Below are 115343 nucleotides of genomic sequence, written 5' to 3'. Positions count from 1 at the left end.
GCGGAGTGGTCGTCCGTGGCGCCGCTGCCGGTGGCGCGAGAGCGGCACGTCGCCCTGCTCATGCCGGACGGCCAGGTGATGGTCGCCGGCGGCAGCGGCGATTACCCCTACCCCACGACGGTCGATTTCTACAATCCCGCCGCTGACACGTGGACGACCGGTGACACGCTGCCCTACCCCATGTCCCCCGTGGGCGCGGCGCTCCTTCAGGACGGCAGGGTGCTCTTCAGCCCGGGCGGGCTGGTCTACGATCCGGTCACGGGCACGACGGCGAGCGTCCCGCTCACGCCCGGCGAGGCGACCCGCGGCTGGGAGTTCGCCTATACCGCGCTCACGCTCCTGCCGGACGGGCGGGTATTGCGCACCGGCGGCAGCGACGACGACAGCACCCTCAAGGAGGCCGTGCTCTACGATCCTGCCACGAACACGTGGTCCAGCGCAGGGTCGATGTCGGTGACCCGCTACCTGCATACGGCGACGCTGCTCCAGGACGGGCGCGTGCTCGTCGTCGGCGGCTACACGTTGAACGGCAACGAGATGCCCCAGGGCCGCACGAGCGTGGAGATCTACGATCCGGCCACGGGCGCCTGGACGGCGGCGGCGCCGACGAACCTGCCCCGCATGCAGCACAAGGCCACGCTCCTGCCGAGCGGGCGCGTGCTGGTGGTGGGCGGCGGCGGCAGGATCTACGGCGGCACCGAGGAGGAGATCGAGGTCCTCGTCGATGCCGGCGAGACCGCCGAGATCTACGATCCCGCGAACGACACGTGGACGTTGACCGCGCCGCCGAGCTTCCTCCACACGTGGGCGTCCGCCGTCACGCCCCTGTCCCACGGCCGCGTGATGGCCGTCGGCAGCGACGGCGCGGAGATCTACAAGGAGGCGAACGGCAGCTGGACCGCGATCGACGAGCCGATCCAGAGGGGCTTCCCCACCGCGACGACGCTGCAAGACGGCTCGGTCCTCATCACGGGCGGGTATGACGCGACGTACTTCAGCAATCCGCCGACCCTCGCGAGCGTGGAACGCTACGGGGGCTGCAAGAAGAAGCATTGATGCGCACGCGCCGCCTCGTTCCTCGCCCTCGCGCGAGGAACGAGGCGGCCTACCTCACGCCTCGCGCTCGCGCCCGTCGCGGCCGTGCCAGCAGGAGACCTCCAGCCTGTCCCCCAGCGGGATCTCCACCGACCCGTAGCCGCTGCCCGCGCCGCGCACATGCTCCAGGTACGGCCGCAGGTCATCCGGCGCGATGTCGAGATCGTCCGCGAGGCCGTGGGCGACCCGATCCTCGTGCGCGCCGGCCGGCGGCTCGTGCCCACGCCGCGCGCCGCGGATTCGTCGGCGTGGTGCGCCGCGGCAGCCCGCTCGCGTCCGGCAAGGTGACGCTGGCGCGGTTCGTCGAGCACGCCCACCTCGGCGTCTCCAGGCTGGGAAAGACCTGGGGCCCCACCGACAAGGCCCTCAAGAAGATCGACACATGAAAAGATGCTGGGATCACGCAACTTTTCCAGAAGAGCCGGATCGCGGTTGTCACGGTGTCCTCTCACCCCGGGGCAAGCCCGGCAGTTGGGGCTTGACGCCTCGGAGCGGTTGGATTTCCTTCTCCCCCCTCCCCCAGCAGCGTCATCACGTGGACGTCGCCAGCGATGTTCACGCCGAGCGCGTCCTCAGAGGATGCGAGCTCGAACACGAGGACAGCGATGAACTTGCGAATGCTAACGTCTCCCGTCGCATCGGCATGGTTTGCGGTCACGGTGATCGCCTGCGCGCCCACCAACCAAGGCACCCAGGTCGGCTCGCCCGATCCGGCGAGCTCCACGAACCCGACCGGCAGCGCCGCGCCGGCCAGCACCGCGACCCCGAGCGGCGCGGCCCAGACGCCCGCCCCGGCGGAGCCCGCGCCCCTCGGTCCGCCGCTCAAGCCCGCTGCCAACGGAGCGTTCGCCACGGGGGAGTATCGCAACCTGTTCGCCGAGCTCGGACACAAGCCCGCCGAGATCGACGCCAAGATCGCGAAGGCCTACGAGCAGCTGTTCCACGGCGATCCCAAGGAGCAGGCCGTCCTGTTCCCTGCGGGAAAGAACGCGAACGGCCCCAAGGCGTACATCATGGACATCGGCAACAACGACGTCCGCTCCGAGGGGATGTCGTACGGCATGATGATCGCCGTGCAGGTCGATCGCAAAGACGACTTCGACGCCCTGTGGAACTGGGCCAAGTCCCACATGTACCGCGCGGATCCGAAGCACCCCGGCTTCGGCTACTTCTCGTGGCAGATGCGCCCGGACGGCACGGCCATGGATGAGAATCCGGCCCCGGACGCGGAGGAGTATTTCGCCACCGCGCTGCTGTTCGCGTCCAACCGCTGGGGGAACGGCAAGGGGATCTACGATTACAAGAAGGAAGCCTTCGCCATCCTCGACGCGATGAAGAACCGGAAGCCGATCACCGGTCCGGTCAACAAGGACAAGCGCAAGACGACGCTGCACGCGCTCTTCAACACCGAGCACAAGATGGTGCGGTTCACGCCCGACGCGGACAACTTCGCGAAGAACGGCGATCACACCGATCCGTCGTATCACCTGCCGGCGTTCTACGACCTCTGGGCGGCCTGGGGCCCCGAGGCGGATCGCGCGTTCTGGGCCGAGGCGGCCAAGGTGAGCCGCGATTACTTCGTCAAGGTGACCCATCCGAAGACCGGGCTCGCTCCGGATTACGCCAACTTCGATGGCACCCCCAAGGCTGCCTCCTGGGACGCGGGGACCGCCAACTTCCGTCAGGACGCGTTCCGCACCGCGATGAACTGGTCGGTGGACGCGGCGTGGTGGGCGAAGGATCCGCGGCAGACCGAGCTGAGCGATCGCCTCCTCGCGTTCTTCGAGGCGCAGGGCCCGAAGTACAAGGGCAACTTCACCCTCGAGGGCAAGCCCACCGTCGACTACGACTCGCTCGGGCTCGTGTCGACGAACGCCGTCGCGGCGCTGGCCGCCACCCATCCGCGGGCCTGGCGCTTCGTCGAAGAGCTGTATCAGCGCGAGGCGCCCACCGGCAAGTGGCGGTACTACGACGGCATGCTGTACACGATGTCGCTGCTGCACCTGAGCGGGAAGTTCCGCATCATCACGCCGCAGGCGCAGGCCGCGGCGCCCGCTGCCGCTGCGAAGGCGCCGGCCGCGGCGCCTGCTGCCGCTGCGAAGAAGTAGCTCGACAGGCGCGGGGCGCTCGGGATCACTTCGGTGATCGCGGGCGCCCGACACCGACTCCCCTCGCAAGGCCTGTCCCGCCGGGAGGTAGCGTTCCAGGACCTGCGCCGCGTCGCAGCGGACCTGGAATAGCGATCACGTTGTTCAAGCGAGAAATGAACCGCCAAGACACCAAGGACGCCAAGATAAGGTTCTCTTCTTGGCGCTCCTGGTGTCTTGGCGGTTCGAAATTCCGCGCTTTTCAGGCAGTTTCAGCCCGTTTGTCGCGCTAGCCTGCGCCCCCCGGATCACCGGGCGACGCCGCGGAGCTCCAGCTCGCCTCCCGGCGAGCGCGCCGCGACCACGGTGATCGTCGCGGAAGCCGACGGCCCGAGCAGCTCGAGCGCCGAGAGCCCGGGGACCTCGGCCGCGGGCGCCGAGAGATCGGCCGGCCTCCGCCGCAAGGACGCATTGCCGTCCGCAGGCCGCTCCACCCACTCGATGAGCTCGCCGCGGACCGCGGGGAGCACGTACGGCCGGCCCCATTGCTCGATGCTCGCGGCCAGGGCGTCGCCGTCCGCAGGCGCGGTGATGTCCCCGATCCGCAGATCGAACTGCTCGAACTTGGGCTCCGGATGAGACGGCGCCCATTCGAGATAAGCCACCACCCGCTCTCCGGCGCCGAGCATCGGGAAGGACTGTTTGCCTTCCCGGGAGCGCGGGACAGCGCGCCTCGTGCGCCGGTCATAGACCACGATGTCCGCGAGATCGCGCGCGTCCTCGTCGAAGCGGCCGTCGGGATCCTCGGAGAAATCAGCGAAGGCGACGTGCGTCGCCGAGATGTCCGGGAAACGCTGCTGCCCCGGGCCGGACGCGATCGGGACCGCCTCCGCCTGGCCGATCTCGTACAGGAAGACGTCCGTGTCGCCGCTCTCGTCCGCGGTCAGCCAGCCCGTCAGCACCACGGCGTCTCCCTCGACGCGCGGCTCGCCCGCGTGATCGAACGGGCCGCGGATCGTCTGCGTCTGGCCACCCCGGCGCACGCGCACGACGCGTGCTCCATGGTCCGTCGCCTCCCAGACCACGACGTCGCCGGCGAGCGCAGGCCGGCGGGGCGCCTCGGCGGCCGGCGCGAGGAGGAGCTCCTCGCCCGTACCGAGATCACGCAGCCTCAAGGCGCCGCTCGCGTCGCCAGCCTCGCGCGGCGCGACGTAGGCCAGCAGGCAGCCGTCGATCGCGTAGGGGGGAGCGCCGGGCGCCTGCGGGGCGCCTGTGTCGACGCTCGAGGCGAAGACGGCGACGCCGTCGGCCGCGGAGGCGTCGCACGCGGCGGGCGAGGGCGGCGCGGCGGGGGCGCCGCCTCCGCCGTCCGGCGGGAGCGCCGGCGATTCGTCGACGACCGCAGGCGGTTCTCCGACCACCGCCCGCGATTCGTCGACGGCCGCGGGCGAGCAGCCCGCGACGAGCAGCGCGAGCGCGAACCGCCCGCTCCATCCACGGCGAGAGCTCGGTCCTCGATGGCAGGGGCGCGGGGAGATCGGAAAGACCGTTTCTCCTGCCGCGCGGCCCTGTCGGTGCTCCTCGTCGAGCCTCGATGTGTTCAGTGCTCCGGAACCGCTGCCCTTCATAAAGAGTCCTCCGATACTGCGTTTGCTTGCCTCTCTGTCAGCGGCGCCTTCGCGAGGGGGGTCACTCCGCTTTCCTCTGCGCTCCGGAGGGGGCGCGCATGCCGAGGCGCGCCATGCGCTTCTTCAGACCGTGGCGCGTGATGCCGAGGCGCTCGGCCGCGCGGCTGATGTTCCCGCCGGTCTCCGCGAGCGCGCGCCGGATCGGCCCGCGCTCGTCGTCCTCGGCCAGCGCGTGGCGCGCCTCGCCCGAGCTTCCCCGCCCCGCGGCCGGCGGCGGGACGGGTCCGGCCATCGGCGGTCGGACCGGCGGCGCGGAGCGCTCGGCGGCGTCGGGCGTCCGGCGCGCGCTCGCCCGCAGCGCGCTCGCCCGCATCCCCCGCGGGAGGTGCTCCAGCTCGACGCGGCGCACGCCCAGCGCGGCCAGGCGCTGGACCAGGTGCGCGAGCTCCCGCACGTTGCCGGGCCACGCGTAGGCATCGAGCGCCGCGAGCGCGCGCGGCGCGATCTCGATGGGGGCGCCCGTCCGAGCCAGGTACCCGGCGAGCAGCAGCGGGACGTCGCCCTCCCGGTCGCGGAGCGGCGGCAGGTGGATCTCGATGGCGTTCACCCGGAAGAGCAGGTCCTGCCGGAACGCCCGCTCGGCGACCGCCTGCGCGAGATCCCGGTTCGTGGCGGCGACGATCCGCACGTCGAACGGACGCTCGTCGTCGCTGCCCACCGGGCGATAGCGCCGTGACTCCAGCGCCCGCAGCAGCGCCGCCTGCCGCGCGAGCGGCAGCTCCCCCAGCTCGTCGAGGAAGAGCGTGCCGCCCTCGGCCCGGGCGAGCAGGCCGGGGCGCGCGCGCTCGGCCCCCGTGAACGAGGCCCGCGCGTGGCCGAAGAGCTCCGCCTCGAAGAGCGCGTCGGGGACGGCGCCGCAGTTGATCGCGACGAGCTCGCGCGAACGGCGCGGGCCGAGATCGTGGAGCGCGCGGGCGAAGAGCTCCTTGCCCGTGCCGGTCTCGCCCACGAGGAGCACGGGCAGATCGCTGTCGATGGCCGCGTCGAGGCGCGCGAGCGCCCGGCCCAGCGCGGCGCTCTGGCCGAGGATGTCGGGGAAGCTCCTCCGCGGCTGGGCCGCGGGCACGACGGTCGTGTCGGCGCGACGGAGATCGGGCGCGGGCTCCGCGAGCGAGGCGAGGCAGGCAGGCGCCGGGCCTTCGCGGCGGGGCTCTTCCGGCGCGCCGGGGCCGGCGAAGAGCCGCAGATCTTCCGGCGCGCCGGAGCCGGCGAAGAGCCGCAGGAAGAGCCCCGCGAGCGACGCCCAGCGAGCGGCCCGCGCCTCCGTGACGGCGTCGAAGCACGCCGGGCGGAACCGGTGCTCGACCACGATGAGCGCGCGCGGAGGCCCGGGGAGCGCCGGACCTGGCGAGGCCGCGCTCGCCGCCAGGGCACGCGCGCCCGCCGACGCGTGGCCCGCGCCGGCGCGCAGCACGAGCCGCGAGCCGCGGCCGCCCGGCGTCTCCACGTCGCGCTGGTAGTGGACGGGCGCGGCCTGGCTCAGGGCGAGCTGCGCCAGGTCGGGCGCGACGCGCCGGGCCGCCTCGGCGATCTCCAGCCCGTCGAGGTCGGCGCCCCAGGCCGCGACCACCCGCCCCTGCTCGTCGACCACGGCGAGCAACGCGCGCTCGGCCCCCGACTGCTGCACGAGGGCGCGCGCGAGCCCGACCGCGGCCTCCGCGGCGCCGTCCGCTGTCGCCACCGACGCGAGCCACGCCCAGAGCGCGCCGTCCTCTCCGCTCGCCGCCGCCGTCATGCCTGGGCCAGCATACGCGCCGCCCGCTACCGCCGGCGCGCCCTGCGCCGGCGCCGGTGCGCCCTGCACTGCGGACGGTGCCCCTTGCGCGCCGCCCGGCGCCGCCGCCGCGGCCGGTGCCCGCCGCGCGCCCGGCCGCGCCGAGCGCAGCACGTCGAGCGCCTGCGCCTCCACCTCCGCGAGCATCGCCGCGCGCGCCCGCCGCGCGGCCCGGATCGCCCCCCGCGCCGCCCGCCGGGGCTCCGCCGGCAGCCTGGTGAGGTGCGCCTGCGCCTCCGCCACCTGGGCCCGCGCGTCCACCAGCGGGTCGTTCGACCGCACGCCCGGGTCCAGCGCCGCGAGCGCCGCGAGCGCCCGCCGCCCGTCGCCGTCGAGCAACGCCACGTTCGCCCGCGCGATCACCAGATCGGCCTGGATCGCCGCGGGGAGCGACGCAGCGAGCGCCCACGCCTCCTCGATGCAGCGCTCCGCCGCGCGCGCGTCGCCGCGGCGCACCTCGATGTCCGCGCGCGCCGACAGGCACCAGCCGCGCCCCGCCACCTGCCCCAGCGATCGCGCGAGGCGCATCGCCTCGTCGAGCGCGCCGAAGGCCTCCTCGTAGCGCGACGCCTTCCCGAGCGCGATCCCGAGGTTCATCAGGCACGAGCGCATGCCGGCGCGGTCCCCGAGGGTCCGCTTGACCGCGAGCGACGCCTCGAACGTCCGCACCGCGCCGTCCACCTGGCCGCGGTACAGGGCGACGATGCCCGCGTTGTGGTGGAGCCGCGCCACCTCTTCCACGTCGTCCACGCCGTCCACGCGCGCGCCCGCCGAGGGCAGCTTCGCCTGCGCCCCCGCGAGCCACGCCTCCGCCTCGCCCCAGTCGGCGCGCATCAGCGCCACGAGCCCCAGCGTCGACAGCGCGAACGCCTCGGCCGCCCCGCCGCCGAGCCGCCGCGCCGCCGCGAGCGCCGCGAGCGCCTGCTCCTTCGCCGCCGTCGCGTCCCCATCCCGCGCGCGCTTCTCCGCGCGCCGCCGCAGCGCGAGCACGAGCACCCGCTCGTCGCGCTGCGCCGCCTCGTCGAGCCACGCCACGACCTGCGGGTGCGCCGCGCCCACGCCCGCGTCGCGCGTCAGCCGCTCGAGCCTGCAGAGGAGCGCCGGGGTCCTCCGGTCCGGGTCCTCGCCGAGCGCGAGCAGCGCCTCGATCTCCTCCGACCGCAGCCCGGCCTCGCGCGCCTGCGCCGCGGCCCGCTCGTGGAGCTGCGCGCGCCGGGCCTTCGTGCACGGCGCCGCCGCCGCCGAGAGGAGCGCCGACGCGGGCGCGCCGGGATCCGCGAGCAGCGCCGCGGCGACCTCCTCGGCGACCTCCGGCGTGGCGAGCGCCGCGGCGAGATCCCTCGCCAGGGCGGGAGCGGACAGCGTGGTGAGCGCGCCGGCCGCCGCCTCCCGCCGCGCGATCAGCGCGCCCGCGAGCAGCTCGCCGAGGGCTCGCTCGCCGGAGGCGCGCGGCTGCCCGCCGCCCCGCGCGTCCGCCCGGCCGCCGCGCCCGAACCCGAGAGCGCAGCGCGCCTCGGGCAGGGCGCCGCCCGCGATCGCGAGCGCGGCGAGCGTCGCGCAGGCGTCGGCCGACAGCCCGCGCACGCGCTCGATCGCCGTGTCCTTCGTGAGCGGCACGCGGCCGAGCGACGCGAAGAGCCACCCCGGGTTCTTCCCCGACGCCACGGCGGCCTCGCGCGCGCTCGCCTCGTCGTCCACGCCGAGCGCGCGGCACAGCGCGCCGAAGCTCGCGTCGCCGAGCGGCCCGAGCGCCACGCACGCCGCGCCCTCGGGCGCGCTCCGGGCCGTCGCGACCACCTCGATCGCCGCGCCGCCGGGCGCCGCCGGCCGGCACCGGTACGCGTCGAGCGCGGCGCGGAGCTCGGCCGGGGCCTGGTCCAGGTCGTCCAGCAAGAGCAGGAGCGGGGGCCCACCGCCGGGCGGTGTCACGAAGGGCGGCGCCTGCTCTGCGCCCCGGAAGAACGCGATGAGCCGCAGCAGGAGCGGGTCGGCCTCGCGCGGGAACGCCACGTAGCGGGCGCTCCGCCCGGCGAGCAGCGCCCGCGTCACGAGCTCGCGGCCGAGGTGGCTCTTGCCGGCGCCGCTCGGCCCCGTGACGTAACGCACGCGGCCCGACGGTGACGGCGCCTGCTGCAGCGCCTCGAGCTCGCGCTCCCGCCCGATGGGCGCGGGCGGCGCCCCCACGGCGATGCCCGCCTCCGCGGCCGCGACGCCGAGCTGCCGGAGCACCTCGCGCGCCTCGGCAGGGCGGTCTCGCGGGTGCAGCGCGAGCAGCGCCTCGATCACCTCGGCCACGCTCGGCTGGACCCACGACGCGGCGTCGCGCAGCGGGCGCCGCGCGCGAAAGGGCCCGGGCGGGCGGCCCGCGGCCGAGCACCACGCGAGCGCCCCCAGGCTGTAGAGGTCCGACGCGGCCGACGGCGCGCCCCCGGCGAGCAGCTCGGGCGCGGCGAACGCCGAGGTGAACGCGACGGCGCCGCCCGGCGCGCGCGCCCTCGACACCGCCGCCCCGAGGTCGAGGAGCACGGCCTCGGCGCCGCCCCCGCCGAGGGGCCGCATCCGGACGTGCGCCGGCTTGAGATCGCTGTGCACGAACCCCGCGTCGTGCAGGGCGGCGAGCGTCCTCGCGACGCCGGCGAGCACGCCCGCGAGCCGCGCCGGGCGCTCGCCGGCCGGGGCCCCCTGCACCCACGCCGCGGCGTCGTCGCCGGCCACGTACTCCTCGACGAGGAAGGGCGCCCCCGTCCGCTCGTCCCGCCCGAGATCGTGCGCCCGCACCACGCCGGGGACGCGCAGGCGCGCGAGCAGCGCGAACTCGCCGAGCAGGGTGTCCTCGCGGAAGGCGCCCTGACGGAACACCTTCGCGACGAGCTCGCGCCCCCGCGCCTCGCGGTCGATCACGCGCCCCACGACGCCCTGCGCCCCCTGCCCGAGGATCTCGCCCGGCTCGTACCGAGCATGGGCCACGAAGGGCTCGCGCCGCGGAGCGTGCATCGCCGAGAGGTTACTCGCGCGCGGCGCTCGCCGTCGCTCCGGCTGCGATGCGGGCGAGCAGGGGCTCGCCATACGCGGGCTCGCCGAGCAGCGCGAGCGCGCGGCGGAGGCGCGGCTCGGCGAAGCGCCCGAGACCGTCGAAGTGGCGCGCAGCGTCGCCGGCGAGGGATGGGTCTGCGAGCCGCCGCGCCGCGCCGACGTCGGTCGACTCGATCTCGGGCGAGAGCACCTCGACGCGGAGCATCATGACGCGCACGACGTCGGCAGGCGCGGGATCGACGAGGATCGGGATCGAGGCGTCGGTCCACGCCTGAGGAGCGAGGTAGAGCACCCGGACGCCGGGCGTCCGGAACCACTGGCGCTTCCAGGTGTTCACCATGGCGACGGCCTCGTCGTGGTACAGGCCTGTCGCGTCGAGGGCGTCGATCATGCTCGCGCCGAGCGACGCGACGAACTCGTCGAGGGGCGGCGCTCCGTCGAGCGAGGGGGCGCGCTCGACGAGCGTGCCGCCTGTGGCGATGCCCTGGGGATGCGCGACGAACGCTCCCGTCGAGGCGCCGACATTGAGGACGAAGACGGCGCCGATCGCCTCGCGGAGGGTATTCTCGGCGGAGATCGCCCCGCCGGTGCCGGCCGTCACGCGGACGGGCAGGTCGAAGTTGCCGAGCCCTCGATAGAACAGGAAGCGCTCGTGCTGGGGCGCCTCCGTCGCGCCGGGGACGCCTGCGACGCGGAGCGGGTTGGCGCCGACCTGGCGCGCGTGAGCCCACGTGAACCGATCGAGCGGCGCCTCGGGCAGAGGGACGTCGCTGTCGCGCCCGAGGATCTCGAACGTACTCCACTGGAGGAGGCCGTTCACGCTCGGGCCGTACATCTCTGAACACATCGGCGAGCCAAAGGGGAACTCGGGGTCGAACGCCGGGTCCGCGTACGTCGTCACGCCAGCAACGGTGTTGGGCGCGATGATGGGCGGGTAGAAGTCGCGGACGGCGGGGTACCACTGCGTGAAGATCCCTTTGCGGAACGCTATCTGGACGTGCGCGGTGAGCGGCTCCTCGGCGTAGAAGTAAGTGACCGGCGTCTCCATCTTCACGTTGACGTTCGTCGACATCGAGCCATCGAGCGAGCCGGCTTCGAGCCGGTCATAGACGAAGGCGGGGAGGTCCTCCTCTTCGTGGTGCAGCCCCGGTTGAAGCGAGCCGTCGGAGCCGACGACCACGGTGTCGGTGCCCCATTCGTGGACGATGAAGCCCTTGCCGGGGTACGCGAGATCCGGCGCCGGAGGCACAGCGGGCGCGGCCTGCTGGTCGGAGGGGACGCCCTCGTGAGGCGCCGGACCGGGCGGATCGGGCGCCACGCCATCGTGAGGCGCTGGACCGGGCGGATCGGGCGGATCGGGCGCCACGCCGCCGGTCGAGCTGCCGCTGTCGGTCGTTCCGGAGCACGCGGCGATCAGGGTGGCGAGGAGGACGGAAAGCGTCAGGCGGTGGGATGTCGGTGCGGTTACCATGGCAAGATCTCCTGCCCGGCCCTGAAGCATCTCTCGGGCCATCACGCCAATCCATTGAATTTCAATGGATTGCGAGCGTCGCACCGACGCCGTTACCAGGGGAGGTGGTAACCGGAACGGCGGGGTGACCAGGAGCTGGTAACCGTGGACGACCGGCCGAGCGAGGAGCGCGCCAACGAGGTCCCCGAGCTCTCCCCGCTCGAAGCGTGCATGCAACTGTCGCTCTTCGGCGGCACCTCTGTGCGCCTCGACGAGGACGGCGTCCCCCTCGCAGAGGCGGACGACGAGGAACGCTCCCGCCCCCGGTGGTGGCCTAATTTGCCCCGGAGTGATTCACATCAAGGTGGTAAAGCGGGAAGATCATCGATCTTTTCTTCCCGCCTTACCGCCTTCATGTTCAAATTCGGCCACCACCCAGACACGCGTGTTAACGTGCGCTGCTGCTCGCGAATCAGGCGGGCGGTTGAAGTGAAACCCATGGCCCCTTTGCCGATCGCCGACCGCTGGTTCGAGATCACGCGCGTCAGCGATGACATCACGCTGCTGATCGAGCCGCACGTGGTGCCGCTGATGCGCTGCAACATCTGGCATGTGCGCGGTCGCGATCGCGACCTGATGATCGACACGGGGATGGGCATCGTCAGCCTGCGGGAGGCCATAAAGCACCTGATCGACAAGCCGGTGACGGCGGTCGCGACCCACACCCACACCGATCATGTGGGCAGCCACCATGACTTCGAGCACACCTTGGTGCACGATCTCGAGGCGGAGAACCTGCGCTCACCGACCGACCGCGGCACCTTGCTGGCCTCGGTGATGGGCGCCGCGGAAATCCGCAAGCTGCGCGGCGCTGGCTATCCGATCGAGGGCGATGTGATCACCGCCCTGCCCTACGCGGAGTACGACATGGCAAGCTACGCCCTGCATGACGCGCCGGTCACGGAGGTCGTCGCCGAAGGCGACATCGTGGATCTCGGCGACCGTCACTTCGAGGTGCTGCACCTGCCCGGTCACTCGCCGGGCAGCATCGGTCTGTGGGAGGCGGCGACCGGAACCTTGTTCTCGGGCGATGCGATCTATGACGGGCCGCTGCTGGATGAGATCGAGGGCGCAGACATTCCCGCCTACGTCCGCACCATGAAGCGGTTGCGGGAGCTCCCAGTGCAGATCGTGCATGCAGGCCACGACCCCAGCTTCGGCCGGGCACGGCTGATCGAGCTGGTCGATGCCTACCTGGCGAAGCGCGCCTAGCGTGCGCCGGCATGTGCCTGGGGCTGCGCGCCCTCAGTCGCCGCCGAGCCCCCCGCCGCCCTCCGTCCCCTCGCGGAGCACGCCCGCGTCGAGCGACCCTTATGCTTGCCAGGGCCCCACCGACTGCGTGCTGTCGTGCCCGGAGCCCGCGGGTTGTTGCGGGTGGCCGTGCGGGTGCCAGCACGCGATCCACCGCGACCATCGCGCCGCGCTCGAGGCGCATCGCCGTCGAAGAGGGCCACTTCCGCTCGGACCTCGACCTCTCGCAGTTCGCCTTCGAGGCCTATGCCATCGCGTCCGGCTCCCACGCGCTCAGCCGCTTGATGCGCGACGAGACGTCGGAGCGCCGGGCCCGCGCCGCCTTCGAGAGGCTCGTGACCGACGCCCGGCGTTCACCCTGCCGCTCTGCCTGATCCGTCTCGCAATCCCCCGAGGAGGTCCCCCATGCAGGAAGCCAGTCAGGTCCATTCGTCGCCCCATAATAGAACGACCGTTCGTGCTGATCCGCGACGTCGGCCACACTCGTGGAGCTGGCCCGCGCGGTCACCGTCGCGATGGACGAGGTCGGGCCCGTCCACGCCATCGTCGCGCACTCGATCGGGGGCGCCGCGACGACGTATGCGCTGTCCCGCGCGGCGTCCGTCCGGCCCGCGGGCGCTCCGGCGCCGAGGCTCGTGTTCATCGCGCCGCCGATCAGCGCGGTCCGCTACACCCAGCATTTCGCGAAGCTCCTCGGCATCGACGAGGCCGTCCGGCGCCGCATGGTCGCCCGCCTCGAGGCGCGCTACGGCGTGCCGCTCGCGGACCTCGACGCGCTCTCTGCGGCCCCGCGGATGAACGCGCCGCTGTTCGTCGTGCACGATCGCGACGATCGCGAGGTGTCGTTCGAGGCAGGCGCGGCGCTCGCCGCGTTCGTGGCCGGGGCTCGCGGCTGGTGCACGGCTGCCCCGCACATCATCCCTCGCCTCACCGCTCGTCACGCCGTCGATCGCGCCTTGATCGCGTCTCCCAGCAAGATCCCGGCGATGCGTCATCTGTTCCGGTGTGGTGCGTCATCGCGTACACTCGATCCCACGATGAAATCTCCTGGCTTGTTCCGGTTGATCGGGTTGCTCTTGGGCGCCGCGGCGGCTTGCGGCACGTCCTCGAATCCGCAGCAAATGGCGTCCGGGACCGGCGGGGCGGGCGGCAGCCAGCCCGACGGGTCCGGTGGAGCGAGCAGCACGGGCGGCGCGGGCGGAGCGGGCGGCCAGGCCGAGGCCACCTGGCCGACCGGTTGCGCAGAGCAGCCGGCGTCCATCAGGACCGAGGGCGCCCTCGTCGAGCTCGCGTTCGAGCTCGTCCTCGGCGGCGCGCCGTTCCTGTTCGGCGAGCCGAACGTCGCGCCGGACGGCAGCACGGTCACGCCGCTCAACGTTCGCTTCTACGCCTCGCACGCGGCGCTGATCGGGGCGGACGGCGATCTCGTGCCCGTCGATATCGTCGGCCCGGACGGCGCCGCCACTCCTTACGGGGTCCACTTCTACAACGCCGAGGATCCGGGCTCGGCCACGCTCCGGCTGCGCGCTCCGGCTGGCAGCTATGAAGGCGTCAGCTTCGTCTGGGGCTTGCACCAGGCCTGCAACGTCTCCCGGCCCGAAGCGAACGTCGCGCCTCTGTCGGAAGCCTCCCAGATGACGTGGCCGCACACCGGTTATCTCTTCCTGCGCTACGAGGGCAGCGTGGCTCCGCCGGCCGAGGGTGAGGGTGGTTCCGACGATGCGGACGGAGAGACGGCCACGGTTCCGCCGGCGGTCCACATGGGGGGCAACCTGGCCATGGATCTCGCCCCCAGGGTCGAGGTACGAGGCGCCCTGTCCGTGCCCGCGAGCGGCTCGACGGGCAAGGTCGTCCGGGTCGTCCTGGATGAGGTCTTCGCGGGCGCCACGGCGGACGTCGACTTGACCGGGTTCGTCCCGCCGCCCGGGCCCGTGGGAGACGAGCTCCTCGCGGGTGAGCGCCTGCGGCGCGGCCTCCCCGACCTGACGGTGTTCGCCTTCGGTCCGTGACGCCGGGCTTCCACCGTGGCGGGGCCATCGGCCTTTCGGCGCTGCTCCTTGCGGGCGGATGCGGCGACGACGGGCCGGCGGCCCCTGGACCTCTGCCGCCGCTCGTCACGGACGCCATCCCCGCCGGGTTTCCGGCGCGCACCGCGGCGGCCAGAGCGCCGGCCGAAAGCGCGCTCACCGAGGCGAGAGCCCAGCTCGGCAAGAGGCTCTTCTTCGACAAGCGCCTCTCTCGCACCGGCGAGGTAGCGTGCGCGAACTGCCACCGCCAGGAGTACGCCTTCGCCGATCCGGACCCCGTCTCCCGGGGGGTCGACGGCCGGCTGGGGCAGCGGAACGCGCCCGCGCTGGTGAACCTGGCCTGGGGCGAGAGCTTCTTCTGGGATGGCCGCGCGGCCACCCTGGAAGAGCAGGTGGGGAAGCCCATCGAGAACCCCGACGAGATGGATCTACCGCTCGCCGAGGCCGTGGCTCGTGTCGCCGGCGATGACGTCTACGTGAAGGCGTTCAAGGATGCCTATGGCGGGCCTCCCGGCGAGGAGTCCTTGCGCAAGGCCATCGCCAGCTTCCTCCGCTCGATCGTCAGCGCCGACAGCCCGTACGACCGGCACCGGCGCGGGGACGACACGCGCTTCGGAGACGCCGAGCGCCGCGGCGAGGAGCTGTTCCTGACCGAGCGGACAGGCTGCTTCCATTGCCACCCATCTGGAATGCTCACCAACGAAGGCTTCTTCAACAACGGCACCTACCGCGACGGCGGCGACGTCGGGCGGCAGAGGATCACCGGACGCACGGGAGACCTTGGCAAATTCAAGGTGCCCGGCCTGCGGAACATCGCGGCGAGCGCCCCCTATATGCACGACGGATCGCTGGCGACGCTGGAGGAGGTGGTCGACCATTACGATGGCGGCGGGCTGGGCCATTTCTCGACCGATCCGCAGATCGATGAGCTGGGGCTCGCTCCGGACGAGAAGGCCGATCTGGTGGCGTTCCTGCGGTCGCTGACCGATGCCGCCTTCCTCGACGATCCGCGGTACCGTCCGTGAGCGGCAAGGCAGGGGCGTGGCGCCATGTCCCCGGATGGTAACCTGGCGGGAACGGCTCGGCGCGCAAGGTCGCTCCGCGAACGCTCATGGAAGCCACCGCGCGACATCGACGATCTCCCGGGCCACCGCGACGACGCCCTGCGGTCCAGCGACGCGGGCGAACAAGGGCGCCAGGTGCCCGAGGTCGTCCTTCGTCCAGTCGTCGAGGAGATCGGGCCGCGGCTTCCAGCCGAGCTCGTTCAGGAGTCTCTGGCAGACGCGGCGCGCGTGCGGCTCGGTCATCGACGCGGCCAGCGGGATCAGCGCGAAGAGCGCCTCGTCCTCGTCGCTCGGCTGCTCCAGAGCGCGCTCGACCAGATCGCGCGCAATCGCCGGCGCGTGGTCCGGCGAGGCCCCGGCGATCGCGACCAGGTCTGACCACGGGGCGCCGATCTCGCGTGACAGGTCGAGGAGCGCATCCGCCCCGAGAACCCGAGTCCACGCAGCGGCGTTCCGCGCGAAGAGCATGCGCGCGCCGTCGCTCGCCCGCAGATCGCCCGACAGCTGGGCCCAGGCGGCCTCGCGGACCGCGGCGGGCAGGTGCGCGAGCAGGGCGGATCGCACCTCGAGCCGGTCCGACGGCTGGGACAGCGTGTCCACCAGCGCGAGCGCATCCTGCACGCGCCCCAGATCGCAGAGGCGCGCGGCGACGGCCGTCACCACCGGGAGGTGGAGGCCCGCCGCAGCCGCGCACGCCTGGACCAGCGCGGACGCGGCGCCGGCAGGTGCGTGCGGCGCGAGCGCGCAGATGCTCCAGCACGCGTCCGGCGGAAGCGCGTCGCTCGAGAGCAGCGACAGCGCGAGCCCCAGCGCCTCCGACGCGCCCGCTTCCCGCTCCTCCGCGGGCAGGCCCGAAGCGAGGCGCGCGAGGACCAGGTGCCGATCCGAGGGGGGCAGCGCCTCGGACCATGCCCAGAGCCCGCGCACCGCCGCGGGAGACCATCGCGCGGCGGCCTCCGAGAGCAGCGGCAGCTCGTTGCTCCTCTCGTCGGCCGGGACCTCGGCAAACGCCTCGCGACCGAGGTCGTGCGCCTCGTCCTCGGGCAGCAGCGCCGCCAGGGACACGCGCGCGAGCCGGCTCTCCCTGGTCCGCTCGCGACCGAGCCGCGCCGCTGCCTCGCGCGCGGCCGTCACGCGCGCCTGCCCGTCGAGCGCGTGCGCCAAGGCGGCGAGCGCGCCCCCCTCGGCGTGCTCCTCGCTGGCGGCCTCGAGCGCCCAGCCGAGCACGACGGCGCGCTCGGCGTCGGGCAGCTCGTACGCCAGCCGGATCAGGGCACCGGCGCGCTCGGCGGCGTCGGCGATCGGCCGCCCGGCCTCGACGACGTCCTCGCCGACGCGCGGCATCTCGATGTGGGGTCCGGCGGAGCCCTCGCCTCCCTCGGCCCCTTCCTCTTCCTCCTCGTCGTCCTGCGCGGCCTGCGCAGCCAGCACACGCCGCGTCTCCTCGAAGCCAAGGATCGTCCGCACCGAGCTCGTCACGAGCAGGCAGCGGACCCGCGCGGCCAGCACCGCCACGACATCGCCTCCGGCCGCGGCATCGACCAGAAGGCTCGCCGCGCACGCCGCCGTCGCGTCCACGTCGGCGATGAACCCGGACGAGCCATCCGGGCGTGTCCTCCACACGTCGAGCCACGCCCTCGAGGCCAGCTCGATCCGCTCTGCGAGGCTCGCGCCGACCCGCTCCAGGTGAGCGCGCCAGTTCCGGCATACGTAGTCGGAGACCGTACCCGACGTGAACGCGCGCTTCCCGTGGTCGGCGAACCGGCGATCGACCGCCGCGCGCTCGTGCGGCGCGAGCCGCCCTTCGATGGCCTCCGCCCAGGCCGGGTGACGGAGCGCGAGGCCCGACTCTCCGGCGGCGACCAGCGGTCCGCTCAGCTCGTTCCAGGCGCCGACGCTCACCGTCGAGATCGAGAAAAGCTCCTCACCGTCGATCGGGCCGAGCGCGCCTGCAAGCCATGGCAATACGGGGCGGATCGCGCCGCCGGCGCAGAGCTCAAGGACCCCTGAAGCCCCGGCGGGAGCGCTCGCGAGCGCCGACGCGACAGCTGCGGGATCCTGCGCGAAGGCCTCGACGAGCGCCTCCACGAGCAGCGGCTCCCCGCCGCTCACCCGTGCGACGTCGTCCTTCACGCTGGCCGGCAGCTCGCCGAGCCTCCCCCCGATCGCCTCCGCGACCTCGTCGACTGCGATCGGCGCCAGCGCGATCACCTCGGTTTCCTCCCGGAGCCCTCCCAGTGCCTCGATCGAGCGCGCCGACAGCACGGCACGCACGCCGGGGCCGAGGTCTCGCAGGAATCGCTGCGCTGCATCGACGGTCCAGGAGGCGCCCTCGTCGAACCCGTCGAGAATCACGACGAGCGGCCTGCTTCCGGGCGGGCGGCCCTCCTCGAGCATGATCGCGAGGTCGCGCCGCATCTGCTCGACCCCGTGCGGCCGCTCGCCGGCGCGCCGCGGCGACCTCAGGAACGGAGCCACGCGCGCATAAAGGAGGTTCAGCGCCGTGGACTCCAGCGCCGTACCGAACCGGCGGCTCACGGGGACGAACGCTACCTCGTGCCGGCCCGCGCGGGCCAGCGCCAGCGCCCACGCGCCCAGCAGCATCGACTTGCCGCGCCCGCTCGGCCCGAGCAGCGCCACGCGCGCGCCGCCATTCTCCAGCCACGCTTCGAGGCCCGCCACGGCGCCAGCGCGCGCCCCCCCGCCGAGGGGGGCGCTGCGGCAGCGCTCGACCTCGCGCCAGAACGCAACGACGCCGCGCTCCGCCGCCGCCGGGCCAGCGGCCGGCGCATCCGGTGCTCGCGAAGGAGGGCTCATGTCCCTGCGAAGGGCGGCGTGCTCGAGGGAGCGGTCCTGAACGGCATGGAGCGTCCCTTGTGCCAGACATTGCCGTTCCACGCCTTGCCGTCCGAGCCGATGACGCCGTTCCTCTTGCCAGTACCGCCGTTGTTCGCCGGGTGAAGGCCGAGCTCACGCATGACCTGCGCGCAGAACTTGCACGGATCCATGAGCAGACCGTCCTTGTCCGTCTTGGTCGTCATCTTGCCCTCCTTCACCTGTTTCTGCATCTCCTTCCTGATCTCGGTGTCTTCGGCCGCGGGGTCTTTCAATGTCTTACCGTTCTTCTGGCGGTCCTGCCGGATGTCTTTCGCCAGGTTGTTCAGCGCCTCGATCTCGGCGCACTGCCCGGCGCTCGACGGCTTCGGCCCCGCCACCTGGCCCTCGTCGAACTTCTTGTGGGCATTGTCGACCGCGGTCTGGAGCGCGGGGTCGAGCGGCCCCCCGAACGCGCTCGACCCGCGGTGCGTCTTGCCGCCGGCGGTCTCTATCTCGGTCCCGGCCTTGGCCATGAGCCCGTCCGGATCGATGAGCCGCGTCGGCTGGTTCTCCGCGTAGGCGAATCCATTGAGACCGCCGAGGATCCCGATCGGATCCGCGCTGATGTAGCGACCCGTCTCGGGATCGTAATAGCGGTTGCGGTTGTAGCAGAGGCCGATCTCCTCGTCCCAGTACTGCCCGCGAAAGCGGATCGGCGTCGACACGGGCGCCAGCGCGTTGCGCGCGGGCTCGACCTTTCCCCAGGCGCTCCGCCGCAGCTCGCAAGCGACGGCGCCATCGGGGCCGACGAGCCGCTCCGGCGTGCCGATCTCGTCGTTCAGGTAATGATACCACTCGCCGTCCCCGGCGCGCTGCGCCCACGGCGCGCCCGCCTCGAAGACGTAGGTGCGCGCATCCACGGTCGGCACGGCGTGGGCAGCCGCGTCGCCCGTGACCTGCCGGATCTCGTGCACGAGCTCGGCGCCATCCCAGACGAACCTCGTCGCGCTCTCCGGCCGCAGCTCGCCGGTCGAGAGCCGCCGGGAGACCCGCTTGGCGACGCGCCGGGCGTCAGGGTCGTACGAGAACTCCACGACGGTGCCGTCGGCGCGCTCGACCGACTGCAAGAGCCCACGCGCGTCCCACGCATAGTGGGTGACCTCGATCGCTCCGGCGGGGGTCCTGGCCCGCGTCTCCTTGAGGCGCGCGTCGTCGTCCCAGAGGAGCTCGGTGTCTCCCTTCCTGAGCAGACGATTTCCAGGACCGTACGAGCGATCCTTCTTGCCAGCCGCGACGTCGAACACGTTCCCGCAGGCGTCGTAGCGAAAGAGCTCGGCGCGCTCGTGCTCCGGGACGTTCGCCAGGATCTGGCTCGCAGGGTCGTACTCGAAGCGGCGCGTGCCGTACGCCTGGTCCCACGCCTCGACGAGCTCCGACGCAGGCGAGTATCGGTACGCCTGGTGCACCGTCACCGACGCCGGGGCCGGGCCCACCCATTCCGGTTCGTTCGGCCCGACGTGCACGCGGCTCGACGGCGAGCAGACGCGCCGTTCGACGAGGCGATCCATCAGGTCCCACGCGCTCTCGATCCGGCCGCCTCGCGGGAGCGCGCGGCAGATCTCACGCCCCGCGGCGTCGTACGCGATCCGGACCTCGTCTCTTCCGTCGAGGATCACCCTCTCCGCGAGCCCGCCGACGTTGCGAATCCACCTGGCGGAGTGACCGAACGACGTGGTGCGTTCGACGACATCCCCCATGAGATCGAAGGTGCGCCGGACGGTCGCGGCCTCGCCTCCCACGATCTGGGTCTCGGACACGACCCAGCCGACGGCGTTGCGCTCATACGTGAACGAACCGGCGGGGCTCTCGGCGGCGATCACGTCGCCGCGGTCGTCGTACGTGAACCTCTCGACGCTGCCGTCGTCGAAGGTGCGCGCGACGAGCTGCCCGGCGAGGTCGTACGTGTACTCCGTCCTCTCGCCCGCGGCGTTCTGGAAGGAGATGACCCGGCCATTGTAATCGTACTTGGTTCGAGACACGCGCCCGTCGAACCCACGCTCGCTGGTCACCATCCCCGCGGCGTCGAGCTCGATCCTGTGGCGCTCCCCGAGCGCGTTCTGGATCTCGACGAGGCGCCCCTCACGGTTGTACCGGAACCGTGTGCTCTCTCCGTTCGGCTTGTGCACCTCGCAGAGCTTGTGGAAGCCGCCTCGCACGAACCGGGTCACCTGCTGGTTTGGCTGGAGGACCGCGGTGCAGTCCCCCATACCGTCGTATTCGTAGCGGGTCGTCCCGCCGTCGGGCCGGTGGACGCCGGTGAGGTTGCCGCGATTGTCATAGGTGTACGACAGCACCGCGCCGCTCGTGTCCCGGATCGAGCGGCACCGGCCCCAGTAATCGTAGGCGAGCTGCGTCTTGCCCCCGAGCGCGTCGGTCTTCTCGACCATGTTCCCGAGATCGTCATAGCGGTACGTCGTGCGGCCGCCGTTCGGCGCCACCGTCTCGATGAGCCGCCCGTGCGCGTCCTGGCGCACCTGGAACACCGCCCCGAGGGGGTCGGTCCAGATGAGCCCGTCGGGCGTCCGCCCGATCTCGGTGACGCCGCCCGCCGGATCGATCGCTCGGCGGATGTGCCCGTCCGGATCGCGCTCGATCTTCGTCATTCGACCGAGCGGATCGGTGATGGAGAGCTCGCGGCCGAGGCGATCCCGCTGCCAGACGGTCATGGCGCCGACCGGATCGACGAACGTCCGGAGGTGCCCGTGCTCGTCGTACGTCCGGCTGAACACGGCCCCGGCGCTCACGGCCTTGTCGAGCTTGCCGAAGCGGTTCCCGAAGTAGCGATGAACTGTGATGGAGTCCGCGACTTCGACGTATCCGCCCTCTCCGAACTCCAGCTTGCAGTGGTAGATGCCTCTGGCGACGGTCTTCCCGTCGGCCAGGTGCGTCGGCACGTCCTCCGCCAGGCTGCGGTCACGCCCATCGGCGTAAGCGCCCCACGTCTCGACGCAGCGGCGCCGATCGTCGTAGCGGAATGAGAACGTGAGCCCTGTAGGGCTCGTATGGGAGGTGAGGAGGTGTTCCTGGTACGTATAGCGCGTCGTGTATCCGTCGGCGTCGGTCGCGGACGTGAGATCTCCGGCGGCGTCGTAGCTGTACTGCGCGAGAGGCACCCAGACACCGCGCTCCCGCGCGTTCTTGATCTCGAACGCGCCGATGCGCCCGTCGGGCGCCCGCCGGACCCGGACGATCCGGCCGACGCTGTCGGTGATCTCGGTGAGCACGCCCTCGCGGTACGAGAGCCTGATCTCGTTGTTGTATCGGTCCTTGATCGCGGTGAGCAGGAACCGCTTCCCGGCCGCTTCGGCGAACACGTACCAGCGGCCATCGCCTGTATCGAGGACGAAGCCGCGCTCCTCCCGGGCGAGGACCCATCCGTGGGGGCCGGCCACGCCGGCGCCCACGGGCATCGTGTCGAGGTCGACCGGCCCATCGTCGGTCCAGACGCGGAGGATGCGCTGCCGCACCTCGATCTCCCACGCCAGCGAGTGGCTCCACCCGAACCCCAGCCCGACGTCGCGCTCGAACGCCGCGGTGGTGTAGGACCGCACGATCGAGAGCGGCAGCGGTCCCGGAAGCTCGAGGTCGACCGCGGGAATCGTGAACACCCGGCCCGTCACCACGTCGACCGGGTCGCCCTTCGCTGCCATTCCCGATTTCTTGCCGCCATGGTGGTTCGGGCAGCCGGCGCCGTCGCCGCCTGCGCTGCCACACCCGGACTTCCCGCCGCCGCCGGCGTCCTTGCCGCCGTTGGATCCATTGCCGCCCTGCTTACCGCCAGAGCCGTTTCCTCCAGCGCCACCACCCCCGCCACCGGCCCCGCCCCCTCCCATGATGAAGACGCCCGGGTTCATTCCAGGGATGGCGGGGATGTTCGGTACAGGCGCAGTGCGGGCCATGGTCGTCTCCCGGGTCTCGTGCGGCCTTGCCGCCGTGCGATCCCGGCGAAGGTACACCGCCTGGGGCCCGGATGCACCAACACGCTCGCGGCCCGGGGCAATGCGCATCGACGAGGAGGGGGATACCGATGAAGTTCAAGAAGAAGATAGGGGACGGCGGCCATTTCCTGTCGACTCGATAGCGTCTCGCCGCAATGGGATCGAGGACGCCACCATCAGCTGTCGAGACGGGTCCCACGACCTGTTTGCGTCCGACTTCAGAGCTCGGCCAGGTCGACGAGACATCACGTACGCTTGGTGCGTTGATGACGAGAGCAGCCCCACCGCACAGCCGCACGGGGACGACGCGGCCGAGCAGCAGCCCACCAGGGGCCGCGAGCTCGCATCCTTGTTCGCGCACCACCTCGTCAGCGAGCGCGACCCCGAGAGCGAGAAGGCGAACGCACCGACGGCGACTTCGTGGAGGACGTCCCGACGCAGCGCGCAATGCGGATCGTCGCGCTCGAGCGTGCGGCTCGCCGCGAGCGTCGGCTCATGCCGGCCGCTCGCGCGTGCGGCTCGCCGCGAGCGTCGGCTCATGCCGGCCGCTCGCGCGCGAGGAGCGGGCCCCACGTATCCGCTCGCTGGTCGCCGGCTGGGGCCGTCGCAGACGCTCGGAGGAGGCCCGCGAGCACCTCGGCCACACGTCGAGCGCCTCGACGCACCGCTACGCGCACCTGAGCGAGACGGCCATCAAGGGCGCCGTCCGCCAGACGCCCGGGTGGGCAGCGCCGCTGCCCACCTCGCCCTCGATTCCTCCTGAGGTTTCGCGTCTAACCTCTCGGAATCATTCAGTGGGTCGACAGGGACTCGAACCCTGGACCTACGGATTAAAAGTCCGCAGCTCTACCGACTGAGCTATCGACCCGATTCAGCGGCCGGCGAAGCTAGCAGAAGCCCCCGCCAGGTTCCACCTTTCCGTTCCCGCCGCCTCCTTGCTCTCCGCCCTCCCCGTCCTCTCCCCGGTCCCGTCCCCCTCCTCCCCCGTCTCCCCCGTCTCCCCCTCCTCCCCCTTCGGCCCCTGCCCCTGCTTCGGCCCCCCTCCCCCTCCTCCCGCCTCTCCCCTCGCTTCCCGCTCACCGCCGCCTTCCTCGCGCCCTCGCCTCGCGCTATGAGGTCGCGCCATGTCGTCGTCACGCCCTTCCGCCGCCTCCAAGGAATCGTTCGCTTCGCTCTTCGAGCAGTCCGAAGGAGCTGGCAAGCAGCGCCGCCGCCAGTACCACACGGGGGAGACCGTCGAGGTGACCGTGGTCGCGATCGCTCGCGAGGCGGTCTTCGCGGATCTTGGCGGCAAGCAGGAGGGCATGTTCGAGCGCCCGGCGCTCGCCGATGGTGACGGCAACCTCCGGGTCGCGGTCGGCTCGCGGATCTCGGCCGTGGTATCCGGCATCGACGCTGGCACCGGTCAGGTGCGCCTCACGCCGGTCGTCGTGCGCGCGAACGACGGCGGCGACGGCGCGACGTCGCTCGCGGTCTCCGCGCCTGCCGCGGGCGGCGCGCCGCTGCTCGTCGAGGGAGCGCGGGTCAAGGGCAAGGTGACGGGCATCGAGCGTTACGGCGTCTTCGTCCAGATCGCGGGCACCTCGGGTCGCTCGGGCCGCGGCCTCGTCCCGACGGCCGAGACGGCGACGCCTCGCTCCGCCGACCTGAAGAAGCACTTCACGGTGGGGCAGGACGTCGAGGCGAAGATCCTCAACGTGGACGAGTCCGGCAAGATCCGCCTCTCGATCTCCGCGCTCCGCGTCGACGAGGAGCGCGGCCAGTTCGAGTCGTACGCCAAAGGCGAGCGCTCCGGCGGCGGCAACGACAAGGGCGCGAAGCCTTCGCCTCGCAACTTCGGCACGCTGGGTGACCTGCTCGCGAAGAAGGTCAAGCGCTAGCGCTTCTTCCCCCTCCCGTCTCCCTCTCCGGCTTCGGCTTCTCGTCGCCCGCTGGCTCGCTGGCCCCGCGCCTTCGCACCTCGGGCCTGGGTGTCCCTGCCTCCGCCTTCGCGTCGATGCCTTCCCTCGCTCGAGCCTCCGCCCCCGCGTCGCAGCCCGCACCGCAGCGCTCTCCGCGCACGCGCGCTCGCCCCCGCGTCGGCTCTCGCACCACGGCGCCCTCCCGCTCGCCCTCCGGCGCCCTGCTCCGCGCTCTCGCCGTCGCCTCCGCCTTCGCCGTCGCCTCCCCGCTCGCCTTTTCGGCCGCGGCCTGCTCTCCGTCGCAGGACCCGCCCGGCAGGGCCACCGACGATCGCCGCTCCGGCGCCGCTCACGCGACCGTCCCGCTCGCCACCGGTGCCGCCCTCGCGGGCCCGGGTCTCCCCTCGCCCGAACCGCTGGCCCCCTCTCCTGGGTCCGCCGCGCCGGACGCCGTGTCTCCTGCGTCGCTCGCGTCATCGGCCGCCGCATCGCCCTCCTCGAAGGAGGCCACGCTCCCGGGCCGGGGCGCGAAGATCGCCAGCATCGCGATGCGCACCTGGATCTACGTCGCTCCCGACGAGCGCTCGACGAAGCTCGGTTACCTGCGCGCCGGCGCGGTCGTCGATCGGGCCGAGCTCCCTGCGGGCACCGACGGATGCGCCGGCGGCTGGTACCGGATCGCGCCGCGCGGTTACGTCTGCGTGGGCAAGGGCGCGTCGCTCGCGCTCGAGCACCAGGTGGTCGCCGCCGCCGTGCGCGGCCCGCGCCGTGGCGCGCCGGTGCCTTATCACTACGTCATGTCGCGCTCGCCCCCGCCGCACCTCTACTTCCGGCTCCCGACCGTCGAGGATCAGCGCCGCGTCGAGGGGTCCAAGCTCGGCGTCCACCTCGCCCGCGCCGCTGTCGCGCCCTCATCGTTGCCGCTCGATCCCGTGCCGGAGTTCCTCCTCGCCGGCCGGGATCTCCCCAAGCCGTACGGCGCCGAGGAGAAGCTCCACTACTCGGTGCATACGGGCCGCACCAAGGAGAGCTCCGCCTTCGGCCTGATCACGACCTTCGAGTGGACCAACCGCCGCTTCGGCCTCACGACCGAGCTCGACCTCATCCCGCTCGATCGCACCCGCCCCGCGCGCCTCAGCGCGATGCGCGGCGTGATCATCAAGGATCTCGACGCCGAGGGCGCCGAGGGCCCCGCGAGCGCCTCCGACACGGCATCCCCGGCCGCCGCGGCGTCATCGGCATCCCCCACGTCCTCGGCCGCCCCGACGCCCGCCGCCGCTCCACCGGCCGACACAGCGAGCTTCTCCATCGCCGAGCTGCCCGCCGACGAGCTGCCTCCCCCGCCGCCCGGCACCGATCCCCGCCCCGATCCCGCCTTGAAGGGCGCCCCTGCCTTCGTCCGCGTCCACGGCACCACGCGGCAGCGCCTCTCCGCGTCGGGCCGCGCGCTCGTCAACGCGGGCCTCGCGCCGCACCGCTCGGGCTGGGTGCTCACCGGCCGCACGCGTGGCGGCGCCAAGGGGCTGCTCGAGACCACCGAGGGCTCATGGCTCGCCGCCGACCACCTCGTCATCGCCGAGCTGCGCAAGGACCCTCAGGGGTTCGCGCGCGGCGGCAAGAAGTGGATCGACATCTCGATCCGCCGCCAGATGCTCGTCGCTTACGAGGGCACGCGCCCCGTGTTCGCGGCGCTCATCTCCAGCGGTCGCAGCGGCATGGCCGATCCCGAGGAGACCGACGCCACCGTCCGTGGCTCGTTCTACATCCACGCGAAGCACGTCTCGACCACGATGGACGGCGATGACGAGGCGTCCGAGGCGGCGTTCGACCTGCGTGACGTGCCGTACACCCAGTACTTCCACGGGGGTTACGCGCTGCACGGCGCGTACTGGCACGACGAGTTCGGCAAGGCGCGCAGCCACGGCTGCATCAACCTGGCCCCTGCCGACGCGGCCTGGCTCTTCGAGTGGACCGAGCCCGCCGTCCCGCCCGAGTGGCACGGAGCGATGAACATCGAGGGCGGCGGCACGCTCGTCTATGTGCACGGCTGACGGCTCCGTGCACGGCTGACGGCTCCGTGCACAGCTGACGGCTCCGTGCACGGCTGACGGCTCCGTGCACGGCTGACGGCTCCGTGCACGGCTGACGGCTCCGGCTTCCCCGACCCCCTCACGACAGCCGGACGACCGGCCCAGCTCGCCAGGTGCATCTGACAAGCTGGGCGGGGACCCGCTCACCCGACCGCTGCTGACCCTCCCGTCCGTCCGGTTACTGGCAGGACGCCGGCATCTGCGCGCCGACCAGGAGGCCGCGCAGGGTCGACAGCGCTTGCCGCCCCTGCGGCGAGTTCGCCAGGCCGTCGCACGCCGAGGCGGCCGCGAGGTAGCCGCCCTGCTGCTCGGGCGGGGCCGACTTCGCGTTCTGGCGCAGCGCCGCGCAGCACTTGCGGATCCCGCTGGAATCGCCCGTGCCGACCACCTTCTTTCCAGCGTCCGCGTCCGCCGTGTCGGCGTCCGCCGCATCCGCCCCGGCGTCCTCTTCGGGCACGATCTGCGTCGTGGGGGTCGGCGTCGGGGCCGGCGTCGGCACGACGGGCGCCGAGGGCACCGGCGGAACGTCGTCCTCTTCCTTCTTGGGGCACCCGCTGGTGACCAGAGCCACTGCAAGGGGGAACATCAGCGCCCCCAGAACCGTGAAGAGCCGTGTAGGTTTCATCTCACCTCAAGTATCCGATTCGCGTTTGCGTGGGAACTTCTGTTCGACGAGGAACGCCCCGATCGCAACCAACTTCCCCGAGCGCACGCGGTCATGAGGCCCGCCGGCTGCACCCCTCGGCGCTCCGAGCGGCCAGAGTATGGGCGTCACGAGCCCGCTCGCAAGATCGCGAACGCCGCCGACGGGCGCGCTTCAGGTGCTCCCCGACCTCGGTAGCAGGCGCGTGCGTCGCCGCGAACACGGCGAGCGCGACGAACGCGAGGCACGCGGCGAACGCGGCAAACGCCGGCGCGCGCGCGGGGCGGAATCGATCACAGCGCTCGGCGACCGCCGCCGATCAGCGTGGGCCTGGGCGCGCGGAGGGCCCAAGCACGCGCGCGTGTGCATGTCCAAATCTCGAAAGGACATGCCGACCGGTCGGCGCAGGCGCGCGACTCCAGCGCTCGACCGATAGGGCTGAAGCGGGAGCAACCATGAAGTACACGCAGCACGAGGAGTGGACGAACGAACCGCGAGCCGCCGCCACCAGCCCCGGAGAGGACACATCGGTCTCGTTCTCGGTGGACGCGCCCTCGCTGGATACGCCGGCGATCACGGAGGATGCCGCCGTCACGACCCCGCCCGCGGCGCCCGCCGCGAGCGAGGAGCGCGACGCGTCCTCGGGGCAGATCGACCTCACCGCGCTGAAGGCCGGCGAGGAGGGCGCCCGCCCCCAGGTCCTCGACCTCTTGCCGATCTTCCCGTTCGGCGAGCCGCCCGCGTCCGCACCCGTGCCCGAGGCGCCGGCGCTCGACATGCCGGCGCGCGCGTGGCGCGCCCGCTCGATCGCCGTCCTGCTCGCAGGCGCCGCCGCGATCGCGGCCCTCACGGCGGGCATCTCTGCCCCGGATGCCGCCGCCACCGGCCCTCGCGCGGCGGCCGGCCTCGCCGCCGCCGCCCGCGCGGTCGAGGCGCGGCTCCCGCGCATCGAGGCGCCCGCCGAGCGCGCGCCGGTCGCGCCTCCTGCCGAGCGCAGCAGCTCTGGCGACGCGCCCGACGGCGTCGCCGCCTCGCAGCGCGCGCCCGAGCGCCGCGCGCGGGCCACGGGCGCAGCCGCGCTGACGCGCGCCAAGCCGGGCCCTGCGGCGCCGAGCACGACCGACCGCCGCGCTCCCACCGACCCGTGCCGCGGCGACCTCCTCTGCGCGATGCGCCGCGCCACGGGCGGCTGATCCACCGCCGAGCCCCTCGGCAGATCCGCCGCGGCCCGGGTCGGGCTCGCGCCCGGCAGGACCCCGCTCAGGCGGCGCGCCGGGCCCGCGCCCGGACCTGCTCAGGCGGAGGCCGGGCTCGGACCGGACGGGCACCCCGCGTGCGCCGCGATCGAATCGAGCAAGCGGTTCAGATCGAACGGCTTTGCGACCGACGCGCACGCGCCCACCTCGCGGGCCCAGGTGCCGGCGTCCACCGCGGCCGTCATCACGAGGATGGGCGCGCGCGGACCAGGACACGACGCGTACGCGCGAGCGAACCCCCAACCGTCCATCACCGGCATGCGCATGTCGAGCAGGATGAGATTCGGCCGGTTGCGCTCCAGCAGCGCGAGCGCGGCCTCGCCGTCGCTCGCCGAGAGGACGTCATAGCCCTCCTCCTCCAGCGTGATCTCGAGCATTTCCCGGATCTCCTGGTCGTCGTCCACGATCAGGATCTGCTTGCGCCGTGTCACGCGGCTCCTTTCGGTTTGCAGCTTGGCCCGAGGCTCGGCGCTCGCCGTCCCCTCCACTCCGGTTCCACAGTACCCGTCTGCCACGATATCCCCCCACACGGGCGCTTCCGATGCGCGAACACCACTCAGGCAAACGATGTCACGCCCGCGTCCCATGTCGCACGCGACGAGCGCAATATCGACTGCGGAGCCCGTTCGGGTCAGAAGCTCACGGCCGCGAACGCGCCCCGGACGGCGAGGGCGGCGCGAGATCGCCCGCGATCTCCATCCTGGGCAGAAGCGAGGCGTCGATCTCGGTTTTCTCTCCGCGCGCGAGCTGCTCGATCACGGCTGCTGCGCGGGTGATGTCGTCGACGAGCAGCGGGATCGCCAGCCCGCCCATGCCATCCGGCGTGCCCGCGAGCCGCGCGCGCGCCTTGTCGAGCAGGCGCAGCGCCCCCGGCGGGCTCCGCATCCTCGTGAGCTTGTGCAGGGCCGCGGCGACGAGGATGAGCCCCTGGAGAAACGTCTTCCTCACGGGGTCCGTCTCGTCTCGCCACCCGGACTCCCACAGCTCGTGCGCCTCGAAGAACCGCCCCGCGCGGTAAGCCTCCAGCCCGCGTTGGACGATCGCTTCGAGCGCGGCGTCGGTGGAGGAGCTCATGGCGCGGAGCGACAGCGGACAGCGGAGCGTACCACGCGCCCCGGACGCCCGCGCGCCGGCGCTCCGGTGCTACGCTCGGCGCGTGCAGCGGTGGATCCTCGTCGCGGTGATTGCAGGGCTCCACCTCCTGGCGTTCGCGATCGGCATCGTCCTGCGCCGCCGCAGGCGACGGCGACGCCTGCAGGCCGACGAGGCGCGCGCCGTCGCCGCGCGCGCCATCGCCGCGCACGCCGACGCCGCGCGCGCCCGCGCCGCCCGCCCGCGCTGACGCCGCGCGCGCCCGCGCCGCCCGCCCGCGCCGAGGCCACGCGCGCCCGCGCCACCCGCCGCCCCCTCAGCGCGCGAGCAGGCTGCGCAGCCGATCGAGCGCCGCCGCGTGCGCCCGCACCGAGAGCCGGCCGCCGACGTCGTCGTACTCCTCCGAGAGCACGCGCGCGTTCTCGTAGATCTCCCCGATGAGGCTCTGCTTCGCGTACGGCAAGAGCAGCTCGGCCTCCACCATCGACTGCTCGAAGAACGCGATGATCGCCTCCCGCAGCGCCGCCACGTCGTCCGGGATCTTCGCCGACAGCTGCGTCGCCTCGGGGAACTCGAGGCGCAGCGCGTCCCGCTCCTCCTCGGAGAGCCGGTCCACCTTGTTCAGCAGGAGCCGGCTCGGCACCTCGCTGGCGCCGATCTCGGAGAGCACGCCGCGCGTCACCGCGAGCTGATCGCGGAACGTCGGATCCGACGCGTCGGCCACGTAGAGCAGGAGCGACGCCTCGAGCGCCTCGTCCAGCGTCGAGCGGAAGCTCGCCACGAGATCGTGCGGCAGCTTCTTGATGAAGCCGACCGTGTCCGAGACGAGGATCCGCGGGCGCACCTCCGGGTGGAGCGCGCGCACCGTCGTGTCGAGCGTCGCGAAGAGCTTGTCGGCGACGAGCACCTCGCTGCCCGTCAGCGCCCGCATCAGCGACGACTTCCCCGCGTTCGTGTAGCCGACCAGCGCGACGCGGCGCTGCCCTTGCCGGAGCGCGCGGCGCGTCGTCTGCTCGCGCTGGACCGCGGCGAGCTCCTCCTTCAGCTCCGCGATGCGATCGCGGATCTTGCGCCGATCGAGCTCGAGCGCGCTCTCGCCGGCGCCCTTGCCGCCGATCCCGCCGCGCTGCCGGTCGCCGCCGCCGCCCGTCTCCCGGAGCCGCGGCGCGACGTAGTTGAGCCGCGCGATCTCGACCTCGAGCTTCGCCTCCCGGCTCCGCGCGTGGCGGTGGAAGATCTCGATGATCACGCCCGCCCGGTCGAGCACCTGCGCGCCCGTCGCCCGCTCCAGGTTGCGCGCCTGGCTCGGCGAGATGTCGTGGTCGACCGCCACGACCGTCGCCAGGCGCGCCGCCTGCCCGGCGCCGCCCGCGCGCGGCTCCGCGCCGCCGTCGCCCGCGTCGTCGCCGTCGTCTCCGCCGAGCTCGACCTCGTCCTCGTCGCCCTCACCGCTCTCTGCGGCCCGGCGCGCGCGCGCCTTGTTCTTTCGCTCCGGCGCGCCCGAGGGCACGACGCCGCTGCCGCCCGTGAGCTCGGCGAGCTCCCTGAGCTTGCCCTCCCCGAGCACAGCGGCCGCCGCGAGCGCGCTGCGCCGCTGCGACACGGTCGCGATCACATCGAAGCCGAGCGTGTGCACGAGGCGGCCGAGCTCGGCCAGATCGGCGGCGTGCTCCACATCGTCGATGCCGGGGAGCTGCACCCCGACGAGCACAGCGAGGGAACGTTCTTGGTTGGTCGTGGTCATACGGTCGTGTGCGAAGGCGGGAGCTTCGCCTCATCCACCCCCGCGACGCAAGCCGCCGCGCGCTCGCCGTGCCTCGCTGCGTCGCCTCGGACGAACCCGCCGGGCTCGCTCCGGCGATCCGCCGAGCTCGCCCCGACGCGGACCACGAGGGCAGGCAGGCACAGCCCGACGCCGGCAGCGGGCGTGGCCCTCCGAGCGCGCCCGAGGCACGCGCGTCACGTCCCGAGGCCCACGGGCGGCGTCACCTCGATCGCGCCGCCTCGCCGTGCAGCCGCGCGCTCTCGATGGCCAGCGACGCGAAGCGCCCGAGCTCCGCGGCCACGCCCGTGTCGTCTTGCCGGAGCTCGCGCTCCACGGTCCAGAGGCTCAGCAGGCCGAGCTTGCGGCCGCGCGCCGCGAGCGGCACGAGGATCGCCGAGCGGGCGCCGAGCTCTCGCAGCGCCGAGAGGTGCTCCGGCCCGCGGGCGATCCGCTGCAGCCACGGATCGGTGACCAGCGGGATCAGCGTGGCCTCCCTGCGGGCCGTCGCCTCGGCCAGCGAGGCGGCGTCGCCGAGCAGCAGCGGCGGGTGCTTGAGCAGCCTCGGCAGGAGCGCCCGCGCCTCGGGCAGGCGCGCGGACGCGACGAGCCGCGGGGCGCCGCCGTCGTCGAGATCGAGCGCGCAGAGGTCCGCGAAGCGCTCGCCGCCGAGGCGCACCACCTGCTCGATCGTCCCGTCGTGATCGAGCGACTCCGCCATCAGCGCGCTCGCGTCGATCAGGATCTGCCGCGCGCGCTCGGCCTTCCTGAGCTCGGTCACGTCCTCGACCGTCATCACGGCCGCGGTGATGCGCCCCTCGGCGTCACGCACGGGGGCCACGCTGAAGCTCCCGAGGCGGCGCTCTCCGTCCGCGCGGACGAACTCCATCTCGTCGCGGGAGACCGTCTCGCCGCCGTGCAGCGCCCGGTGGAGCAGCCAGCGCGCGCGCTGGTCGTCGTCGGTCTCGTTGAGCAGCGTCCGCAGCGGCGCGTTGCTCGGGGTCTCCTCGGGGCCGCGGACGATCTCCGCGAACCGCCGGTTGTTGAGCGCGACGGCGCCCGACGTCCCCTCCGCGACGACCACGCCGACCGGGAGCCGCTGGATCGTCGCCTCGAACCGGCCGCGCTCCGCGGCGAGCTGCTCGCGTAGCTGGGCCTGGGTCGCGAGCGCGGCCGCGCGCTCGGCCGCCTTCTTGAAGAGCAGCCGGTCCCCCTCGGAGAACTCCGGCACGCGGCGGGAGCTCACGACCGTGACGCCGACGAGGCGGCCCTCCGAGAGCATCGGCACGCCGTAGAGCGCGTGGAGCGCGTCGCTCGGGCGCTCGCTCTGCGCCCCCGACTCCGGCCCCGCCGCGCCGCCCCCGGCGTCGGTGGCCAGCGGATCCGGCGCCGCCGAGCGCAGCGCCACCGGGCGCCGCTCGCGGACCACGCGCCCGACGAAGCCCTCCGCCAGCCTGTAGGCGCGCAGGCCCCACAGCGCCTCATCGACGCCGATGCCGGCGCGGATCCGCAGCACCTCGCCCTCGAGCAGCAGCATCACCGCCCAGTCGACCGACCGCGCCGACTCGACGAGCACCTCGACGAGCCGCCGCAGCAGCCGATCGATGTGGACGTTGCCCATGCCCTCGGCCGAGACGCGATCGAGCGCGCCGAGCGCGCGCTCGCGGAGCGCGGCGCTCCGCGTCGCCGGATCGATGATCACCTGATCGAGCACCTCGTGCAGGATCGTCATCTCGACCCACGACGGCCGCGTGCCTGTCCGCTCGAGCATCCGGAGCACGCAGCGGCGCAGCACCGAGTACTGGGCGGCCACGTCCTCCAGCTCGAACCCGTCGCGGAGCTTGTCGAGCACGCGGAAGCCGAGCAGCGGCTCGGGGAACTCGACCGACACCGACTCGACGCCGCTCCACGCGTCCTGCTCCTGGTCGCCCGGCGGCGCGGCCGCGGCGGACACGGCCGCCTCGAGGCGCTCGGCGAGACGCGCGAAGATGGAGGGCAGCTCTTCGCGCAGCGCGATGTAGCCGGGGGACTGCTCGCCCGGCGCGCGGCGACGCTCGGCGCGCTCCCACGCCTCCAGGATCTCCGCGCTGTGAGCGCGCAGGAAGACGGCGAGCGGCGATCTGGGAAGGTCTCTAGGGGCCATTCACGCGCTGGCCGGAGCCGCGGCTCCCTCAGTCTACGCCAGCCCACGAGGACGTAGATCCAGAAACGAACCGGCGGCGGCTTGCCCGTCCGGCGCCCCCGCGGACGGCGCCGAGTCGGTCCGCCCTCTCCGTCCGTACCCCTCTGCCTGCGCCACGCGAGCGCCCTTCCATAAGCGGTTATGTCGCGCTCGCCTGCACGCCTGCGCCATCGCGCTCGCCTGCGTCGCCGCGCCAGCGAGCGCGACAGCGCCGCCGCGCGCTCGCGAGGCCCGCCGCGAGCGCGAGCCAGATCGCGCCGCTGGCGGGCGGCGCGGCGTCCTCGCCCCGCCCCGCGCCTGCCGCGCCGATCTTGCACCCGCACCCGTCCGGCGACTCCGCTGGCGGCGGCTCGGATCCCCCGCCGCCGCTGCCGGTCGCTGCGGCGCCGTCGCACTGCTGAGAGCCGATGGTGAGCGCCGTCGCACCCCACAGCGGAGCGCAGGTCGATGTCGCGCCGCTCTCCGGCGCGCACTCGATCGGCCCGCAGAGCCCGTCGAGGTGCAGCAGCGCGGAGAAGCTCTCGCCCTCGTCGATCGATCGGCCCACCGTGAAGCCGTCGGCGAACTCGTCGCCGCAGGCGAAGAGCGCCGCGGCGGTCCAGGTCAAGCACCGCGCGCCGACGTCCGAGATCTTCTCGAACTCGAGCGACGCGGCCGGCGCGCGCCAGATTCCGTCCTGGGGCCCGCCCACGATCACGGTCGCGCCGTCCGGCGAGAGCGCGAAGCCGAGGAGGTCGCCGGCGCTCTCGAAGGCGGTGGTGAAGCTGCGCCCTCCGTCCTTCGAGACGAGCAGCGCGTCGGTCGGATCGCCGTCGAGCCGCACGTAGACGACGTCGGGGTCGACGGGATCGACCGCGCCCAGGAACGGCAGGCGCATGTCGTCGCTCCCCGGGATGTCGAGCCGCTCCCAGGTCGCGCCGCGATCGTCGGTGCGCTGGAGGGCCCCGGCGTAGTCGGGCGCGCCGTAGCGGCCACTCACGTAGACGCGCGCGCGGTCCGAGGGGGCAGCGTCGACCGTGTGGGCGAGGAAGTCCTCGGGCAGATCGACGCCCGCCTGCGTCCAGCTGTCCGCGTTGTCGCTCGTCTCCCAGAGCTGGGTCAGGAACTGACCCGCCCCGAGCCCCATGCTGACGACGAGCACGGCACGGGAAGGGTCCTCGCGATCGGCCGAGAGATCGATGACGTAGCGGTTCATCAGATCGCCCTGGGCGAACGACCAGTCGCAGCCGCCGTTCTTCGACGCGCTGAGGCCGTCGAAGACCCCGGCGACGATCGTCCCGTCGGCGAGGAAGGCGAGCATCGGATCCTCGTTCCCGCCGAAGCCGACGACCGGCTCGCAGATCCAGCGCCAGCGCTCGCCGCCGTCGTGCGTGGCGAGCAGGCCGTAGGTCGCGCGGACCATGAGGCGCGACGGGTCGCTCGGGTGCGACGCGATCAAGCCCGCGGCCGGGAAGCGGCCGTTGGCCGAGGCCGGCGCGGAGAGCGCCGTGACCGAGAGCAGCGCCGCGACCGAGAGCAGCGGCGCCGCGCAGGACGAGAGGGGGCCGCGCCGCCGCGCGCCTGGCCCGCCGTGGGGGTGACGTGTCGGCGCTGGGAGGGCTCGCACGGAGCGTTCTGTAGGGGCTCGCACGAGGGGTGAGCCTAGTGGACGTCGAACTCGAATACCGCCTCGTCGACGAGGGACGAGGTCAGGGCCCGGCATTGCACGTCCCAGAGGCCCCCCATCCCGAAGGGCACGTCGGCGACCTCGTACAGGCCGGGCTCGATCTCCGCGCCCTCGTGCACAGACCCGTGCCCCATGCCCGTCATGCTGGCGTAGCAGCGGAGCTTCATCCGCTGCGCCGGGTCCCGCGAGTCGGTCCAGGTGAGCCGCACGTGGAAGGTGTTGAAGCCTCGCTTGATCGGCTCGGTCGACTCCACAGCGAACTCGATGCGCCCGTTCGCGCCGACGTCCAGCCGGTGGCCGTCGTCCGGCTCCACGTCCCGGGATCCGCAGCCCACCGGCGAGAGGACGGCGAGCGCCGCGACGAGGGCGGCGCAGGCGCCCGCCCAGCGGCGCCTGGGAGGTGACTTCGGCGAAGGCTGTTCACGAGGTTCAATCACGTCTTCCCCACACGTAGCGAAGGCCTGCGGACAGGGCGGCGAACGCGCCCTCGTTGCGGCCGATCCCGGAGATCGGCACGTCCACCTGGAGGTTGCCGACAGCGGTCCAGCGCGCGCCGACGTCGTGGGCCAGCACGGCGAGCAGCGCCGTCCGCGCGCGCTCCTTCCCCATGGGATTGCGCGGGCCCGGGCCAGGCTCATCCTCGCGCGGCGCGCCCTCGCGCTCGTGGAGCGCGCCCACGGTGAGCGAGGCGCCGGAGGGCCACGAGGGCCCCGCGGCGGCGAGGATCTGCACGCGGGGCGCGGACCGCGCCGCGTCGCCGTCGGGGAGACGGTAGCTGGTGCGGACGCTTATCGAGGCGGCGAGCAGCGCGTGGAACGAGCCCCACGACTTCTCGAAGACCATCCCCGGCCGGATCTCGGCCACCCCGAGGCCGGTCGTGTCGGCGCCCGTGATGTCGGCGCCCATCACGCGGGCGCCGGTCGCGCCGCTCACGCCGGCGTCGAGCGGCGCCGTCCCGGTGCTCGGGCCGCGCCCGGTCGGGAGCGTCACGCCGAGCGTGAACGCGGCGGACGGGATCCACGGCGACGCCGCGCCCTCGATGAGGTCGATCCTGGCCGCCGCGCCCAGGTCACCCGGCCCGCCGCCGGACGACGCGGCGCCGAGCCCCACCCCGCTCCAGGTGACCATCATCGGGACGGAGACGGCGAGCTGGAGGTGATCCCCGGCCCGCACCAGCCACCCGGCCTCGGCCCTCAGCTCGCGGTGGTAGACGCCCTCGCCGGACGCGTCGAAGCCTCCGTCCACCGCCCACGCCCCGAGCTGCTCGGTGAGCCGGACGGAGAAGCTCGCCGCGGCGCGCTCCGAGGGAGCGAGCCACTGGGCCATGCCGTGCCCCGCACCGCAGCAGGCCGACGCGTGCGCGGCCCTCGGGTGCGCCGCGAGCGACAGCAGGAGCACCACTCCGGAGACGGCTCTGGCCAGCACGGCCGCACCTATAGGCGCGGCTCCTGCCCCGCGCCAATGCGACACGTTGTCGCGCGGAGGGCGCCTGATCTCGGTCGGGCCGCACCTTCACGCGGCGCGCCGAGCCGCTTCCGTTCCGCGCGCAGCGCCTCGCGACCGCGCGCGGGGCTCGGCGGCGGCGCGGTTGCTCAGCTGGCGAGGGCCTGGCGGTAGACCTGGACGTAGCGGCGCGCGGGGCGGTCCCAGCCGAGGTCGAGGCGCATGATGCGGCGCTGGACCGCGGGCCAGCGGGGCGACGTGAGGGCCGCGAGGGCGCGCTGCACGCCGCCGAGCAGCGACGTGGCCGTCGGCTTGTCGAACAGGAACCCCGTGCCGGTCTCCAGGGCGGCGTCGATGTCGACGATCGTGTCGACGAGGCCGCCGGTCCTGCACGCCACCGGGGCAGCGCCGTAGCGTTGCGCGTACAGCTGCACGAGGCCGCACGGCTCGAAGCGCGACGGCACGACCACGAGGTCGGCCGCGGCCATGAGCCGGTGCACGACGGCCTCGCTCACCCCGCCGAGGAACTTCGCCCGCTCGGGCGCCTTGGCCGCGGCGGCGGAGAGCTTCTCCATGAGCTCGGCGTCGCCCTCGCCGGCCACGACGACGCTGACGTCGCCCTTCAGGATCTTCGGCATGGCGTTCGCGAGCAGGTCGCTGCCCTTCTGCGCGACCACCCTGCCGATGGACACGAGGAGCGGGCGATCCGGCCGGATCTCGAGCCCGAGCTCCTGGAGGAGCGCGCTCTTGCAGCGGCCCTTGTTGCTCACGTCCTCCGCGTCGTAGCGGGCGATGATGGCCGGATCGGTCATCGGGTTCCAGACGGCGTAGTCGATGCCGTTGACGATGCCGGACAGCTGGTTCGCCCGGGTGCGGAGCACGCCGTCGAGGCGCTCGCCTTGCTTCGGCGTGAGGATCTCGTTCGCGTAGGTGGTCGAGACGGTGGTGAGCGCGTCCGCGGCCAGGATGCCGCCCTTGAGGAAGTTGAGCTGGCCGTAGAACTCGAGCCGCTCGGGCCGGAAGTGGTCGTCGTCGAGGCCGAGGTACGGGAGCGCGTCCTTCGGGAAGAGGCCCTGGTGCGCGACGTTGTGGAGGGTCAGCACGGTCCGGCCAGGCGCGGACGGCTGGTGGCGGAGCAGGTACGGCACCATGGCCGTCGGCCAGTCGTGGGCGTGGACGATATCGAACGGCGAGCCCGACCGGGCGCGCTGGCGGACGAGCTCCACGACGGCGCGGGAGAACAGGGAGAACCGGCGCGCGTTGTCCTCGTAGTCGCGCCCCTCCTCGCCGTAGATGCCGGGCCGATCGTGGAAGCCTGGTACGTCGAGGACGACGAGCTCCACGCCCGTGCTGAGCCGCCCGTCGAAGAGCGTCACCTGGATCGGCCCGCCCGGCGACACCTTCGCATCGACCTCGAGCGGCATCGGGGTGAGGCGGCGCGCCATCATCAGCCCGCTCGAGTCGAGCGCCTGGTAGCGCGGCAGCGCGATCGTCACCTTGTGCCCGAGCAACCGGAGCGCCTTCGAGAGCGACGACACGACGTCGGCCAGGCCGCCGACCTTGACGATGGGCGCGATCTCGGACGCAGCGAAGAGGATGTCCATGCGGGCGCCGTGTGTAGCACGAACCGGGGCGCGCACAGCGCGGCTTCCGAACCCACAGGCGGGCGCTCGCACGGCCGGCGGCACGCCCTCGCGATCCCCTCGCGAGGTCCCTCCTCCTCGTGCACGACCTCCCCTGCCCGCGGGACCCACGGTCGAAGAGCGCCGCGAGCCCCGGCGCCATGCCGGCGGCACGCGCTGAACCGGCGCCGCAGGCAGCGCTGGCTGCTCGACCTCACCCGGAAGGTCCGATCGCACTCAACATTGCATGCTGGATTACTTTTTCTCGTGCTCCAGCAGGCAGATCTGTATGATTTTTCACTTCGTGATCGGCCCGCGCAGGCACATCTGCATGCTGCGCTACCTCCAGGTGCCTTCTTCCTGGGGCCTGCATGGCGCAGACGCGCCGTCCGGGCCTGTGTATCGTTTCTCCATGAGCAGCACCCTTAATTTTCGCAGGCTTTCCTTGCTCTTCGCCCTCCTCGCCACCGGCGTCGCCGTGAACTGTGGCGGCAAGAACGACGGCGACGGTTCGTCCCAGGGCTCCGGCGGCATCGGTGGCCATGGCGGCGGCGGCGCGGGCGGCGCCGACCCCGGCCCCGCTTCGAGCTCCGGCTCCGGAGAAGGCGGCTCCGGGCTCGACTTCGCCGGCTCGCACGGCTCGAGCGGCACGGGCGGCGGCGGCGGCGGCGCATGCCAGCAGCTCGACATCACGTTCGAGCCGCAGACGCCGACCGTGATGATCGTCGTCGATCGCTCGGGCAGCATGTACGGCAGCGGCTTCTGGGATCCGCTCAAGACCGCGGTGCTCAGCGTCGTCGACAGGCTGCAGGACAGGGTGCGGTTCGGCTTCCTGACGTTCACCGGGACCGCCAACCAGCAGTGCCCGCTGCTCGCGGGGGCCGACGGCATCGCCCTCAACCACCACGCCGCCATCGCGGCCGCCTACGAAGAGGCCTCCACCGTGCCGCCCGGCAAGCTCGAGACGCCCACCGCCATGACGTTCAACGAGACGGTCGTCCCGGAGCTCCTCGCGTTCCCGGAGCCCGGCCCCAAGTACATCCTGTTCGTCACCGACGGCGAGCCCGATCGCTGCGACGACGTGCGGGCCGAGTGCGCGCGCGACGACGTCGTCGGCGCGGTGCAGGACGCCTACGAGCAGGGCATCGGCACGTTCGTCTTCGGCCTCGGGTCGGGCGCGCTCGCGCAGCACCTGCAGGACGTGGCGAACGCCGGCGCGGGCCAGCCGGTCGAGCGGCCCGGGAGCGGCACGGACGCGGACTGCTTCGTCGGCGCAGGCACGTACGCCGACGCCGGCGGCACCGCCACGTACTACACGCCGGATCCCACCGACGCGTCCTCCCTGGAGGACGAGCTCGACGCGGCCATCGCCGGCGTCAAGAGCTGCACGTTCGACCTCCAGGGCTCGATCGAGGTCGACCTCCGCAACGCGTCGCTCGGCCAGGTGCTCCTCGACGGCACGCCCGTGCCCTACGACGCGCAGAACGGCTGGACGATGGAGAGCGCCACCCAGCTCACCCTCGTCGGCGACGCCTGCGAGCAGCTCAAGGACGCGCGGGAGATCTCGTTCGACTTCCCCTGCGAGATCCTCGTCCCCCAGTAAACCCGGCGAACGGCGCGCGGGCGCGCGCCGCCCCTTTTCCGCGCCGCAGGCCGGCGCTTTTGCTAAAGGCGAAGGCCGGCTCGACCCATGACCAGGATCAGCGCGCGAGAGCTCGCCGGCACGAGCGGCCCCTTCGGCCGCGGCACGCCGGTGGTGCGCCCCGCGGAGGTGCCGGAGGGGTCGGTCGTCACCGTGCTGCGCGTGCCGCCGGAATCGGCCGGCATGCGGCTCGACCGGTTCGTGCAGACCCAGCTCAAGCGGACGAGCCGCACGCGCGCCGCCGAGATCGTCTCCCGCGGCGCCTACTCGCCCGAGGCGCGGCGCCTGCGCGGCAGCGATCGCGTCCGGCCGGAGCAGTGCATCCTCCTCTGGCGCGAGCCGTGGGACGAGCAGGCGCCCGACACCCCGATCCCGGTCCTCCACGAGGACGACGCGCTGCTCGCCATCGACAAGCCGGCGGGCCTGCCGGTGCACCCCACGGCGCGGTACCACAAGAGCACCGTGATCAAGATGATGGAGGCCGCGCGCCCCGACGAGCGGCTGTTCCTGGCCCACCGGCTCGACCGGGAGACGAGCGGCGTGCTGCTGCTCTGCCGCACGCCCGAGGCCGACCGGACCGTGAAGGCGCAGTTCGAGGAGCGGACCGGCGTCGTCAAGCGCTACGCCGCGATCGCCTGGGGCTGGCCCGAGCGCGATACGTTCCGGGTCGAGCTGCCGCTCGAGCTCGACGACGCGAGCCGCTACAAGGTCAAGATGCGGGTCGCGCCGCCGGGCCGCGGCCTCGCGTCGGCCACCGCGTGCGAGGTGCTGGGCCGCCGCGCCGATCCCCTCACCGGCCGGCGCTACGCGCTCGTCCGCTGCACGCTCGAGACCGGCCGGCAGCACCAGATCCGCGTCCACCTCGCGGCGAGCGGCCTTCCGCTCGTCGGCGACAAGCTCTACGGCCCGGACGAGGGCATGTTCGCGCGCGGCGCCGACGGCGTGCTCACCGACGACGACCGCCGCGCGCTCGAGCTCGACCGTCACGCCCTCCACGCCGCGCTCCTGGAGCTCACGCACCCGATGACAGGCGAACGCGTGCGCATCGAGGCGCCGCTCTCGGACGATCTGCGCACCTTCTGGGACGCGATCGACGCGTGATCCACGCGGAATGCGGCGGATCCATCGCGGGCCACCCCTCCGCTCGTGTGTGTGGAGGGTGACGCTTGCGGGACGCGATGACACCGGTGGGCGAGGCGGCGCCTGCGGGCGCGCCATGGACGCGGCTGACCGGAGCCCCGCGCGAGCGCGCTCGAGCGCCTGCGGATCTTGTGCCGAAGTGCCGACTTACGTACGATGGCCGAGATGACGCGTGCGCGAGACGACCTCGAGGCGCTGCGGGATCCAGCGCGCCGGTCCACACCGCTCGAGGCCGAGAGCACCGCCCAGAGCACGACATCCGGGCCGGTGCCTGGTCCGGGAGAGACGAGGCGGGACGCGGCGGCGCCGTCTCCAGGAGAGCCGGCCGGCGCCGGAGCGCCGCGGCAGGCAGGCCCGGAGCGGGCCGCAGCGGCCTCGCCCGGCGGCGCGCCGCAGCAGGCCGACCCGCGGGCCCGGGGCGACGAGAGCCTGGATCGGGAGCGCTACGAGCGGTACGCGATGCCGGCGAGCGACCTGCCCGCGGCCAACGTGCAGGCCTTTCGCGGCGACGCGAGCGGGGTGCTCGCGATCGTCCGGCGCGCGGTGCAGTCCGTCACGCGCGATCCGGCGCGCCACCGGCGCCGGCTGCCGAAGTCCCGCTTCGACGCGATCCGCAGCTTGCCGGAGCTCGCGATGGCGCTCGACTACGCGGTGACGCGGATGCAGCCCGAGAGCGCGCCGCCGATCGAGGTCGTCGAGCAGCTCGATCTGCTCTACGGGGCGCTGCGCCCGACGCTCGCCACGGCCGAGGTGTACTTCCCGCGCAGCATCGTCCCGGAGACCTTCGGCATCGTCCGGCGCGCGCTCGTCGCCGGCGATCCCGCGAGCGCGACCGCCACCATCACCAACCTCATCCTGGACCGGTGGAGCCACGTGCAGAGCCGGATCCCGATCACCAGGGAGGAGCTGACCCAGCTGAACAGCACCGCGAAGTGGCTGCTCAGCAACACCCGCCCGCCGGAGCGGCTCGACTCGAGGGACATCCGCGATCGGCTGTGGTCGCTCCTGCGCGAGCGCTACGAGCAGCTGCGGGCGATCGCCCAGGAGGTCTCGGGCGACGACTCGCGGGAGTACGCGCCCGAGCGGCTCGCGGCCGATTGATCCGGCGCGCGGAGCCGCCCCGGCGCGGCGCGGAGGCCCGGCCAGGTCCGGACGGACATCCGGGGGGCGCGGCGGGTGTACCGCCCCGCAGGCCCGATCTACGCTGCCGCCATGCAGGAGCTCCGCAAGACGACCTGTAACCGCGACTGCCCCGACGCCTGCGGCATCGTGGCCACCGTGGAGGACGGCCGCGTCGTGCGCCTCGGCGGCGACCCGGACCACCCGATCACGCGGGGCTTCCTCTGCTACCGCACGTCGCGCTTCCTGGAGACCCAGTACTCGCCCGAGCGGCTGACGACGCCGCTGCTCCGCAAGGGCGGCGAGCTCACGCCCGTGTCGTGGGAGGAAGCGCTCGACACCGCGGCCGAGCAGCTCCTCACGATCCGGCGCGAGTCGGGCCCGGCCGCGATCTTCCATTACCGGAGCGGCGGCTCGCTCGGGATGCTCACGGGGATCGCCGACGCGTTCTTCGCGCGGTTCGGGCCGGTCACGGTCAAGCGCGGCGACATCTGCTCCGGCGCGGGCGACGCCGCGCAGCTCGCCGATTTCGGGGAGGAGGACAGCCATGACCTCGCCGATCTGCTCAATGCCCGGCACATCCTCCTCTGGGGCAAGAACGTCTTCACCTCGAGCCCTCACACGCTCCCGGTGCTGCGCGAGGCGAAGGCGCGCGGCGCGGAGCTCGTGCTCATCGATCCGGTGCACCACAGGACGGCGTCGCTCTGCGGGGCGTTCTACCAGCCGCGCCCCGGCGGCGACTTCGCGCTCGCGATGGCCGTCGCCCGCGTGCTCTTCGACGAGGGGTGGGCGGACCCGCGCGCCGCGGACTACTGCGATCACCTCGACGCCTTCCGCGCGCTCGCGCGCCGGAGCTCGGTCGCCGCGTGGTGCCGCGAGGCCGACGTGCCCGAGCGCGCGGCCCTGGACCTCGCGCGCCGCCTCGCCGAGAGGCCCACGGCGATCCTCGTGGGCTGGGGCATGGGCCGGCGCACCACGGGCGGCGCGATCGTGCGCGCCCTCGACGCGCTGGGGGCCGTGAGCGGGAACCTCGGCGTCCCGGGCGGCGGCGTCTCGTTCTATTTCAAGCGGCGCGGCGCGTTCGACCTCTCGCCCTTCGAGGGCGAGCGCCCGGCGCCCCGCACCGTCTGCGAGCCCCTGCTCGGGCGCGAGGTGCTCGGGATGAGCGACCCGCCGATCCGCGCCGTCTGGGTGACCGCGGGCAACCCGGTCGCCATGCTGCCCGAGTCCGACACCGTCGCGGAGGCGCTCCGGACGCGCGAGCTCGTCGTCGTGGTCGACTCCTTCCTCACGGACACGGCGCGGGTCGCCCACCTCGTGCTGCCCACGACGACGCTCCTCGAGGCGGACGACGTGGTCGGCGCCTACGGCCACCATTACCTCGGCGTCGCCACGCCCGTGGTCCCGCCCCCGGCCGGGGTGAAGGCCGATCTCGAGATCATGCAGGCGCTCGCGCAGCGCGTGGGCCTCGGCGGCGCGCTCGACGGCAGCGCCCGCGACTGGAAGCGGCGGGTCACCGAGCGCAGACTCGCGCCGCTCGGCGTCACGCTCGAGACGCTGGAGCGCGGGCCGGTGCGCAACCCGCTGGCGCCGAAGGTGCTGTTCGAGGACCGCAAGTTCCCGACCCCGAGCGGCCGGGTCAACCTCATCACCGAGGCGCCCGAGGAGCGCGTGGATCCCGGCGCGAGCGAATTCCCGCTGCTGCTCATGGCGCTCTCCACCGAGAAGTCCCAGTCGTCGCAGTGGGCGCGACCCCAGCCCGGTCCGGCCGTCGTCACGGTCCACCCGGACGCGGCCGGCGGCGTGCCCGACGGCGGCGCCTGCCGGATCACGTCGCGCGTCGGCGCCATGACGGCGCTGCTCCGCCACGATCCTGCCCAGCGCCGCGACGTCGCGCTCCTCCCGAAGGGAGGCCACCTCCGGGACGGCCGCTGCGCCAACGCGCTGATCACCGCGCGCACCACCGACATCGGCGAGGGCGGCGCGCTCTACGAGGAGCGGGTGCGCGTCGAGCCGATCGACCCGCCGGCGCCCCTGCCCTAGCCCGCGGCGCGCCGTCGCCCGCGCGGCGGACGGAGCTCACGGCGCGGGCGCGACGAGGCGCGGGCTCCGGTAGGGCCACGCCGTACCCGCGAGATCCGCTGGCCCGCTCGGCCGGCGGTCTCTTACGCTCGCGCGATGGCGAGAGCGCTGCCTGCAAGGTTCGGGATCACACCGCACGCGGTGCGCCGCATGGCGAACCGGCAGATCGCGCTCGGCGGGGTGATGGCGGTGCTGGGCGCGGGCGTGAGCGCGACGGGGCTCGGCAGCGTCGCGGCCGGGCTGCCGTTCGGGATGGCCGGCGCGCTCATCATAGCGATCGGGCTCCGCACCCGCTCGATGAGCGTCGCCGTGCAGGTCGTCAACAAGGCGTACAACCTCGCGGCGTCCGGCCAGCGCGAGGACGCCGCCGAGCTGCTCGACTACGCGGAAGAGACGTGCCGCTCGCGCTACGTCCTGCGCGTCATCGACGTCCAGCGCGCGCTCGCCGCCATGCAGCGCGGCGATCTCGCGGGCGCGCTCGTCCGCGCCGACGCTGCGGTGACCCGCCGCACCGACCCGCTCGCCTTTCACCTGGAGCACGTGACGATCGCGGCGGCGCGCTCGCTGAGGGCCCTGCTCCGCGCCTCGACGGGCGATCGCGACGGCGCCGCGGCGGACATCGAGATCGTGCGCGCGAGCGCCCTCGCGTCACCCGAGGTGCTCGCCCGCGCGGAGCTCGCGGCCGCGGTGCTCCTGGAGCGCTCGGGCGACAGGGAGGCGCTGCGGGTGCACCTGCTCCGCGAACGCAGCCTCCTCGTCGAGCACACGCGCCCGCGCGAGCGCGCCCTCGTCCGCGCCTACCAGCGCATGCTGAAGGCGAAGGCGAGCTCGGTCTACCGCACCGGTGCGAAGCGGGAGCCGGAGGCCGGAGGCGAGCTCTCGCCGGCGGACTGGGCAGCGCGCATCTCGCCCGACGCGGCGCCGTTCATGCGCGCCCCCGCGCCGGCGGCGGGCGGGGTGGAGGAGCTGTCGCGCGCGGAGGTGGACCGCGCCGACGCCTCTGCGCGCGCCGCGGCGGAAGGGCGCGCCGGGAGCAACCGCCAGCCGGTGGCGAAGGCGGCACGCCGCATGTTGCTGCTGTGGTTGGCCCTGGTGATGGTGTTCCTGGGGGTGTGGCAGCTCTTGAACTCCGATCAGGCGCCGCGGGTGGCGCCCGGGGTCGAGCGTCTGCCAGCGGAGCCGATCTTCGGACCGCTCGCGATCGTCATGGCGTTTCCGATCCTCTTCATCGTGATGCTCGTCGGTGCGGTGCTGGTGAACGCGGTGCGCACGCGCAAGCTCTCGCAGCGCTTCGTGGCCGCCCAGGTCGCGATCGCGAAGGGCGAGGCGCAGCGCGGGAAGGCCGAGCTCGAGGCCCTCACGCGGACCAGGGTGCCCGCGGCCGCGGCGCAGGCGTACCTCGCGCTCGCCGAGCTGTCGGACCGGCAAGGCGAGCTGCTCGCGGCGCTCGCGGCGTGCGAGGCGGGGCTCGCGCGGCTGAACACCGAGGTGGCGCGCGCGATGGCGGCGGACATCCTGCTGCCTGCGCTCCTGGCCGAGCGCGCGTTCGTGTTCGCGGCAATGGGCCGGAGCGCCGACGCGCGCGCCGAGATGGCGCTGCTCGCGGAGCGGTACGCGTCGTACCCGTTCCTGGAGAGGGCCAGGCTGCGGGTGGCGCTGGCCCTGCGGGCGCGGGAGGGCGACATCGCCGGGGCGGCGCGCCTCACCGAGCGGGACGCGGACCTGCCGCTCAACGCGCGCGACGAGCTGCTCGCCGACGTGTGCCGCGCGGCGGCGAGCCCGGGCACCGCGGGCGCTGGCGAGGTGGAGCGGCTCCGCGAGGAGCTGCGGCTCGACGCCGCGAGCCGGCGCTGGCTCTCGGCGATCGCGCCGGCGGCGCTCGCGGCGTTCGAGCGCCTGAGGGAGCAAGGCGACGCGGACGTGCTCGCCGGGGCCGAGGCCCTCGCGGAGACGGAGGCGCTCGCGGAGATCGAGGCGCTCGCGGAGGCCGAGGCCCTCGCGGAGCGCGCCGGGGTGCGCCCGCGGGACGCCGGGGCGGCGTGAGCGCCGCGGCGCCGCGGCGCGGTAGCGGCCTCAGGCGCAGCTGCGGGCGCAGCTCCTCGCGCCGGGCGAGCGCGGCGCCCGCTCGATCATCCGCGGCGCGCGCGTCGCCGCTCATTCTTCTCGAGCGGGCGCCCGCATCGGCTCCCTCGGCCTGGTCCGCTCGGGGGGCGCGGCGGCCGAGCCCTCCACGGCGTCGCCTATCTCGCGCGCCACGTCCTCCACGGTGCGCAGGCTGATCCTCCCGGCGAGCACCAGGGTCGCGCCGATCTCGCTGCAGTCGATGGGATCCAGCCGCACCGGCGACGCGAACGCGTTGACGGCCGCCATCTGCCCGGCGGCGTAATCGAGGCGCGCGCCGAACACGAGGTCGCCGTACCGGGTATAGGAGACCAACCCGAGCGACGCGTGGGCGCCGCTCATCCGCTCGAAGAAGAGCTTCGACTCGGCGGACATGGGGCCTCGCAGGCTCGACAGCGCGTTGAAATCGGAGGCGACGCCGCCCACGAGGCTGAGGTCGCGCGTGAGGAACACCTCGGCGCCGAGCCCGACGTTGACGATGGGCGCCGCCGCCTCGACGATGTCGAGGCGGCCCCGCGCCCGGCTCGTCACCGCGCCCCCGGCGATCGCGATCTCCTCACGATCGGCGGAGATCCGCGCGAACTCGCGCTGGCCCATGTAGAAGAAGCCGTCGAGCTCCAGCCGCAGCCTGCTCCACTCCGCGCTCGCGCCGACCGCGACGCGGGCTGGAGAGGGGGCCACGAACTCCCCTTCACCGGCCCAGTAGCGCGCCGCCGCCGTCCCGTCGGCGCGCGTGTCGACGTAGCTCGCGTCCAGGGAGCCGACGGCGTGAACGCTGGGCGTCCGCAGGCTGATCCCGGCCGAGAACACCCGGTTCAGCCGGTACGTGATGCCGAGGTGCGCGAGCAGGTCCCATGAGTCGCCCGAGAGCGCGGCCTGGTAGGTCGCGCTGCTCGCCGAGCCTGCGCCGGTGTCCTCCACGAGGCTGGCGACGCCGAGCGAGCTCGTGTAGCGGGTGCGCACGAGCGAGAGCGAGGCGCCCACGGCGAGGCGCGAGGTGGCGCTGTAGCTCCACGAAGGACCGGCGCTGAAGCGACCCCACGCGTAGCGGAGCGTCTGCGCCTGGCTCACGCGCCGCGAGGCGGACTCCCCCGAGAATCGCAGCGCGTCGAACCCGAATTCGTTCTCCTCCGTCTTGCCGAGGCAGGCGGCGACGACCTGGCGGCCGACCGGCACCCGCGTCGAATCCGCGCCTCGTGCGCCGGGCTTCCAGTTGAAGAAGTAGCATGTCGCGTCAGGCAGGCTGTCCAGCCCATGATCGCTCACCGACGTGCGATCGAGCCGGAGATCGCCGTACAGGCCGGGGTCGACCGGCCCTGGCTGGTGCCACCGTTGCAGTGTGCGGTGGGCGTAGCGGAAGAACGCCGACGAGAACGCGATGTTCCGGTCCTCGATGCGGACGATCGTGGCCGGGTTCAGGAAGGGCGCGGCGCCGTCGACGCCCAGCACGACCCCCGTGCCCCCCAGGAGCGCCGATCGCCCGCCGAGGAGCGCGGATTCGTACCTTCCCTGCGCGCGCGCCGCGTCTCCGCCGAGCGTCCCGAGCAGCGCGCTGGCGAGGCCGAGCAGCGCTCGGCGCGCTCCGGAGCTGCGAACCAGGGCGCGCGGGCTCGGCATGGCAGGCGCCAGCATGGCTCACAGCCCCGTCGCCGCAATGGCGGCGGCGCCCGCCCGCCCACGGCCCCCTCCCGAGGCGACGTGCTCCTGCCCGATCCTCGCCCGCCGCGCCGCGTGTCCCTGCGACGCCGCCCCGCGGTCGCTCTTGAGTCGCCGCTGGAGGGGGCGAGAAGTAAACTGCAAGGGATGTCTCCCCCGCTTCGCAGAGATGGGTCCGCCGTGCCCGCGCCGCCCCTCGCCCCGCTCATGGCCGTTGATCTCGAGGACGAGCGCCTGAAACGCTTGAACGCGCTCGGGCACTTTCTGGACAACTCCATCCGTATCCCTGGAATCGATTATCGGGTCGGCTACGACGCCGTGATCGGGTTGATCCCGGGGGTCGGCGATCTCATCGGTTTCGCGCTCTCGATTTACATCGTGCTCGCGGCGACGCGTTACCGTCTCCCTGCCTCCGCGGTGCTGCGCATGGTGCTCAACGTGGGTCTCGAGACGCTGCTCGGCACGGTCCCTCTCGTCGGCGATCTCTTCGACGCGACCTACAAGGCGAACGCGCGCAACCTCGACCTGCTGCGCGCCCACCTCGCAGTGCGGACGCAGGGCGGCGCGCCGCCCTCCGATCTTCGTTTCTACGCCGGCCTGTTCCTGGCGCTGGCGGGCATCCTCGCCCTGACAGCTCTCATGCTCTTCTCGCTGACAAGAGCGCTACAATCTCTCTTCGGCTCCTGACGCCCCCCCAAGTCTTCCCCGCAACGGCGGCCCCCAAGTCTTCCCCGCAACGGCCGCCCCCCAAGTCTTCTCCGCAACGGCCGCCCCCCAAGTCTTCTCCGCAACGGCCGCCGCCCGAGCGGGGTGCACCCGCACAGGAGACGGGCCCAGATCGGCGTTTTCGGCGCACAGGCGTACTCTTGTCTCAGGATCCTACACATCTCGCTTGATGTGTACTGGGCGACGTGATCAAAGCTGCGGATGGGTTCACCTGCAGCAGAGCACGCAGCGGCACTCGCCGAGGAGATGAGCGACGCGCACTTCGGCGATGCGCGGCTTTCGAAGCGCCAGAGCAAGCTGGTGCAGAAGCTGGCGCAGGCGCCGGACAAGAGCTTCCCCTCGCTCTTGTCCGACAGCGAGCTGGAGGCGGCGTACCGTTTCTTCGGCAACGACGCCGTCACGCCCGCGGCGATTCTGGCTCCGCATGTGCGCGCCACCCTCGCGCGCATGGAGGCCGAGCCGGTCGTGCTCGCCATCCATGACACCACGACCCTCTCCTTCCGCTCCGACGGCCAGCGGCAGGGGCTCGGACGGCTGCGCTCCTCGGGGCAGACGTTCTTCGCCCACTTCACGCTGGCGGTCAGCGGCGATGGAACGCGCCGCCCGCTCGGCGTGCTCGATCTGAGCACGCACGTGCGCGACGACGGCACGACGGACAACGAGCACGACCGCTGGGGAGAGCAGGTGGAGCGAGTCGCGGCCCTGGGCGCTGCTCCGCACGATGTGGTGCACGTCATGGACCGCGAAGGAGACGACTACGGCCTGTTCGCGCAGCTGTTGAGCGCACGGCATCGGTTCGTGATTCGGCTCGCGCACAATCGCCTCGTCGAGGCTGACGCCCTCGGAGAGGAGGCCAAGCTCGAGCAGGCGCTCGCGCATGTTCAAGCGATGGCCGTACGCGAGGTAGAGCTTTCGCCGCGGCCGGCGGGCAATCGCAGCCCTCAACAGAAACGGCTGCATCCTCCGCGCGCAGGACGCTTGGCCAAGCTCGCTCTTGGAAGCACGCGCGTGACCCTGCGGCGACCGAGATCCCAGCCGCGCGAGCTGCCTGCGACGCTCTCGCTCCAGGTCGTACGCGTCTGGGAGATCGAGCCGCCGCCGGGCGAAGCGCCGGTCGAGTGGGTGCTGCTCACGAGCGAGCCGGTCGAGTCCGTCGAGCAGCTGACGCAGCTGGTCGACTGGTACCGGGCGCGCTGGATGGTGGAGGAGTTCTTCAAGGCCCTGAAGACCGGATGCGCCTACGAGAAGCGCCAAATCGAGGACCTGCACGGCTTGCGCAACGTGCTGGCGCTCTTCGCGCCCATCGCTTGGCAGCTATTGCTGCTGCGCAGCGAGGCTCGGCGCGCTCCGGAGCAGCCCGCAACCGCCGTGCTCACGCCCACCCAGCTCGAGGTACTGCGGGTCTTCGCGCGCAAGCCCCTGCCCGAGAACGCCACGGCCCGCGATGCCTTCCTGGCAATCGCCGGGCTCGGCGGACACCTGCGGCGAAACGGCGAGCCCGGCTGGCAGACCCTGGGCCGTGGTTACGAGCAGCTCCTCACCCTCGTCCAGGGCTGGAGCGCCGCGAGGGAGGTGGGGAAAATATGATCAATCCTGAGACTCTTGTACGCCGAGCACCGAAAACGCCGAGGTGGGCCCGTATCCGAAGCGGGTGCGCCCCGCTCAGTTGCGGGAGCTGATGAAGAGGCGGAGCACATGCCAGAACAGCAGGGCGACCGACGCGAAGAGCTCGAGCGCGGCGCCGACGTACCGATCCTCGGGGAAGTGGTGCAGGATGTTCGACGTGTCGTACAGGATGGCGGCCCCAGCGAACGCGACCATCGCGACGCTGAAGAAGGTGCCGAGCTGGAAGCCGAACAGCGCGCCTGCCGCGATGAGGACGAGCGCGCAGATGGCGCCCCAGCGCAGGAGAGCCCCAAGGAACGAGAAATCCTTGCGGGTCACGAACGCGATCGCGGTGAGCCCGGCGAAGCCGGCCATCGTGGCGAGCCCAGCGCTCTGGATCGCGCCAGGAGCGACCATGTCCGCGATGTAGAGCAGCGGCACGAAGACGATCGCCTGGGCGAGCACGAAGCCGCCGAGCGCGGCGTACTGCGCCGGCTTCGATACCGACGTGTGCGCCGCGCGGCTGGCCAGCCAGCTCACGAGCATGAACGCCCCGAGAACCAGCAGCCAGCTCGTGCCCATCATCGCCCTGGCGATGACCGAGGCGACGCCGGTCTTGAACAGCGCGACCTCGATCGCAGCGAAGAGGACGATCGCACCGAACAGGTGGTTGTACGTTCGAACGATGAAGCGCTCGCGCGACTCGGCACCGGCGCGGAGCACCGACGAGCGGCTCCCGTATCCTACGTAGTTCTGGTCCATGTTCCCTCTCTGGTAGGCCTCGACTCTAGCACGTGAAGCACGCCGCATGCCCGCGGCGAGGCGGCCGGGGGACGAGGCGCTGCGCCACGACGCCGTGAGCGCCGGCGCCTGTGCAGGGGCCCTCCCCCGATCGCCGGCTCCCGGGAAAGCCGGCCGGCCCGCAGGCCCCCCACGGCACCGCTCAGGGCCCCCCGGAGCCCGCGGCGCACGCCGCACGAGGATGGAAATGCGGACGTCGCGCGCTGCGTCCTGTCGAAGTCGCCCTGGAAGAAGGGATTAAATCCCCTTCGGGATCTTGTCGAGGTCCACCTGGGAGAGCGCATGCCGGATCAGCGCGCTCCTGTTGGCCTTGGTCATCCCGCGCGCCTTGAGCGAGCTGACCATCTCGTCCAGCCGCTCGAGATCCTCGGTGTACATCGAGATACAGATGACCTTGTAGTGCTGCGGTCTGTCGGGCGCCGGCGCAGCACCCGGCTCGGATGCGGCGCCGCTCGTCCGGGGCTTCCCGCGCACGCGAGGCGCTTCCGCGGACGTATAGAACGCCCCGGACAAAACACCTTCCACTTCGTCGCGATTGAGCAGCGCCCGCGCGGCGCCCCCGAGATCGCCTTCGCTTTTCATTGCTTCCTCCAGCTCCCCTGCCCGGTCGAGGCTCCGCGACTGCGGGCCCATCATTCAGCGAAACCCCGCGTCCGCGGGTGCCTTCGTCCAGCGGGACGCCGCGTCCGCGGGTCCCTTCATCCAGCGGGACGCCGCGTCCGCGGGTCCCTTCGTCCAGCGGGACTCCGCGTCCGCGGGTCCCTTCACGCCCCCGCCGCCGCAGCGCCCGGCCGCTCGGTGGCCGCGTCCCCCCGGTCGACGCTCCGCGCTGTCCCGTCGCGCGCTGCCCCTGCCTCGGAGCCCACCGCGCTGCGCGCGCGGCTCTCGATGATGCGGTCGACCACCGCGAGGTAGTCGTCCGCGGCAGGGGTTCCCGACGCGTACTCGAAGATCGTCTGCCCTTGCGCGGGCGCCTCCTTGACCTTGATCGCCTGCCGGATCGGCGCGAGGCAGCGCTCCCCGAAGTGCTGCTTCATCGTGCTCACCGCCTCGCGCGCGATCTTCGCGCGGCCGTCGTAGAAGGTCGGCAGCACGCCCCAGATCTGCACCGGGTGATGCAGCAGCGCGTTCACGTTCTTCACCGTCTTGATCACCTGCCGGACGCCGACGAGCGACAGGTAGTCGCACGCGACCGGGACGAGCACGCTGTCGGCGAACACCAGCGCGTTCTGGTTCATCAACGACAGGCTCGGCGAGCAATCGAGCACCACGTAATCGTACTCGGCCGCCGCTGCGGAGAGGCGATCCGAGAGCACGCGGTCGCGGTTCTGGCGCCCTGCCAGGTAGAGCTCTGCCGCGGCGAGCGTCTCGTTGGACGGCAAGAGATCCAGGTTCGGACGCACCGTCTTGGTCGCGTCCGCGACCCGGAGCCCCATCACGAGCACGTGATAGAGCGACCGCTCCGCGCCCGCGCCGAGCGAGACAGAGACGTTCCCCTGCGCGTCGGTGTCGACGAGGAGCACCCGCTTGTCGCACGCCGCGAGCCCGGCCGCCACGCTCACGGCCGTCGTCGTCTTGCCCGTACCGCCCTTGTGGTTGAACACGGCCAGGCAGCGGGGCACCCCGGCCGGGCGCTGCGGCGGCTGCGCCGGCCGCTTCGCGCCCCCCGCCGGCGACAGGGGCACCGCGACCGCGCCCTGCGCTCTGGGCTCCGCCGGGCGAGCGGCAGACGCGACCGGCGCAACGGCCGGCGCGGCCCGCCCCGCCGCCTCGCCCTGGGCGCTCGCCCGAGCCGCCGGCGGCGCCGGCTCGCCTGCCGCCACGGCGGAGCGCGACCCGCCTCCTGCCAGCGGCGCCTCGTCACCGGTCGGCGTTGCTCCCTCGGCCGGCGCCGCGGCCGCCGCCGCGATCTCGCCGAGCCGCACCCCCTTCGCCTCACGGACCAGCTGCGTCCGGCACCCCAGCGAGCACGCGTAGTGCCGGCGCCCGGCGACGTAGAGCACCTGGGACACGAGATCCGGCGGAAACCGCTTCGCGCACGCGTCGCACGTGGCGAGCGCGGCGCCGTCCTGCCCGCCGACTTGGCTCTTTTCCAGGCATTTCTGCGAGCAGAAGAAGGAGAAGCCGCCGTCCTTCTCCTCCATCTGGTACCGGAACTGGACCTCGAATCCGGTCCCGCACACGCTGCACGTCTCGCTGATTCCGCCCACAGCTCGCTCCTTCGCGCCGCGCACAGCGCACAGCGCTTTGCCCAGGCGCAGCGCTGACCATCATCACAGTCAAGGCGCAAAGGTCAACTTTTCTGCGAGCGTGACGCCCCCTTCCGGCGCGAGGGAGTTGGAGCGCGCGCGCCCCGGGAGGGAGGCGCGAGGCCGGTTCAGCGACGGGACCCCGGCGCCAGGCCAGCTCAGTGACGGAAGTGCCGGGCCCCGGTGAACACCATCGCGATCCCCGCCGCGTCCGCCGCGGCGATGACCTCCGCGTCCTTCACGCTGCCGCCTGGCTGCGCGACCGCCGTGATCCCGTGCTCCGCGGCGAGCACCACGTTGTCCGGGAACGGGAAGAACGCGTCCGACGCGAGGACGCTCCCGCGAGCCCGCTCGCCCGCCTTGCTGCAGGCGATGCGCACGCTCTCGACCCGCGACATCTGTCCGGCGCCGATCCCGACCGTCCTCCCCGGGATCGCGAGCACAATCGCGTTGGATTTCACGTGCTTGCAGACGCGCCAGCCGAGATCGAGCGCGTCGAGCTCCTTCTCCGTCGGCGCACGCTTCGTCACGACCCGACCGCCGCGCACCTCGCCGGCCGCCGAGGCATCTCGCTCCTGGACCACCAGGCCCCCGCCGACGCGCTTGAACGTCAGCTCCCGGTGTTCCGCGGCCAGGAGCGCGCCGGTCGCGAGCAGCCGGAGGTTCTTCTTGGTCCGGAGCACCTCCAGCGCCTCTGGCGTGTAGGCGGGGGCGACCACGCACTCCAGGAACGTCTCGACGAGCACCTCGGCGGCGGCGCGGTCGACCTCGCGGTTCAGGGCCACGATCCCACCGAAGGCGCTCACGGCGTCCGCGTCGCGCGCCGTCCGGTACGCGGCCGCGAGGCTGTCGCCGGTCGCGACGCCGCACGGGTTCGTGTGCTTCACGACGACCGCGGCGGGCTGCGCGAGCTCGCGCACCGCCTCGAACGCGGCGTCCACGTCGACGAGGTTGTTGAACGAGAGCTCCTTGCCGCCCGCGCCCAGCGACTCCGCCAGCGCGAGCGACCCCGCGGCCGCGCCCCGCTCGCGATAGAACGCGCCGGACTGGTGCGGGTTCTCGCCGTACCGGAGCGGATAGGCCCGCTCGAGGGCGAGCGTGAGGAAGCGCGGATAAGCCTCGCGCTCCGCGGCGTTCGGCTCGCCCTCCTCGGGGAGCGAAGAGAGGTAACCGGACACCATCCCGTCGTAGGCCGCCGTGTGCGCAAACGCCTTGGTGGCGAGGCGGCGGCGGGTGGCGCTCGACACCTCACCTTGACTGTCGATCTCGGCGAGCACAGCATCGTAGTCGGCCGGATCGACCACCACCGCGACGCGCGCGTGGTTCTTGGCCGCGCTCCGCACCATCGACGGCCCGCCGATATCGATGTTCTCGATGATCTCGGGGTGCGTGACCCCCGGCTTCCGGACGGTCGCCTCGAAGGGATAGAGATTGCACACGACGAGATCGATCGGCGCCCCGCCGAGCCGCGCGAGGTCCTCGTCGTCGATCGCGCCGCGCATCAGGATGCCGCCGTGCACCCGCGGATGGAGCGTCTTCACCCGGCCATCCATGACCTCGGGAGAGCCGGTATAGGCCTCCACCCCGATGACCGGCACGCCGGCGTCCGCGAGCGCCCGCTGCGTCCCCCCGGTCGAGAGGATCTCCACGCCCTTCTCCGCGAGCCGCCTGGCCAGCGGGAGCAATCCCGTCTTGTCGGATACCGAAATCAGTGCGCGTCGAATCATTGCGACGCACAGCTAGTGCGTCTCTGCGGCGACCGCCACCCTATCCGACGGCGCCGCGCTCACGCGCCGGGCGGCGCGGCCGGCGTCGGCTCGCCCGCCGCGGCCGGCGGCGCCTTGACCGGCGCCGCCTCGGTGACGAGCTCGCCGTCCCGGTACTCCAGGACGCCCTTCGGCGGCCCGAAGATCGCATAGGCGTCCGGCAGGATGAGCGCCTCACGGAGCACGTCGTCGACGTGCTCGACGAGCACGAGCCGCAGCGCCTTCAGCACGCGCCGCGGCACGTCCCGGAGATCCTTCCGGTTCTCCTTCGGCAGGATGACGGTCGCGATGCCGCCGCGATGGGCCGCGAGCAGCTTCTCCTTGAGCCCGCCGATCGGCATCACGCGGCCGCGCAGGGTGATCTCGCCCGTCATCGCGAGATCCCTCCGGACAGGTACCCTCATGAGCGCGCTGACGAGCGCGGTCACCATCGTGACGCCGGCGCTGGGGCCGTCCTTGCGGACGAAATCGGGGAAGTGAATGTGGACGTCGACCTTCTGATAGACGTCCGGCTCGAGCCCGAGGCGATCGAGGCGCGAGCGGACATAGCTCATCGCCGCGTGCCCGCTCTCCTCCATCCCCTTCTCGAGCAGCCCGGTGATCACGAGCTTGCCCTTGCCCGGCACCACCGTCGCCTCGGCCGGGAGCAGATCGCCCCCGACGTTCGTCACGGCGAGGCCGTTCACGAGGCCCACCTCATCGCGCTCCTCGCGCCGGCCGAGCCGGTACTTGGGGACGCCGAGGTACTTCGGGATGCTCTTCGCGACGACCTCGATCGGCTTCTCCTTGCCGTCGGACACCACCCGCCTGGCCACCTTGCGGCAGACGCTCGCGATCTCGCGCTCCAGCGAGCGCACGCCGCTCTCCTTCGTGTAGTGGTGGATGATCGTCCGGAGCGCGCCCTCCGTGAAGTCGAGCGACACGTCCTCGAGGCCGCACTCCTTCCGCTGCCGGGGCACGAGGTACTTCACGGCGATGTTCAGCTTCTCGAACTCCGTGTAGCCCGAGAGCTGGATGACCTCCATGCGGTCCTGGAGCGGCACCGGGATGCCAGAGAGCGTGTTCGCCGTCGTGATGAACATCACGTCGGAGAGGTCGTAATCGAGATCCAGGTAATGGTCGTTGAACGTGTGGTTCTGCTCCGGATCGAGCACCTCGAGCAGCGCAGCCGCCGGATCCCCGCGGAAGTCGGTCGACATCTTGTCGACCTCGTCGAGCAGGAACACGGGGTTGTTCGTCCCGACCTTCTTGAGCGACTGGATCAGCTTGCCGGGCAGCGCGCCGATGTACGTCCGCCGGTGGCCGCGGATCTCCGCCTCGTCGCGCACGCCGCCGAGCGACAGCCTCACGAACTTGCGCCCCGTCGCGCGCGCGATCGACTTCGCCAGGCTCGTCTTGCCGACGCCGGGCGGCCCAACGAAGCAGAGCACCGGCCCCTTGAGCTTCTTCGTGAGCGCCTGGACCGCCAGGTACTCGAGGATCCGCTCCTTGATCTTCTTGAGGCCGTAGTGGTCCTCATCGAGGATCCGCTCGGCCTCGACGAGGTCATAACGCTCCTCGCTCTTGTCGTACCAGGGGAGCTCCAGGATCCAATCGATGTAGTTGCGCACCACGGTCGCCTCGGCGCTCGTGGGGTGCATCATCTTCAGCTTCTTGAGCTCCTTCTTGACCTTCGCGGCGGCCTCCTTGCTCATCCGCTTGGTCTTGAGGGCCTCTTCGATCTCCTGGATCTCGTTCTTGAACTCGTCGCGCTCGCCGCCGCCCAGCTCCTTCTGGATGGCCTGCATCTGCTCGTTGAGGTAGTACTCCTTCTGCGTCTTCTCCATCTGCTTCTTGACGCGACTCCGGATCTTCTTCTCCACCTGGAGAATCTCGATCTCGGCCTGCATCAACTCGATGAGACGCTCGAGCCGCTTCTGCGGCTCCTCCATCTCGAGCAGCGCCTGCCGGTCGGTCAGCTTGATGGTCGGCAGGTTGGCGATGATGGTGTCGGCCAGCCGCGAGGCCTCGTCGATGGCCTGCACCGCCATCAGGACCTCGGGCTGGATCTTCTTGTTGAGCTTGACGTACATCTCGAACGTCGACTGGACCGAGCGCATCAGCGCCTCGATCTCGACGCTCGCGACCGAGCTCTCGACGATCTCGTCGTATTCGATCAGGAAGTACGCATCGCTCTGGACGTAGCGGCGGATGCGCGCCCGGCGCTTGCCCTCGATGAGGACCTTGACGGTGCCGTCCGGGAGGCGGAGCAGCTGCATGATGGCGCCGACCGAGCCGACGCCGAAGATGTCGTCCGGCGTCGGATCGTTCGTCTTCGCGTTGCGCTGCGCGGCGAGGAAGATCTCCTTGCCGCGGTTCATCGCCTCGTCGAGGGCGGCGATGCTGCGCTCGCGCCCGACGAACAGCTGCGAGACCATGTGTGGAAAGACGATGATGTCGCGAAGCGGGAGCAACGGGACGATCCCGCGCTCGGGTGCGTTCTTGCCGCGATCACTGTCGTTCTTGAAGAACATCCGCCGTCTTTCCGGGAGTCTCGGGAGGTCGGGGCACCCCCACCTCGGTTGTCAAAAATACCTTGATCTGATGCTGAACTTCCGCCGGCTCGCCCCGCTGCCCGCCAGGGACACGCGGCGCCGGCACGCCCGGGGGGGAGCCTGCGGGGGCGAGGGCGCAGCTCGGGCCGCGCCTTGCGCCCCGGCCCGATGCCCCCCGGGAGGCGAGCGCTACGCGAGCTCCGCCTCCTTCGTGTACACGATGAGCGGAGGCTCGTGCTTCACGATCACGTCCTCGCTGACGACGACCTCCTTGATCCCCGTGCGGGACGGGACGTCGTACATGATGTCGAGCATCGCCGACTCGAGGATGGCGCGAAGACCGCGGGCGCCGCTGTTCCTCTCGAGGGCCTGGCGAGCCACCGCCACGAGCGCGCCGCGGGTGAACTTCACCTTCACCCCGTCCATCTCGAAGAGCTTCTGGTACTGCTTGACCAGGCTGTTCTTCGGCTTCGTGAGGATGTCGATGAGCGCCTCCTCGTTCAGCTCGTGGAGCGTCGCCACGACCGGCAAGCGCCCGATGAACTCCGGGATGAGCCCGAACTTGAGGAGGTCCTCCGGCTGGACGACGCTGAGCAGGTCGCCCAGCTTGAAGTCCTTCTTCGCCTTGATGTCCGCGCCGAAGCCGAGGGTGTTCTGGCCGATGCGCCGCTGGATGATCTGATCGAGCCCGACGAACGCGCCGCCGCAGATGAACAGGATGTTCGTCGTGTCGACCTGCAGGAAATCCTGCTGCGGGTGCTTGCGCCCGCCCTTCGGGGGGACATTGGCGATCGTCCCCTCGATGATCTTGAGCAGCGCCTGCTGCACGCCCTCTCCGGAGACGTCGCGGGTGATGCTCGGGTTGTCGCTCTTCCGGCTGATCTTGTCGATCTCGTCGATGTAGACGATGCCGCGCTGCGCGCGCTCGACGTCGTGATCCGCGTTCTGCAGGAGCTGGACGATGATGTTCTCGACGTCCTCGCCGACGTACCCGGCCTCGGTCAGCGTCGTCGCGTCCGCGATGGCGAAGGGGACGTTGATGATCTTGGCGAGCGTCTGCGCGAGGAGGGTCTTGCCGGACCCCGTCGGCCCCAGCAGGAGGATGTTCGACTTGGACAGCTCCACGTCGTCCGAGGAGACCCGGCTGTCGATGCGCTTGTAGTGGTTGTGCACCGCCACAGCGAGGATCTTCTTGGCGCGGTTCTGGCCGACGACGTACTCGTCCAAGGTCGCTTTGATGTCGGCGGGCTTGGGCACCGGGGTCGACCCCGCGTACGGCTCGTCCTTCTCGACCTCCTCCGCGATGATGTCATTGCACAGCCCGATGCACTCATCGCAGATGTACACCGTGGGGCCCGCGATGAGCTTCTTCACCTCTTTCTGCGACTTGCCGCAGAAAGAGCAGCTTAAATTGCCATTCGAGTGATCGTCCCGCCTTCGCTCCACTTCGACCCTCAGTGCGGTCTGCCGACGCTACCGCTTCAATGAGAGGTGGGGTCCCGCCGCGGCGGCGGCCCCTCCAACTTGCCGCGGGAACGGCTTCCACCGTCCCCTGGATTTTCAGCGATGCGCAGCCAAACGCCGCGCTCGGATTCTAGTGCGGTGCCCGTACCGTCGCAAGCTAACGGGGGTGGTCTCCAGCCTGTGGCCGAAGTCAGGGAATCACCCGATGGCGCCCCGCGGCCGGCCGCCGACACCCCCGCGCATCGCGCGAAAAGCGCGAAATGCAGCGGATCGAGCGAGCGCAGCGCGGCGCATGAGGCGCCGGGCCCGCGTGCTCCGCTGCTGCGCGCCCGCGCGCAATGCCCCGCCCGCCAGGGCGGCCGGGCGCGGCGGGGCGTCGCGACGCCGCGCCGCGGCGCGGCCCGGGGCGACGCCGCGCCGGCCATCCTCCCGAGCACGCCCGCCGGACGCGGCGGCGCGGCCACCTACTTGTTCCGCTTCGGGAAGACCTCGTCGATCAGGCCGTACTCCTTGGCCTGCGTCGCGCTCAGGTAGAAGTCGCGCTCGATGTCCTTCGCCAGCTCGTCCCGGTTCTTGCCGGTCGCGTCGACGAGGATGTCGATCAGCGTCTCCTTGATCTTCTTGATCTCGCGCGCCTGGATCTCGATGTCCGTCGCCTGGCCGCGCGCGCCGCCGAGCGGCTGGTGGATCATCATCCGCGCGTGCGGCAGCGCGAAGCGCCGACCCTTGCGACCGGCGCCGAGCAGGACGGCGCCCATCGACGCGGCCTGGCCGATGCACATCGTCGACACCGGGCAACGCACGTACTGCATCGTGTCGTACATCGCGAGCCCCGACGTCACCACGCCGCCCGGGCTGTTGATGTAGACCTGGATCTCCTTCTCGGGATCCTCGCTCTCCAGGAAGAGGAACTGCGCGATCACGGCGTTCGCGACGAAGTCGTCGATCTCCGTGCCGATGAAGACGATGCGATCCTTGAGGAGACGGCTGAAGATGTTCCACTCCCGCTCGCCGCGGTGGGTCACCTCGGTGACCGTCGGGAGGATGTAGGCCTTCTCGCGTTCGAGAAACTCGATGGCTTGGGTGCGGGTTTCGACTCGTCGGGTCATCCGGTGCTCCGGGGGGTTCGCTGCCGCGCGGCAGGGGCTCTACTCCTGGGCCAGACTGCGTCCGATCGCAAGACCGAACGCGCCCGAGGTTACCGGAAATATCGGCCGCTCGCCGCGCGGCGCACGGAACACGCGGCGCGCCGCGGCCCGCTCGATCCAGCCGCGCGCGCGCCCGACGTCCATCGAGAGCGCGAGAGGCGCGACCTGGACAAACGGCGCACGCCGGCGCAGCAGAGCCGAGGCGCCGGCGTGCGGTGCAGAAGTCTGGCCATTCCGCGCCGGACTGCCGCTGGGCGAAGCTAGCTCGCGTCGGCGACCTTCGCCGCAGCCTCGATGATGTCGAGGATCTTGTCCTCGAGGATCATCCCGGCGAAGAGCTCGCGCTTCTGGGGCTCGCGGTACTCCGCCTTGATCTTCGCCACGTTCTTGCCGGTCTGCTCGGCGAGCTCCTCGTAGCCCTTCTCGAGGTCGGCCTCGGTGATCCTGACCGCCTTCGCCTTCGCGATCTCGGCCATGACCAGGCCCGCGCGCACCTTCATCTCGGCGTCGAGCCGCACGCGGGCGCGGAACTCCGGCGTCGGATCGACGCGCTGCCCCTGCCTCCGCGCCGTCGCGAGCAGCTCGCGCTCGGCGAGCTGCGCCTGCTGATCGACGAGCGACGGCGGGACCGGGATCGGGTTCGCCTTGCAGAGCTCCACCACGAGCTGCTCGGCGACGGCGTCGCTCGCCCGCTGCGTCAGCTCCTTCTCGATCTTCTTGCGGAGCGACTCGCGGAGCGCGGACAGGCTCTCGTCGCCGCAGTCCTTCGCGAACTCATCGTCCACCTCCGGGAAGATGCGCTCCCGCAGATCCTTCAGCGTGATGTGGAAGGTCGCCTGCTTGCCCCGCAGATCCGCGTTGGAGTGCTGCTCGGAGAACGTGACCGGCACGTCCTTCGACTGGCCGGGCGTCATCCCGGCGAGGGCGTCCTCGATCTCCTTGAAGACCTGGCCGCTGCCGAGCTCGGTCTCGATCTCCTGCTCCTTCGTGTCGCGCAGCGCGCCGCCGACCTCGAGGGTGAACGCGATCGTCGCGACATCCCCCTTCCCCGCGGGGCGCTCCGGCTCGGGCGCCTGCAGCGTCGAGTGCTCGCGCCGGAGGGCGGTGATCTCGGCGTCGATCATCTCGTCCGTCGGCGTGGTCGAGGGGCGCTTCACCTCGAAGCCCTCCCACGTCACCTCGGCGATGTCGGGGCGGACCTCGAAGCGGGCCTTGTAGGAGAACGCGTCGTCAGGGCGGAGCTCGGTGGGCGCGATCGCCGGCTGGGACAGGGGCTGCACCTGCTTGTCGGCGAGCGCCTGGTTCAGCGTGGCGTCGACGAGCCGCTGGGCGACATCGGCGTGGATGCGGCCGCCGTAGAGGTGCGCGAGCACCTGGCGCGGCGCCTTGCCAGGCCGGTAGCCCCGGACCCGGGCCGTCCGCTGGAGCGCCGTATAGGCCTTGTCGACCTCGCTCCGGACCCGGTCCGCGGGGACCTCCACCTGAAACTCCATCAGCACGGGAGAAAGCTTTTCGACGTTGACTTGCATGGCGTTTTTTTCGAAGGGCGGCACTCGTGCCACGCGTCGCTGGGGGGGTCAAGACGAGCGACAGGACGCTGCTTTAAAAAAAGGAGCCCCGGCGGAGAGGCGGCCGCCGGGGCTCGGATCCCGGGAGGGATCGTGCAAGCTGATGTGCCGCGCCGCGCGGCGCCGGCGCTGGCGACGCGACGGAGCAGCAGCGCCGAGCGCGACCGCGAGGACGTGCGAGGACGTTGAAGCCATCCCGCGCGCCGCGCCGCCGCGCCGCCGCGCTCAGTCGTCGTCCGAGACGTCGAAGGGGTCCTTGTCGAAGTCGAGCTCGGCGTCGAAGGATCCCTCCTCCTCGACGATGTCCTCGAGCGAGAAGCCCACACGGCTCGGGCGGAGAATCTCCCGCTCGAACTCTGAAAAGCTCTGATACGACCTGGGAAGCGGCATCTGTCCTCCTCACATGTGCCGAGGCGACGTCGGTGCGTCGGTCTGCTCGGCGAAGCTGGGCACCACGTCCGTGATCAAAGGGCGGTCGACGTCGGCCCGCGACTCGAGGTCGAGGGCGGACGACGGCGCGAGCCGATCGCCGACCTGCGTTGAAGCGAAGGCGAAAGCACGAGGACCTGCGCAGGAGCGAGCGGCGCAGGGCCGCGCCCATCGCCCCAGAAGGCGCGAGCAAGGACCCGATCGACGGGCCCCGGGTCGCAGCAGGCGAGCAGCGCCCCGCCGAGGCCGAAGCAGCGGCCGCGCCCCGAGGCTCGACCGCGTGCCCATGCCTTCGCCGTTCGGCCACCTTTGCCTACATCAAGCGACATGTGGGCACTGTAGATTCCCCTGCCGTTCAGGCCAACAATCTGGCGAGCGAACGGTGGGATGGCGGCGAGCGGGTCACGCCGCCCCGCGCGGGTCACGCCGCCGGGGGTGCCGCAGCCCGGCGTCCGGGGCGCGTGTCCTGGGCGCCGCGGCCCAGCGGGCGCAGCGGGCGGGCGTCCCGGGACGCCCGCGGCGGCAGCGCGCTGGGCCGGCCGCAGGACGGAACCGCACGCTCGGTCGAACGTTTGTGTCGAGGCGCCCGCTTCTCTCGACGTGCCGATGGGGGTCGTGTAAGCAGCCTGGTCGGACGCGACACAGCACGATGCCATCGCCCAACGAGGGGGGCGCGCCCGGCAAGCCCGGCTCCGCCCCCAAGCCTTCGCCTGTCATCTTCGCCGTCGCCAACCAGAAGGGGGGCGTCGGCAAGACCACGACCTCGGTCAACCTGGCCGCGAGCTTCGCCGCGGCAGAGTGCCGTACGCTGCTCGTCGACTGCGATCCGCAGGGGAACGCGTCGAGCGGCGTCGGCGTGCGGCGCGGGAGCTTCGAGCTGTCGCTCTACGACGTCCTGATCGGGCGGGCGGCGCTGAAGGACGCGATCGTCCCGACCGAGGTGCCGCTCCTCGGCGTGGTGCCCGCGACCCAGGACCTCGTCGCGGCGGAGCTCGAGCTGGTCGACGCGGACGACCGCGCGGTGCGGCTGCGCAACGCCCTGCGCCCGCAGCTCGCGGGCTACGACTACGTCGTGCTCGATTGCCCGCCGTCGCTCGGGCTCCTCACGCTGAACGCGCTCACCGCGGCGCACCGGGTGCTCGTGCCGCTCCAGTGCGAGTACTACGCGCTCGAGGGGCTGACGCACCTGATGGCGACCATCGACCGGGTGCGGAGCGCCTTCAACCCGGAGCTCGCGGTCGAGGGCGTCGTCCTCACGATGTACGACGGGCGCAACTCGCTCACCCACCAGGTGGCCGACGAGGTGAGGGCGCACTTCCGCGTCTTCGACGCGATCATCCCGCGCAACGTGAAGCTCAGCGAGGCGCCGTCGCACGGCAAGCCGGCGCTGCTCTATGACGCGCAGTCGAAGGGGGCGCAGGGCTACCTGAGCCTCGCGCGCGAGATCCTGGACGGCCCGCCCGCCGCGGCAGACACGAAGCAGCGGCCGCGCGGGGGCGCCGCCGAGGCGGAGCCGCCGGCCGAGCCTTCGCCCCCGCAGAACCCCGGAGAGCGCGCGAGGGACGCACGACCCAGATCATGAATGCCGATCAGAAAGGGGCGCGGCGCGCGCTCGGACGGGGGCTCGACGCCCTGCTCCCGGCGGCGCCGCCGGCGACAGCGACTGCGGCCGAGGGGCGCAGCGTGTTCGTGTGTGCGATCGAGAAGATCGTCCCGCAGAAGGGGCAGCCGCGGCAGCACTTCGACGAGACCGAGCTGGAGGAGCTCACCGGCAGCATCCGCGAGCACGGGCTCATCGAGCCGCTCATCGTGCGCAGGACGCAGGCGGGGAACGACGCCTTCGAGCTCATCGCGGGCGAGCGGCGGTGGCGCGCCGCGCAGCGCGCGGGGCTCAGGGAGGTGCTCGTCGTCGTCAAGGACGTCTCCCCCAAGGAGGCGTTCGAGCTCGCGCTCGTCGAGAACGTGCAGCGAGCCGACCTCAACCCGATCGAGATCGCCGAGGCGTTCGATCGGCTGCTGCGCGAGCACAGCTACACGCACCAGACCCTCGCCGAGCGCGTCGGCAAGGACCGCACGACGATCGTCAACTCGCTCCGGCTGCTCCGGCTGCCGCCGCGGATCCGCACCATGGTCATCTCGCGCGAGCTCAGCGAGGGCCACGCGCGCGCGCTGCTCGGCGCGCCCAGCGACAAGGTGATGGCCGACGTCGCGGAGCGGACCGTCCACGGCAAGCTCCCCGTCCGCAAGGTCGAGGCGCTGATCAAGGCGGCGAAGGAGAGGGAGCTCCGGGCCGCCGAGGGCGAGGAGCCGGGCGAGAAGAAGCGCGGCGGGAAGTCGCCCGCGATCAAGGACCTGGAGGCGCGGCTCGCGCGGCGGCTCGGGACCCGCGTCGAGGTGCGCGACGCGGGCGGCCACGGCGAGCTCGGCATCACCTACGGCTCGCTCGACGAGCTCGACAGGATCATCGCGCTGCTCGGCGCGTGAGCCTGCGCGGCGCGCCTCACTTCACCCTGGCGCTGAGCTCCTTGACCTTGGCGCGGGCGCGCTTGCCGATCTCGGTGTCGCCGCCGTGCTTCCCGGCCTCGGTGAGCGCGGCGATCGCGCTCTGCGGCTTGCGCTCGGCCAGGAACGACAGGCCGAGGTAGTAGTGCGCGGCCGCGAACCGCGGGTCCACCTTGATCGCCGCCTGGTAGTCGGCGCGCGCCCCCGGCTCGTCGCCGAGCTCGTGGCGGCACGTCCCGCGGCGCACGTGGAACTCGGCCTCCGGCTTCAGCTGGATGGCGCGGTCGAACGCCGCCACGCAGTCGGCGTAGGCCTTCGCCGGCCCGAGCATCCGCCCGATCGTCGCGATCGTCGCCACGTCGTCGCCGGTCGCCGCGAGCGCCTTCTTGAGCTCGGCCGCGGCCCGGTCGAGCGCCTTCGCCTCGAACAGCATCGCGCCGTAGGCGAAGCGCGTGGCGGCCGTGTCCTCCGCCTTGAGCGCCGCCTCGTAGTGCTTGCTCGCGCTCCCGACGTCGCCCTTCAGCCCGTACGCGTAGCCCAGGTTCTGGTGGAGCGCGGCCCGGCCCGGCGCCTGCTCGATCGCCTTCGAGAGGACCGCGATCGCCTCGTCCGGCCGCGGCGGCTCGTCCAGGTAGAGCGCGGCCAGGTTCAGCGCGGCGGCCTCGAGCTTGGGATCGCTCGCGAGCGCCTTCTTGTACGACGCCTCGGCGCCGGCGCGATCGTCCGTCTTCTCGCTCGCGAGGCCGAGGTAGTAGTGCGCCTCGGCGCTGCCCGGCTCGTGCTCGATCGCCTGGAGGAGGTGCTGCTTCGCCTCCTCGTACTTCTCGTTCTTGATGTACGCGATGCCCCGGTCCAGCGCCGTCGACGACGCGCCCTTCGAGGCCGCCGCGCCGCTGCCCTCGGGCGGATCGGCCAGGAGCGGGTCGCGCTGGGGCTCCTGCGCTCCACCACACGAAAGGGCGCACGCCGCGACGCACGCGGCGAGCGCCATAGCCGAAAGGACCCGCTGCGCGGCGGGCCTCGCCGTCGTCGTCGCCGTCGTCGTCCACAGCGCGCGCGTAAACCACCTCTCGTTCATCCGACACTCCCTTCGCCGTCCAGACCCTGGAGGACCGCGTGCAGCCGCTCCTCCACCTCTTGCGTCCGCTTGCCGCTCGCGACCTTCGTCCCGTCCGCCTCGCTCACGTAGAACACGTCGGCCACGCGCGTCCCCTCCGTGTTGATCTTGGCGACCGAGATCGAGAGGCCGAGCTGGTAGAGCGCGTCCGAGATCGCGAACAGGAGGCCGGGGCGATCGCGCGTGAGGACCTCGATCACCGTGTGGTGCGAGGCGCGCTCGTCGATGGATATCTGCGTCCGGACCTTCGGCGTCGGGCGCTCGCGCAGCGCGCCGCCCCGGCGCTTCTTGGCGAGCTCGGCGCCGGAGAGCTGCCCCGAGAGCACCGCCTGGATGTCGGTCACGAGCTTCGGGATGGCGCGCGCCACCCCCCCTACCCCTTCGCCGCGGTCGCGCACCCAGAACAGGTCGACGGCCTGCAGGCGCACGCCCGCCGGCGGGGACGAGCCCGCCCTCCCGCGGATCACGCCGCCGTCGTCCATCCCCTCGTCGTCGCACGCGCGCGAGTGGATCTGCGCCGCGTGGACCTCGAGGCGCGAGGCCGCGAGCGCGGCCGTGATCGCCGCGAGCAAGCCGGGGCGATCCGGCGCCACGACGCAGACCTCCGCGGCCTCCGGGTGGCGCGACGGGACGAGCGCGACCGAGACGCTGTTGCCGCCGGACTGCTGCTGCCGGGCGAGCTCCGAGTGCGCGGCGATCGCGGCCGGGCTGTTCGCGAGCAGGTAGCGCTCGGGCATCGACGCGAGGTAGCGGGCCAGGAAGTCCCGCTGCGCGCGCCGCTCGGCCTCGCTCGCGGCCGGGAGGTCCTCGAGGGCGCCGACCGTGCCGCTGATCGCGCGGGTCATGCGCTGGTCGTCGAGGTCGAACGCCCCCGCGTCCTCGCGCGCGCCGCGCAGGGCCCTGTCCGCGGAGAGGTAGAGCTCGTCGAGCATGCGCGCCTTCCACGACGTCATCGACGTGGGGCTCGTCGTCGAGATGTCGGCGACCGTGAGCAGGTAGAGATCGCGCAGCCCCTCGCGGCCGTGCACCTCCTGGCAGAACTCCGAGATCGTCGCGGGGTCGTCGAGATCGCGCCGGGTCGCGATGAGGTACATCACGAGGTGCTTCAGCACGAGGTGGCACGCCTCGTCGATGTCCTCCTGAGGGAAGCCGAGCCGCGCCAGGATCTTCCGGGCCATCTCGGCGCCGCGCCCGCTGTGATCGGTGCCCCCGATCGCCTTGCCCACGTCGTGCAGGAGCGTGGCGAAGAACAGCATCGTCGGCCGCGTCGCCTCGGCGGCGAGCCGGCACGCGAGCCCGAACTCGCCCGCGAGCTCGCCCCGCACGAGCGCCGCCAGCCGATCGACCGCGGCGACCGAGTGAACGTCGACCGTGTACACGTGGTAGACGTCGTGGTGGACGCGCCCGACGACCGGCAAGAACTCCGGGATCATCGCGAGCAGCAGGCCGAGGTCGTGCAGCTCGCGGACGACCGAGCCGCTCTGCAGCTGCGTCTCCTTGCACGTGGCGACGAGGGTCCGGAACCGCTCGGCGGCCTCGGGGCTCTCGCGGAGCGCCGCGCAGAACGCCGGATCGCCGGCGGCGCGGACGATCGCGCCGCGCGCGTAGGGCAAGAGCGGCACGCCGCGCTCGACGGCCTCGGAGACGAGCCGCAGCGCGATCGCCGGATCGGTCCTCAGCAGATCCGGATCGCTCATCGTGATGCAGCCGTCGAAGAGGCGGACCCCGGCGCCGAGGTCCTCGTCGCGGCGGCGGCGCCGCGTCAGCGTCGGCGTGGCGCGCGAGACGATCATGTCGAGGGAGCGCGAGATGGCCCGGGCGCTCCGGTAGTAGTCGCTCATCATCCGCTCGATCGCCTCGGGCGACACGGCGGCCTCGTCGGGGGGCGGCGCGCTCTTCCGGCCGGCTTCGGCCGGACCGGCGCCCTTGCTGTAGCCGAGCGCGCCCGCGCAGAGCTCCTGCTCGTCGAACGTCAGCCGGTCGGTCCTCCGCCCGGAGTGGGCGTGGAGCAGGTTGCGGATGCGCCAGAGCATCTCGGCGGCGCTCCGGATCTCCTCGGCCTCGCGGGCGACGAGCGCGCCGAAGCGGACGAGCGCGTCGAACTCGCCGACGCCGTAGCGCGCCTTCGCGGCCCAGCGGGCGACGTCGAGATCGCGCAGCCCGCCCGCGCCGTTCTTCACGTCCGGCTCCAGGAGGTAGACCGAGCCGCCGAAGCGCTCGTGCCGCTGCGAGATCTCCTTCCCGAGCCGCTCGATGAAGCGGGGCAGCTCCGAGTGCGCGAAGATGCCCGACGAGGCGCGCTGCCAGAGCGACTCCGACAGCGACGCGTCGCCGACGACGTGCCGCCAGTCGAGCAGGCCCGTCGCGGTGGGCAGGTCCTCGCGCGCGCCGTCGATGAGGTCGTCGATGGTGACGACCTGGTGCCCCACGGCGACCCCCATGTCCCAGAGCGGGTAGAGCAGCGCGTCCGCGATGGCGCTGGCGCGCTGGGCGTTGCGGGCGAGGATGCGCAGGTCGAGGTCGCTCCGCAGCGCGACCGCGCCGCGGCCGTAGCCGCCGACCCCGGCGATCGCGACCGAGTCCCACTCCTTGCGGCTGGGCCCGCCGGACTCGCGCAGCAGGTGGAAGAGGCGCGCCAGGAGATCGTCGAGCAGGCGCGCGTGGCGCCGCCCCAGGGCGACCCCGACGGCGGCCGGGTCCGCTGCCGGCGTGGGGCCGCTCGGCACGGCGCGATCGAGCTCGGCGCGCTCGCGCGCGTAGGCGGCGCGGAGCTCGACGAGCCCGCTGGGCCTGGACGTGGGGGAGAGGTCGACGCTCATGCGGTGTCGTTCTGCTTTCTCAGGCGCCCGGGGCGCGGAAGGCGGTGACGTGCGCGTTCACCTTGACCGGCGTGAGGCCGGCGCCGCAGAGGCGCGGCGCCTCGCTCGCGGCGGAGAACAGGAGCCCGCCCGGGCCGAGCTCGGCCGCGAGGCGGCGCGCCACCGCGTCGCCGGCGGGCTCTGCGAGATACAGGAGCACGTTCTTGAAGAAGATGATCTGGAACCCGCCGCTCGGCACGGCGTGCACCAGATCGCAGACCTCGAAGGACACGACGTCGCGGAGCTGCTGGCCGACGTGCAGCGCGCCGCCCTTCTCTTCACAGTAGCGCTGAACGAAGGACGGGGGGAGCTGGTCGACGGCCTCGGCGGAGTAGGCGGCCTCGCGCGCCGCCTCGATCGCCGGAGCGGCGCGGTCGACCCCGAGCACGCTGAAGCGGCGGCCCGCGCTCGCGAGCACCATCGCCAGGGTATAGGCCTCCTCGCCGGTGCTGCACCCGGCCGAGAGGCCGGCGATGGGCAGGTCGGGCGGGAGCCTGGGCAGCACCGAGGTGGCGATGGCCTCCCAGATGATCGGGTCGCGGTAGAAGCGCGTCTCGCCGACGCGGAGCGCGCTGACGATCTCCTCGATGGCCTCCCTGTCGTCCCGCAGCCGCTCGGCGGCCGCGAGCGGCGACACGCCGTGGCGCGCGGCCACGGCGCTGAGCACGGCGAGGACGCGCTCACGCACCCAGCCCGGGGCGGCGGGGCTGCGGCCCAGGCCGAACCGGCGCTGCAGCTCGGCGAGCGCGAGGTCGACGGCCCGCTGGGCGGACCGCGCCACAGGACCTCCTCCCGCTCTCGACGATCGGGCCATGGAAGGTCGCCGCGATCAGCCGAGGAAGCCGGCTTTCCTGGCCTGGGCTCCCTTGCCGCCGCCGTCGAGGGCGATGGCGAACACGTCCTTCAGCGCGAGCACGAACGTCTCGCCCTTGGAGCTGCGCGCCTTGAGGAGCCCGCCCGCGCTCGACACGGCCTCGATCTTGGTCACCGGGAGCGACACGCCGTCGTGCGCGGCATAGAGCGTGAGCATGCGCCCTTCAGGGAGCTCGGCCCAGCCGTCTTTGTCGGTCTTCGCCTCTGCCGTCTCGAGGGCTGCCTTGAGTAGGTCGTCGGTCATGAGCAACGTTTCCGTCCCGCGCCCTGCCGCGTCAAGCACGTGCTCGCCCTTACGGTGCTACAAGGCGATCGGCGTCCTGGGGGGCCCCCTCCGTGGTACCGTACTGCGCGGATGTCGAGAAGGCCGCCCAGCCAGGTCTCCCCCGAGCGCGCGGCCCCCCCGGAGGCGCAGCAGGTGGGCAACATGCCGCCGGGGTGGCAGCCGGAGGATCACCTCTTCGTCGACGACATCAAGAAATCGTTCGGGGCGACGAAGGTGCTGCACGGCATCACGATGCACCTCCGGCGGACCGAGACGGCGGTGATCATCGGCGGGTCGGGCGCGGGCAAGACCACGCTGCTCCGGCTGCTCATCGGGCTGGAGCGGCCGACCACCGGTCACATCTGGGTCGACGGCGTGGACATGGGCGCGCTCGACGATTTCGAGATGAACCGGATGCGCCAGCGGTTCGGCATGGTGTTCCAGTACGCGGCGCTGCTCGACTCGCTGACGATCTTCGACAACGTGGCGTTCCCGCTGCGCGAGCACCGGAAGCACATGTCGAAGCGGGACATCCGCGACAAGGTCGTGGGCATGCTGAACTCGCTCGGCCTCGAGGACAAGGAGGACCGGATGCCGTCGGAGCTGTCCGGCGGGCAGCGCAAGCGCGTGGGCCTGGCGCGCGCGCTGATGCTCGAGCCCGAGATCCTCATCTACGACGAGCCGACCAGCGGGCTCGATCCGCTGACGAGCCGGATGGTCGACGACCTGATCGAGGAGACGCGGTCGCGCTTCAAGGTGACGAGCGTCGTGATCTCGCACGACATGGCGAGCACGTTCCGCATCGCGCACCAGGCGTTCCTCGTGATCCAGGGGCGCGTCGTCGCGTCGGGGACGCCGGACGAGCTGGCGCACGGCGACAACGAGCAGGCGCGCCAGTTCATCGCGGCGTCGGGGGTGGCGACGGACGAGGTGTCGCGGGTGAACCGGCCTGCGCTGGCGGACAGCAAGGGCGGGCAGGTGATCGAGTTCAGGAAGGCGGCGGAGTAGCCGCCGGGTCGAGCGCCGCGCGACGAGCACGGTCTCCTCGGGCCTACCCTCGCTTGGAGGACGCTTACAGGCGGAGCACCGCGACGCGGCGGCCGCGAGGCGTCGTGACCTCGCTGAACCGGGGCGCGGTTCGGGCGAGGCGCCCGCGCGCGTCGAAGATCACGAGCGTCCCACGCTTCTGGCGCAGGCGTGCGAGGTAGTCGTCGAGCTGGGCGAGGCCTTCGAGGAGCGGGTCCTTCTGGCCCTTGCGCCACACCTTGAGCTCGATCGCGCGCCGCTGAAGGGCCCGGGAGCCATCAGGCTTCTCGTACGGGAAGCGGACGAGCAGATCGATGCGCCCACGGCCGACGCCGTACTCGCGATCGATGAAGCCACCGCCGTTGACTGCGCGCTGGAGGAAAGCCATCAGGACGAGCTGCGGGGCGACCTCGGGGTACGGCATCCCGGAGGCGAGCACCTCGCCGTGCTCGTGCCAGAAGGCCGCGAACGCGCGGAGCAGTCGCCGGAACGCGAGGCGGCCGTCGGGCAGGCGGAAGCGCTCGGGCGGGGCGTCGATCCGCTCCTCGGCCGACGACGACAGGACACGGGCGATCACCTCGCGGTAGATGGGGTTCGCAACACGCAGCGGCTTGCCCTGGGCCACGAGGCCGAGATCGCGGACGTAGGAGGCGTCGTCGTCGTACGTGTCGCCGCCGCCCTCGTAGGTTCCCGCGAGCAAGGGCTCGAGCACGCGGCGGACGCGGGGCTCGGCGAGCTTGCTGACCAGCGAATCGAGGTGGGTGGCGCGCGCGAGGATGAGGCGCTCCTTGGCCTGCTCGACGTGCGCGCGGGTGATGGGCTCGCTGGGCGGGACGGCCATCTTCTCGACGATCTCGCGGCCGAGGGCGTTGACGAGCCATGGCTGGCCGGCGGTGAGCTCGAAGGCCCGGGAGAGCGCCGCATCGACGAAGACTTGGCCGGTGTCTTCCGTGTGCTGGGCATAGAGCGCGCGGAGCTCTTCCTCCGAGAAGTCTCCGAGGCGCAGGGACTCGAGCTTGATGTTGAACGGGCTCGCGGTCCCGAGGCGCCCGGGATCGCCGCCGCTCGCGGTCTTGTAGTCGCGCACGTCGCGCAGGCCGCAGAGGATCATCGAGGCGGGGAAGTGCTCGGGGCGGCTCGGGAACCCGGCGCGGAGCTGGCGCAGGACGCTGAGGAGGCCCTGGCCACGCAGCGAGTCGATCTCGTCGAAGATGAGGGCGAGCGGACGCGGGCAGGCGCGCGCCCAGGCGGTGAGGGCCGCCGAGAGGAGGCCCTCATCGCCCTCGAGGGAGAACGGCGGCGGCTGGAGCTCGGGCGGCAGCGCGATCTGCGCCGCGCGCGTGAGCTCGCGCAGGACGGCACGCTGGGCGGAGCCGTAGTCGTCGCCGGCGGCGCTTCCCTCCTCGCAGGAGAAGAGGACGGCGGCGTGTCGACCCGAGGCGGTGAGCCGCTCGGCAACGGCGCGGAGGGCGGTCGTCTTGCCCGTCTGCCTCGGGGCGTGGACGACGAAGTACCCCATCTGCTCGACGAGCCCCGGGGCTTCGGGCAGGCGGCTCTCGGCCGGGATCATGTAGTGCAGATCGGGGCGGCACGGCCCGGTCGTGTTGAAGCGGCGCTTCACCCGCGCGAGCGTTGGGCCAGCGGCGGTGAGGACGCAAGGGCACGGCGGCCGAGCACGGTCGTCGCGACTCGAGCGAGAAGGAGAAACGAATGGATCGGTGGTTCTGGATCGGCCTCGGCGGCGCAGCGGGGACCCTCGCCCGCTACGGGCTGTCGACGTGGTGCCAGCAGCGCCTCGGCGCCGAGTTTCCGTATGGGACGCTCGCGGTCAACGTGATCGGGTCGTTCTTGCTCGGCGCCATCGGAGAGGTCGCCGCGACGACGGCGCTCCTGTCGCCGACGCTCCGCCTCAGCCTGAGCACCGGCGTCATGGGCGGCTTCACCACGTACTCGAGCTTCAACAACGAGACGATCCGGCTCATCGAGTACAAGTCGTGGGCGGCGGGGCTCGCCAACATCGCGATCACGCTGGTCGTCTGCTTGCTCGCCGGCGTCCTCGGGATGGTCGTCGCGAGGCGGCTCGTCGCGGGCTGAAGGCGTGGAGACGGGCCGTGGACAGCGTCGGCGACAGGCGGCGCCGCCCGTGGTCCTGGGGGATGAGGCTCAGCCGTCGGCGCCGAGGCTCGGCGTCGTCTCTCCCTGCGCCGGCGCTCCGCCTGCGGCCGGCGCTCCGCCCGCGGCGGGCGGGGGCGTCTCTGCGCCGGATGAGGGCTTTTCTCCGGCGGGCGAGGGCTTCTCTCCGGCGGGCGATGGCTTCTTGCCGGAGCTGCCGGAGCGGGCCTCGAACATCCATGCGGCCTTGTTCAGCTCGGGGACCAGGATCGTTCCGTCGACCCGGCGCGCCGCGCGGAAGGCGCGGAGGATCTTCTCGATCACGACCGCGACCCGCCCGTCCTGCAGATCGAGCGCGCGCTGTGTCACCCGTCGCCCCGCGGCGATCTGGACGCCGGCGACGCCGCGCACCCGCTGCGCCGTGGCCCGGAGCGCGGCCGCGCACTCGGCGCCGACGCCGTAGTCCTCGAGGAGCCTCGCGTCCTGTGCCGGATCGGCCCGTCGGGTCTCGTCGATGAAGCTCGCGAGCGCCTCGAGGCCCTTGGCGAGGCCCTCGGGGGAGTCCGCGCGCCCGACGACGGCGTCGACCCGCGCCATGCGGCGGGCGCCGAGCGCGTTGCGCAGGCCGCCGTAGCAGAGATCGCGCTCGCCGATGCCGTCGCGCATCGCGCTCCGCTCCTGCACCTCGAGCGCGGCCCTCGCGCCGGCCGCCTCGGTCGCCGCCGCGTCGTGCGACCGCTTCATCGCCTGGAGCCTGCCCGCCTCGGCGACGAGCAGCGGCAAGAGCGCCGCGGGCATGCGCACCTTGCCGCGCTGCGCCTCGGACAGCGAGCCCAGGATCCGCCGCGCCGAGGCGACGAAGTGCGGGACGTCGTCGATGAGGCTCTGCGAGTCGATGCGCGTCCCCTCGGTGACGAGGTCCTCCTCGGGGATGCCCGCGTAGGTGCGCGCGGCGAACGCGCCATCGGCGGGGCCGAGCTCCCGCGCGAGGGCGTCGAGGCTGATGGTGGTGGATGAAACGGTCGGTACCTCGGCCGGCGATGCCGCCGGCGCGGGCTTCTTGGTCTTGGTGGTGGCCATGAAAGGAGAAGCTATGAGAAAGCGTCAACGCGAGGAAAGGGAGCACCTCCAGAGGGCACGATCACGTCGCGACGATCCAGTCCGAACGAATGCTTGGGGGCCGGGAAAGCGGCGCAGGATCGGTCACTGTGGCGCGCTCGGCGGGACGCGACGCGCGCGCCAGGCGAGATCAACGGCGCTACGAGGGCAGCCGGCGCGCGCGAGACCGGCGGGGGAACGCGCGCAACCCCGGTCGCGCCAGCGCACCACGGGCGCGGGGCGCGCGCACGGCGCGGGGCGACGCGCGCACAGGCCGCTCGGACGAGCGCACGACGCGGACGCAGCATGCGGCAAGCTCGTCGACCCCGCGCGCCAGAGATCCCGGGCACACGCACGACGCGCCGGGAACGCGCGCACAACGCATCGCGTCATCCATCTCCCCTACCCCCATGGCCGGCGATCGCCGCGCCGCAGGCTCGCCGCGTCCAGTACGGCGGGTGGGATCTCCTGCCGGGGGATCTGCCTCGCGAGAGAAAAGAGAATTCAACGCAAAGGCGCAAAGGCGCAAAGACGCAAAACTGCATGAAATTCTTCTTTGCGCCTTTGCGCCTTTGCGCCTTTGCGCCTTTGCGCCTTTGCGCCTTTGCGCCTTTGCGTTGAACTCTGTCTCCCGATCCCCGGCCGGACTCCTGGTGGGTGGAACCAGGGAAACTCAGGACGGGCGCGCTGCAGCGCGGACCAGCTCGTCCCACGCGGGCACGCCGAGGCCGCCGAGAGGTTGGGCGAGCGCCGCGGCGCGCTGCGCGGCGAAGCGGGCGTCACCGGCGCCCGCGCTCGCGAGGCGCCGCGCGAACTCACGGTGCGCCGCCACGGCAATTGCGCGGCTCATGTGGTCCTCCGCCGTGTCGCCGAGGAGCGCCTCGGCCTGATCGACGACGTCCCGCGCCGCTGCAAGCCAAGGCTCGCCTTGGGGCTGGACCGCGATCCAGAGGAGCGCAACGGCCGCCCGCGCGCGCATGCGCGAGCGGAAGTCCAGGCCAGAGAGCCCCCACGCGGAGACGTGGCGGAGAGCGCGCTCGAACCACGTCGACGCGCCCTGAGCCCCCTGCGTGCTCCACGCGAGGATACCCGATGCGAGCGCGTGGAAGGCTCCTGCCCGGCTGCCACCTTCCGGCTCGCTCTCATGGGACGAAAGCGACGATGCATTCATCGGACGCGCGAGGAGCTTCGACGCTTCTTCTTCGTCCCCGCGGAGGATCTCGATGAGCGCGGCGGTTATTTCACAACGGTCAGCGAGACTCGCGTCGTCGTCGAACAAGGATACGCTCGCATCACCGACCCCGGAGAGGAGCGACGCGAGGCCAAGGCGCGCGGCGTCTATCTCACCTCTCGCAAAGAGGACGTCGATGTGCACGATCAGCGAGATGTCGTCGGGGAACGCTATCAGCCGCGGGGACGGGGGGAGCGTTCCGGAACCGAGCAGCGCCTCCGCCGCCCCCACCTGGCCGCGCTCGGCCAGCCGGAGGACGCGCGAGAGGAGGCGCGCGCTCGATGGCTGGCTCACGGATGCGAGCGCCCGATCGAGCTCCTCTGCCGCGGTGAGATGACCCAGACACCATTGCACGAGCGCGTTTGCGCGCAGCGCACGAGCTGTCACGTCGGGTGACAAGCGCGCGGCGAGGCCATCTCCGCCGCGCTCGAATCCGACCAGCGAGAGCGCCCGAGCTCCGTGCCCGGAAGCCTCGGCCGCTCGGCCCGTGACGGCGAGCGCCATGGAGAGACCCGAGAGCGCGTGGGCCGTGAGCTCTGCGTCGTCGCCATCCGCGCGAGAGATGAGCTCGGCGTAAAGCTCCTCGGCCTCGCTGAATCGCCGCGTGGCAAGCTTCCAGCCGGCAAGGCGCAGCTTGCGCCGTGCGACAAGCGGCGGCGGGATGTCATCCATCCCGCGCAGCTCGTACTCACTGGGGTCGCTGATCTCACGCGCGGCGACCGCGGAACGGAGATCTTCCACCCAGGGCCGGACCACGAGATCGCCGCCGAAAAGCGCGAGCGGCGGCACAGCGCGCAGAAGCTGCAGCGCGACCTCGACGCGCGCCGCCGCGCCCTCCGAAGCCGTCGCCACGACGGAAGCGGCCGCGGGCGCCGCGCCCACAAAGGACCTCGATCCCGGCTCGTAGGCCTCCAGGCCGTCGTCACGCGCGCTGCCGCGCTCGTCGATGACGTACTCCCCGCTCCGGATCGACCAGACATCCGGCGCCGTGCTCGCGAACACGGGCGCGAGCGCGGCCGGCAGCATCACGACGACCTCGCCTCGGGACGGGCCCAGGACGTTGCGCTTCTCGTTCCACAGCGAAAAGAAGCGCGCCCACGACGCCGTGTCCGCATAGGCCGCGCGCGACGCGTCGACGAAGTGGATCGCGCCGCGGAGCGCTCCGGGCGGGTCGAGCAGCGGGAGCAGGACGCGATCCGCGAGCTCGCCGTCGGTGAGCGGCGTGTCCTCCGTCCGCCCGCTGTACGGCTCCAGCCGCACGAGGCGGACTTCGGGTCGCCCGAGCCGCGGGAGCTCGGCGGTGAGTTCCGCAACCAGCGCATCCGCCGCGCGAGGGCTGGCGCACCGCGCGAGGTACAGATGGAACCGCCGCGAGAGCGCGAGCGCCCGGACGAGCCGCGAGCGCTCCCCGCCCGCGGCGCCGGTCATGCGCCCTTCTCCGGCTCGGTGCCCCCCGCGTCGGCGGTAGGACCGGCGAGCTCCTGCATCCCCGCCACCGACGGGTGGACGTCGACCCACTCGTCGTCGTTGAGGTAGCGCAGGATGACGTTGTTCTGCAGCAGGTGGTCGGCGGCCTCGCGCTCGTGCTCGTTGTTCGTGATGAGGCGCTTCGTGCGGTTCACCGTGGCGAGCCACGGGATCGCGCCGCTGTCGTAGACGATGCTCCGGTAGGCGTTCCCCGCGCGGTGGAGCTCCCGCTCGAGCGTCTTCGCCTCCACGGGGAACGTCTCGAGCTCGAGCAGCGTCTGGAGCAGCCGCACGATCTCGCGCGGGTAGCCGCCCGACCACAGGGCGATGGCGCGGAGCCGGTCCCGGAGCGCCGATTCGCCGAAGAGCTCGCGGAGCGCGTCCTCGTCGATGCGCTTCTTCACGAGCTCCGCGATGACCTCGACGCCCTCGGGGTGGAGCCTGCCCTCGACGTCTCGGACCTTGATCATCGGCAGGAACGACACGGGCGGCTCGACCATGCGGCGCGCGAGCGCCGGCGGGATCGTGTACAGCACGTGCACCGGGAGCTGGAGGTAAGGCGCGCCGGTCGAGAAGATGCGCTCGGCGCTCTCGAGCACCGGCTTCCAGGTGAGGCTCGTGCCCCGGAGCTTCTCCAGCGAATCGAAGAGGATCACGACGCCGGAGCGCCCGAGCTTGCGCGCGCGCCAGTCGAGCTCCCGGAGCTCGTCGTGCACGAAGCGGACGAACGTGGAGAGGTGCCTGGCCACGATCTCGCGGACCCGATGGCGCACGGTGGGGTTGGTCTTGAGGTTGAGCTCGACCCCGGTCTTCGCCCCCGCCTCCACGCCCGCGGTCAGCTTTCCGATCTCCACGTCGGTCCGCGAGAGCCACGCCCAGAGCCGCCGGTGAGGCCCGTCCGTCAGCGCGCTGGCCGCGTCCTCGCCCTCCGCGGCCAGGACGGTACGCTCGGTGTGGAGCAGCACGAGCGCGAGCACGTCCGAGATGTCGATCTCCACGGTCAGGTCGAGGACATCGTCCGCGTCGATCAGGACCGTGAGCAGGTTGCACCGCTTCGGATCGGAGAGCCTGGCCGCCAGGCGCTGGATCTCGGTGCTCTTCCCCGTGCCACGGAGGCCGGTGAAGAGCTGGCAGACCGGCGTCCTGGAGAGCTCGATCTGCCGCGCGAGCTTGTTCGTCCAGTGAGCCCCGCGGACGCCGCGGACGTCGATGTCCACGTTGCGCTCATCGCCCGGCGACAGCGGTTCGTCGGGGTTGCAGCGGTTGTCGAGCTCCTGGAGGCGCTCGAACTCCATCGCCGGGAAGGTACCCGACGGCACCATGCTCGTCAGGGAATTCGCGCCGCCCGTCGGCACCGCCGGTCACTCCACGAGCCCGCGCTCCCGGCTCGCCTCGTCCAGCCGCACGAAGCTCGCTCCCCTCCGCGCAAGCTCCTCCACGAACGCCCCCAGCGCCTCGAGCCGCCTGCCCAGCGCGATCCGGAGCTCCGGCTGGTACGGCGCGAGCGCCTCGAGGCCGTCGCTCCGGTCGAGGAAGTCCATCCCGTGCAGCTCCAGGTTGACGAGCGCCTCCCCGGCGCACGCGCGCGCCAGGAGCCGCGCGCCCGCCGCGCCCGCGAGCGCCACGCTCGTCCCGATGACCGGCAGCCGGAGCCCCGGCGTCACCTGGATCGGCAGCTCGACGAAGCGCCGGCCGCCGCGCCGGTACCACGGTCGCCCCGGCCGGTACGGCCGGCGCGGCGCCGCGAGCACGCGCGGGGTGTCCAGGATCGACGACGACCCCCTGCCCTTCACCCGCTGCACGCCCATCGCGAGCGCCTTCGCGGCGTAGTACGGCGGGCACGGGAACACCGAGGAGTCGAACGCGACCCCGACGGCGTCGAGCGCGTCGAACAGCGCGTCGCTCACCGTGTACCCAGGCGCGCGGAAGCCCGTCGGACGCCGGCCGACCGCCTCCGCGATGGCCTCGGCGCCCAGCAGGACCTCCCGCGCGATCGCGGCGCGCGGGAGCCGCGAGAGGTCGTAGCGGTGCCCGTACGAGTGGTTCTCGACCGCGTGGCCGGCGTCGCTCAGCGCGCGCAAGGCCGCGGCGCTCTCGGGGCGCGCGAGGTCGCGGCCGATCGCGAACAGCGTGACGGGGATGCCGTGGGAGGCAGCGAAATCAGCGATGCGCGGGAGCGCCGTGTCGTAGACGGCGCTCAGCGCGGCCGCCGCCCCGGAGCGATCCGGGACGGCGAGCCCGTGGATGGCGAAGTAGTTCGGGACCTCGTCGAGGTCGATCGAGACGGCGGCGAGGCGCCCCCCCATCGGACCGCGTCAGCTCGCGGCCATCTTCGCCACCTCGGCGGCGAAGTCGTCCTCTTTCTTGGCGATGCCCTCGCCGCGCTCGTACCGGACGAAGCGCGTGAGCTTGAGCTCGCCGCCGGCCGCCTTCGACGCCGCCTGGAGGAGCTTCTCGATCGTCTGGCCGGCCTCGCCGCGCGACGCGGCCTCCACCGACTCCTGCTCGAGCAGCGCGACCTCCGAGTACCACTTGTTGAACTTGCCCTCGATGATCTTCGGCCACGCCGCCTCCGGCTTCGGCTTCGGATCCTCGCGCAGCTGCCCCTCGAAGATCTCCTGCTGCTTGGCCTTCAGCTCCGCCGAGACCTCGTCGCGACGGAGGACGAGCGGGCTCATCGCGGCGGCCTGCATCGCCGTCTCGTCGACGAACTTCTGCACCGCAGGGTGCTCCGCCACCGCCTGGCTCGACGCCTCGACCGCCACGAGCACGCCGATCTTGCCGCCGAGGTGCACGTACGCGTGCGCGACGCCGTGCTTGCCCGCCGGGATCGACACGCGATCCCACCGGCGCACCGCGACCTTCTCGCCGATGCGCGCGGTCAGCTCGGTGGCCGTGTCGGCGATCGACTTGCCGCCGATCGGGAGCTGAGCCGCGTCCGCGCCGTCGGGCGCCTTCTCGACCGCCGCGAGCACGTCGCCGACGAACTGCCGGAACGCGTCGTTCCGGGCGGCGAAGTCGGTCTGGATGTTGACCTCGACCATCGTCGCGCTCCGCCGGTCGGCCGCGACCACCGCGCGGACCTCGCCCTCGGTGGCGGACGCGCCGGCCCGCTTGGCGCTCTTCGCGAGACCCTTCTTCAGGATGATCTCGACCGCCTTCTCCATGTCGCCCTCGGCCTCGGTGAGGGCGCTCTTGCAGTCGCTCATCCCCGCCTGGGTACGCTCACGAAGCTCCTTGATCGCCTGCGCATTGATGCCGGCCATGGCTCTTTCTCCTTCAACCTGGAAACTAGCTAGGAAGAGGCCGCGCCGAGCGGCCCCCGTTCACCACACGTCCGACTGCTCTTGCACGAACGGCCCGAGCAAGGACGGGTCGAACCGCAGAGGCACAGAAGGCGCAGAGGCGTGAAATTTTCATTTCTGTCCCTGCGCCCTCTCTGCTCTCTCGCGGCTGCCACACCGCCCAGGCGAGCGGCGACGTCGTCGTCACCGCGCCGCCCGAGCGCTGGGCCGCTCCGTTGCGGCTCGCGCCGCGCTACGACGCCTGCTGCTGGCGCGGACCGCCGCCGCGGCCGCCGCGGCCGCCCTGGTAGACGTTGATCTCGTCGCGCTGGCCGCGACCGCCGCCTGCTGCCCGCCCTCGCCGTGATCCTTGCGGCGCTGCGCGCCCTCGACGCACGCGTCCGCGACGCGGGCCGTGATCAGCCGGATCGAGCGGATGGCGTCGTCGTTGCCAGGGATCACGAAGTCGACGAGATCCGGGTCGCAGTTCGTGTCCGTGATGGCCACGACCGGGACGTTCAGCTTGCGCGCCTCGCTGATCGCGATCGACTCCTGGTGCGGATCGATCACGAAGATCGCGGCCGGGAGGCCGCCCATCCCCTTGAGGCCGCCCAGGTACTTCTCGAGCCGCTCGCGCTCCTTCTCGAGGCGGACGACCTCCTTCTTGAGCAGCTGCTCGTAGGTGCCGTCCTCCTTCATGCGCTCGAGGGTGCGCAGGCGATCGAGGCCCTGCTTGATCGTCCGGAAGTTCGTCAGGGTGCCGCCGAGCCAGCGGTTCGTGACGAAGTACATGCCCGCCCGGCGGGCCTCCTCCTGCACGATGTCCTGCGCCTGGCGCTTCGTGCCGACGAACAGCACGTGGCCGCCGCGGCCGACGGCGTCGGTCAGGAAGTCATACGCGCGCTTGAAGAGCCGCGTCGTCTGGTCGAGATCGATGATGTGGATGCCGTTGCGCGCGCCGTAGATGAACGGCCGCATCTTCGGGTTCCAGCGCTTCGTCTGGTGGCCGAAGTGCACGCCCGCGTCGAGCAGCGAGCGGAGCGGAAGCGGGAAATCCCCCGGCTGGGGGGCAACGGCCTGCATGGTGTCGGCCGCGGGGACGGATGCGGAGAAGCTGGTATCAGTCACGGCAGTGCCCTTTCGGTTGGTCCGCCGCTCCCCCTCCCGCGACCAACCCCATGCGCGGACAGGAGTGTCCGTGCTGCTGGGGCACCGGGCCGCGGAATGCCGTGGGTGCCAGGAGAGCGTGTGGATTCGGTTCTGCGGCAGCGAAGGCGAGGATTCAGCCTCCGCTGTCCCCCTCGTCACGAGACCGCGAGAAGGGGGGCGGTTTGCTACCCCGAGGCACCTCGCTTGTCAAGCGACGAAGCCGCCACCTCGGCGTGCACAATTTCCGTGTGTTTGCGTGTGTCTTCGCGCGGCTCTCCGCGCAGGCGTACACTCGCCTCGTGCGAACCGCATCACGAGGCTTTCTTACCGCACGCTTCGCTCCGGTCTGCGCAGGGCTCGCGATCGTCTCTGCGTGCATCGCCTCGGCGCCGGAGGGCATCCGCCGGCAGACCGACGGCGATGGCGGCGATTTCGGCGTGGACCCGCAGACCACGTCGACGTCATCGTCGGCCGGCGCAGGGCTGCCCGGCGGCGATCCGCACGCGCTGCTCGGCGCGGACCCGACGCACGGGCCGTTCAACGGAGGCCAGCGCGTCCTGCTCCACGGCAACGGCTTCAGCTCCCAGGTCCGCGTCTGGTTCGGCGACGTCGAGGTCGATCCGTCCGCGATCGTGCCCATCGATCCCAGCCGGGTCCAGGTGGCGGCGCCGCCTGGCGCGGCGGGCCCGGTGGAGCTCGCCGTGCAGAACGGCGACGACACGTCGACCCGGCGAACGCTGCCGGGCGGCTACGTGTACGACGCGCTCTATGCGTCCCCGTCGAGCGGGCCGATCTCCGGCGGGACGACCATCGAGCTCGTCGGCCAGGGCACGCGCTGGAACGAGAGGACGGTCGCGAAGATCGATCAGAAGCCGTGCACGTCGCTCGCCGTCCAGGAGCCGACGCGGCTCCTGTGCACGGTGCCCCAGGGCACGCCGGGCGCGAAGACGATCTCGGTGACGACCGGCGGCGAGACGATCCTCGTGCTGGACGGCTACACCTACGAGGACAGCGAGAACGGCTTCAAGGGCGGGCTCAGCGGCGCGCCGCTCGCCGGACGGCTGAAGGTGCTCGTCTACAACAACTTCACGGGGGATCCGATCCCGGGAGCGAGCGTCGTCGTCGGCACCGACACGACCTCCCCGATCGAGGTCGACGCGTCCGGCGTCGCGGTGATCGAGGACGCGTCGCTCGATTCGCCGCGCACCGTCACCGTGGCCGCGACGTGCCATAGCCCGATCTCGTTCGTCGACGTGCCGGTCGACACGGTGACCGTCTACCTGGATCCGGTGCTCACCCCCGCGTGCGGCGCGTCCGGCGATCCGCCCCCGCCAGTCGGCGGCAAGGTCGGCAGCGCGGGGGCGATCGAGGGCGAGCTCGTCTGGGACACGTCGCTGGACCCCGGGAGCGTCGCGTGGGGCAACATCCCGAGCCCGCGCCGCGAGACCGAGCGAAAGGCGGCGTACCTGTTCACGACGGGCGCCGATCCTCTCGCGACCTTCAGGCTGCCGTCCGAGTTCCAGGCGCTCACGCCGGAGACGTCGGGCAAGCTCGGGCACGGGTTCACGATGTACATCGCGCCCGGCAACCGCACGATCTACGCGCTGGCGGGCCTCGAGGATCGCTCGACGACCCCGCCGCGGTTCACGGCGTACGCCATGGGCGTGGTCCGCGGGATCCCCGTGCTCCCGAACGAGTGGACGAGGGAGGTGTTCGTGCGGATCAACCAGCCGCTCGACCACGCGCTCTCGATGGACGTGAGGGCACCGGCAAAGGGGCCGAAGGGGCCGGATCGGATCCAGGCGAACGTGTCGCTGATGATCGGCAACGACGGGTTCGCGACGCTCCCGATCGGCGCACAGAGCCCGCTGATCCCGTTCGACGGGGGGCTGACGTTCGTGGGCGTGCCGCCGCTCGCCCGCGATCTGCTCGGCGCGAGCTACCACTCGTCCGCGCGCGCGGTGACCGGCCAGGCGGGGCTGGCGCCGCTGTCCGTCGTCGGGCGGGTCCTCTCGACCAGCACGAGCGAGCCCGTGCGCATCGGCGACTTCGTGGGGGTGCCGACGCTCGAGGCGCCCGCGCAGAACGGCGCCTGGGATGGGTCCCACCTCGCGACCTCGTTCGGCGCGGGTGCGCCCGTCGATCTCAGCGTCTACGACATCGCGAGCGGAAACGGCCTCATCCGGTGGACCGTGGCCGTGCCGGCAGGGTCGCACGCCGTCGAGGTGCCGGACCTCCGGCAGCTCGGGCTGGAGCACGGCGCGCTGCCGCCGGGGCCGCTCACGATCGGGGTGTACGGGGCGCGGATCGACGGCTTCGATTACGGCAAGCTCGTCTACCGGCAGCTCAAGCCGGCGGGGATGGCGGCCTACTCCCTCGACAGCTTCAACGCGCACCTGTGATGAGCGCCCCGCCCCACCCGACGCGAGCGCGCAGGCCGGCGCGCGCCCGATCGCGGCACGCTGCAGCCGCCGCCCTCGTCGCCGTCGCCGCGGGGCTCGGGCTCGCGCCGAGCTGCTTCGACAGCGGCACGCGGTGGGGGGAGCGGCCGGAGGCGCCGCCGCCCTGCACGGCCGGCGACGTGCGCTGCGGCGCGGAGCTCGTCCGCTGCGAGGAGACCGGCGCAGGGCTGGCGTGGGTGACGCTCGACGACTGCGCCGCTCGAGGGCTCGTCTGCGCGTCGGTCGAGCTCGGCTGCCGGCCCTGCGTGCCCGCCGCGCACTCGTGCCGCGATCAGGACGTCGTCGTCTGCGACGCGGACGGCCGCTTCGGCCGCGTGATCGACACGTGCGACACGGAGGCCGGCGAGGCGTGCCGGAGCGGGAGCTGCCAGCACCTCTGCGCCGTCGCGGAGCTCGAGCGGAGCAACGTGGGGTGCGAGTACTGGGCGGTCGATCTGGACAACGCGCGGATCGACGCGACAGGAAACGCGGCGGCGCAGCAGTTCGCGGTGGTGGTCTCGAACCCGCAGCCGGACGTGCCGAACGAGATCCGCATCTTCCAGGACGACGGCGCGCCGGGCGACGAGCCCGCCCCGGTGGAGATCGCGAGCGGGCTCATCGCGCCGCTCTATCTCCAGGTGTTCAAGCTGGGGCCGCGCGAGGTCGATGGCAGCCCGGAGGGCGAGTACAACACGGGCACGCACACGGCGCTCACGCGGCACGCGTACAAGATCACGTCGAAGTTCCCCATCGTCGCCTACCAGTTCAACCCGCTGGAGAACGCCAACGTGTTCTCCAACGACGCCTCGCTGCTGAAGCCGCGCGAGGCGCTGACGTACAGCCCGGGCGCGATGGCGACGGCGTACGTCGTCACAGGGTGGCCGCAGACCATCGCGGTCACGGACGATCCGGACACGAACTTCGATCCGCAGAACCCGATCGACCTTCGGGCGTTCCTGACCATCGTCGGGACGCGCGAAGGGACGACCGTGCAGGTGACGACGACGGCGAGGGTCGTGGGGGGCGGGCCCGTCCCGGAGACGCCCGAGGGCGGGTCGATCGAGGTCAAGCTCGGCGCGTTCGACGTGCTCAACCTGGAGAGCGGGGGGTTCAACGCGGACTTCACCGGCTCGATCGTGAAGGCCGATCAGCCGATCGCGGTCTTCACCGGGAGCGAGGCCTCGGACGCGCCGCACTTTGAGGTGCTCGCGGATCGCCGCTGCTGCGCCGACCACCTGGAGGATCAGCTCGATCCGACCCGGACCGCCGGCAAGCGGTTCGCGGTGCCGCACACGCCGAGCCGGTCGCTGACCGTCAAGAAGGCCGGCGCGCGGATCGAGGCCGTGCCCGAGCCGGAGTACGTCAGGATGGTGGCGGCCAGCGGCAAGGGCGCCGTGATCGAGACGACCCTGCCGCCGCCGGACGATCGGATCACGCTGTCGGCGCTGGGCGAGTTCCGCGAGGTGACGGCGTGGGGCGACTTCATGATCGAGAGCTCCGAGCCGATCATCGTGTCGCAGATCATGGCCAGCCAGAACGCGACGGGGGTCAAGCAGGGGCTGCCAGGCGGAGACCCGAGCCTCACCATCCTGCCGCCCATCGAGCAGTTCCGGCCGGACTACGTGTTCCTGACGCCGGACAAGTACGCGTTCGACTTCATCTCGGTGGTCGCGCCGCGGTCGGCCGTCGTGCGGCTCGACGACGCGACGCTCGGGCCGGACGAGTGCGAGATCGCGCCCGCGGACGGGCTCACGGAGGCGCAGCGCGGGGGCGGCGCGCCGTCGTTCGTCGTCTACCGCTGCCAGCTGAGCTTCGCGGCGATCGATCCGGCGCGGCAGGCGCCGGACAACGTGCTGCCGGGGATGCAGCGCGACGGCGTGCACTGGCTCACGGCCTCCGCGCCCGTGGGGCTGCTCGTGACGGGGTTCGACTCGTTCGTGAGCTACGGGTACGCGGGCGGCACCGAGCTCCGCGAGATCGCGCCGCCGGACTGAGCCGCCGCGGTCAGCCGCCGCCGCCGAGGAGGCCCTTCAGCTTGGCCACGAGCCGCAGCGCGTCGAGCGGCGCGAGCCGATCGACATCCACGGCGCGGAGGGTCTCGATGACGGCCGACTGCTCCGGCGGCACCGAGGCCTGCGCGGGGGCGAACAGGTCGAGCTGCGCGGCGCCGCCGCGCGTGCGGCCGCGGAGGGAGGCGTGCTTGCCGCCCGGCAGCGCGGCGCCCGACTCCAGCGTCGCGAGGATCGCGCGGGCGCGCGCGAGCACCCCCTCGGGGACCCCCGCGAGCCGCGCGACCGCCACGCCGTAGCTGCGGCTCGCGGGGCCCGCCTCGAGCTTGTGGAGGAAGATCACGTCGTCGCCGTGCTCGCGCGCGGCGACGGAGTAGTTCGCGATGCCCGGCGCGCGCGCCGAGAGCTCCGTCAGCTCGTGGTAGTGCGTCGCGAACAGGGCGCGGCAGCCGATCGCGTCGAACAGGTGCTCCGCCACGGCCCACGCGATCGCGAGGCCGTCGTACGTGCTCGTGCCGCGGCCGATCTCGTCGAGGATCACGAGCGATCTCCGCGTCGCGTCGCGGAGGATCTCGGCGGTCTCCCGCATCTCCACCATGAACGTGCTCTCGCCGCGCGCGACGTTGTCGCTCGCGCCCACCCGCGAGAGGATCCGGTCGACGAGGCCGATCTCCGCCTCGCGCGCCGGGACGTAGCTGCCCATCTGCGCGAGGACCACGATCAGGGCCACCTGACGCATGAGCGTCGATTTGCCCGCCATGTTGGGGCCCGTGATCAGCCAGAGCCGCTCGCCCGAGAGATCGAGGCGGGTGTCGTTCGGCACGAAGTGCCCCGCGGCCGCGTAGCGTTCGACCACCGGGTGGCGGCCGTCGCGGATCGCGAGCGCCTCGCCCGCCGTGACGTGCGGCCTCACGTAGTCGTTGCGGTGGGCGACGTCCGCGAGGGCGGCGGCGACGTCCCACGCCGCGAGCTTGCGCGCGAGCGCGCGGAGGCGGCCCTCGCTCTTCGCGACGAGGGCCCGCAGCCGGTCGAAGAGCGCGGTCTCCCGCTCCAGCGCGCGCGCCCCGGCGTGCTCGATCTTGTCGGCGAGCTCGTCGAGCTCGTCGCTCGTGTAGCGCTCGCCGGTCGCGACGGTCTGCTTGCGGCGGAAGGTCTCCGGGACCTTGGCGATGTGCGCGCGCGTCACCTCGATGTACCAGCCGAAGACGCGCGTGTACTTGACCCGGAGCGAGGGCGCGGCCGTCTGCGTGCGCAGCTTCGCCTCGAGCGCGAGGATGAGCTCCGTCGCGTTCTTCTCCACGCCGCGCGCGTCGTCGAGCTCCTTGTCGTACCCCTCGCGGAAGATGCCGCCCTCGCGCGTGTTCGGGGGCGGCCGCTCGATCAGCGCGGCGGTGAGCTCGGCGCACACGTCGGCGACGACATCCAGCGCCGCCGCCTCGGCGAGGAGCGGCTCGGCGCTCGATCCGGCCGCAGCGGCGTCGCTGCCCCGCGCGGCGGCGCCGTCGTCGCTCCGCGCCGCCGCCTTGCCGAGGTCGGGGATCGACCGGACCGCGGCGATCGCCGCCGGGGCCGCCGTGAGGCCGTCGCGCAGGAGGCCGAGGTCGCGCGGCGTGGCCTCGCCGAGGAGCGCGCGGACGCTGAGGCGCTCGAGGTCGCCGACGCCGCCGAGCGCCTGCCGCAGCTCGCCGCGGGCGCGCGGGTGCGAGACGAAGAGCTCCACCTCGTCGAGGCGCCGGCGGATGCCCGCCAGGTCGGCGAGCGGCGAGAGCAGGCGGCGGCGCAGGAGCCGGGCGCCGCCCGGGGTGACCGTGCAGTCGATGACGTCGAGCAGGGTGCCGCGGCGGCCGCCGTCCGCGGCGCGCACGAGCTCCAGGTGCGCCTGGGCCGTCTCGTCGATGCGCAGCGTGCCCGAGGTGTCGTGCGGGGCGATGCGGCGCACCGGGATGCGCGCGCCGGGGCTGCAGCGGCGCGCGAAGCGCAGCGCCCGCGCCGCGGCGCGCACCGCCGGGAGCGGGTGCTCGGCCAGCGCCGCGGCCGAGATGGGCTCGATCGCGGCGTCGTCGAGGATCGAGGCGACCTGCGCGCTGTCGAGCTCCTCGTCGTCGCGCAGCGCCGCCCGGCAGGCGAGCGAGGCCGCGGCCGCGCGGACGTCCGGGAGGTCCCGGGCGATGAGCGCCTCGCGCGGATCCGCCCGGGCGAGCTCCGCGAGGAGCGTCGCGGCGTCCGGGACCGACGTGGCCGAGAGCTCGCCGGTGGAGAGATCCAGCAGCGAGAGGCCGTAGGGGCCCCCCGCTCCGAGGGCGTCGCCGCGGGGCGCGCCGCCGCCGTCGACCGCCGCCAGGTAGTGGTTGGCGCGCGCGTCGAGCTGCTCGGTCTCGGTGACGAGCCCCGGCGTGACGACGCGCACGACCTGCCGCGGCACGAGCCCCTTGATCTTCGACGGATCACCGCACTGCTCGCAGATCGCCACCTTGTGGCCGAGCGCGAGCAGCCGCGCGATGTACCCGTGCGCCGCGTGGTGCGGGACGCCGGCCATCGGGGACTCGTCGGGCTCGCCCTTGTTGCGGCTGGTGAGCGTCAGGTTCAGCGCGCGCGACACGAGGACCGCGTCGTCGTTGAACATCTCGTAGAAGTCGCCCATCCGGAAGAAGAGGATGGCGTCGGGGTGGAGCGCCTTCGCATCCTCGTACTGGCGCATCACCGGCGTCAGCTTCTTCCTGGCCACAGGCTGCTCGGACGGCTGCATCGCCGGCGTCTTAGTCTCGACCGCCGGGGAGGTCCACGCGCGAATCGCGCGTTTGTTCCGCTGTTTTCGTGGAAATATCGGCGCCGAGACCGCAATGCCGCGGGGCCGGCAGGCGGCTCAGCGGTACCGGCGCGTCACGGCGACGTCGCGTGAGCTCAGCAGGAACAGGCCCTGGACCGAGCCGTCGGTGACGGCGAGCTGGCCCGTGGCCGGAACGAGCTGGATGGACTGCGGCTGGAGCTCCGGTGTGTCGCTGATCGCCGCGAGGTCCAGGGCGAGCGGCCTGAACGCGCCCTGGGTGGTGAAGCGGAACTGCATGTCCTGCTCGGGCACGCCGCCCGTGACCGCGAACCGGAACATCGGGTTGAGGAACGCTCCCACGTCACCGTCGGTGACGCGCCCGTCGCGCGGCGTGTGGACGACGCGCCCGTTGAACCGCGAGAGGCGCGTGTCGCACGAGTTGCGGCAATAGCCGCCCGCAGGATCGGCGATCACGTGGTGCAGGAAGCCGGCGCCGTTGCTCCGGACGACCCACTGGCCTCCGGCGCGGATGCCGAGCTGCACCGAGCCGGCGAAGCAGCACGCCGCGAACTCGACCTCGTCCGTCCGCTCGAGCTCGAGGTGGTCCTCGTAGGCCTCGACGATGCGGAGCGCCGGGCGCGACGTGATGACGCTGCCGTACTTCGCGTTGCAGGTGTCGAACGAGCAGACGGCCGGGTCGACGCTCTTCCAGTAGGTGGCGTCTTCGTCCGGGAGCTCGGACGTGATCTGCGCGAAGTCGGCGAGCTGCTCGGCGCGGGTCTCGGCCTCGCCCTCCGGGACGCCCGCGGCCTTGAGCTGCGCCGTCACGCTGGTCAGGCTCTGCACGCCGCGGCGGCAGAAGCGGGCGTCGGTGCCCCTCAGGTGGAGGTTCTCGTCGAAGGCGATGGAGGCCCGGGTGATCGACGTGAGCACCCCCTCGTACGTCACGGTCCACGTCTCGTTGGCGATGTGCACCCGCGGGTCCTCGAGGTTCATCGTCAGCGCGTGCTGCGGCCCGCCGGACCTCAGCACGAGCCCCCGCTCGTCGAGCTCGCTCTCACCGCTGTCGCTCGACGCGATCGCCTCGCGCTGCACCCCCACCGCGAGCCCGAGGTCAGGCGCGGCCCCCTCGGACGGGAACGTGGCGCGCATCTTCGGGCTCTCGCCGGAGAGCGGCACGACCGCGCCGCTGCGATCGTAGAGGATCGGCAGGCCCTGCACGCCGGGCTCGATCTGGCCGGAGCCGTCGCTCGCCACGATGTAGGTCTCCGAGCGGACAGCGTGCGGGAGGACGACGTTGCACGACGCCTCGCCGCTCGTCTCGAGCGGCGGGCCGCTCGGCGAAGCGTCCGCGCCGCAGCCCGCGCGGGCGCTCTGGCGCTCGGGTCCGCGGCACGCCGCGTCGAGGTCGTCGATGTCGACGATCGCGACCTGCCCGTTCGTGAGCGCCATGTACGCGAACGTGCCCCGGAGCTTCAGCGGGCCGGCGCCGGAGTCGCGATCGGTCGACGTGCGGTACAGCGTCTCGAGGTCGCACGACGTGACGCTGCTGTCGCACGTCCTGAGCTCCGGGAGGGGGCTGCACCGGATCCCCCTCGGCACCACGCCCGTCGCCGGGAGGCTCCTCGGGACCTCGCGCTGCACGATCGCGAGATCGCGGACAGGCGCCGGCAGGCGGATGCGGTCGGGCGGCTGGAACGGGTTCCAGTCCGGGTTCTCGCGAGAGAGCGGCGACCGGCTGGACGCGTCCTCGCCGACGTCGTCGCTGACGTCGAAGACCATCACGCTGCCGTCGCCGGCGTCGACCGCGTAGAGGTAGCGGTTGAACTCGGGGGGCGACGCCTGGCTCACCGCGAGGCGCCTCGTCGTGACGACGCGCCCGGGGTCGAGCGTCGACGCGGGCAGCAGCGGGGGCTGCTCGCGCGGCTCGCAGGGCGTCGGGAGGTCGACGACGTGGATCACAGGCGCGTCGAGATCGGCGATGAACAGCCGGTCGCCGGAGAGCGCGAGCCCCGCGGGCCGGGGCTTGTCGAAGGCCTGCTCCGGGCTGGCCGCGACCGCCGGCTGAGAGCACGACACGTCGTCGGGCGACACGTCGCCGGGCGGCGGCTCGTCGGGCGGCGCGGCCGGCGGGAGCGAGACCTGGAGAGGGACCCACCGCTCCACCTCGCACGCCTTGAAGCCGCCGTCCCTGTAGTCCTCGTGCTCGAGGAGCGTCTGCGCGTCGATCACGACGAAGCCGCCGAGATCGGGCAGGGTCACGAGGAGCTTCTGCCGGCCGCCGCCCTCCATGGCGAGGCTCCCGTTCGAGGTGGCGCAGACGTCGTCCACGAACGCGCCGGGGTCGCCAGGCGGGGTCGGCTCGGCGTCGTACGGGGGGGGGCCGGCGTCACACGAGCTGCGCACGTTGCCGTTGGCATCCGGTGGGTCGGCGAGGAGCAGCATCTCGCCCGGCGCCGAGGGGAGCGAGCAGGCCGGCCAGGAGCTGAGCGACGGGACCGGGCAGCCCTCGCGCGGCAGCACCTTCGCCGACGGGAGCGCGTAGATCCCCGCGCGCCCCGGCTCGGCGACGGCGACGAACGACGCGGTCCCGCCCGGCGTCGCGACGATGTCGACCGGCTGCGCGCCGACCGGGAGGAAGCTCGGGGCGGGCGTGCCCGTGTCCCGATCGACGATCAGCGAGGACTCGGTCGTCAGATCGACGACCGCGACCTCGCCGCGCGCGGTCTGCGTGACGAGGCCGTAGAGGTGCGGGAGCGTGGCCCTGCCCCCGTCCTTGGCGTCGACCTCGTAGTCGGTGGACGACTCGACGGTGCCGTACGAGCAGTCCGTGATCGGCAGCGAGCGCATCACGCCCGGCTTGTCGGGATCCGGCCGGTCGATGGCGAGGCAGACGAAGGCGCTGCGGCCGGACTGCGCCAGGGCCTCGACGGGGACCGGCGTGGCCTCCGCGGCGCACCCGGCGAGCGCCAGGCCGGAGGTGGAAGCGAGGAGCGCGAGGCGCGGCTTCATTGGGACTCCCGGGGCGGGACGGGCGTGCCCACCGTGAGGATCATCGTTCCGAACGTGTTCGCCTTGCGCATGCCGAACGTGTTCGTCTTGCGCATGTCGAGGTCGACAACGCCGAGGTACGAGTCGGTGAAATGCGCGATGTACATGAGGGAATAGGGTTCGCAGCCGGCGCTGCCCTGCTCGCAGTCGCAGCGCGCCTTCTCGTCATCGTCGCTGCACGTGGAGCCCGTGTCGAACGCGAGCGCCTGCGGCCCACGCCCGGTCTTGATGACGGCGTCGACTTGGCGCGCTTCCGGGTCGTAGGAGAACGCGAGCCCAGCGTCGAACGCGAGCGCGAAGACCCTCCGGCGAGGCACGCCTTCCAGGTCGATCACCTCACCGATCTCGATCCGAGACGGGTAGGCCCCGAGCACGGCGGAGTCGTGGAACGCGATCGTGTCGAACACCGAGGCCCGCTTCGCCGTGGGGACGTCCGAGTCCCTCTTGACCAGCGTCGTCGTCAGCTCGCCGATGAGCAGCGAGTTCGGGCCGCGATGCGCCACGTACACCGGGATCGGGATCTCCACGCACCGCTCGAGGCACTCGGCCACGTCTGCGTCATCCGCGCAGCCGTCCTCGCACGCCTTCCGCTCGCTCGCGTCGAACGCGATCCCGCGGGAGTTGGTGCCGCTCGCGAGCGCGGTGATCCGCGTCGGGGTCGACTCGTACAGGCGCGGCGCCCCGCCTGAAGCGGCGTCCTCATAGCGGAGCAGGCCGAGCTCCGGCGCCGCGAGGTACGTGACCGCGAACGCCGGCTGGTCGTCGATCGCCCACCCGCTCTGCTGCAGCGCCCCGAGCACGCTCGGGCGCGGCACGGCCGCGAGCTCCGTCGGCCCGAAGGCGAGATCCGTGAGGACGTGCGCGAGCTGCGGCCGCTCGCTCGCTTCCCAGCGGTTCACGATGACGCTCGCGGCGTTCTCCGTCTGGTGCGACACGACGATGCTCGTCCCGCCCGGGCCGGCGGCGATCCCGAACGGCTCCAGCGGCAGCTTGCGCCGGATGAGCTCCCGGCCCGGGTCCTCCCCGATGCGGTGATCTCTGCTGCAGCGCCCGCCCGCCGCGCTCGCGCCGCAGTCCAGCTGGAAGCAGGCATCGCCCTCGCAGCGCTGCGCGCCGGCGTCGTCGGACCGGTCGTCGGCGACGTCGAAGAAGGTCACCGAGGGGTCGCCGCGCACGGGCACGAACAGGCGCGCCTGCCGCTCCGCGCCGGGGTCGGCGCCCTCGCCGCTGAGCGGCCTGTGCACGAGGAGGAGGTTGGACGCGAACGCGCCGATCACGGCCGAGCTCCGGACGACCTCGTCGTCGCCCTCGAGGGCGGAGATGTCGAGCGGCCCGCACGGCCCCGGGTAGAGCGACGGCGCAGCGTTTGTCGCCAGCCCCACGTTCTTGCACGCACCGCGCACGGTGGCGTTCTGCCCGCCGGGAGCGAGCTCCGACTGGAGCGTGAGCGCCCGCTTGCGCAGCCGCTGGAGATCCAGCGCCTGGACCGTGCCGCCGTTGAACTGGAGATCGAAGTCCGAGTTCGCGACGTAGAGGACCCGTCCCCCGGGAGACGCCGCCAGCCCCGTCGGATAATAGAGCCCCTCGACCGGCGGCGGGAGGCCCTCGCCCTCGACGAAGCAGCCCGCGACCCCGAGCCCGCCCACGATCGAGGCCGCGAGGACGACGCCAACGATGCGAGGTGTCTGGAGAAGTGTGCGGGCGAGCTTCATGCGGGCGCGGAGACTAGTCAGCACCAGGAGCACTGGCAACCCGCTCCGCTCGGTGGGTTCGTTTGCGGCGGACACGCGCGGGCGCGCGGCGCTCCCGGCGGGCCTCATGGCGAACGAGCGGCAGGCGCCGCTGCGAAGGCCCTCGCTCCTCGCGCGCACCTGCCGCAGCGCAGCACGCCCGCGCGGCCTGCCCCGGGTGAGCGCACAGCCCGCCAGGCGCAGCCTCTTCCTGGCGAGGCGCGCTGCTCTGGGCGAGGCGCTCTGCAGCGGTCGCCCGTCACGGGGCGGGCAGCCCTGCGGCGGGGTGAGGTGGCGCTCCCCGCGCCGGGTGGTGCCCAAGGTGCGCCCCTGCAGTGTGAGCTCCGCAGGTCAAGTTCGACCAGGATCGATCGCCGTCGTCCGTCCCCCTGCACGTTGATCTCGGAGACGCGGCGCGCCTTTGCTACGTTGGTCGCCGGGACATGGCCGATCTCGCAGCCGCCCTTGTCATGGGAATCGCCCTTCTTGGGCTGATCTATTGGTATTTTCGCTCGAACAACGGCGACCGGGCCCGTCCTCGCGCGGCGACGGCGCTGACGCAGGGGGGCCCAGGAGCCCAAGCCCTCGACGAGGGGGAGGGAGATCTCGAAGATTCAACGACGAGGCCAGGCACAGCAGGGATGCGGGGCGACACGCCCGCGGGCGAGAGCGCCCACGCGAACACCGCAGGAGGTCACGGCCGCACCGAGCGGGTCTCGAGCGCCGACTGGAAGCGCTCGAACGGCCCATCGCGCTGCGACGACGACGACGCGTTCGACGATGACGACGACCTCACGCTGATCACGCTGGCGCCGCCGGAGGTGCTGCAGAGCACGATCAAGCGCGCGAGCGTCCCGTCGTACGGCGGCGACGACGACGACGATGATGATGACGACGGGCACGAGCGCGAGGAGCCGTCCGCCGTCCCCATCATCTACGACGACGAGGCAGCCGTCGACGAGCCGACCAGCTCGTCGCCGCTCCTGCTCATCAGCGCCGTCGGCCAGACAGACCCCGGTCAGAAACGCAAGAAGAACGAGGACTGCTACCTCTGCCTGGACGAGCACTACCTGTTCGCCGTGGCGGACGGCATGGGCGGCCACGCGGGCGGCGACGTCGCCAGCCGCCTCGCGGTCGACACGATCGCGCGCGCGTTCAAGGATCAGTCGTTCGTGGAGAGCGACACGGAGAGCCCCTACCCCGACGTCCCTCGTCGCGGCAGCGAGCTCGCGGTCGCGATCCAGCAAGCGAACCAGGCGATCTACGAGCGGGCCCACGCCGAGCGGAGCCTCACGGGCATGGGCACGACCCTCGTCAGCGCGCGGTTCTCGCCCAACAAGCAGCGCCTCTACATCGGTCACGTGGGCGACAGCCGCTGTTATCGCCTGCGCGACAACGAGCTGACGCAGCTCACCACCGATCACACGATGGGCGCCGCGGGGATCACCGGGCCGATGGCGAACCACCTGAGCCGGGCGATCGGAATCTCCCCCGCAGTCAAGGTCGATCTGATCATCGCCCGGCCCCACCCCGGCGACGTCTACCTCCTCTGCTCCGACGGCCTCTCGAAGATGACGAGCCACGAGGCGATCCGCGACATCCTGCTCGCCGAGCCCGATCCCGAGAAGGCGTCGCAGGCGCTCATCGAGAAGGCGAACGCGGGGGGCGGGCGGGACAACATCACCGTCATCCTCGTCCGCGTCAGCGACCCCAAGGACCTCGCGCGGCTCGCCTCGCGCGCTGGCGCCAGCGCCGGCGCCAGCGCTGGCTGACCGCTCGCCGGCCCCTTCCCCCCCTCGCCCCCTCCCTCCCCTCCAGCGAGATCGACCGCGCACGGCGCTGACCGAGAGGTCCGCGCGGCCGGCGGAGCATGCCCGCCGCGCGCAGGCCATTGCAGACAGCGTGTCTGCATTGCCACCAACCCCGACGGATTCTCATGCTCCGCGCGGGGCCAGCTGCGTGCATACGGACGAGTGGTCACGCTCGTCACGGATCCGGATCCCGCTCGCGCGTAATCGCGATTTCGAGGCCATTACCATTCAAGCGCCTCGATTATCACATCAATTGACACCAGCCGGGATCGCGAAGAGAAACGACGTGAGCTCTTGACGCGCTTTGCCTCGAGAGCGCTTCATGGCGGCCACGGATGGCTCGTCCAGCGGAGCCGCCGACCGGGGATATGGCACGCTCCTTTCTCTGCATGATCGTCTTCGCCTCTCTGCTGCTCAGCGCGCCGTCGCGCGCGGCGGAGCCGGCACGCCGCGCGCTGCGGCTGCGCTACAGCGAGGATGCGCAAGCGGCCTCGTGCCCTGGAGAGCGCGCGCTGCGCGAGCGGATCCGGCTTCGCGTCGGGTACGATCCGTTCCGCGAGGACGCGACCGAGGAGGTCGCCGTCGCGATCAGGCCTCACGGCGCCCACGTCGTCGCGACGACGACCTACCGGAACGCCGACGGGCGGGTCTCCGGCCGAGGCTTTGACCTCTCGCACGGAGACGGCGCCTGCGAGCAGCTCACCCAGACCGTCGCGGTCGCGATCTCCTTCACGCTGACGCCGTTCGCGAGCGACGAGCAAGCGCCCGCCGCGCCGCCTCGCCCGGAGATCGCGCCGGTGCGCCCGGAGCCCGCGAGCAGGCCCGGCGAGCCGTGGAGCTCGGCGCGGGTCGGCGTGGGCGCGATAGCGGGGCTCGGGGTGCCCGAGGGGCTGTTCGGCGGCGCCTCCTTGCTCGTCAGGGTTCGCTGGTCACAGAGCCTCTCCTTCTCGCTGGAGAGCCGGGGCACGTTCGTCGTCTCGACGCCGAGCGCGCTCGGACACGGCGAGGTGTCGAGCCCGGACGCCCCGAGCCCCGGCGGGGGCACGGACGCGCGCTCGCCGTACCTGCGCACGCACACGAGCGGCGCCTTCGCTCCGTGCCTTCACACGGTCGACCTGCTCGTCACCTGCGCGCTCGTCGAGATGGGCGTCGCGCAGGTCGGCGATCGGGCCGCCCCCGCCACCGACGTGTCCCTGCTGTTCATGGCGCTCGGGCTCCGCGGCGGGATCGAGCTCGCGCTCAACGACACGCTCTCGTTCTATACCCACGCCGAGGTCCTCGCCGCGCTCGGGCTCGTCGACCACCCGCTCGCCGGCGCGCTGAGACCTCCGCGTCCGAGCGCTTCCCTCGGCGCCGGGCTGCTCGCGGGGTTCTGAGCGCACGGAGGGCCCCGCGCGGGCAGGAGGGTGGTGCGGACGGCACGGCGGCGCGGATCCTGGCTGGAATTTTCGAGCGCCGCGTCCCGATCGCGCCGCTCACGGCGGCGCTACGCTGCGGAGCAGCACGACGATGGCGCGCGATTCGGGCTTCGGCCCAGGTCGCCCGCCGGCGCTCCGCGCCGCGCAGGGCGCCTTCTCGCTGGCATGAGGACGCGAGGTTCGCGTAGCCTATCCGGACGGTGCTCCCGGAGTTCACCGACCCGACCGACCGCTTCATGATCGAAGCCCGCAGCCGAAGCGGCGGAATGGGTGATATTTTCAAGGGCACGGATCAGAGCACCGGCGCCGCGGTCGCGCTCAAGGTCCTGCGCGCCGCCGCGTCGCCCCAGGAGCGCGCCCGCTTCGCGCGCGAGATCTCGATCCTCGCCGATCTGCGGCACCCCAACATCGTTCAGTACGTCGCGCACGGCACCTGGCTCGACGGGCGCCTGTTCTTCGCGATGGAGTGGCTGGACGGCGAGGATCTAGGGCAGCGCCAGCGGCGCGCGCCGCTCGGCCTGCGCGACTCGGTCGAGGTCGTCCGGCGCAGCGCCGCCGCGATGGCCGCCATCCACGCCCGCGGCGTCGTCCACCGCGACCTCAAGCTCTCCAACATCTTCCTCGTCCGCGGCAAGGGCACCGCGATCAAGCTGATCGACTTCGGCGTCGTGAAGCTCGCGGTCCCGGACGACTGCCCGACCGAGCGCGGCACGATCATCGGCACCCCGCATTTCATGGCGCCCGAGCAGGCGCGCGGCGAGGCGGTCGACGCGCGGGCCGACGTGTACTCGCTGGGCGCCGTCCTGTTCCGCCTGATCACGGGCAGGAACGTGTTCGAGACCGAGAACGCGATCGCCCTGCTCAGCCGCCTCGCGGTCGAGGATCCCCCGCGCTCGCAGCAGATCCGCTTCGACGTGCCCGAGGCCCTCGACGAGGTGCTCGCGCGCGCCATCGCCCGCGATCGCGAGCAGCGGTACGAGAACGGCGGCGAGCTGGCGCGCGCGCTCGCGCGGGTCGGGGAGCTGAACAACGATCCCCCCGCGACCGACAGGTCCGCCTCGATCGTCCGGCGCGCGGCCGCGCAGGAGGTCATGCCGGGGCCCGCCGGGCCGGGCGACGAGCGGCCGCAGGTGCGGCTCGCCAGCAGCGAGCGGCGCGTGATCGCGTGCGCGCTCTTCGAGCTGGGCGCCGGCCCGCTCCGCCCCGCGGTGGACGCCGCGCTCCGCGAGGTCCTCGGCGACGACCCGCGGTTCGAGCCGCTCCCCGACGGGAGGCTCGTCGCGGCGCTCGGGGTGGAGCGCTCGCGGGGCGACGAGGCGGCGCGCGCCGCGCGGGCGGCGCTGACCGTGGCCCGCTCGACGCCGGGCGCGCGGGCCTCGGTCGCGGTCGGGCACGCCGTCCGCGGCAGGGCGAGCCTCGCCGGCGAGGCGCTCGATCGCGCCGCGCAGCAGCTGGAGTACGCGGCGCCCGGCGCGGTCCGGATCGACGCCCACGCGACCGCGGCGCTGGAGGGGCGGTTCGTGGTCCAGGAGGACGCGCGCGGCGGCGTGATCATCCACGAGGACGCGGCCGGCTTCGACGCGCGCAAGCTCGCCGGGCTCCCCGCGGCGCTCTTCGGGCGCGAGCGCGAGCTCGCCAGGCTCCAGGGCATCTTCAGCGAGATCGCCGAGGACGGCGCGCCGCGCGCGGCGATCGTGACGGGCCCCGCCGGCATCGGCAAGAGCCGCGTCCGCGCGGAGCTGATCCAGCACCTCGAGACGGCGCCGCACGCGCCGATCGTCCTGCTCTGCCGCGGCGACGCGATGAGCCAGGGCGCTGGCCTCACGACGCTGGGCCGCGCCCTGCGCGCGCTCATGGGCATCCGCGACGGCGAGCGCCTCGAGGACCAGGTGCAGAAGGTGAGCGCCCACGTGGCGATGCGCCTGGCCCGCCCGCTCCGCTTCCTCGCCGGCTTCATCGGGGAGCTCGCCGGCGTGCCCTTCCCCGACGAGGGCAACGAGCCGCTGCGCGCGGCCCGCGAGAGCCCGCAGCTCATGGAATCGCGCACGCGGATGGCGGTGGAGGCGTTCTTCCGCTCGAAGTCCGAGACCGCGCCGCAGATCCTGGTCATCGAGGACATGCACTGGGCCGACAGCACCACGGTCGAGCTCGTCGATTGGCTGCTCGGCTGCGCCGATCTCCGCTTCGGGGTCTTCGCCTTCGCGCGGCCCGAGCTCTCCGCCCGGTTCCCGTCGCTGTGGGAGCACCGCGACGTGACCCGCGTGACGCTCCCGCCGCTGTCTCCGGAGGCCGCGGATCGGCTCGTGGCGAGCGCCCTCCCGCAGGCCGACGCGGCCACGCGCGGCGCCATCGTCCAGCGCGCCGGCGGCTACGGGCTCTTCCTGGAGGAGCTCATCCGGTCCGCCGCGGAGGGGCGCGACGGCGTGCCGCTCGGCGTGCAGGCCCTGGTGCAGGCCCGCGTCGATCGCATGTCGAGCGGGGTGCGCGGGGCGCTGCGCGCCGCGTCCGTCTTCGGCCAGGTCTTCTGGACGGCGGGCATCGCGGCGCTGCTCGAGCGCGCTGTGGGCGCGGAGCTCGCCGAGCTGGAGGCGGGCGAGATGATCGCGCGCCAGCTGGAGCCGCGGGCTCCGGGGCAGGTGCAGTGGGCGTTCCGGCAGGCGATCGTGCGCGACGCGGCGTACGCGTCGATCCTCGAGGAAGACCGCGCCGCGCTCCACCTCGCCGCGGCCGCGTGGCTCGAGTCCGCGGGCATCGATCCGGGGCTGATCGCGCGCCACGCCGAGGCGGGCGGCGACAAGGCGCGGGCCGCGCTGCTCTACGCGCGCGCGACGCGGGACCCGGCGGCGAGCGGCGCGGAGCTCGACGAGGCGCTCGACCGCGCGACGCGCGGGCTCGCCTGCGGGGCCGAGGGGACGACGCGCGCGGCGCTCCTGGTGCGCCGGGGGGAGCTCCTCGAGCTCCTCGGCCGCCTCGACGAGGCGCTCGACGCGGCGGAGCAGGCGTCGCGCCTCGCGCTGCCCGGCTCGGATCTGTGGGGCGAGGCGCAGGTCGTCGCGGTGACCTGCATGATCGAGGCGGGCCAGAGCGCCGAGGGCGACGCGCGCGCCGCGTCCGCGCTCTCTCCGCAGTTCGCGGCGGCGCTCTCGCGGTCGATCCGCGCGAAGCTCCTCGCGTCGCGCGTCCGCGCCTTCGCGGCGCTGGGCCGGCCCGCCGAGGCGCTCCGCGCCGCGCACGCGGCGATGGAGGCCGCGCGCGGGAGCGGCTCGACCGACGCGCTCCTCCACGCCCGGGAGGCCCACCTGGCCGCGCTGATGCACGCCGGCGATCTGGCCGCCGCCGCCTCTCTGGGCGCGTCGCTCGTCGCGGACGCCGACGGGGCCGGCGACGCCGTCATCGCGGCGAGGGCCCGCGTGAACACCGGCTCGGCGCTGAACCAGCTCGGCCTGTTCGAGGAGGCGCAGGCGCTGCTCGAGCGCGCGCTGCTCGACGCGCGGAGCCGGAAGCTCCGGGCGATCGAGGGGTTCGCGCTCCACAACCTCGGGATGTCGTGCGCGCGGCTCGGCAACATCGAGGAGGGCGTCGCGCTCGAGCGCCAGGCGAGCGAGATCGCCGACGCGTGCCAGATCTCCCGCCTCAGGTTCGTCGGCCGGCTGTACGAGGCGCTCTTCCTCGTCTGGCGCGGCGCCCCCGGTGACCACGCGACCGCCCACGCCGTCGCGCGCTGGCTCTGCGAGGAGGCGGCGCACCACGCGGCCGCGCAGCGGGCGATGGCGAGCTTCGCGATGGCCCGCGTCCAGCTGGCGCGCCGCGAGCTCGGGGCCGCGGTCGACGCGGCGCGCGAGGCCTCGCGCCACCTCGCGGGTGGGCCCATCGAGGAGTGGAGCGACGCGATCCGCGTCACGCTCGTGGAGGCCCTCCTCGCGATCGGGGACGAGCGCGAGGCGAACGCCGCGCTCGACGCCGCGTTCTCCGCCCTGGCCGCGCGCGTCGAGGCCCTGCGGGATCCCCGCCAGCGCGACGCGTTCCTTCGGGGGAACGACGACGTCGGGCGTCTGATCGCCCTCGCTCGAGAGCGCCTCGGCCGGTCGCTGCCCTCGACGTCGCGGCCGCCGCACGCGGCGGACCCGTCCGCCCAGCGGGCCGGGGCGCCGCCGCGGAGCAAGGTCGCGAAGACCGCCGGCGCCTCGGGACGGAAGGAGCGCGCCGAGGCGCCGAGCAACAACGATCCGGCGGCGCACCGGGGCGCGAGCCCTGCGCAGAGCAAGGACGCGCACCCGGAGGGCGCGGCGGCGGCAGCGCACGAGAAGGGCGCGCCACGTTCTTGACGTTGGGTGGCCGGGTAGCTAAGGCCATCCGCGATGCGAAACAACGCTCCTGAGCGGCTCGTCGCGCGCTGTTCCACGTTCTCCACCCCTGCGCGTCCGGCCGGCGCGAGCCAGGGTGCTGCGCTGGCAGCCCGCTCGACCTCGGGCCGGTGGCTCACGGCGCGCGTCCTGCCGCTGCTCGCGGCCGCGGCGCTCGGCAGCGCGGCGCTGCTGTCGCCCGCGCCCGCGTCGGCGCAGTCGAAGATCGCCGTCGTCGACGTGCGCCGCGCCATGCTGGAGACCGAGGAAGGGCTCCGCGTCCAGGCGACGCTCAAGAAGCTGTTCGACAGCCGCCAGGTGGAGCTCGACACGAAGCGCCGCGCGCTCGACGACGAGCGGGACAAGCTCGACAAGGAGGCGCAGGCGGGCAAGACGCCGAAGGACGTGCTCCAGCGCAGGTTCGAGACCTGGCAGCGCCAGGCCGCCGAGTTCCAGGCGACGACGCTCGACGCCCAGCGCGAGATGCAGCGCAAGGAGAGCGAGCTCACCACGCCGATGCTGCAGAAGGTGCTCGGCCTTCTCCGGCGCCTCGCGGCGCAGGAGGGTTACGACCTCATCCTCGACAAGTCGGCCGTGCCCTACTACCGCGCCGATCTCGAGCTCACCGATCGCGCGATCCAGATGTACAACAGCGGGCAGGCCGGCGAGGCGCCGCCCGCGAAGGGCGCGCCGCCGGCCAAGGGCGCGCCGCCCGCCGCCCCGGCGAAGCCGGCCGCGCCCGCCAAGAAGTAGCCGCGTACGTCGCTCGAGGGGCGCCGCGTGGCTCACGCCGCGCGGCGCGATGTCCTCCGGGCCGAGCACCGCGCCCCTCCTCGCGCTCGGCTCGGCTCGCCGACGTCCGCGCGCCGTTTACGCTGCTACGCGCCGGCGGGGCCTCGTCCAGCGGCCCGGGGCGCCGGAGGCGCGCGCCGCGATCGGCCGCCAGGCCTGGATCGCCTCCTCCTGCGCCACCACGAAGTCGTGCGGATCGAAGCGCACGAAGTGCCCGGTGCGGAGGATCAGCTCGCGCTGGAGCAGCCGGCGCTCGCCCGGGGTGACCCGCCCCGTGTCCAGCTCGTCGAGCACGACGTCGGGCGTGTAGGGGCGCCCGCGGCGGTAGCGCGCGCTCATGTCCCAGCCCTCGCAGCGCTCGCGCCAGAAGGCCCGCCAGCGCGCGGCGTCCACCGTGGGCTGCTCCGCCATCTCCGGCGCCGGCGCCTCGGGCAGGTCGTTGGGATCGCTCACCAGCTGCGCGAGCTTGAGCTCGCGAGGCTCGCCCACGTCGGGCTCGGGCGGATCGGCGACGAAGATCTCCTCGTCCTCCACCGCGACCTCCTCCCACATCCCCGCGCCGGTGATCCGCTCCAGCGCGTAGGCCGCGGCGAGCTTCACGTCCCCGTCCACGTCGCGCTCGAGCAGGTCGATGAGCAGCGGCGCCGCGGCGGCCGCTCCAGCCCAGCCCACGGCGAAGATCAGGCCGCGGCGCGGCGCCTCGGCGACCCGCGAGGCGAGCAGCCGCGCGTCGGCCTCGTCGCCCGCGAGCGCGAGCAGGAGCGCCGCGACGTCCGCGCCGTCGGCCTCGTCCAGCGCGCCGCGCAGCGCGGGCGGGGCGTGCGGGTGATCCGAGAGCGCCATGGCCGTCCAGGCGGCCTCGCGCAGCGCCGGGTCCGGCGCCGCGGTCGACGCGAGCGCCCGCTGGATCAGCTCGGGCAAGCGGGGGCACGGCGTGCAGCCGAGGTGGTGGAGCGCGCACGCCGCCACGGGGGCCTCGTCGTCCGACGCCGCCGCGACGAGCTCGTCCTCGGTCGCGAAGCCGCGGTAGGCGAGGACGTCGATCGCCATCGCGCGGACCAGCGGCTCGGGCTCGCGGAGCAGGCTGCGGAGCGCGAGCGGCAGGTGCTCGTGCGGGACCAGCTTCAAGGCAGCGCCGAGCGCGTCGATGAACGCCCTGTCCTTGCCGCTCCGGAGCAGCGCGAGCTCGGCCGCGGCGAGCGCGTCGCGGCCGGCGAAGCAGCCGAGCACCATCGCGCCCGCGAACGCGACGCTCGCGTCCTTCACGGGCGCGTCGGCCACGAGCCGCGGCACGTGCTCGAGCGCCGGCGCCCCGATCGCCGCGATCACGTCGATGGCCGCGAGCATGCGCCGCTCGAGGATCAGCGCCCCGCGGAAGGGATCGCCGAGCAGCGGCGCCCGCTGCATGCCGACCATCGCGACCTCCTCGAAGCACTCGCGGGCGCGGGCGCGGAGGAAGGCGAGATCGTCGATCGCGTCGCCGATCTCGGGCGCGAAGCCCGGCGGCACGGGGCGCGCAGCTCCCTCGTCCGGGCGCGCCGCGGGCGGCCGCACCTCCGCCGCCGCGGGGAGCGCGCCGGGCGCGGGCGCCTGCTGCTTCAGCGCCTCGACGGCGGCCGTGAGCTCCTCGAACGTCCGCGGCCGCGGGATCGGCGGCGGCGGCTTCGCGACGAGCTCGGCCGGGGGCGGCTCCGGGACCTTGATGAGCGGCGCGAGCGACGCCCGCTGGACCGCATGCAGCCGCGGCCGGTCGCGGCTCGCCAGGATCGGCGGCAGGTCGAGCGGCGGCGCCGGCGGCACGAGGGCGAGCCGCGCCGCGGCTTGCTCGAGCCAGCCGCGCGCGCCCCGGAGCAGCTCGTCCACCGCCGCGAAGCCGGCGTCGAGCCCGAGCGCCTGCCCGATCTGCGCGGCGATGTCGTCGGTCTCCGCCAGGGCGGCACGCACCGCGCCGAGGGGTTCGGCGCGGCCGTCGAAGGCGTCGTAGATCGCGCCGAGGGCCCGCTCCAGGGCGCGCGCGGGCCCGGTCAGGTCGGTCACCGGTTCGACGTCGTGCTCGAGCGACAGCGCTGCGCGGCGGAGCGCGGCGTGCGCGTTCTCGAGCTTGTCGTGGGCGAGCACGTCCGTGCCGGCGGGCGCGGAGGGCTGCCCCTCCTGACCGCCTGGCGCGACGAAGGGCAGGTATGAGAAGGACACGCGCCATGAATACACCTGCGCGAAGGGGGCCCCAAGACGCGCGCTGAGGTAGCCTGCCCGGACGATGAAGGATGCTCCGCAGAGCGCGCAGAACGTCGACGACGTCGAGGTGTACGCGACGCTGGCCGCCCAGCTCGCAGACCCGAGCGCCGACCGCGTGGCGCTCCTCGCGGCGCACGGGCTCGACGAGGCCGGCTGGGAGGCGCTCGACGACGCCTGGCAGGCGCGGCTCTCCGAGGCGGACGACGACGACGGCGAGGAGGTGGGCGTGCCGCCGCTCGTCGTCGCCTTCGCCGAGACGTTCGCGAGGGTGCAGCGCGCCCGAGCGAAGAGCGAGCTGTCGTTCGAGCGCTTCCTCGAGGCCGCGCGCGGGCTGAAGCGGGGCACCGACATGGCGACGGTGCTGAGCCGCCTGGACCTGACGCTCGAGGACTACCTGAGCGCGCAGCAGCGATGGACCGCGGCGATGCTCGAGGACGACGCGCTCATGGCGCGGTTTCAGCGGGCGATGAGGTAACCGGGACGGCCGCGGGGCGACATCGACCGGGCCGCCGCAGCGCGCCGCCCGACGGTGACGAGGGGGTATGTTCGTGGACATGGTGGGGCGCGACGAGGAGGTCCGATCGATCCGGCTCGAGGAGCTCGCCGCCGTGGCCGGGGCCCTCGAGGCGGGCCTGCCGCGCGACGAGGTGCTCGCGGACGCGGGGCTCTCGGCCGCGGCGTGGGAGGCGGAGCGGGAGCGGTGGATGTCCAGGCTCGCCGCTCAGGCCGCGCGCGGGCAGCTGCGATCGAGTCGCCGGTACCTGGAGCTCGTCGCCGCGCAGAAGCGCCGCGCCGAGGAGAAGGCGCGGGGCGCGCGCAGGAAGCTGGAAGGGCCGATGCCGGTGGCGCCCGCGGCGCGCATCGCCCCGCTGCAAGGGGCGCCCCGGGATGGGGCGACGCCGCCGCCGGCCGCGGGCGTGAGCGACGAGGGGGCTGCGCGATCTCCCTGGGCCAGGCTGAACGCCGCCGCGCCGCCGGCCGGGGTCGTGCAGCCCTCGCCGTTGCCGCCGCCCGGGGTCGTGCAGCCATCGCCGTTGCCGCCGCCCGGGGTCGTGCAGCCATCGCCGTTGCCGCCGGCCGTGCCGTTGCCGCCGGCCGTGCCGTCGCTGCTCTCGACGGTGCCGTCGTCACTGCCCATGCCGAGCCTGGAGCGGCCGTCCACGGCACCGCGAGCCCGCATGACGCTCCTCGGCACGACGTCTCTCCCGAGCCGGGATGCGCTGCCGTTCCGCCAAGACGTGTCGAACGCGCCCGCGGTCGAGGGTGCAGCGACGTCACCGGCAGACAGCCCGGAGATGGAGATGACGAGCATCGGCACGGCCGGCGTGCTGGCGGCCGACAGAGCCTTGCCCTTCTCGGGCACGGCCCCTCTACCTCCGCTCGACGCCGCGCTGCCCTTCTCCGGCACGGCCCCTCTACCTCCGCTCGACGCCGCGCTGCCCTTCTCCGGCACGGCCCCTCTACCTCCGCTCGACGCCGCGCTGCCCTTCTCTCGCCCGGCCTCCTCGCCGCCGGCCGCCAATCCCTGGCCCTTCTCTCGCCCGGCCTCCTCGCCGCCGGCCGCCAATCCCCTGCCCTTCTCTCGCCCGGCCTCCTCGCCGCCGGCCGCCAATCCCCTGCCCTTCTCTCGCCCGGCCTCCTCGCCGCCGGCCGCCAATCCCTTGCCCTTCTCTCAACCGGCCTCCTCGCCGCCGGCCACCAATCCCTTGCCCTTCTCGCGACCGGCCTCCTCGCCGCCGGCCGATAACGCCTTGCCGTTCTCGCGACCGACGCCCTCGCCGCCCGCCGGCAACGCGCTGCCCTTCGCTCGTCCCGGCCAATCGCCCGCGCCATCGCGGCCCGCCAGGGGAGAGATCGCTCCGCAGCCGCCCCAGATCCCGACGGGGAGCTGGGCCCTGCCCTTCCTTCAGCCAAGCGCCGTCGAGCCGCCCGCGAGCCCCGCGCCCGCGGAGCCCGCCGCGCAAGCGCACGCCGGCGTGGATGACGAAGAGACGATGCGCCGCGTGGAGCGGATCTCCCTCGCGCGGTACGCGCGCCTGTGCGCCGACCTGCGCGACCATCCGAATCACATCCCGCAGATCCAGAGCCACTATGGGTTGACCCCACAGAGCTGGATCGCGCTCCACAGGAGTTGGCACGAGCGCTTCGAGTCCGATCCGGCGCTCAAGGCGCAGTGGCAGGCGCTCGTCGACCAGAGCGCCCAGAGCTGAGGACACAAGCGCTCGAGTCGGGCGCCGCTCAGCGCTGGCGTCGAGAGGTGTCGAGGCTCGCCGCGCGTGGGTCTATTTTGATTGACATCGGCTATGTGAACGTTCACAGTGCGGTCCCGGGGCATCCTTTTGCTTCGCCGTGGACAGCCTGCGCTCGTGACCTCGCCCGCTGCACTTCGGGGGCGAAGCGGCGCCATGGGCGGAGCCTCTTCCGATCCCTCGACGGGAGCGGGATACGCGGACGGCGGAACGACGGCACACGGCGCCGTCACCACCGATGAAGGCGGCGGCGACGTCTACCACTCGATCGACACAGCGCGCCGTGACGCGAGAGGGACTGTCTTCAGCGCGCCCGGCTCGAGCATGAAGGAATCGGCCTCGGCCGCTCGAGCGGCCGTGATCAACGGCTCTGGACCAACAGGTAAGGTGAACATGCGTCGCTCACGTACATTGGCGAGAATGGCTTGTTGCGGGGTCGCGCTCGCCTCGGTCGGGCTCGTCGCGAGCCCCTCCGCGCAGGCCGATTACCCCATCGCCTCGCACCGCTACCTCGCCGACCCGGCCTCGCTGGTGCACGACGGGCGTGTCTACCTCTACTGCTCGAACGACGACGACAACGTCAAGGCAGACGGCTCGGACGGCAGCTACGAGATGGCCTCGATCGTTGCCGTCTCGAGCAGCGACCTGAAGAACTGGACCGATCACGGGGAAGTGCTGCGCGTGCCCAGCGCCGCCTCCTGGGCGACTTTCTCGTGGGCCCCGGCAGTCGTGGAGCGCGGCGGCACCATCTACATGTACTTCGGCAACAGCGGGAACGGTATCGGCGTTGCCTCGAGCGACAGCCCGACCGGACCGTTCAAGGACGCGAAGGGCAGCGCCCTGGTGACCTCGAACACGCCCGGCGCCTCGGGCCCGAACATGTGGCTCTTCGATCCGGGCGCCTTCGTCGACGACGACGGCCAGGCGTACCTCTACTTCGGCGGCAACGGCGAGCAGAACGCGCGCGTCATCAAGCTCAATGACGACATGGTGAGCGTCTCGGGTTCGGCCACCGCGATCACGGTCCCGTACTTCTTCGAGGCCGCCTGGATGCACAAGCGCAACGGCCTCTACTACCTGTCGTACTCGACGAACCCCGACAATGCCCTGCGGATCGACTACCTCACGAGCACGAGCCCCACGTCCGGCTTCACCCACCGTGGCACGGCGGGGCCCCAGCCGCCGAAGAACAACAACAACAATCACGCGGCGATCTTCGAGTATGGCGGCTCCTGGTACCACGCGTACCACAACCGCGCTGTCGCCACCGATGCCGGAGAGCCCACCGGCTATCGCCGGAACATCGCGCTCGAGCCGCTCACCTACAAGGACGACGGCTCCATCGTGCCGGTGACCTACACGACGGACGGGGTCAAGCAGACCGGGAACCTCGACCCCTATGCGCGCGTCGAGGCCGAGACCTTCAACGCGCAGAGCGGCATCGAGACCGAGCGCTGCGAGGAGGGCGGGATGAACCTCTCGTTCATCAACGGCGGCGACTGGGTGCGCCTCCGCGGGGTCGACTTCGGCGAAGGGGCGGAGAGCTTCCGCGCGCGCGTCGCGAGCGGCGCGGAGGGGGGCAGCATCGAGCTCCGTCTGGATGCGCGCGACGGCACGCTCGTGGGCACCTGCGCGGTCGCGGCGACGGGGGGCTGGCAGACGTGGAGCGATACGTCGTGTGAGGTCGACGGCGCCACAGGCGTGCACGATCTCTATCTGGTCTTCACCGGCGGCGGGTCGAACCTCTTCAACATGAACTTCTGGCAATTCTCGCCCATCGGCGGCGGGGGTGCCGGCGGGGGTGGCGCGGGAGGAAGCACGAGCGGTGGGGGCGACGGCAGCGTCAGCGGCGCCGGCGGCGGCGTCGGCTCCAGCTCCAGCTCCGGCTCCGGAGGAGCGCCCTCGACGGGTGCGGCCACGGGTGGAGGGTCCCCCAGCCCAGCGCCAGCCGCCCAGGCGTCGTCGGGGGGCACCTCCGGCGGGGAGTCGGGCGATCCGGCCGGTTGTAGCTGTCGCGCGGCGAGCCGCGCTCCATCCGGAGGTGCCCTCGCGCTGACAGCGCTGCTCGCGGCGTCCCTGGGGCTCCGGCAGCGCGGCCGGAGGGGGCGTCGTCCGGGAGTGACGAGCTAGAATCGGTAGCCCGGCCGGCGATGGCCACATCGCCGCGGGCGCGCGCGATCACTCCGCCCCGGGCCCGATCTCCGAGAACCAGTCGTCGAGCTCGGCGAGCGTCCTGGCCCAGGCCACGAGCGCGGCTTCACCTCCCAGACGCAGGAGGAGCGTGTCCAGGCACGCTCCGTTGTCATAACGTCGATCGTACGTGAAGAGAGGCGTGATCTCGGCGATCGTGGGGCGCCACGCGTCGGGTGAGGCGCGCTCTCGCCATACGTCGCACAGGCTCTCTTTCGACATCCAGGGGAACATGCTGCAGAGCGTGTCGTCCGACTCCTCGGGGGGCTCGCGGAGCACCTCCTTCACCGTATCGGCGACGGCGGTGGACAACCTCTCCCTCGCTTCCGGGGAGAGCGACGGGAACACGGCCGCCCACGCGGACAGCCTGTTCGACGCTCGGGCAGCGCCGCGCACGAGCTCCGCGAAGCGTGCCGCGTCCTCCTCGCCCTTCAGCGCCTTCCCTACCATCTCGAGCATTCCAGACGCTTCCTCGTCGTCCAGGTCCGGACGCACGAGGCGCTCCACGTCGGAAAACGAGCCCAGAGCGACCGCGATCTCCAACTCGGCCTGATGCCGGTCGTCGTCTCCCTCCATCGCGGCGCAAAAGCTGGTCGCGAGGTCCCTGTCCCCGAGCGCCACTGCACGGAGGGAGAGCGCCGCGAGCGCGTCGTCAATCTGAGAGCCCATGCACGGCAACACCTCCTGGTGAATGTAGCGGAGCTCCTCCAGCGTCGCCGATTCCGCCCAGTTCTTGATGGTGCGGTCCTCGCCGCGAAAGGTCTCTGGCGGTACCGATATAAACATGCGTACCAGTTCCGCTCGGACGTCCGCCGTGACGAAGGATATGAGCTCGGAGGCGACGTAGTTGCGGTCGGAGACGTCCGTCCGCTCTTTCACCTCCGCGAGGGGAGCATCCTGCACCTCGGCCGCGAGCCACGGAGGCAGCCGCAGGCAGCGGAGCGGCCCGAGCGCATCCGTGGATCCTCGCGATTCGCCTTGCCAGTGACGGACGAGCGCGCGGGCCTCCTCGGGAACGAGCCGGTTCCATTCACTCTCGGGAACATGAAAAAGAAAGCGCTGCGCCATGAGCGGAAATCGTTCGGAGGACAGCAGCCATCCCATGGCTCGCTGAACGATCGCGCTCGCTCCAGCCGAGGTCTCCAGGAGCCGCTCCGTCAAGACTTCAAGGCGATCTCCGAGCTCCGGCAAGGCGGAGATCTGCGCGTCCACGTCTTCGAGTCGCTCGGCGCGGCGCTCCTCGGGGTAGAGCGGCGCCAGCAGGGCAGCCCAGAACGCACGGCGCTCTGGATGGAGCCCGGCAAGGCGCCTGGCCGCCAGCAGCAGGACCTCCTCCCGCGCGGGGGAGCGCAGCCGCTCGGCGATACGCCGGAGCGCCCCGATCACGAGCGCTTTCACGACACGACGTGCTTTCAGCCCGCCCAATACGAAGCGTCTGCGGTCAAGCTGGTATGCCGACGGGCTCTCGGTCGCGCCCGCGGCCTCGAGCCCTCCGACGGCGCGGTCTGCTTCATGCAGCAATGGCGTTGGCCATGCCACATCCGCCTCGGACACAGCGGGCCGGACCGCCCGCCATAGCCGCAGCCTGTCTTTCTCGTTCAGCGGCTTGGCGAGCTCGATGCCTGCCTCCGGCCGAAAGATCCCCTCGTGGATGGCACCGGCGACCACGTCCGGGAGCGCATGCACGAGCAAACTGATGATCTGCTCGAAGATCGTGCGCAGCCGCAGCGCCTGCACCATGCACCGACCGCGCGCGGCTTCCGACGTCGCCTCGCCGAACGCCGCGTGGCTTCGCCGCCACGCGGCCACGACGAGCGCACGAAAACCGAACGCACCGCCATCCAGGGGTTCCCAGGCGGCTCGCATCGGCTCAGCGATCACGCGATCGAGCTCTTCCGCCGTGGTATCGTGTCGCAAGAAGTGCATCGCCCCGTATCGAATGACGTATTCCGATCGAGCGACAGGGGTGATGCTTCCTTCGGAGCAGCTATCGAGAGTCGCCCGGACATGTGCGGTCAAGAGCGCCTGACCACGGACGTCGCCCAGATGGCTCAAGCGCAGAGCGAGATCTTTCCCGGGACTTCGATGCAGGAACGCGGCGCCATGGGTTGTGTGACAGAGCCATGGCTCGAGCTTCCGCAACGTGGCAGACACTCGTGCGTCGGCCCGATCGCCTCCCACGATCTGGACCAGCTCTGCCCCTGAGATCGGCCCGCTGGCAGCGCTCAAGACACACACGGTATCCGCGTCGACGTCACCGGGCAACGCCGTGGCGGAGCGCTCCGACGGCGTCTCCAGGACGACATCAGACCAATCGTTCAACCAATGAAGGGCCTCACCCCATCGGGCGGCCGTGACACCGGGATCATTGTCCGCAGACACCCACACGCGGACGTTCCCGGGCAGCCCGGCTGACCATCCGATGCGCGACCATACCGCCGGATCATCGTTCTCGTGGGCGCCGTCGAGGACGAGCAGCAGCGGCATCTCGGGGCTCTCGTCACCGTCGAGGATCGGTCGGATGTCATCTGCCACGCGCGGGGCGAGCGCGCGCTCGGACGCCTTTCTGGACGTCAATGCTCGGAGCCGCGCATGCAGCGCGGCGACCCATATCGAGGGATCCGCCATGCCGCCGTGGACCGAGATCGGGATGAACGCCACGCGGGCCAGCCCTCGCCGCGTGAGATGAAGACAGAATGCCCCGAGCAACGAGCTCGCGCCAGAGCGCGCAGGAGCCCTGATCAAGGCCCGCTCGCCTGGACGGGAGCTCGCCCAGAGCGCCTCCAGCGCTGACCACAGGCGCTGCTCGGACGAGGCCGGAGCACACTGCTCGCCGTGAAGCCAGGCCGCCACGGCCGGAGAGGCGAGACAGGCACGCGTGGCCTGCCAGACCCCGTCCGGCGCGCGCTCCAGCCCCCCGAGCAAGCCCGAAATCGCAGCTTCTTCGCCGGTGTCTGCCATCGCCACTTCCGGGTCGGGTCGGTGTTCCGAGATCGAGCCGGCCCCGCCGCCGTCACCGCCGCCGCCGAGAACGAAGACGCCGGGGTTCATCCCCGGGATGGCCGGATGTTGGGGACAGGTGCCGTTCGCATTGCTGTTTCGACGCTCCCTGAGCGAAAGCTACGACAGCCGAGCCTTCCAGCGGACACGCCGCGCGCGCCGTCAGTTCAACCGCAAGAGCCTCCCCACGATCCGGAACAGCCCCCGCGACGCGGCGCTGATGCGGGTGCCGACGATCTCGATGTCGCCTATCTTCTGGATGCGGATCGCACCCCGGCCGGAGCGGAGGAGCAGCTCCTCATCGCCCTCGATGGTGACGTTGGTCGCCTTGAGGTGGAGCGTATGCGGCCGCTTCGTCGTCAGGGCCGCGACGATCAGCGGGGGCTCACCCTCGCAGAGCTCGACGAGCACGGCGTCGCCGCGGGCGCGCGCATCGGCGATCACCTCGGGGTCGACGTCGGGCGCGATCTCGGCATCGACGGGCCCCTCCGCGCCACGGACGAGGATCGACGCCCTCCGCCCCTCGATCGAGGCGACGCGCGCGGTCCGCATGGCCGCGCCGAGCGGCTGCGCCGCCCGCACCGGGAGCGGCGCCGCGGCCGGCTCGGCGAGCACGTCGTCCAGGGTCACGCGCGGCGACTCGGACGCCTCCTCCGCCGTGGCCCCGGCGTCCGGCTCCTCCAGCGAGAGCGGCGCGCCGGCCTCCGGCAAACCACCTTCGAACCGAGTCGCCATCAGACCTCCGAGACCTTCTTCGGCAGCTGGATCTTCGGCGCCAGGATGGTCACGAGCGGGGACGTGATGGTGACGCCGGCGCCGTCGATCACCACCTCGCTGGCGCCGCACTTGAAGACGATGGCGCCCTTCGCCTCCACCTTGTGGAAGGCCCCGATGAACGTCGCAGGCCCCACGGCCTGCACCACGTGAGACCCCTTGAGCTTGTCGACGACCGCGCCGCCCACCATCGCGGTGCGCGAGCCGGTGACCGTCTCGCTCTCGCCCCCGTTGCTGAGGACGACCAGGCCCGTCGCCTTCTCGCTCTTCGAGCCCGTGACGCTCTCCGCGTAGCTGCCGAACGCCACCTGCACGGTCGCGGCGCCGACGTCGATCGTCTTCTTGCCGGTCACGTTGTTGTCGATGTCCTGGATCGCGCCCAGGGCCTTCATCGAGCCCACGTCCTCCTTGTGGGTGCCCGTGACCTTGGCGGTCGTGTGCCCGGGCCCCTTCTCGCGGTCGGTCGCGTCGACGCCATCGACGGCGCCGTCCGGCCCGCCGACGTTGGCCGTCGACCCGCCGCCGCCGCCGCCCCCGTCCATGCCGAGGGCCGAGGCGAGCGCCTCCGGCTTCACGAAGACCTTCCCGGCGAGGCTGCTCTGCGCCACGTTCGACGCGATCGAGGCGAACATGTTGGGTGCCGCGCCGCCCGGCGCGCCGCCGGCGGCGCCGCCCCCGCCCCCGCCCCCGCCCATCGAGGCCGCGAGCTGGCTCGCGCCGGGGATGCCCGACGCGCCCGCGATCATTCCGGGCATGCGGCTCATGTCCCCGCCGGCGACGGCCTGCATCGCGCCCGCGACCCCCGCCGCCTTCTGGGTCAGCCCGTTGATCGGCGCCATCACCTGGTTGATGGCGCCGTCGACCTGCCCCTGGACCGCCGCGATCGCGTTGTTGGCCATCACGCTCGCGAACTGCACCGCCGCCTGCGCCGCGAGCGCGAGCATCGCCTCGAGGGGGTTGCCGTCCATCTCGAACTGGTTGCCGCCCACGGTGGTCGTCGCGTTGCCCTTCGCCGTCAGCGCCGACACCGCGTTCACCTCGACGTTGCGGTTGCCTCCGACGCTGATCGTCTGGTTCGCGCCCACCGTGTTCTGCGAGCCCTTCGTGATCTTCGTCGTCTGGTTGCCGCCGACCTCGAGGGACGCGTTGTTCCCGACGACCGACGTCTCGTTGTTGCCGATGTTCCGCTTGGCGTTGTTCGCCGCGACCGTCTTCATGTCGCGCTGGGCGTGCACCATGATCTCCTCGGAGCCCGCCTTGTCCTCGAAGCGGATCTCGTTGGCTCCGCCGCCGCCCGGCGTGCTCGCGGTCTGGATCGCCGTGCGGGTCTTGCCCTCCGGCAGCGCGTACGGCGGCATGGTGACGCCGTTGTAGAGGCGCCCGGTCACGATCGGCCGATCGGGGTTCCCCTCGAGGAACTCGACGATCACCTCCCAGCCGATGCGCGGGAGCATCATCGAGCCGGAGGTCTGGAGCTGCGCGACCCGCATCCAGCACGACGCCTTGTCGTCGATGATGTCGCTGCGATCCCAGTGGAATTTCACCTTGCAGCGGCCGAGCTCGTCGGTGTGGATCGCCTCGGTCTGCGAGCCGGCGGGCGCCACCACCGTCGCGGTCTGCGGCCCCTCGATGAGCGGGATCGGCGTGATGCGCCGCGGCCTGTACTTCACGGAAGCCGGCACGAGGCGCGCCCGCGCCCTGGAGCGCGGCGTCGCGCGCTCGCCGCCGAGCGCGTCGTCCTCCTCGTGGACGTAGGTGTGCTTCACCGCGAAGAGGAAGTACTCGCCGTCGAGCTCGCCGGCGTCCGTGATCGTGAGCTTCTGGCCGACCGCGAGGCGCGAGCAGACGGTGTCGATCTCGATCGTGCGCCGCTCGACCTGCTCCTCTTCCAGCCGGATCTGCGCGAGCCGCTGCCCCTCGCTCGGCTCGAAGTAGCCGCCCGGGTAGTCGTAGCGCTCCAGCGCGTCGTTCTCGCCCGACGCCGCGGTCGCCGTGAGATCGAGCTTCGGCCGCTCGAAGTCGAAATCGCGGAGGACGAACTTGCCGGAGCGCACGCGCTCGAGCTCGCGGATCGCGTAGATCGCGTCGCGCTCGTCGGCCGCGCTGAGCCCGGTGCGCCGGCGGAACGGCAGCGCGGGGTCGCCCGGGATCGGCCCGGCGACGGTGCTGTCGTCGTCGAAGACGAGGAGCTCGCCGTCGGCGTCGACCTCGACGAAGCTGTAGATGCCCTCGTGCTCCATGAGCCGCGAGATGAACGCGAGCGCGCTCTCCTGGTACTGCACGCAGTACTCGCGCTTCGGACAGTCGCCGCTCAGCCGCCACGCGACCCTGGTGATCCCGTGTTCCTCGAGGACCTTCGCCACGATCTCCTTGGCGCTCATGTCCTGGAAGATCCGCGAGCCTATGCTGCGCGCGAGGAGCGCGAGCGAGGAGACGACGCGGACGGCGTAGCGGACGCCCAGCAGCCCCTCGACGCCGAGCTCGGTGGTGCCGATCGAGGTCGCGGCCTCCACCGTGCCCGCGATGACGCGCGGCGCCTCCCCGGGCACGCCGAAGGAGAGCGCCGCGGGCTTGCCGATCATCGCCTCGAGCTCCTGGTACGTGTGGAGGTACACCTCGACGTCGAGGACGAGCGGCCTGCCGGCCTCGTGGATCGACTCGAAGCGGAGCACCCGGGCCGCGGGGACCTCGTCGATCGTGAAGTGCGCAATCATCTCGCGTGCCACGTTCGCCTCCTCCTCAGTTGTCGAGCACCAGCGCGGCGGTGTCGGAGACGTCGCCGTCGAGCTTCGCGGAGACGCCGATGATCGCGACGCTCGCGGGCGTCAGCGAGAGGATCGACGCGCCCATGACCAGCGTGAGCGCGCCGGTCGCCTCGAAGACGGCGTTGTTCGCCTTGACGAGCTGCGCGCCCCCCGCGAGCTCGGTGTACGTGCCGAGCGAGCTCTCCACGCGGTTCCCGTTCGCCACGTTGACGATCGCGCCGCCGACCTTCACGTTCATCGATCCGCCGACCTGGACGCCGCGGCCCGACTTGACCGCGATCACCTTCGCGCCGGTGGCCGTCTCGCTCCGGTCGCCCTGGACCGTCACCGAGCGGTGCCCCAGCGCGAGCTCGACGAGCGCCGCGCCGACCTCGTGGTTGAAGCCGGCCAGGGTCTGATCCGTGACCGAGCCGACCACGAGATCGATCTGGTTGCCGGACACCGTGAGCGAGCTGTCGCCGGTGACGTCGCGCTTGTGATCCCCGCCGATCTTCATGTCGCGGTTCCCGCCGATCGAGAGCGAGTGATCGCCGCCCATGTCGTCGACGTGGAAGGTCTCGATCTTCATCGACTGGTTGCCCGAGACCGAGAGCGTCTGGTTCGACCCGATGCTGGTCGTCATGCTGTCCGTGACGTTCGTCGTCTGGTCCGCGCCGATCTTCTTCTTGTGGTTGTTGCCGATCGACTCGGTCGCGTTGTTCTTCACCTCGGTGGACATGTCCTTCGAGGCGTTGA

74 protein-coding genes and 1 tRNA gene (2 of these 75 running past the window's edge) are annotated in these 115343 nt (G+C 72.5%); 31 read left to right on the top strand and 44 right to left on the bottom strand.

From position 1 onward, the window contains the following. The 3 genes from WMF27_RS16165 to WMF27_RS16155 form a co-directional block, all read left to right on the top strand. On the top strand, nucleotides 1-1056 hold the 3' portion of the coding sequence (locus WMF27_RS16165; protein WP_437767987.1) for a Kelch repeat-containing protein. 210 nt of this gene lie to the left of the window's left edge; only the last 1056 of its 1266 coding nucleotides appear in the window; its start codon lies off the left edge, out of view; its stop codon occupies nucleotides 1054-1056. Between the two features lie 287 nt (nucleotides 1057-1343). Next, complete coding sequence (locus tag WMF27_RS16160; protein WP_437767988.1) at nucleotides 1344-1481, top strand: hypothetical protein; 138 nt, start codon at nucleotides 1344-1346, stop codon at nucleotides 1479-1481. Nucleotides 1482-1712: 231 nt separating this feature from the next. Next, complete coding sequence (locus tag WMF27_RS16155; protein WP_437944259.1) at nucleotides 1713-3203, top strand: glycosyl hydrolase family 8; 1491 nt, start codon at nucleotides 1713-1715, stop codon at nucleotides 3201-3203. Nucleotides 3204-3490: 287 nt separating this feature from the next. Here the strand turns inward: WMF27_RS16155 and WMF27_RS16150 are convergent, their stop codons facing one another. The 3 genes from WMF27_RS16150 to WMF27_RS16140 all read right to left on the bottom strand — a co-directional run bounded on the left by WMF27_RS16150 (nucleotide 3491) and on the right by WMF27_RS16140 (nucleotide 11148). Next, a complete protein-coding gene (locus WMF27_RS16150) occupies nucleotides 3491-4810 on the bottom strand; it encodes a hypothetical protein (protein ID WP_437767990.1) in 1320 nt (439 codons plus the stop codon). A 61-nt stretch (nucleotides 4811-4871) separates the two neighbouring features. Further along, the gene (locus WMF27_RS16145) at nucleotides 4872-9638 is read right to left on the bottom strand and encodes a sigma 54-interacting transcriptional regulator (RefSeq protein WP_437767991.1); all 4767 of its coding nucleotides are present in this window, start codon (nucleotides 9636-9638) and stop codon (nucleotides 4872-4874) included. A gap of 10 nt (nucleotides 9639-9648) precedes the next feature. Then, the gene (locus WMF27_RS16140; protein ID WP_437767992.1) at nucleotides 9649-11148 is read right to left on the bottom strand and encodes a hypothetical protein; all 1500 of its coding nucleotides are present in this window, start codon (nucleotides 11146-11148) and stop codon (nucleotides 9649-9651) included. A gap of 144 nt (nucleotides 11149-11292) precedes the next feature. Between WMF27_RS16140 and WMF27_RS16135 the strand changes: the two genes are divergently transcribed. The 4 genes from WMF27_RS16135 (at nucleotide 11293) to WMF27_RS16120 (ending at nucleotide 15490) form a co-directional block, all read left to right on the top strand. Next, nucleotides 11293-12399 carry an MBL fold metallo-hydrolase gene (locus WMF27_RS16135; RefSeq protein WP_437767993.1) on the top strand — a complete coding sequence of 369 codons (1107 nt, stop codon included), beginning with the start codon at nucleotides 11293-11295 and terminating at the stop codon, nucleotides 12397-12399. A gap of 11 nt (nucleotides 12400-12410) precedes the next feature. Further along, nucleotides 12411-12812: a TetR family transcriptional regulator C-terminal domain-containing protein gene (locus WMF27_RS16130; protein ID WP_437944257.1), complete on the top strand. Its 402-nt coding sequence runs from the start codon at nucleotides 12411-12413 to the stop codon at nucleotides 12810-12812. A 111-nt stretch (nucleotides 12813-12923) separates the two neighbouring features. After that, the gene (locus WMF27_RS16125; RefSeq protein WP_437767995.1) at nucleotides 12924-14447 is read left to right on the top strand and encodes an MbnP family protein; all 1524 of its coding nucleotides are present in this window, start codon (nucleotides 12924-12926) and stop codon (nucleotides 14445-14447) included. Continuing rightward, a complete protein-coding gene (locus WMF27_RS16120; RefSeq protein WP_437944256.1) occupies nucleotides 14444-15490 on the top strand; it encodes a cytochrome-c peroxidase in 1047 nt (348 codons plus the stop codon). Before WMF27_RS16125 ends, WMF27_RS16120 begins: the two co-directional genes overlap by 4 nt. 84 nt (nucleotides 15491-15574) lie before the next feature. On the opposite strand, the gene WMF27_RS16115 is transcribed toward WMF27_RS16120, so the two are convergent. The 3 genes from WMF27_RS16115 to WMF27_RS16105 all read right to left on the bottom strand — a co-directional run bounded on the left by WMF27_RS16115 (nucleotide 15575) and on the right by WMF27_RS16105 (nucleotide 23212). Continuing rightward, nucleotides 15575-18346 carry a hypothetical protein gene (locus tag WMF27_RS16115; RefSeq protein WP_437767997.1) on the bottom strand — a complete coding sequence of 924 codons (2772 nt, stop codon included), beginning with the start codon at nucleotides 18344-18346 and terminating at the stop codon, nucleotides 15575-15577. Next, nucleotides 18343-22305, bottom strand: coding sequence for an RHS repeat-associated core domain-containing protein (locus WMF27_RS16110; RefSeq protein WP_437767998.1), 3963 nt, complete (start codon nucleotides 22303-22305; stop codon nucleotides 18343-18345). Before WMF27_RS16110 ends, WMF27_RS16115 begins: the two co-directional genes overlap by 4 nt. An 834-nt stretch (nucleotides 22306-23139) precedes the next feature. After that, nucleotides 23140-23212, bottom strand: a tRNA-Lys gene (locus tag WMF27_RS16105). A gap of 256 nt (nucleotides 23213-23468) precedes the next feature. On the opposite strand from WMF27_RS16105, the gene WMF27_RS16100 reads away from it, so the two are divergent. Together WMF27_RS16100 and WMF27_RS16095 are read left to right on the top strand one after the other, a co-directional pair. Continuing rightward, the gene (locus tag WMF27_RS16100) at nucleotides 23469-24224 is read left to right on the top strand and encodes a S1 RNA-binding domain-containing protein (RefSeq protein WP_437767999.1); all 756 of its coding nucleotides are present in this window, start codon (nucleotides 23469-23471) and stop codon (nucleotides 24222-24224) included. A 473-nt stretch (nucleotides 24225-24697) separates the two neighbouring features. After that, entirely contained in the window at nucleotides 24698-26296 is a 1599-nt protein-coding gene (locus tag WMF27_RS16095) for a L,D-transpeptidase (RefSeq protein ID WP_437768000.1), read from the top strand. A gap of 217 nt (nucleotides 26297-26513) precedes the next feature. On the opposite strand, the gene WMF27_RS16090 is transcribed toward WMF27_RS16095, so the two are convergent. Beyond that, on the bottom strand, nucleotides 26514-26960 hold the full coding sequence (locus tag WMF27_RS16090; protein ID WP_437746648.1) for an acyltransferase: 447 nt from the start codon (nucleotides 26958-26960) through the stop codon (nucleotides 26514-26516). Nucleotides 26961-27433: 473 nt separating this feature from the next. On the opposite strand from WMF27_RS16090, the gene WMF27_RS16085 reads away from it, so the two are divergent. Further along, complete coding sequence (locus WMF27_RS16085) at nucleotides 27434-28171, top strand: hypothetical protein (protein ID WP_437768001.1); 738 nt, start codon at nucleotides 27434-27436, stop codon at nucleotides 28169-28171. 101 nt (nucleotides 28172-28272) lie between these two features. Here WMF27_RS16085 and WMF27_RS16080 read toward each other — a convergent pair whose 3' ends face one another. Both WMF27_RS16080 and WMF27_RS16075 read right to left on the bottom strand, forming a co-directional pair. Beyond that, entirely contained in the window at nucleotides 28273-28665 is a 393-nt protein-coding gene (locus tag WMF27_RS16080; RefSeq protein ID WP_231864879.1) for a response regulator, read from the bottom strand. A gap of 208 nt (nucleotides 28666-28873) precedes the next feature. Then, on the bottom strand, nucleotides 28874-29308 hold the full coding sequence (locus WMF27_RS16075) for a DUF309 domain-containing protein (RefSeq protein ID WP_437768002.1): 435 nt from the start codon (nucleotides 29306-29308) through the stop codon (nucleotides 28874-28876). An 82-nt stretch (nucleotides 29309-29390) separates the two neighbouring features. On the opposite strand from WMF27_RS16075, the gene WMF27_RS16070 reads away from it, so the two are divergent. Next, nucleotides 29391-29576 (top strand): hypothetical protein, encoded by a 186-nt coding sequence (locus WMF27_RS16070; protein ID WP_437768003.1) that lies wholly within the window; start codon nucleotides 29391-29393, stop codon nucleotides 29574-29576. A 66-nt stretch (nucleotides 29577-29642) separates the two neighbouring features. Here WMF27_RS16070 and hflX read toward each other — a convergent pair whose 3' ends face one another. The 6 genes from hflX to glgA form a co-directional block, all read right to left on the bottom strand. Continuing rightward, nucleotides 29643-31070, bottom strand: coding sequence for a GTPase HflX (gene hflX / locus WMF27_RS16065; protein WP_437944254.1), 1428 nt, complete (start codon nucleotides 31068-31070; stop codon nucleotides 29643-29645). Nucleotides 31071-31311: 241 nt separating this feature from the next. After that, entirely contained in the window at nucleotides 31312-33231 is a 1920-nt protein-coding gene (locus tag WMF27_RS16060; RefSeq protein ID WP_437944253.1) for a GAF domain-containing protein, read from the bottom strand. 178 nt (nucleotides 33232-33409) lie between these two features. Then, nucleotides 33410-34876, bottom strand: coding sequence for a WD40/YVTN/BNR-like repeat-containing protein (locus WMF27_RS16055; RefSeq protein ID WP_437944252.1), 1467 nt, complete (start codon nucleotides 34874-34876; stop codon nucleotides 33410-33412). Between the two features lie 35 nt (nucleotides 34877-34911). Next, on the bottom strand, nucleotides 34912-35373 hold the full coding sequence (locus WMF27_RS16050; protein WP_437944251.1) for a FixH family protein: 462 nt from the start codon (nucleotides 35371-35373) through the stop codon (nucleotides 34912-34914). Continuing rightward, nucleotides 35366-36361 (bottom strand): hypothetical protein, encoded by a 996-nt coding sequence (locus tag WMF27_RS16045; RefSeq protein ID WP_437944249.1) that lies wholly within the window; start codon nucleotides 36359-36361, stop codon nucleotides 35366-35368. Before WMF27_RS16045 ends, WMF27_RS16050 begins: the two co-directional genes overlap by 8 nt. Nucleotides 36362-36528: 167 nt before the next feature. Further along, complete coding sequence (glgA, locus tag WMF27_RS16040; protein ID WP_437944248.1) at nucleotides 36529-37983, bottom strand: glycogen synthase GlgA; 1455 nt, start codon at nucleotides 37981-37983, stop codon at nucleotides 36529-36531. Between the two features lie 430 nt (nucleotides 37984-38413). On the opposite strand from glgA, the gene WMF27_RS16035 reads away from it, so the two are divergent. From WMF27_RS16035 to WMF27_RS16015, 5 genes are all read left to right on the top strand, one after another. Next, nucleotides 38414-39604: a vWA domain-containing protein gene (locus WMF27_RS16035; protein WP_437944247.1), complete on the top strand. Its 1191-nt coding sequence runs from the start codon at nucleotides 38414-38416 to the stop codon at nucleotides 39602-39604. Between the two features lie 87 nt (nucleotides 39605-39691). Beyond that, entirely contained in the window at nucleotides 39692-40744 is a 1053-nt protein-coding gene (locus WMF27_RS16030) for an RluA family pseudouridine synthase (protein WP_437944246.1), read from the top strand. Between the two features lie 204 nt (nucleotides 40745-40948). Next, complete coding sequence (locus WMF27_RS16025) at nucleotides 40949-41884, top strand: hypothetical protein (RefSeq protein WP_437768012.1); 936 nt, start codon at nucleotides 40949-40951, stop codon at nucleotides 41882-41884. Between the two features lie 111 nt (nucleotides 41885-41995). Further along, the gene (locus WMF27_RS16020) at nucleotides 41996-43945 is read left to right on the top strand and encodes a molybdopterin-dependent oxidoreductase (RefSeq protein WP_437768013.1); all 1950 of its coding nucleotides are present in this window, start codon (nucleotides 41996-41998) and stop codon (nucleotides 43943-43945) included. A gap of 135 nt (nucleotides 43946-44080) precedes the next feature. Further along, complete coding sequence (locus WMF27_RS16015) at nucleotides 44081-46027, top strand: hypothetical protein (protein ID WP_437768014.1); 1947 nt, start codon at nucleotides 44081-44083, stop codon at nucleotides 46025-46027. Between the two features lie 111 nt (nucleotides 46028-46138). Here the strand turns inward: WMF27_RS16015 and WMF27_RS16010 are convergent, their stop codons facing one another. After that, nucleotides 46139-47737: a hypothetical protein gene (locus tag WMF27_RS16010; RefSeq protein WP_437944245.1), complete on the bottom strand. Its 1599-nt coding sequence runs from the start codon at nucleotides 47735-47737 to the stop codon at nucleotides 46139-46141. Nucleotides 47738-47803: 66 nt separating this feature from the next. Between WMF27_RS16010 and WMF27_RS16005 the strand changes: the two genes are divergently transcribed. Both WMF27_RS16005 and WMF27_RS16000 read left to right on the top strand, forming a co-directional pair. Then, the gene (locus tag WMF27_RS16005) at nucleotides 47804-48448 is read left to right on the top strand and encodes a DUF4112 domain-containing protein (protein WP_437944244.1); all 645 of its coding nucleotides are present in this window, start codon (nucleotides 47804-47806) and stop codon (nucleotides 48446-48448) included. Between the two features lie 240 nt (nucleotides 48449-48688). Further along, nucleotides 48689-50074, top strand: a complete 1386-nt coding sequence (locus WMF27_RS16000; RefSeq protein WP_437944243.1) for an IS4 family transposase — start codon at nucleotides 48689-48691, stop codon at nucleotides 50072-50074. Between the two features lie 75 nt (nucleotides 50075-50149). Here WMF27_RS16000 and WMF27_RS15995 read toward each other — a convergent pair whose 3' ends face one another. The 9 genes from WMF27_RS15995 to WMF27_RS15955 form a co-directional block, all read right to left on the bottom strand. Further along, on the bottom strand, nucleotides 50150-50854 hold the full coding sequence (locus tag WMF27_RS15995) for a Bax inhibitor-1/YccA family protein (protein ID WP_437768018.1): 705 nt from the start codon (nucleotides 50852-50854) through the stop codon (nucleotides 50150-50152). A gap of 276 nt (nucleotides 50855-51130) precedes the next feature. Beyond that, nucleotides 51131-51475: a hypothetical protein gene (locus WMF27_RS15990; RefSeq protein WP_437768019.1), complete on the bottom strand. Its 345-nt coding sequence runs from the start codon at nucleotides 51473-51475 to the stop codon at nucleotides 51131-51133. Nucleotides 51476-51657: 182 nt separating this feature from the next. After that, nucleotides 51658-53103: a ParA family protein gene (locus WMF27_RS15985; RefSeq protein ID WP_437768020.1), complete on the bottom strand. Its 1446-nt coding sequence runs from the start codon at nucleotides 53101-53103 to the stop codon at nucleotides 51658-51660. Between the two features lie 197 nt (nucleotides 53104-53300). Then, nucleotides 53301-54869: a bifunctional phosphoribosylaminoimidazolecarboxamide formyltransferase/IMP cyclohydrolase gene (gene purH, locus WMF27_RS15980; protein WP_437768021.1), complete on the bottom strand. Its 1569-nt coding sequence runs from the start codon at nucleotides 54867-54869 to the stop codon at nucleotides 53301-53303. 59 nt (nucleotides 54870-54928) lie between these two features. Further along, on the bottom strand, nucleotides 54929-57421 hold the full coding sequence (gene lon, locus WMF27_RS15975) for an endopeptidase La (RefSeq protein ID WP_437768022.1): 2493 nt from the start codon (nucleotides 57419-57421) through the stop codon (nucleotides 54929-54931). A gap of 210 nt (nucleotides 57422-57631) precedes the next feature. Further along, on the bottom strand, nucleotides 57632-58888 hold the full coding sequence (gene clpX / locus WMF27_RS15970) for an ATP-dependent Clp protease ATP-binding subunit ClpX (RefSeq protein ID WP_012235779.1): 1257 nt from the start codon (nucleotides 58886-58888) through the stop codon (nucleotides 57632-57634). A 482-nt stretch (nucleotides 58889-59370) separates the two neighbouring features. Beyond that, nucleotides 59371-60015: an ATP-dependent Clp protease proteolytic subunit gene (locus tag WMF27_RS15965; protein ID WP_012235778.1), complete on the bottom strand. Its 645-nt coding sequence runs from the start codon at nucleotides 60013-60015 to the stop codon at nucleotides 59371-59373. Between the two features lie 299 nt (nucleotides 60016-60314). Then, nucleotides 60315-61583, bottom strand: coding sequence for a trigger factor (gene tig / locus WMF27_RS15960; protein WP_437768023.1), 1269 nt, complete (start codon nucleotides 61581-61583; stop codon nucleotides 60315-60317). A gap of 264 nt (nucleotides 61584-61847) precedes the next feature. Continuing rightward, nucleotides 61848-62012, bottom strand: a complete 165-nt coding sequence (locus WMF27_RS15955; protein ID WP_012235776.1) for a hypothetical protein — start codon at nucleotides 62010-62012, stop codon at nucleotides 61848-61850. A 688-nt stretch (nucleotides 62013-62700) separates the two neighbouring features. Between WMF27_RS15955 and WMF27_RS15950 the strand changes: the two genes are divergently transcribed. Both WMF27_RS15950 and WMF27_RS15945 read left to right on the top strand, forming a co-directional pair. Next, on the top strand, nucleotides 62701-63633 hold the full coding sequence (locus WMF27_RS15950; protein WP_437768024.1) for a ParA family protein: 933 nt from the start codon (nucleotides 62701-62703) through the stop codon (nucleotides 63631-63633). Further along, nucleotides 63630-64535, top strand: coding sequence for a ParB/RepB/Spo0J family partition protein (locus WMF27_RS15945; RefSeq protein ID WP_437768025.1), 906 nt, complete (start codon nucleotides 63630-63632; stop codon nucleotides 64533-64535). Before WMF27_RS15950 ends, WMF27_RS15945 begins: the two co-directional genes overlap by 4 nt. A 16-nt stretch (nucleotides 64536-64551) precedes the next feature. On the opposite strand, the gene WMF27_RS15940 is transcribed toward WMF27_RS15945, so the two are convergent. The 4 genes from WMF27_RS15940 to WMF27_RS15925 are packed head-to-tail and all read right to left on the bottom strand — an operon-like array spanning nucleotide 64552 to nucleotide 69645. Then, nucleotides 64552-65631: a tetratricopeptide repeat protein gene (locus tag WMF27_RS15940; RefSeq protein WP_437768026.1), complete on the bottom strand. Its 1080-nt coding sequence runs from the start codon at nucleotides 65629-65631 to the stop codon at nucleotides 64552-64554. Next, complete coding sequence (glnD, locus tag WMF27_RS15935; protein WP_437768027.1) at nucleotides 65628-68489, bottom strand: [protein-PII] uridylyltransferase; 2862 nt, start codon at nucleotides 68487-68489, stop codon at nucleotides 65628-65630. Before glnD ends, WMF27_RS15940 begins: the two co-directional genes overlap by 4 nt. A gap of 19 nt (nucleotides 68490-68508) precedes the next feature. Next, complete coding sequence (locus tag WMF27_RS15930) at nucleotides 68509-69309, bottom strand: CheR family methyltransferase (protein ID WP_437768028.1); 801 nt, start codon at nucleotides 69307-69309, stop codon at nucleotides 68509-68511. A gap of 48 nt (nucleotides 69310-69357) precedes the next feature. Then, the gene (locus WMF27_RS15925) at nucleotides 69358-69645 is read right to left on the bottom strand and encodes a hypothetical protein (protein WP_437768029.1); all 288 of its coding nucleotides are present in this window, start codon (nucleotides 69643-69645) and stop codon (nucleotides 69358-69360) included. A 111-nt stretch (nucleotides 69646-69756) separates the two neighbouring features. Here WMF27_RS15925 and WMF27_RS15920 point away from each other — a divergent pair, with 111 nt between their 5' ends. Continuing rightward, a complete protein-coding gene (locus tag WMF27_RS15920) occupies nucleotides 69757-70674 on the top strand; it encodes an ABC transporter ATP-binding protein (RefSeq protein WP_437768030.1) in 918 nt (305 codons plus the stop codon). Nucleotides 70675-70738: 64 nt separating this feature from the next. Here WMF27_RS15920 and WMF27_RS15915 read toward each other — a convergent pair whose 3' ends face one another. Continuing rightward, the gene (locus tag WMF27_RS15915) at nucleotides 70739-72313 is read right to left on the bottom strand and encodes an ATP-binding protein (RefSeq protein ID WP_437768031.1); all 1575 of its coding nucleotides are present in this window, start codon (nucleotides 72311-72313) and stop codon (nucleotides 70739-70741) included. Between the two features lie 89 nt (nucleotides 72314-72402). Between WMF27_RS15915 and crcB the strand changes: the two genes are divergently transcribed. Further along, entirely contained in the window at nucleotides 72403-72786 is a 384-nt protein-coding gene (crcB, locus tag WMF27_RS15910) for a fluoride efflux transporter CrcB (RefSeq protein ID WP_437768032.1), read from the top strand. 69 nt (nucleotides 72787-72855) lie between these two features. On the opposite strand, the gene WMF27_RS15905 is transcribed toward crcB, so the two are convergent. The 6 genes from WMF27_RS15905 to rpsB all read right to left on the bottom strand — a co-directional run bounded on the left by WMF27_RS15905 (nucleotide 72856) and on the right by rpsB (nucleotide 81012). Next, entirely contained in the window at nucleotides 72856-73884 is a 1029-nt protein-coding gene (locus tag WMF27_RS15905; RefSeq protein WP_437768033.1) for a hypothetical protein, read from the bottom strand. A 691-nt stretch (nucleotides 73885-74575) separates the two neighbouring features. Then, a complete protein-coding gene (locus WMF27_RS15900; protein ID WP_437768034.1) occupies nucleotides 74576-76561 on the bottom strand; it encodes a hypothetical protein in 1986 nt (661 codons plus the stop codon). Further along, a complete protein-coding gene (locus WMF27_RS15895; protein ID WP_437768035.1) occupies nucleotides 76558-77922 on the bottom strand; it encodes a hypothetical protein in 1365 nt (454 codons plus the stop codon). The genes WMF27_RS15900 and WMF27_RS15895 overlap by 4 nt, the downstream gene beginning before the upstream one ends. 39 nt (nucleotides 77923-77961) lie before the next feature. Beyond that, nucleotides 77962-78906 carry a polysaccharide deacetylase family protein gene (locus tag WMF27_RS15890; RefSeq protein ID WP_437768036.1) on the bottom strand — a complete coding sequence of 315 codons (945 nt, stop codon included), beginning with the start codon at nucleotides 78904-78906 and terminating at the stop codon, nucleotides 77962-77964. Nucleotides 78907-78915: 9 nt separating this feature from the next. After that, the gene (gene tsf / locus WMF27_RS15885; RefSeq protein ID WP_437768037.1) at nucleotides 78916-79866 is read right to left on the bottom strand and encodes a translation elongation factor Ts; all 951 of its coding nucleotides are present in this window, start codon (nucleotides 79864-79866) and stop codon (nucleotides 78916-78918) included. 222 nt (nucleotides 79867-80088) lie between these two features. Continuing rightward, on the bottom strand, nucleotides 80089-81012 hold the full coding sequence (gene rpsB, locus WMF27_RS15880) for a 30S ribosomal protein S2 (RefSeq protein ID WP_437944242.1): 924 nt from the start codon (nucleotides 81010-81012) through the stop codon (nucleotides 80089-80091). 320 nt (nucleotides 81013-81332) lie between these two features. Between rpsB and WMF27_RS15875 the strand changes: the two genes are divergently transcribed. Then, nucleotides 81333-83435, top strand: a complete 2103-nt coding sequence (locus tag WMF27_RS15875; protein ID WP_437768038.1) for an IPT/TIG domain-containing protein — start codon at nucleotides 81333-81335, stop codon at nucleotides 83433-83435. After that, a complete protein-coding gene (locus WMF27_RS15870) occupies nucleotides 83435-85468 on the top strand; it encodes an IgGFc-binding protein (protein WP_437768039.1) in 2034 nt (677 codons plus the stop codon). Before WMF27_RS15875 ends, WMF27_RS15870 begins: the two co-directional genes overlap by 1 nt. 10 nt (nucleotides 85469-85478) lie before the next feature. On the opposite strand, the gene mutS is transcribed toward WMF27_RS15870, so the two are convergent. The 3 genes from mutS to WMF27_RS15855 all read right to left on the bottom strand — a co-directional run bounded on the left by mutS (nucleotide 85479) and on the right by WMF27_RS15855 (nucleotide 93013). Further along, nucleotides 85479-88229, bottom strand: coding sequence for a DNA mismatch repair protein MutS (gene mutS, locus WMF27_RS15865; RefSeq protein ID WP_437768040.1), 2751 nt, complete (start codon nucleotides 88227-88229; stop codon nucleotides 85479-85481). 117 nt (nucleotides 88230-88346) lie between these two features. Beyond that, nucleotides 88347-91262 (bottom strand): hypothetical protein, encoded by a 2916-nt coding sequence (locus WMF27_RS15860; protein WP_437768041.1) that lies wholly within the window; start codon nucleotides 91260-91262, stop codon nucleotides 88347-88349. Continuing rightward, entirely contained in the window at nucleotides 91259-93013 is a 1755-nt protein-coding gene (locus WMF27_RS15855; protein ID WP_437768042.1) for a hypothetical protein, read from the bottom strand. The genes WMF27_RS15860 and WMF27_RS15855 overlap by 4 nt, the downstream gene beginning before the upstream one ends. A 659-nt stretch (nucleotides 93014-93672) precedes the next feature. Between WMF27_RS15855 and WMF27_RS15850 the strand changes: the two genes are divergently transcribed. From WMF27_RS15850 to WMF27_RS15835, 4 genes are all read left to right on the top strand, one after another. Continuing rightward, on the top strand, nucleotides 93673-94803 hold the full coding sequence (locus tag WMF27_RS15850; protein ID WP_437768043.1) for a PP2C family protein-serine/threonine phosphatase: 1131 nt from the start codon (nucleotides 93673-93675) through the stop codon (nucleotides 94801-94803). 407 nt (nucleotides 94804-95210) lie between these two features. Continuing rightward, nucleotides 95211-96218 (top strand): hypothetical protein, encoded by a 1008-nt coding sequence (locus tag WMF27_RS15845; protein WP_437768044.1) that lies wholly within the window; start codon nucleotides 95211-95213, stop codon nucleotides 96216-96218. A gap of 308 nt (nucleotides 96219-96526) precedes the next feature. After that, complete coding sequence (locus WMF27_RS15840; RefSeq protein WP_437944241.1) at nucleotides 96527-100585, top strand: serine/threonine-protein kinase; 4059 nt, start codon at nucleotides 96527-96529, stop codon at nucleotides 100583-100585. 33 nt (nucleotides 100586-100618) lie between these two features. Next, the gene (locus WMF27_RS15835) at nucleotides 100619-101356 is read left to right on the top strand and encodes an OmpH family outer membrane protein (protein WP_437768046.1); all 738 of its coding nucleotides are present in this window, start codon (nucleotides 100619-100621) and stop codon (nucleotides 101354-101356) included. A gap of 117 nt (nucleotides 101357-101473) precedes the next feature. Here the strand turns inward: WMF27_RS15835 and WMF27_RS15830 are convergent, their stop codons facing one another. Continuing rightward, on the bottom strand, nucleotides 101474-103588 hold the full coding sequence (locus WMF27_RS15830) for a hypothetical protein (protein ID WP_437768047.1): 2115 nt from the start codon (nucleotides 103586-103588) through the stop codon (nucleotides 101474-101476). Between the two features lie 64 nt (nucleotides 103589-103652). Here WMF27_RS15830 and WMF27_RS15825 point away from each other — a divergent pair, with 64 nt between their 5' ends. The 3 genes from WMF27_RS15825 (at nucleotide 103653) to WMF27_RS15815 (ending at nucleotide 108009) form a co-directional block, all read left to right on the top strand. Continuing rightward, on the top strand, nucleotides 103653-104105 hold the full coding sequence (locus WMF27_RS15825) for a hypothetical protein (protein ID WP_437768048.1): 453 nt from the start codon (nucleotides 103653-103655) through the stop codon (nucleotides 104103-104105). A gap of 67 nt (nucleotides 104106-104172) precedes the next feature. Continuing rightward, on the top strand, nucleotides 104173-105840 hold the full coding sequence (locus WMF27_RS15820) for a hypothetical protein (protein WP_437768049.1): 1668 nt from the start codon (nucleotides 104173-104175) through the stop codon (nucleotides 105838-105840). 459 nt (nucleotides 105841-106299) lie between these two features. After that, nucleotides 106300-108009 (top strand): glycoside hydrolase family 43 protein, encoded by a 1710-nt coding sequence (locus WMF27_RS15815; RefSeq protein WP_437768050.1) that lies wholly within the window; start codon nucleotides 106300-106302, stop codon nucleotides 108007-108009. Nucleotides 108010-108057: 48 nt separating this feature from the next. Here the strand turns inward: WMF27_RS15815 and WMF27_RS15810 are convergent, their stop codons facing one another. From WMF27_RS15810 to WMF27_RS15795, 4 genes are all read right to left on the bottom strand, one after another. Then, nucleotides 108058-111120 carry a hypothetical protein gene (locus WMF27_RS15810; protein WP_437768051.1) on the bottom strand — a complete coding sequence of 1021 codons (3063 nt, stop codon included), beginning with the start codon at nucleotides 111118-111120 and terminating at the stop codon, nucleotides 108058-108060. A 111-nt stretch (nucleotides 111121-111231) separates the two neighbouring features. Then, nucleotides 111232-111804 carry a hypothetical protein gene (locus WMF27_RS15805; RefSeq protein WP_437768052.1) on the bottom strand — a complete coding sequence of 191 codons (573 nt, stop codon included), beginning with the start codon at nucleotides 111802-111804 and terminating at the stop codon, nucleotides 111232-111234. Further along, the gene (locus WMF27_RS15800; RefSeq protein ID WP_437944240.1) at nucleotides 111804-114569 is read right to left on the bottom strand and encodes a type VI secretion system Vgr family protein; all 2766 of its coding nucleotides are present in this window, start codon (nucleotides 114567-114569) and stop codon (nucleotides 111804-111806) included. Before WMF27_RS15800 ends, WMF27_RS15805 begins: the two co-directional genes overlap by 1 nt. A gap of 13 nt (nucleotides 114570-114582) precedes the next feature. Next, nucleotides 114583-115343, bottom strand: partial view of a type VI secretion system Vgr family protein gene (locus WMF27_RS15795; protein WP_437944239.1) — the 3' portion only. The gene runs 1513 nt beyond the window's last position; only the last 761 of its 2274 coding nucleotides appear in the window; its start codon lies beyond the right edge, outside the window; its stop codon occupies nucleotides 114583-114585.

Origin of the sequence: Sorangium sp. So ce281 (assembly GCF_051527395.1) — a bacterium.
Lineage (GTDB): Bacteria > Myxococcota_A > Polyangia > Polyangiales > Polyangiaceae > Sorangium > Sorangium cellulosum_B.
This window is presented reverse-complemented; position numbering and strand designations above follow the sequence as displayed.

Bases quoted from the DNA above. Each gene is read 5' to 3' on its own strand.
- WMF27_RS16085 (WP_437768001.1), top strand. From the start codon at position 27,434: ATGAAGTACACGCAGCACGAGGAGTGGACGAACGAACCGCGAGCCGCC.
- WMF27_RS15825 (WP_437768048.1), top strand. From the start codon at position 103,653: ATGAAGGATGCTCCGCAGAGCGCGCAGAACGTCGACGACGTCGAGGTG.
- tig (WP_437768023.1), bottom strand. From the start codon at position 61,583: ATGCAAGTCAACGTCGAAAAGCTTTCTCCCGTGCTGATGGAGTTTCAG.
- WMF27_RS16015 (WP_437768014.1), top strand. From the start codon at position 44,081: ATGGCGAGAGCGCTGCCTGCAAGGTTCGGGATCACACCGCACGCGGTG.
- glnD (WP_437768027.1), bottom strand. From the start codon at position 68,489: ATGAGCGTCGACCTCTCCCCCACGTCCAGGCCCAGCGGGCTCGTCGAG.
- WMF27_RS15845 (WP_437768044.1), top strand. From the start codon at position 95,211: ATGGCACGCTCCTTTCTCTGCATGATCGTCTTCGCCTCTCTGCTGCTC.
- crcB (WP_437768032.1), top strand. From the start codon at position 72,403: ATGGATCGGTGGTTCTGGATCGGCCTCGGCGGCGCAGCGGGGACCCTC.
- WMF27_RS15870 (WP_437768039.1), top strand. From the start codon at position 83,435: ATGAGCGCCCCGCCCCACCCGACGCGAGCGCGCAGGCCGGCGCGCGCC.
- WMF27_RS15995 (WP_437768018.1), bottom strand. From the start codon at position 50,854: ATGGACCAGAACTACGTAGGATACGGGAGCCGCTCGTCGGTGCTCCGC.
- WMF27_RS15905 (WP_437768033.1), bottom strand. From the start codon at position 73,884: ATGGCCACCACCAAGACCAAGAAGCCCGCGCCGGCGGCATCGCCGGCC.
- WMF27_RS16150 (WP_437767990.1), bottom strand. From the start codon at position 4,810: ATGAAGGGCAGCGGTTCCGGAGCACTGAACACATCGAGGCTCGACGAG.
- WMF27_RS16145 (WP_437767991.1), bottom strand. From the start codon at position 9,638: ATGCACGCTCCGCGGCGCGAGCCCTTCGTGGCCCATGCTCGGTACGAG.
- mutS (WP_437768040.1), bottom strand. From the start codon at position 88,229: ATGCAGCCGTCCGAGCAGCCTGTGGCCAGGAAGAAGCTGACGCCGGTG.
- WMF27_RS15900 (WP_437768034.1), bottom strand. From the start codon at position 76,561: ATGACCGGCGCCGCGGGCGGGGAGCGCTCGCGGCTCGTCCGGGCGCTC.
- WMF27_RS15895 (WP_437768035.1), bottom strand. From the start codon at position 77,922: ATGGTGCCGTCGGGTACCTTCCCGGCGATGGAGTTCGAGCGCCTCCAG.
- WMF27_RS15925 (WP_437768029.1), bottom strand. From the start codon at position 69,645: ATGACCGACGACCTACTCAAGGCAGCCCTCGAGACGGCAGAGGCGAAG.
- WMF27_RS16025 (WP_437768012.1), top strand. From the start codon at position 40,949: ATGACGCGTGCGCGAGACGACCTCGAGGCGCTGCGGGATCCAGCGCGC.
- WMF27_RS15840 (WP_437944241.1), top strand. From the start codon at position 96,527: ATGGGTGATATTTTCAAGGGCACGGATCAGAGCACCGGCGCCGCGGTC.
- WMF27_RS16140 (WP_437767992.1), bottom strand. From the start codon at position 11,148: ATGGTAACCGCACCGACATCCCACCGCCTGACGCTTTCCGTCCTCCTC.
- purH (WP_437768021.1), bottom strand. From the start codon at position 54,869: ATGATTCGACGCGCACTGATTTCGGTATCCGACAAGACGGGATTGCTC.
- WMF27_RS15950 (WP_437768024.1), top strand. From the start codon at position 62,701: ATGCCATCGCCCAACGAGGGGGGCGCGCCCGGCAAGCCCGGCTCCGCC.
- WMF27_RS16010 (WP_437944245.1), bottom strand. From the start codon at position 47,737: ATGCTGGCGCCTGCCATGCCGAGCCCGCGCGCCCTGGTTCGCAGCTCC.
- WMF27_RS15945 (WP_437768025.1), top strand. From the start codon at position 63,630: ATGAATGCCGATCAGAAAGGGGCGCGGCGCGCGCTCGGACGGGGGCTC.
- WMF27_RS15990 (WP_437768019.1), bottom strand. From the start codon at position 51,475: ATGAAAAGCGAAGGCGATCTCGGGGGCGCCGCGCGGGCGCTGCTCAAT.
- WMF27_RS15805 (WP_437768052.1), bottom strand. From the start codon at position 111,804: ATGGCGACTCGGTTCGAAGGTGGTTTGCCGGAGGCCGGCGCGCCGCTC.
- WMF27_RS15850 (WP_437768043.1), top strand. From the start codon at position 93,673: ATGCGGGGCGACACGCCCGCGGGCGAGAGCGCCCACGCGAACACCGCA.
- WMF27_RS15815 (WP_437768050.1), top strand. From the start codon at position 106,300: ATGGCTTGTTGCGGGGTCGCGCTCGCCTCGGTCGGGCTCGTCGCGAGC.
- WMF27_RS15955 (WP_012235776.1), bottom strand. From the start codon at position 62,012: ATGCCGCTTCCCAGGTCGTATCAGAGCTTTTCAGAGTTCGAGCGGGAG.
- WMF27_RS15920 (WP_437768030.1), top strand. From the start codon at position 69,757: ATGTCGAGAAGGCCGCCCAGCCAGGTCTCCCCCGAGCGCGCGGCCCCC.
- WMF27_RS15965 (WP_012235778.1), bottom strand. From the start codon at position 60,015: ATGACCCGACGAGTCGAAACCCGCACCCAAGCCATCGAGTTTCTCGAA.
- lon (WP_437768022.1), bottom strand. From the start codon at position 57,421: ATGTTCTTCAAGAACGACAGTGATCGCGGCAAGAACGCACCCGAGCGC.
- WMF27_RS16100 (WP_437767999.1), top strand. From the start codon at position 23,469: ATGTCGTCGTCACGCCCTTCCGCCGCCTCCAAGGAATCGTTCGCTTCG.
- glgA (WP_437944248.1), bottom strand. From the start codon at position 37,983: ATGGACATCCTCTTCGCTGCGTCCGAGATCGCGCCCATCGTCAAGGTC.
- WMF27_RS16090 (WP_437746648.1), bottom strand. From the start codon at position 26,960: ATGAAACCTACACGGCTCTTCACGGTTCTGGGGGCGCTGATGTTCCCC.
- WMF27_RS16030 (WP_437944246.1), top strand. From the start codon at position 39,692: ATGACCAGGATCAGCGCGCGAGAGCTCGCCGGCACGAGCGGCCCCTTC.
- hflX (WP_437944254.1), bottom strand. From the start codon at position 31,070: ATGACCACGACCAACCAAGAACGTTCCCTCGCTGTGCTCGTCGGGGTG.
- WMF27_RS15835 (WP_437768046.1), top strand. From the start codon at position 100,619: ATGCGAAACAACGCTCCTGAGCGGCTCGTCGCGCGCTGTTCCACGTTC.
- WMF27_RS15855 (WP_437768042.1), bottom strand. From the start codon at position 93,013: ATGAAGCTCGCCCGCACACTTCTCCAGACACCTCGCATCGTTGGCGTC.
- WMF27_RS15820 (WP_437768049.1), top strand. From the start codon at position 104,173: ATGTTCGTGGACATGGTGGGGCGCGACGAGGAGGTCCGATCGATCCGG.
- WMF27_RS15810 (WP_437768051.1), bottom strand. From the start codon at position 111,120: ATGAACCCCGGCGTCTTCGTTCTCGGCGGCGGCGGTGACGGCGGCGGG.
- WMF27_RS16155 (WP_437944259.1), top strand. From the start codon at position 1,713: ATGCTAACGTCTCCCGTCGCATCGGCATGGTTTGCGGTCACGGTGATC.
- tsf (WP_437768037.1), bottom strand. From the start codon at position 79,866: ATGGCCGGCATCAATGCGCAGGCGATCAAGGAGCTTCGTGAGCGTACC.
- WMF27_RS16130 (WP_437944257.1), top strand. From the start codon at position 12,411: ATGTGCCTGGGGCTGCGCGCCCTCAGTCGCCGCCGAGCCCCCCGCCGC.
- WMF27_RS16110 (WP_437767998.1), bottom strand. From the start codon at position 22,305: ATGGCCCGCACTGCGCCTGTACCGAACATCCCCGCCATCCCTGGAATG.
- WMF27_RS16115 (WP_437767997.1), bottom strand. From the start codon at position 18,346: ATGAGCCCTCCTTCGCGAGCACCGGATGCGCCGGCCGCTGGCCCGGCG.
- WMF27_RS16035 (WP_437944247.1), top strand. From the start codon at position 38,414: ATGAGCAGCACCCTTAATTTTCGCAGGCTTTCCTTGCTCTTCGCCCTC.
- WMF27_RS15890 (WP_437768036.1), bottom strand. From the start codon at position 78,906: ATGGGGGGGCGCCTCGCCGCCGTCTCGATCGACCTCGACGAGGTCCCG.
- WMF27_RS15860 (WP_437768041.1), bottom strand. From the start codon at position 91,262: ATGAAGCCGCGCCTCGCGCTCCTCGCTTCCACCTCCGGCCTGGCGCTC.
- WMF27_RS16060 (WP_437944253.1), bottom strand. From the start codon at position 33,231: ATGGCCCCTAGAGACCTTCCCAGATCGCCGCTCGCCGTCTTCCTGCGC.
- WMF27_RS15940 (WP_437768026.1), bottom strand. From the start codon at position 65,631: ATGAACGAGAGGTGGTTTACGCGCGCGCTGTGGACGACGACGGCGACG.
- WMF27_RS16075 (WP_437768002.1), bottom strand. From the start codon at position 29,308: ATGAGCTCCTCCACCGACGCCGCGCTCGAAGCGATCGTCCAACGCGGG.
- WMF27_RS16000 (WP_437944243.1), top strand. From the start codon at position 48,689: ATGGGTTCACCTGCAGCAGAGCACGCAGCGGCACTCGCCGAGGAGATG.
- WMF27_RS16020 (WP_437768013.1), top strand. From the start codon at position 41,996: ATGCAGGAGCTCCGCAAGACGACCTGTAACCGCGACTGCCCCGACGCC.